Annotated in this window: 92 protein-coding genes and 2 pseudogenes (1 of these 94 running past the window's edge); 58 read left to right on the top strand and 36 right to left on the bottom strand. The window is 62.8% G+C overall.

Features of this window, described 5'->3' with window-relative positions; genetic code table 11:
• Positions 1-10989 carry the 3' portion of a non-ribosomal peptide synthetase gene (locus ACIPW4_RS15905; RefSeq protein ID WP_400659309.1) on the top strand. It extends 1953 nt beyond the left edge of the window, so the window shows 10989 of its 12942 coding nt (coding positions 1954-12942); its start codon lies beyond the left edge, outside the window; it ends in the stop codon at positions 10987-10989.
• Positions 10990-11132: 143 nt separating this feature from the next.
• On the opposite strand, the gene ACIPW4_RS15900 is transcribed toward ACIPW4_RS15905, so the two are convergent.
• From ACIPW4_RS15900 to ACIPW4_RS15880, 5 genes are all read right to left on the bottom strand, one after another.
• Positions 11133-11798 (bottom strand): ATP-binding cassette domain-containing protein, encoded by a 666-nt coding sequence (locus ACIPW4_RS15900; RefSeq protein WP_400659673.1) that lies wholly within the window; start codon positions 11796-11798, stop codon positions 11133-11135.
• An 800-nt stretch (positions 11799-12598) separates the two neighbouring features.
• Positions 12599-13792: a YcaO-like family protein gene (locus ACIPW4_RS15895; RefSeq protein WP_400659307.1), complete on the bottom strand. Its 1194-nt coding sequence runs from the start codon at positions 13790-13792 to the stop codon at positions 12599-12601.
• A 4-nt stretch (positions 13793-13796) separates the two neighbouring features.
• A complete protein-coding gene (locus ACIPW4_RS15890; RefSeq protein ID WP_400659305.1) occupies positions 13797-14588 on the bottom strand; it encodes a SagB/ThcOx family dehydrogenase in 792 nt (263 codons plus the stop codon).
• Positions 14578-15450 carry an McbB family protein gene (locus ACIPW4_RS15885; RefSeq protein ID WP_400659303.1) on the bottom strand — a complete coding sequence of 291 codons (873 nt, stop codon included), beginning with the start codon at positions 15448-15450 and terminating at the stop codon, positions 14578-14580. Before ACIPW4_RS15885 ends, ACIPW4_RS15890 begins: the two co-directional genes overlap by 11 nt.
• Positions 15451-15527: 77 nt before the next feature.
• Positions 15528-15734 carry a hypothetical protein gene (locus ACIPW4_RS15880; RefSeq protein ID WP_400659301.1) on the bottom strand — a complete coding sequence of 69 codons (207 nt, stop codon included), beginning with the start codon at positions 15732-15734 and terminating at the stop codon, positions 15528-15530.
• A 448-nt stretch (positions 15735-16182) separates the two neighbouring features.
• Here ACIPW4_RS15880 and ACIPW4_RS15875 point away from each other — a divergent pair.
• A pseudogene (locus ACIPW4_RS15875) lies at positions 16183-16557 on the top strand (phosphopantetheine-binding protein); the annotation flags it as partial.
• A gap of 132 nt (positions 16558-16689) precedes the next feature.
• Here the strand turns inward: ACIPW4_RS15875 and dsbG are convergent.
• The 3 genes from dsbG to dsbD are packed head-to-tail and all read right to left on the bottom strand — an operon-like array spanning position 16690 to position 19998.
• Complete coding sequence (dsbG, locus tag ACIPW4_RS15870) at positions 16690-17448, bottom strand: thiol:disulfide interchange protein DsbG (RefSeq protein WP_400659299.1); 759 nt, start codon at positions 17446-17448, stop codon at positions 16690-16692.
• 1 nt (position 17449) lies between these two features.
• The gene (locus ACIPW4_RS15865; RefSeq protein ID WP_400659297.1) at positions 17450-18286 is read right to left on the bottom strand and encodes a prolipoprotein diacylglyceryl transferase family protein; all 837 of its coding nucleotides are present in this window, start codon (positions 18284-18286) and stop codon (positions 17450-17452) included.
• On the bottom strand, positions 18286-19998 hold the full coding sequence (dsbD, locus tag ACIPW4_RS15860; RefSeq protein WP_400659295.1) for a protein-disulfide reductase DsbD: 1713 nt from the start codon (positions 19996-19998) through the stop codon (positions 18286-18288). The genes ACIPW4_RS15865 and dsbD overlap by 1 nt, the downstream gene beginning before the upstream one ends.
• Before the next feature lie 393 nt (positions 19999-20391).
• Between dsbD and ACIPW4_RS15855 the strand changes: the two genes are divergently transcribed.
• Genes ACIPW4_RS15855 through ACIPW4_RS15835 form a run of 5 tightly spaced genes read left to right on the top strand, consistent with a single transcriptional unit; the run spans position 20392 to position 26504 of the window.
• On the top strand, positions 20392-23223 hold the full coding sequence (locus ACIPW4_RS15855) for a xanthine dehydrogenase family protein molybdopterin-binding subunit (RefSeq protein ID WP_400659293.1): 2832 nt from the start codon (positions 20392-20394) through the stop codon (positions 23221-23223).
• Positions 23216-23752: a (2Fe-2S)-binding protein gene (locus tag ACIPW4_RS15850; protein WP_400659291.1), complete on the top strand. Its 537-nt coding sequence runs from the start codon at positions 23216-23218 to the stop codon at positions 23750-23752. The genes ACIPW4_RS15855 and ACIPW4_RS15850 overlap by 8 nt, the downstream gene beginning before the upstream one ends.
• A 2-nt stretch (positions 23753-23754) precedes the next feature.
• Positions 23755-24966 (top strand): cytochrome c, encoded by a 1212-nt coding sequence (locus tag ACIPW4_RS15845; protein WP_400659289.1) that lies wholly within the window; start codon positions 23755-23757, stop codon positions 24964-24966.
• A 3-nt stretch (positions 24967-24969) separates the two neighbouring features.
• The gene (locus ACIPW4_RS15840) at positions 24970-25941 is read left to right on the top strand and encodes an XdhC family protein (protein ID WP_400659287.1); all 972 of its coding nucleotides are present in this window, start codon (positions 24970-24972) and stop codon (positions 25939-25941) included.
• Entirely contained in the window at positions 25938-26504 is a 567-nt protein-coding gene (locus ACIPW4_RS15835) for an NTP transferase domain-containing protein (protein ID WP_400659285.1), read from the top strand. Before ACIPW4_RS15840 ends, ACIPW4_RS15835 begins: the two co-directional genes overlap by 4 nt.
• 9 nt (positions 26505-26513) lie before the next feature.
• Here ACIPW4_RS15835 and ACIPW4_RS15830 read toward each other — a convergent pair whose 3' ends face one another.
• The 4 genes and pseudogenes from ACIPW4_RS15830 to ACIPW4_RS15815 form a co-directional block, all read right to left on the bottom strand.
• Complete coding sequence (locus tag ACIPW4_RS15830) at positions 26514-27137, bottom strand: GAD-like domain-containing protein (RefSeq protein ID WP_400659283.1); 624 nt, start codon at positions 27135-27137, stop codon at positions 26514-26516.
• A gap of 38 nt (positions 27138-27175) precedes the next feature.
• Positions 27176-27805, bottom strand: coding sequence for a GAD-like domain-containing protein (locus ACIPW4_RS15825; protein WP_400659281.1), 630 nt, complete (start codon positions 27803-27805; stop codon positions 27176-27178).
• 28 nt (positions 27806-27833) lie between these two features.
• On the bottom strand, positions 27834-28451 hold the full coding sequence (locus tag ACIPW4_RS15820) for a GAD-like domain-containing protein (protein ID WP_400659279.1): 618 nt from the start codon (positions 28449-28451) through the stop codon (positions 27834-27836).
• Positions 28452-28462: 11 nt separating this feature from the next.
• Positions 28463-29621 (bottom strand): annotated as a pseudogene (locus ACIPW4_RS15815) (DUF6861 domain-containing protein); the annotation flags it as partial.
• Between the two features lie 317 nt (positions 29622-29938).
• Here ACIPW4_RS15815 and ACIPW4_RS15810 point away from each other — a divergent pair.
• The 3 genes from ACIPW4_RS15810 (at position 29939) to ACIPW4_RS15800 (ending at position 33547) form a co-directional block, all read left to right on the top strand.
• Positions 29939-30622, top strand: coding sequence for a response regulator (locus ACIPW4_RS15810; protein ID WP_400659277.1), 684 nt, complete (start codon positions 29939-29941; stop codon positions 30620-30622).
• A complete protein-coding gene (locus tag ACIPW4_RS15805; RefSeq protein WP_400659275.1) occupies positions 30619-31941 on the top strand; it encodes an ATP-binding protein in 1323 nt (440 codons plus the stop codon). The genes ACIPW4_RS15810 and ACIPW4_RS15805 overlap by 4 nt, the downstream gene beginning before the upstream one ends.
• 214 nt (positions 31942-32155) lie before the next feature.
• A complete protein-coding gene (locus tag ACIPW4_RS15800) occupies positions 32156-33547 on the top strand; it encodes an aspartate aminotransferase family protein (protein ID WP_400659273.1) in 1392 nt (463 codons plus the stop codon).
• A 42-nt stretch (positions 33548-33589) separates the two neighbouring features.
• Here ACIPW4_RS15800 and ACIPW4_RS15795 read toward each other — a convergent pair whose 3' ends face one another.
• From ACIPW4_RS15795 to ACIPW4_RS15780, 4 genes are read right to left on the bottom strand one after another with little or no spacing between them, the layout of a single operon-like run.
• Positions 33590-34480, bottom strand: a complete 891-nt coding sequence (locus ACIPW4_RS15795) for a siderophore-interacting protein (RefSeq protein ID WP_400659271.1) — start codon at positions 34478-34480, stop codon at positions 33590-33592.
• 55 nt (positions 34481-34535) lie between these two features.
• Positions 34536-35951 (bottom strand): efflux transporter outer membrane subunit, encoded by a 1416-nt coding sequence (locus ACIPW4_RS15790; RefSeq protein ID WP_400659269.1) that lies wholly within the window; start codon positions 35949-35951, stop codon positions 34536-34538.
• Positions 35952-35954: 3 nt separating this feature from the next.
• On the bottom strand, positions 35955-37919 hold the full coding sequence (locus tag ACIPW4_RS15785; RefSeq protein WP_400659267.1) for a MacB family efflux pump subunit: 1965 nt from the start codon (positions 37917-37919) through the stop codon (positions 35955-35957).
• A complete protein-coding gene (locus ACIPW4_RS15780; protein ID WP_400659265.1) occupies positions 37920-39077 on the bottom strand; it encodes an efflux RND transporter periplasmic adaptor subunit in 1158 nt (385 codons plus the stop codon).
• Between the two features lie 204 nt (positions 39078-39281).
• On the opposite strand from ACIPW4_RS15780, the gene ACIPW4_RS15775 reads away from it, so the two are divergent.
• The 5 genes from ACIPW4_RS15775 (at position 39282) to ACIPW4_RS15755 (ending at position 42598) form a co-directional block, all read left to right on the top strand.
• Positions 39282-39758, top strand: coding sequence for a sigma-70 family RNA polymerase sigma factor (locus ACIPW4_RS15775; protein ID WP_400659264.1), 477 nt, complete (start codon positions 39282-39284; stop codon positions 39756-39758).
• A gap of 171 nt (positions 39759-39929) precedes the next feature.
• Positions 39930-40409: a histidine kinase gene (locus tag ACIPW4_RS15770; RefSeq protein WP_400659262.1), complete on the top strand. Its 480-nt coding sequence runs from the start codon at positions 39930-39932 to the stop codon at positions 40407-40409.
• A 69-nt stretch (positions 40410-40478) separates the two neighbouring features.
• On the top strand, positions 40479-41804 hold the full coding sequence (locus tag ACIPW4_RS15765; RefSeq protein WP_400659261.1) for an MFS transporter: 1326 nt from the start codon (positions 40479-40481) through the stop codon (positions 41802-41804).
• Between the two features lie 93 nt (positions 41805-41897).
• On the top strand, positions 41898-42194 hold the full coding sequence (locus ACIPW4_RS15760) for a type II toxin-antitoxin system MqsR family toxin (protein ID WP_400659259.1): 297 nt from the start codon (positions 41898-41900) through the stop codon (positions 42192-42194).
• A 2-nt stretch (positions 42195-42196) separates the two neighbouring features.
• Positions 42197-42598 (top strand): type II TA system antitoxin MqsA family protein, encoded by a 402-nt coding sequence (locus tag ACIPW4_RS15755; protein ID WP_400659257.1) that lies wholly within the window; start codon positions 42197-42199, stop codon positions 42596-42598.
• A gap of 72 nt (positions 42599-42670) precedes the next feature.
• Here ACIPW4_RS15755 and ACIPW4_RS15750 read toward each other — a convergent pair whose 3' ends face one another.
• Positions 42671-44353 (bottom strand): electron transfer flavoprotein-ubiquinone oxidoreductase, encoded by a 1683-nt coding sequence (locus ACIPW4_RS15750; RefSeq protein WP_400659256.1) that lies wholly within the window; start codon positions 44351-44353, stop codon positions 42671-42673.
• Positions 44354-44884: 531 nt separating this feature from the next.
• Between ACIPW4_RS15750 and ACIPW4_RS15745 the strand changes: the two genes are divergently transcribed.
• From ACIPW4_RS15745 to ACIPW4_RS15705, 9 genes are all read left to right on the top strand, one after another.
• Positions 44885-45634 (top strand): electron transfer flavoprotein subunit beta/FixA family protein, encoded by a 750-nt coding sequence (locus ACIPW4_RS15745; RefSeq protein WP_400659254.1) that lies wholly within the window; start codon positions 44885-44887, stop codon positions 45632-45634.
• The gene (locus tag ACIPW4_RS15740; protein WP_400659253.1) at positions 45635-46564 is read left to right on the top strand and encodes an electron transfer flavoprotein subunit alpha/FixB family protein; all 930 of its coding nucleotides are present in this window, start codon (positions 45635-45637) and stop codon (positions 46562-46564) included. It abuts the gene before it with no gap.
• Between the two features lie 83 nt (positions 46565-46647).
• Complete coding sequence (locus ACIPW4_RS15735) at positions 46648-47469, top strand: substrate-binding periplasmic protein (RefSeq protein ID WP_400659251.1); 822 nt, start codon at positions 46648-46650, stop codon at positions 47467-47469.
• Positions 47470-47478: 9 nt separating this feature from the next.
• On the top strand, positions 47479-47832 hold the full coding sequence (locus tag ACIPW4_RS15730; RefSeq protein WP_400659249.1) for a DUF4398 domain-containing protein: 354 nt from the start codon (positions 47479-47481) through the stop codon (positions 47830-47832).
• Positions 47829-48641 carry an OmpA family protein gene (locus ACIPW4_RS15725; RefSeq protein ID WP_400659248.1) on the top strand — a complete coding sequence of 271 codons (813 nt, stop codon included), beginning with the start codon at positions 47829-47831 and terminating at the stop codon, positions 48639-48641. The genes ACIPW4_RS15730 and ACIPW4_RS15725 overlap by 4 nt, the downstream gene beginning before the upstream one ends.
• Before the next feature lie 226 nt (positions 48642-48867).
• Positions 48868-50310 (top strand): PLP-dependent aminotransferase family protein, encoded by a 1443-nt coding sequence (locus ACIPW4_RS15720; protein ID WP_400659246.1) that lies wholly within the window; start codon positions 48868-48870, stop codon positions 50308-50310.
• Between the two features lie 65 nt (positions 50311-50375).
• The gene (locus ACIPW4_RS15715) at positions 50376-50834 is read left to right on the top strand and encodes a hypothetical protein (protein ID WP_400659244.1); all 459 of its coding nucleotides are present in this window, start codon (positions 50376-50378) and stop codon (positions 50832-50834) included.
• A 124-nt stretch (positions 50835-50958) separates the two neighbouring features.
• Positions 50959-51213: a YkgJ family cysteine cluster protein gene (locus ACIPW4_RS15710; RefSeq protein WP_400659242.1), complete on the top strand. Its 255-nt coding sequence runs from the start codon at positions 50959-50961 to the stop codon at positions 51211-51213.
• 33 nt (positions 51214-51246) lie between these two features.
• On the top strand, positions 51247-51852 hold the full coding sequence (locus ACIPW4_RS15705) for an START domain-containing protein (RefSeq protein ID WP_400659241.1): 606 nt from the start codon (positions 51247-51249) through the stop codon (positions 51850-51852).
• Between the two features lie 194 nt (positions 51853-52046).
• On the opposite strand, the gene gltA is transcribed toward ACIPW4_RS15705, so the two are convergent.
• Positions 52047-53336, bottom strand: a complete 1290-nt coding sequence (gene gltA / locus ACIPW4_RS15700; RefSeq protein ID WP_400659239.1) for a citrate synthase — start codon at positions 53334-53336, stop codon at positions 52047-52049.
• 351 nt (positions 53337-53687) lie between these two features.
• On the opposite strand from gltA, the gene sdhC reads away from it, so the two are divergent.
• From sdhC to ACIPW4_RS15645, 11 genes are all read left to right on the top strand, one after another.
• On the top strand, positions 53688-54074 hold the full coding sequence (sdhC, locus tag ACIPW4_RS15695; protein WP_008091902.1) for a succinate dehydrogenase, cytochrome b556 subunit: 387 nt from the start codon (positions 53688-53690) through the stop codon (positions 54072-54074).
• Positions 54068-54436 (top strand): succinate dehydrogenase, hydrophobic membrane anchor protein, encoded by a 369-nt coding sequence (gene sdhD / locus ACIPW4_RS15690; protein WP_008091903.1) that lies wholly within the window; start codon positions 54068-54070, stop codon positions 54434-54436. Before sdhC ends, sdhD begins: the two co-directional genes overlap by 7 nt.
• 3 nt (positions 54437-54439) lie before the next feature.
• A complete protein-coding gene (gene sdhA / locus ACIPW4_RS15685; protein ID WP_400659237.1) occupies positions 54440-56212 on the top strand; it encodes a succinate dehydrogenase flavoprotein subunit in 1773 nt (590 codons plus the stop codon).
• Between the two features lie 11 nt (positions 56213-56223).
• On the top strand, positions 56224-56928 hold the full coding sequence (locus tag ACIPW4_RS15680) for a succinate dehydrogenase iron-sulfur subunit (RefSeq protein WP_172231853.1): 705 nt from the start codon (positions 56224-56226) through the stop codon (positions 56926-56928).
• 245 nt (positions 56929-57173) lie between these two features.
• Complete coding sequence (locus tag ACIPW4_RS15675) at positions 57174-60005, top strand: 2-oxoglutarate dehydrogenase E1 component (RefSeq protein WP_400659235.1); 2832 nt, start codon at positions 57174-57176, stop codon at positions 60003-60005.
• 42 nt (positions 60006-60047) lie between these two features.
• Entirely contained in the window at positions 60048-61271 is a 1224-nt protein-coding gene (gene odhB, locus ACIPW4_RS15670) for a 2-oxoglutarate dehydrogenase complex dihydrolipoyllysine-residue succinyltransferase (protein ID WP_400659233.1), read from the top strand.
• 95 nt (positions 61272-61366) lie between these two features.
• Positions 61367-62803, top strand: a complete 1437-nt coding sequence (gene lpdA, locus ACIPW4_RS15665; RefSeq protein WP_400659231.1) for a dihydrolipoyl dehydrogenase — start codon at positions 61367-61369, stop codon at positions 62801-62803.
• 172 nt (positions 62804-62975) lie between these two features.
• On the top strand, positions 62976-64142 hold the full coding sequence (gene sucC, locus ACIPW4_RS15660; protein ID WP_028632226.1) for an ADP-forming succinate--CoA ligase subunit beta: 1167 nt from the start codon (positions 62976-62978) through the stop codon (positions 64140-64142).
• Entirely contained in the window at positions 64142-65026 is an 885-nt protein-coding gene (sucD, locus tag ACIPW4_RS15655; RefSeq protein ID WP_016393102.1) for a succinate--CoA ligase subunit alpha, read from the top strand. The genes sucC and sucD overlap by 1 nt, the downstream gene beginning before the upstream one ends.
• Positions 65027-65503: 477 nt before the next feature.
• A complete protein-coding gene (brnQ, locus tag ACIPW4_RS15650) occupies positions 65504-66817 on the top strand; it encodes a branched-chain amino acid transport system II carrier protein (protein ID WP_400659229.1) in 1314 nt (437 codons plus the stop codon).
• 183 nt (positions 66818-67000) lie between these two features.
• Positions 67001-67750: a DUF599 domain-containing protein gene (locus ACIPW4_RS15645; protein WP_400659227.1), complete on the top strand. Its 750-nt coding sequence runs from the start codon at positions 67001-67003 to the stop codon at positions 67748-67750.
• 68 nt (positions 67751-67818) lie between these two features.
• On the opposite strand, the gene ACIPW4_RS15640 is transcribed toward ACIPW4_RS15645, so the two are convergent.
• Entirely contained in the window at positions 67819-68100 is a 282-nt protein-coding gene (locus tag ACIPW4_RS15640; protein WP_400659226.1) for a hypothetical protein, read from the bottom strand.
• A gap of 154 nt (positions 68101-68254) precedes the next feature.
• Here ACIPW4_RS15640 and ACIPW4_RS15635 point away from each other — a divergent pair, with 154 nt between their 5' ends.
• The 4 genes from ACIPW4_RS15635 (at position 68255) to ACIPW4_RS15620 (ending at position 71993) form a co-directional block, all read left to right on the top strand.
• Positions 68255-68731, top strand: coding sequence for a PaaI family thioesterase (locus tag ACIPW4_RS15635; RefSeq protein ID WP_400659224.1), 477 nt, complete (start codon positions 68255-68257; stop codon positions 68729-68731).
• Positions 68728-69210, top strand: coding sequence for a PaaI family thioesterase (locus ACIPW4_RS15630; protein WP_400659222.1), 483 nt, complete (start codon positions 68728-68730; stop codon positions 69208-69210). The genes ACIPW4_RS15635 and ACIPW4_RS15630 overlap by 4 nt, the downstream gene beginning before the upstream one ends.
• A gap of 68 nt (positions 69211-69278) precedes the next feature.
• On the top strand, positions 69279-71186 hold the full coding sequence (gene htpG / locus ACIPW4_RS15625) for a molecular chaperone HtpG (protein WP_400659220.1): 1908 nt from the start codon (positions 69279-69281) through the stop codon (positions 71184-71186).
• 81 nt (positions 71187-71267) lie between these two features.
• A complete protein-coding gene (locus tag ACIPW4_RS15620) occupies positions 71268-71993 on the top strand; it encodes a dienelactone hydrolase family protein (protein ID WP_400659218.1) in 726 nt (241 codons plus the stop codon).
• Between the two features lie 115 nt (positions 71994-72108).
• On the opposite strand, the gene ACIPW4_RS15615 is transcribed toward ACIPW4_RS15620, so the two are convergent.
• Positions 72109-72972, bottom strand: coding sequence for a pirin family protein (locus tag ACIPW4_RS15615; protein WP_400659216.1), 864 nt, complete (start codon positions 72970-72972; stop codon positions 72109-72111).
• 115 nt (positions 72973-73087) lie between these two features.
• On the opposite strand from ACIPW4_RS15615, the gene ACIPW4_RS15610 reads away from it, so the two are divergent.
• Positions 73088-74092, top strand: coding sequence for an amidohydrolase family protein (locus ACIPW4_RS15610; protein WP_400659214.1), 1005 nt, complete (start codon positions 73088-73090; stop codon positions 74090-74092).
• 95 nt (positions 74093-74187) lie between these two features.
• Here ACIPW4_RS15610 and fabB read toward each other — a convergent pair whose 3' ends face one another.
• The 5 genes from fabB to ACIPW4_RS15585 form a co-directional block, all read right to left on the bottom strand.
• Complete coding sequence (gene fabB / locus ACIPW4_RS15605) at positions 74188-75408, bottom strand: beta-ketoacyl-ACP synthase I (protein ID WP_400659212.1); 1221 nt, start codon at positions 75406-75408, stop codon at positions 74188-74190.
• A gap of 11 nt (positions 75409-75419) precedes the next feature.
• Positions 75420-75935, bottom strand: a complete 516-nt coding sequence (fabA, locus tag ACIPW4_RS15600) for a 3-hydroxyacyl-[acyl-carrier-protein] dehydratase FabA (protein WP_012315334.1) — start codon at positions 75933-75935, stop codon at positions 75420-75422.
• A gap of 202 nt (positions 75936-76137) precedes the next feature.
• Entirely contained in the window at positions 76138-78069 is a 1932-nt protein-coding gene (locus ACIPW4_RS15595) for a response regulator (protein ID WP_400659210.1), read from the bottom strand.
• Complete coding sequence (locus ACIPW4_RS15590; RefSeq protein WP_400659209.1) at positions 78066-78956, bottom strand: ABC transporter substrate-binding protein; 891 nt, start codon at positions 78954-78956, stop codon at positions 78066-78068. The genes ACIPW4_RS15595 and ACIPW4_RS15590 overlap by 4 nt, the downstream gene beginning before the upstream one ends.
• Entirely contained in the window at positions 78956-81103 is a 2148-nt protein-coding gene (locus ACIPW4_RS15585; RefSeq protein WP_400659207.1) for a TonB-dependent receptor plug domain-containing protein, read from the bottom strand. Before ACIPW4_RS15585 ends, ACIPW4_RS15590 begins: the two co-directional genes overlap by 1 nt.
• A gap of 230 nt (positions 81104-81333) precedes the next feature.
• Between ACIPW4_RS15585 and ACIPW4_RS15580 the strand changes: the two genes are divergently transcribed.
• The 14 genes from ACIPW4_RS15580 (at position 81334) to ACIPW4_RS15515 (ending at position 95412) form a co-directional block, all read left to right on the top strand.
• Positions 81334-82359 carry an NAD(P)H-dependent glycerol-3-phosphate dehydrogenase gene (locus ACIPW4_RS15580; RefSeq protein WP_400659206.1) on the top strand — a complete coding sequence of 342 codons (1026 nt, stop codon included), beginning with the start codon at positions 81334-81336 and terminating at the stop codon, positions 82357-82359.
• 15 nt (positions 82360-82374) lie between these two features.
• The gene (locus ACIPW4_RS15575; RefSeq protein WP_400659204.1) at positions 82375-82722 is read left to right on the top strand and encodes a DUF4389 domain-containing protein; all 348 of its coding nucleotides are present in this window, start codon (positions 82375-82377) and stop codon (positions 82720-82722) included.
• Complete coding sequence (gene sixA / locus ACIPW4_RS15570) at positions 82719-83177, top strand: phosphohistidine phosphatase SixA (RefSeq protein WP_400659202.1); 459 nt, start codon at positions 82719-82721, stop codon at positions 83175-83177. Before ACIPW4_RS15575 ends, sixA begins: the two co-directional genes overlap by 4 nt.
• A 109-nt stretch (positions 83178-83286) precedes the next feature.
• Complete coding sequence (locus tag ACIPW4_RS15565; protein ID WP_400659670.1) at positions 83287-83661, top strand: hypothetical protein; 375 nt, start codon at positions 83287-83289, stop codon at positions 83659-83661.
• A gap of 93 nt (positions 83662-83754) precedes the next feature.
• Positions 83755-84543, top strand: coding sequence for an alpha/beta fold hydrolase (locus ACIPW4_RS15560; RefSeq protein ID WP_400659200.1), 789 nt, complete (start codon positions 83755-83757; stop codon positions 84541-84543).
• Positions 84540-85394, top strand: coding sequence for an alpha/beta fold hydrolase (locus ACIPW4_RS15555; protein WP_400659198.1), 855 nt, complete (start codon positions 84540-84542; stop codon positions 85392-85394). The genes ACIPW4_RS15560 and ACIPW4_RS15555 overlap by 4 nt, the downstream gene beginning before the upstream one ends.
• Before the next feature lie 109 nt (positions 85395-85503).
• Positions 85504-86298 carry a DUF4892 domain-containing protein gene (locus tag ACIPW4_RS15550; RefSeq protein WP_400659196.1) on the top strand — a complete coding sequence of 265 codons (795 nt, stop codon included), beginning with the start codon at positions 85504-85506 and terminating at the stop codon, positions 86296-86298.
• Positions 86299-86310: 12 nt separating this feature from the next.
• A complete protein-coding gene (locus ACIPW4_RS15545) occupies positions 86311-87357 on the top strand; it encodes an AI-2E family transporter (RefSeq protein ID WP_400659194.1) in 1047 nt (348 codons plus the stop codon).
• A gap of 116 nt (positions 87358-87473) precedes the next feature.
• Positions 87474-87563 carry a K(+)-transporting ATPase subunit F gene (kdpF, locus tag ACIPW4_RS15540; protein ID WP_033696222.1) on the top strand — a complete coding sequence of 30 codons (90 nt, stop codon included), beginning with the start codon at positions 87474-87476 and terminating at the stop codon, positions 87561-87563.
• Positions 87564-87572: 9 nt separating this feature from the next.
• Positions 87573-89267 (top strand): potassium-transporting ATPase subunit KdpA, encoded by a 1695-nt coding sequence (kdpA, locus tag ACIPW4_RS15535; protein WP_400659192.1) that lies wholly within the window; start codon positions 87573-87575, stop codon positions 89265-89267.
• A gap of 10 nt (positions 89268-89277) precedes the next feature.
• Positions 89278-91332 carry a potassium-transporting ATPase subunit KdpB gene (gene kdpB / locus ACIPW4_RS15530; protein WP_400659190.1) on the top strand — a complete coding sequence of 685 codons (2055 nt, stop codon included), beginning with the start codon at positions 89278-89280 and terminating at the stop codon, positions 91330-91332.
• A 10-nt stretch (positions 91333-91342) separates the two neighbouring features.
• Positions 91343-91894: a potassium-transporting ATPase subunit KdpC gene (kdpC, locus tag ACIPW4_RS15525; protein WP_400659188.1), complete on the top strand. Its 552-nt coding sequence runs from the start codon at positions 91343-91345 to the stop codon at positions 91892-91894.
• 168 nt (positions 91895-92062) lie between these two features.
• The gene (locus tag ACIPW4_RS15520; protein ID WP_400659186.1) at positions 92063-94717 is read left to right on the top strand and encodes a DUF4118 domain-containing protein; all 2655 of its coding nucleotides are present in this window, start codon (positions 92063-92065) and stop codon (positions 94715-94717) included.
• Positions 94714-95412, top strand: a complete 699-nt coding sequence (locus ACIPW4_RS15515) for a response regulator (protein WP_400659185.1) — start codon at positions 94714-94716, stop codon at positions 95410-95412. Before ACIPW4_RS15520 ends, ACIPW4_RS15515 begins: the two co-directional genes overlap by 4 nt.
• Before the next feature lie 141 nt (positions 95413-95553).
• On the opposite strand, the gene ACIPW4_RS15510 is transcribed toward ACIPW4_RS15515, so the two are convergent.
• The gene (locus tag ACIPW4_RS15510) at positions 95554-96459 is read right to left on the bottom strand and encodes a LysR family transcriptional regulator (RefSeq protein WP_400659183.1); all 906 of its coding nucleotides are present in this window, start codon (positions 96457-96459) and stop codon (positions 95554-95556) included.
• Positions 96460-96521: 62 nt separating this feature from the next.
• The gene (locus ACIPW4_RS15505; RefSeq protein ID WP_400659182.1) at positions 96522-99452 is read right to left on the bottom strand and encodes an aminotransferase; all 2931 of its coding nucleotides are present in this window, start codon (positions 99450-99452) and stop codon (positions 96522-96524) included.
• Positions 99453-99731: 279 nt separating this feature from the next.
• Between ACIPW4_RS15505 and ACIPW4_RS15500 the strand changes: the two genes are divergently transcribed.
• Entirely contained in the window at positions 99732-101834 is a 2103-nt protein-coding gene (locus ACIPW4_RS15500; RefSeq protein WP_400659668.1) for a TonB-dependent receptor, read from the top strand.
• A gap of 425 nt (positions 101835-102259) precedes the next feature.
• Here ACIPW4_RS15500 and ACIPW4_RS15495 read toward each other — a convergent pair whose 3' ends face one another.
• From ACIPW4_RS15495 to gloB, 9 genes are all read right to left on the bottom strand, one after another.
• Positions 102260-102523 (bottom strand): DUF3077 domain-containing protein, encoded by a 264-nt coding sequence (locus tag ACIPW4_RS15495; protein WP_400659181.1) that lies wholly within the window; start codon positions 102521-102523, stop codon positions 102260-102262.
• 137 nt (positions 102524-102660) lie between these two features.
• Positions 102661-102903, bottom strand: a complete 243-nt coding sequence (locus ACIPW4_RS15490) for a hypothetical protein (RefSeq protein ID WP_400659179.1) — start codon at positions 102901-102903, stop codon at positions 102661-102663.
• A gap of 312 nt (positions 102904-103215) precedes the next feature.
• A complete protein-coding gene (locus ACIPW4_RS15485) occupies positions 103216-104817 on the bottom strand; it encodes an ABC transporter ATP-binding protein (RefSeq protein WP_400659177.1) in 1602 nt (533 codons plus the stop codon).
• Between the two features lies 1 nt (position 104818).
• Complete coding sequence (locus ACIPW4_RS15480) at positions 104819-105838, bottom strand: ABC transporter permease (protein WP_400659175.1); 1020 nt, start codon at positions 105836-105838, stop codon at positions 104819-104821.
• Position 105839: 1 nt separating this feature from the next.
• Positions 105840-106913, bottom strand: coding sequence for a microcin C ABC transporter permease YejB (locus ACIPW4_RS15475; protein WP_400659174.1), 1074 nt, complete (start codon positions 106911-106913; stop codon positions 105840-105842).
• 1 nt (position 106914) lies between these two features.
• Complete coding sequence (locus ACIPW4_RS15470) at positions 106915-108741, bottom strand: extracellular solute-binding protein (RefSeq protein WP_400659172.1); 1827 nt, start codon at positions 108739-108741, stop codon at positions 106915-106917.
• Positions 108738-110567, bottom strand: coding sequence for an extracellular solute-binding protein (locus tag ACIPW4_RS15465; protein ID WP_400659170.1), 1830 nt, complete (start codon positions 110565-110567; stop codon positions 108738-108740). The genes ACIPW4_RS15470 and ACIPW4_RS15465 overlap by 4 nt, the downstream gene beginning before the upstream one ends.
• Positions 110568-110801: 234 nt before the next feature.
• The gene (locus ACIPW4_RS15460; protein WP_400659168.1) at positions 110802-112226 is read right to left on the bottom strand and encodes a transglycosylase SLT domain-containing protein; all 1425 of its coding nucleotides are present in this window, start codon (positions 112224-112226) and stop codon (positions 110802-110804) included.
• A gap of 100 nt (positions 112227-112326) precedes the next feature.
• Positions 112327-113106: a hydroxyacylglutathione hydrolase gene (gene gloB, locus ACIPW4_RS15455; protein ID WP_400659665.1), complete on the bottom strand. Its 780-nt coding sequence runs from the start codon at positions 113104-113106 to the stop codon at positions 112327-112329.
• An 85-nt stretch (positions 113107-113191) separates the two neighbouring features.
• On the opposite strand from gloB, the gene ACIPW4_RS15450 reads away from it, so the two are divergent.
• From ACIPW4_RS15450 to dnaQ, 3 genes are read left to right on the top strand one after another with little or no spacing between them, the layout of a single operon-like run.
• Positions 113192-113965 (top strand): class I SAM-dependent methyltransferase, encoded by a 774-nt coding sequence (locus ACIPW4_RS15450; protein WP_400659166.1) that lies wholly within the window; start codon positions 113192-113194, stop codon positions 113963-113965.
• A gap of 13 nt (positions 113966-113978) precedes the next feature.
• Positions 113979-114425, top strand: coding sequence for a ribonuclease HI (rnhA, locus tag ACIPW4_RS15445; protein ID WP_400659164.1), 447 nt, complete (start codon positions 113979-113981; stop codon positions 114423-114425).
• Positions 114426-114476: 51 nt separating this feature from the next.
• Positions 114477-115235, top strand: coding sequence for a DNA polymerase III subunit epsilon (dnaQ, locus tag ACIPW4_RS15440; RefSeq protein WP_400659163.1), 759 nt, complete (start codon positions 114477-114479; stop codon positions 115233-115235).
• Positions 115236-115343 lie beyond the last annotated feature (108 nt).

The following is a 115343-nucleotide window of genomic DNA, read 5'->3' as shown; positions in this document are numbered from 1 at the left end:
GCCACCTTGCTCGCTCAAGGCGCAGGTGCCGCTAGCGCTATCACTGCCCTGAGCCGTGGGCAGGCCTTGCCGCAGTCATTGGCCCAGAATCGCCTGTGGCTGACCTGGCAGTTGCAGCCACAGTCTGCGGCGTACAACATTCCTGCGGGGCTGCACCTGCGTGGCGAGCTGGACGAGGCGGCCCTGCAAGGCGCATTCCAGTCGCTGGTCGCGCGCCACGAATCGTTGCGTACGGTATTCAGCGAAGTGGACGGGCAAGGGCTGCAGCGCGTCCTGCCTGATCAGCCGATCAATCTTCAGCGCCTGGACCTCGAAGGGCTTGCGCCCGAGGAAGTGGTGTCGCGCCGCGAGCACGAGGCCCAGCAACCCTTCGACCTGATCCAGGGCCCGCTGCTGCGAGTGACCCTGGTGCGCCTGGATGACGAAGACCACCAGCTGTGGGTGACCTTGCATCACATCGTCGCCGATGGCTGGTCGCTGAACATCCTGCTCGACGAGTTCGCCAAGCTGTATGCCGCCCGTTGCCAGGGCCTGGATGCCAAGCTGGCGCCGCTGACACTGGGGTATGCCGACTACGGTACCTGGCAGCGCCAATGGCTGGCCGAGGGCGAAAGCACGCGCCAGCTGGCGTACTGGAAAAACGCATTGGGCGATGACTCGCCCGTGCTCGACCTGTTCCCTGACCAGCCGCGCTCCAGCCAGCAAGCAAACCGTGCCGCCCGCCTGAGCGTCAAAGTACCCGCCAGGCTGGGTGATGCCCTCAAGGGCCTGGCCCGCGAGCAGCAGGCCAGCCTGTTCATGGTTTTGCTGGCCGCCTGGCAAGGCTTGTTGCACCGCTACACAGGCCAGGACGACATCCGCGTAGGCGTGCCCAATGCCAACCGCCCGCGCCAGGAAACCCAAGGCATGGTCGGCTTCTTCATCAACACCCAGGTGCTGCGTGCGCAGCTGGATGGGCGCCTGCCGTTCAGCCAACTGCTAGCCCAGGTTCGCAAAGCCACCCTCGACGCCCAAGCCCACCAGGATTTGCCGTTCGAGCAACTGCTCGAAGCGCTGCCCGTCGCGCGCGAGCAAGGCCTGTTCCAGGTCATGTTCAACCACCAGCAGCGTGACCTGTCAGCGCTGCGCCGCCTGCCAGGCCTGCTCGCCGAAGAGTTGCCGTGGCATAGCCGCGAAGCCAAGTTCGACCTGCAGCTGCACAGCGAGGAAGATCACCAGGGCCGCCTGAGCCTGGCCTTCGACTACGCCGCCGAGCTGTTCGAAGCCAGCACCGTCAAACGCCTGGCCCAGCACCTGATGGCGCTGCTCGAGCAAGTCTGCGCCCAGCCGCAACTGCCGTTGGGCGACGTGCAGCTGCTGGATGATCAGGGTCGCCAGCAACTGCTGGCCTGGGGGGAGGCGCCTGCGCCCGCGCCGCAGCGGTTGCTGGTCGAGCAGCTCAACGAACAGGCCCGCCTGACCCCGGCGCGTACCGCCTTGGTCTGGGAGGGCGGCAGCCTCGACTACGCCGAGCTGCATCAGCAGGCCAACCGTCTGGCGCACTACCTGCGCGACAAAGGCGTCGGCCCCGACACCTGCGTGGCCATCGCCGTCGAGCGTTCACCGCAACTGCTGGTCGGCCTGCTGGCCATCCTCAAGGCGGGCGGTGCCTACGTGCCGCTGGATGTCGACTACCCGGCCGAGCGCCTGGCCTACATGCTCGGTGACTGCCAGGCCAGCCTGCTGCTCAGCCACAGCAGCCTGCTCGGCACGCTGCCGCAGGTCGACGGTGTCAGCGCCATCGCCCTCGACCAGCTGCACCTGGACAGCTGGCCAAGCCATGCGCCCGGGCTGCACCTGCAGGGCGACAACCTCGCCTACGTGATCTACACCTCCGGCTCCACGGGCCGGCCGAAGGGCGTGGGCAACACCCATGCGGCCCTGGCCGAGCGCCTGCAGTGGATGCAGGCCAGTTATGCGCTGGATGAAAGCGACGTGCTAATGCAGAAAGCGCCGATCAGCTTCGACGTGTCGGTGTGGGAGTGTTTCTGGCCTTTGGTCACCGGCTGCAAGCTGGTGCTGGCAGGCCCCGGCGAGCACCGCGACCCGCAGCGCATCGCGGCATTGGTGCAGGCGCATGGCGTGACCACGCTGCACTTCGTGCCGCCACTGCTGCAGGTGTTCGTGCAGGAACCGCTGGCTGCTGGCTGCAGCAGCCTGCGCCGGCTGTTCTCGGGTGGCGAGGCGCTGCCGGCGAGCCTGCGTGACCGTGTGCTGCAGCTGCTGCCGCAGGTGCAGTTGCACAACCGCTACGGGCCGACCGAAACCGCCATCAACGTTACCCACTGGCATTGCCAGGCGCAGGACGGCGAGCGCTCGCCGATTGGTCGCCCGTTGGCCAACGTACTGTGCCGGGTAATGGACGACGAGCTTGAGCTGAGCGCGCCTGGTGTGCCGGGTGAACTGTATCTGGGCGGTGCCGGCCTGGCCCGCGGTTACCTGGGTCGCCCGGGTCTGACTGCCGAACGTTTCGTGCCCCAGGCCGATGGCAATGGCGCACGCCTGTACCGCAGTGGCGACCGCGCCCGCTGGCAGGTGCAGGACAATGCCCTGGAATACCTCGGGCGCCTCGACCAGCAGGTCAAGGTGCGCGGCTTCCGTGTCGAGCCGGAAGAAGTGCAGGCCTGCCTGCTAGGCCAGCCGGGTGTCGAACAGGCACTGGTGCTGATCCACCAGGACGCCGTCGGTGCGCAGCTGGTCGGTTACTACAGCGGCACCGCCAAAGCCGAGGCATTGCTGGCCGCCTTGGCCGAGCAGTTACCGGCGTACATGGTGCCGTCCCAGCTGATAGCCCTGGCGCAGATGCCGCTGGGCCCGAGTGGCAAGGTCGACCGCAAGGCGCTGCCGGCACCGGTCTGGCAGCAACGCCAGCATGTCGAGCCGCAGACCGCGCTGCAGCAGCAGGTTGCGGCCATCTGGCGCGAGGTGCTTAACCTGCCGCAGGTCGGCCTGCACGACGAATTTTTCGCCCTCGGCGGCCACTCGCTGCTGGCCACTCAGATTGTCTCGCGCACTCGCCAGGCGTGCGATGTTGAGCTGCCGCTCAAGGCGCTGTTCGAAGCCAGCGAACTGGCTGCGTTCTGCGAGGAGATCGCGCGTATCCGCGCTGCCGGCCAGTGCAACCAGCAAGGCGAAATCGCCCTGGTCGACCGCCGCCAGGCCGTGCCGCTGTCGTACTCGCAGCAGCGCATGTGGTTCCTCTGGCAGATGGAGCCGGACAGCCCCGCCTACAACGTGGGCGGCATGGCACGCATGAAAGGTGCCCTGCATGTAGACGCCTTCGAACGCGCCCTGCAGGCGCTGATCGTGCGCCACGAAACCCTGCGTACCACCTTCCCGAGCATCGATGGCGTGCCCTACCAGTGCGTGGCCGGGCACAGCGGGCTGCAGCTGGACTGGCAGGACTTCACGGCGCTGCCGGCCGATGCCCGTCAGCAGCGCCTGCAACAACTGGCAGATGACCAGGCCCACCAGCCATTCGACCTAGAGCGCGGCCCGTTATTGCGCGCCTGTCTGGCCAAGACCGAGGACCGTGAACACTACTTCGTGCTGACCCTGCACCACATCGTCACCGAAGGCTGGGCCATGGACATCTTCGCCCGCGAGCTGGGCGAGCTCTACGAAGCCTTCGTCGATGACCGCGAGTCGCCACTGGCGCCGCTGCCGGTGCAGTACCTCGACTACAGTGTGTGGCAACGGCAATGGCTGGAAAGCGGCGAGGGCGCCCGCCAGCTGGCCTACTGGAAAGCCCGCCTCGGCGATGAGCACCCGGTGCTGGCGCTGCCCGCCGACCGCCCGCGCCCGGCCGTGCAGAGCCACCGCGGCGAGCTGTACCGCTTCGACCTCGACCCGGCACTGGTGGCCCGCGTACACGCCTTCAACAACCAGCGCGGCCTGACCCTGTTCATGACCATGACCGCCACCCTGGCCGCCTTGCTGCACCGCTACAGCGGCCAGCGAGACCTGCGCATCGGCGCGCCGGTGGCCAACCGTATCCGCCCGGAAAGCGAAGGCCTGATCGGTGCCTTCCTCAACACCCAGGTGCTGCGCTGCGAACTGGACGGGCAGATGACGGCTGCCGCCCTGCTCGACCAGGTACGCCAGGCCGCCATCGAAGGCCAGTCGCACCAGGACCTGCCGTTCGACCAGCTGGTCGAGGCCTTGCAGCCGCCGCGCAGCAGCGCCTACAACCCGTTGTTCCAGGTAATGTGCAACGTGCAGCGCTGGGCCTTCCAGCAGAGCCGCACACTGGCCGGCATGCAGGTGGACTACCTGGTCAACGACGCCAGTGCCACCAAGTTCGACCTGTACCTGGAGGTCACCGACCTCGACGGCCGACTGGGTTGCTGCCTGACCTACAGCCGCGACCTGTTCGACGAGCCGCGCATCGCCCGCATGGCCGAGCACTGGCAACAGCTGCTGGTCGGCCTGCTCGACAACCCGCAACAACGCCTGTGCGAGCTGCCGATGCTGGCCGATGCCGAACAGCAGGTGCTGATCGGCCAATTGCAGGGGGAACAGGATTTTGCCCTCGACCAGACCCTTCACGGTCTGTTCGCCGCCCAGGCTGCGCGTACGCCAAACGCCGGTGCGCTGACCTTCGCCGGCCAGCACATGACCTACGCCGAACTCGACCAGCAGGCCAACCGCCTGGCCCGTGCCCTGCGTGAGCGCGGGGTCGGCCCGCAGGTGCGCGTGGGCCTGGCGCTGGAGCGTTCGCTGGAGATGGTGGTCGGCCTGCTGGCCATTCTCAAGGCCGGTGGCGCCTATGTGCCGCTCGACCCGGAATACCCGCTCGACCGCCTGCGCTACATGATCGAAGACAGCCGCATCGGCCTGCTGCTGAGCCAGCGCGCGCTGCTCGAAACCCTCGGTGAACTACCTGACGGCGTGGCACGCTGGAGCCTGGAAGACGATGCCGCGAGCCTGTCGGCCTTCAGCGACGCGCCACTGGACAACCTCAACCTGCCACAGCACCAGGCCTACCTGATCTACACCTCCGGTTCCACCGGCAAGCCCAAGGGCGTGGTGGTCAGCCACGGTGAAATCGCCATGCACTGCCAGGCGGTGATCGACGCCTTCGGTATGCGCAGCGATGACTGTGAGCTGCACTTCTATTCGATCAACTTCGATGCCGCCAGCGAACGCCTGCTGGTGCCGTTGCTGTGTGGTGCCCGCGTGGTGCTGCGGGCCCAGGGCCAATGGGGCGCCGAAGATATCTGCCAGCTGGTGCGCGAGCAGCAGGTGAGCGTGCTTGGCTTCACCCCGAGCTACGGCAGCCAATTGGCCCAGTACCTGGCCGGGCAGGGCGAGCAGTTGCCGGTGCGGCTGGTGATTACCGGCGGTGAAGCGCTGACCGGCGAGCATCTGCAGCGTATCCGCCAGGCCTTTGTCCCACAGCAGTTCTTCAATGCCTATGGCCCGACCGAAACCGTGGTCATGCCGCTGGCCTGCCTGGCGCCGCAGGTCATGCCTGCCGACGCAGGCAGCGTGCCGATCGGCCGGGTAATCGGTGCCCGCACGGCGTACATCCTCGACGAGGACCTGGCCTTGCTGCCGCAAGGGGGGATCGGCGAGCTGTACGTCGGCGGTGCCGGCCTTGCCCAGGGTTACCACGACCGCCCGGGCCTCAGCGCCGAGCGCTTTGTCGCCGACCCGTTCAGCCATGACGGCGGGCGCCTGTACCGCACCGGCGACCTGGTGCGCCTGCGTGCTGACGGCCTGGTGGAATACGTCGGGCGTGCCGACCAGCAGGTGAAGATCCGTGGCTTCCGCATCGAACTGGGCGAAATCGAAAGCCGTCTGCAGGAGCATGCCGATGTCGATGAGGCCGTGGTCCTGGCCCTCGACCTGCCCGGTGGCAAGCAGCTGGTGGGATATCTGGTATGCAGGCAGGCCGTTGCCGACAGCGAGGCGCAGGTCAGACTGCGTGAAGCGGTCAAGGCCGATGCGCGCCAACACCTGCCGGACTACATGGTGCCCGCGCACCTGGTGCTGCTCGAACGCCTGCCGCTGATGGGCAACGGCAAGCTCGACCGCCGCGCACTGCCGGCACCGGACCTGGCGCAGGCCCATCAGCATTACCAGGCCCCGGCCAATGAGCTGGAAGAGCAGTTGGCGCACGTCTGGCGCGAAGTGCTCAACGCGCCTCGCGTGGGGGTGCAGGACAACTTCTTCGAGCTGGGCGGCGACTCGATCCTGTCGATCCAGGTGGTCAGCCGCGCGCGTCAGCTGGGCCTGCAGTTCACCCCGCGTGACCTGTTCCAACACCAGACCATCCAGACCCTGGCCGCAGTGGTCAGCCGCAGCGCGGCGCCAAGCAGCATCGACCAAGGCCCGCGCGAGGGGCACAGCGGGCTCACACCGATTCAACACTGGTTCTTCGACAGTGATGTGGCCCAGCCGCAACACTGGAACCAGGCGGTATTGCTGGAGGCGTGCCAGCCACTGGACCGGGCCACCCTCGAGCAGGCCCTGGCCGGGCTGCTGGCGCACCACGACAGCCTGCGCCTGCGCTTCACGCAGGGCCAGGCCACCTTCGCTGCGCCGTCCGCCGAGCAATTGCTGTGGACCGCCACCGTCGCCGACTTCGCCGACTGCCAGGCGCTGTACACCGACGTGCAACGCAGCCTCGATCTGGAGCGCGGCCCGCTGCTGCGCGCACTGCTGGTCAGTGACGGGCAGGGCGCCCAGCGCCTGCTGCTGGCGATCCATCACCTGGTGGTCGATGGCGTGTCCTGGCGCGTGCTGCTCGAAGACCTGCAGGCGCTGTATCGCGGCCAGCCACTGGCGGCCAAGACCCACGCCATGGCCGACTGGGCCGCACGCCTGGCCAGCTATGCCGGCAGCGATTCGTTGCGCGACGAACTGGGCTGGTGGCAAGGCCAGCTCGGTGGCGTGCGCCACGAGCTGCCGTGCGATCACCCACAGGGTGGCAACCTGCATCGGCATGCCGACACCTTGGCCATCGGCCTGGACGTGGAGCAGACCCGGCAGTTGCTGCAGCAGGTACCGGCGGCCTACCACACCCAGGTCAACGACCTGCTGCTGACTGCGCTGGCCCGTACCCTGTGCCGCTGGAGCGGTGACCAGGAGGTGCTGGTACAGCTCGAAGGCCACGGCCGCGATGGCCTCTTCGAAGACATGGACCTGACCCGCAGCGTCGGCTGGTTCACCAACGCCTACCCGCTGCGCCTGAACCCGCAGGGCGGCGACGACGATGCTGCACGCGCCACATCGATCAAATGCATCAAGGAGCAGCTCCGCCAGGTGCCGCACAAGGGGTTGGGCTACGGGGTGCTGCGCTACCTGGGCGATGCTGCCAGCCGCGAAAGCATGGCCTCGCTGCCGCAGGCGCGTATCACCTTCAACTATCTGGGGCAGTTCGACCAGCAATTCGACGAAGCCGCCTTGTTCCTGCCGCTGGATGCGCCGGCTGGCCTGGCTCACGACCTGGACGCGCCGCTGCCGAACTGGCTCAGCGTCGACGGCCAGGTCTACGGCGGTGCGCTGCAGCTGCGTTGGACCTACAGCCGTGAACGTTATGACGAGCGGACCATCGCGCAACTGGCAGAAGCCTACCGTCAGGAACTGCTGGCCCTGGTCAGCCACTGCCTGGCCGACGGCAACGGCAGCTTCACGCCCTCGGACTTCCCGCTGGCGCACCTGAGCCAGCAGCAGATCGACGCGCTTCCGGTGCCCGCAGCCAAGATCGAAGATGTCTACCCGCTGACGCCGATGCAGGAGGGCATGCTGTTGCACACCCTGCTGGAGCCTGGCACCGGCTTGTACTTCATGCAGGACCGCTACCGCATCAACAGCGCGCTCGACCCCGAGCGCTTCGCCCAGGCCTGGCAGGCCGTGGTGGCGCGTCATGAGGCACTGCGCGCCTCGTTCAGCTGGAATGCCGGCGAGACCATGCTGCAGATCATCCACAAGCCGGGCAGCACGCCGGTGGACTATCAGGACTGGCGCGGCCTCGATCCAGAGGCTCAGGAAGCGCGCCTGCAAACCCTGCACAAGCAGGAGCGCGAAGCAGGCTTTGCGCTGCTGCAGGAGGCGCCGTTCCACCTGCGCCTGGTGCGGGTCGATGAGCAGCGCTACTGGTTCATGATGAGCAACCACCACATCCTCATCGATGCCTGGTGCCGTTCGTTGCTGATGAACGACTTCTTCGAGCTCTACCAGGCCCTCGGCGAGGGTCGCCAGGCCCAGTTGCCGGTGCCACCGCGCTACCGCGATTACATCGGCTGGCTGCAACGCCAGGACATGGACGAAGCGCGCCGCTGGTGGCAGGCCAACCTGGCCGGCTTCGAGCGCGCCACGGCACTCCCCAGCGATCGCCCGCTGCGCAACGATCACGCCGGTGACGGCATGGTGGTGGGCGACTGCTACACCCGCCTTGACGTGAGCGATGGCGTGCGCCTGCGTGAATTGGCCCAGGCCCATCAGCTGACCATCAACACCTTTGCCCAGGCGGCGTGGGCGCTGGTGCTGGCGCGCTACAGTGGTGATCGCGACGTGGCCTTCGGCGTGACCGTGGCCGGGCGCCCGGTGAGCCTGCCGCAGATGCAGCGCACGGTCGGCCTGTTCATCAACAGTATCGCTCTGCGCGTGCAACTGCCTGAGCCGGGCCAGCGCCGCAGCGTGCGCCAGTGGTTGCAGGGCGTGCTGGAACGCAACATGGAGCTGCGCGAGTACGAGTACCTGCCACTGGTAGCGATCCAGGACTGCAGCGAGCTGCCCAAGGGCCAGCCGCTGTTCAATAGCCTGTTCGTGTTCGAGAACGCCCCGGTGGAAACGGCGGTGCTCGACCACGCCCAGCACCTCAATGCCACTTCCGACTCGGGCCGCACCCACACCAACTTCCCGCTGACGGCGGTGTGCTACCCGGGCGATGACCTGGGCCTGCATCTGTCATTCGACCAACGCTACTTCGACTACCCGACGGTCGAGCGCCTGCTGGCCGAGTTCAAGCGCCTGTTGCTGGCGCTGGTGCAAGGTTTTGAAGGGGAGGTGAGCGAGTTGCCGTTGCTGGGCGAGGACGAACGGCGCTTCCTGCTCGACGACTGCAACCGCACCGGGCGCGACTACCCGCTGACGCAGAGCTATGTGGAACTGTTCGAAGCGCAGGTTGCCGCCCATCCTGAGCGCACCGTCGCTCGCTGCCTGGATGCAGCGTATGACTATGCCGGGCTGAACCTGGCGGCCAACCGCCTGGGCCATGCCCTGGTCGCAGCGGGGGTGGCCATCGACCAGCCGGTGGCCTTGCTGGCCGAGCGGGGCTTGCCGTTGCTGGGCATGATCGTCGGCAGCTTCAAGGCGGGCGCCGGCTACCTGCCGCTGGACCCGGGCCTGCCGTCGGCGCGCCTTCAGCGCATCGTCGAACTGAGCCGCACGCCGGTGCTGGTGTGCAGTGCGGCCTGCGCCGAGCAGGCACGTGTGCTGCTGGACCAACTGACGGGTGTGGCGCGGCCGCAGTTGCTGGTGTGGGAAGAGGTGCAGGGCAGCAGCATTGCCAGCCACAACCCAGGCATCCACAGCGGGCCGGACAACCTGGCCTACGTGATCTACACCTCTGGCTCCACCGGGCTGCCCAAGGGCGTGATGGTCGAGCAGCGCGGGATGCTCAACAACCAGCTGAGCAAGGTGCCGTACCTGGCCTTGAGCGAGCGCGACGTGATTGCCCAGACCGCCTCGCAGAGCTTCGACATTTCGGTCTGGCAGTTCCTGGCTGCACCGTTGTTCGGGGCCAGGGTGGACATCGTGCCGAACGCCATCGCCCATGACCCGCAAGGCTTGCTGGCGCATGTGCAGGCAACCGGTATCACCGTGCTGGAAAGCGTGCCATCGCTGATCCAGGGCATGCTGGCCAACGACCACCAGGCGCTGGACGGCCTGCGCTGGATGCTGCCGACCGGCGAAGCGATGCCGCCGGAACTGGCTGCGCAATGGCTGCAACGCTATCCGCAGATCGGCCTGGTCAATGCCTACGGGCCGGCGGAGTGCTCGGATGACGTGGCCTTCTTCCGCGTCGACATGGCCTCGACCCGTGGCAGTTACCTGCCGATCGGTACGCCGACCGACAACAACCGCCTGTATCTGTATGGCGAAGACCAGGCCCTGGTGCCGCTGGGTGCGGTGGGCGAGGTGTGTGTGGCCGGCACTGGCGTAGGGCGTGGTTATGTCGGTGACCCGGTGCGCACGGCACTGGCCTTCATCCCGCACCCGCATGGGGCGCCGGGCGAGCGCCTGTACCGCACGGGTGACCTGGCGCGGCAGCGTCCGGACGGGGTGCTCGAGTATGTCGGGCGCATCGATCATCAGGTGAAGATCCGCGGCTACCGCATCGAGCTGGGCGAGATCGAGGCGCGTCTGCACGAGCAGGCCGAGATTCGCGACGCGGCGGTGGGTGTACAGGAAGGGGCCAATGGTAAGCATCTGGTGGGCTACCTGGTGGCGCACCAGGGGGTGATCGCCGATACGGCGTTGCTGGAGCAGGTCAAGCAGCGCCTGCGTGCCGAGCTTCCGGAGTACATGGTGCCGCTGCACTGGGGCTGGTTCGCCAGCCTGCCGCACAACGCCAACGGCAAGCTCGACCGCAAGGCATTGCCGGTGATCGAGATCGGCGGGCAGCACAGCCAGGTCTACCTGGCGCCGCGAGATGAACTGGAAGAAGCGCTGGCCGGTATCTGGGCCGATGTGCTCAAGGCCGAGCGGGTCGGGGTGCATGACAACTTCTTCGAGCTGGGCGGGCATTCTTTGCTGGCCACGCAGATCGCTTCGCAGGTGCAGAAGCAGTTGCAGTTGAACGTGCCGCTGCGGGCGATGTTCGAGTGCAGCACGGTGGAGGAGTTGGCCGAGTATGTGCGCGGGTTGCAGGGCAGTGAGGTGGATGAGGCCAAGGCTGACCGGCTCAGTGACCTGATGGCCGAGCTCGAAGGGCTCTAGATAGCTGGGGGCGCTTTGCGCCCCATTCGCGGGCTTGTCCCGCGAATGGGCCGGAGCAGGCGATCGAGTTTTCAGCGCTTGCCGAGAATTTTCCCGAGCAACTCCGGCCGTGTCGCCCCTTGCTGGCTTTGCAGTTTTCCCTGTCAATCCTCATGAGAGGACGCTTTGATGAATGCCTCATCGAGGGATGAAGCGTTGTAACGCGACATAAATTCCTCGCCGCTATCAAACGCCTCAAGCCGCTGGTTGGCGAGCATGTAGAAGCGGTCACAATTTGCCGCGATCTCTTCGGTGTAATGGGATGACACCAGCACGCTTGCACCTTCTTGGCGCGCACTGTTGATGGCTAGCCAGATGTAATACCTGAACTCCGCGTCTACACCTGCAGTCGGTTCGTCGAGGATGATCAAATCGCTCTCCAGCAGTAATAGCGTAAGCGCGAAGTAGCTGCGGATCTCACCGTAGCTGCAACGGGCGACTTTTTTCTGGGAGATTAAGCTGTACCGTTTGTAAAGTGACGGTGACCATCTTGCTAAGCGGGCCAGCATTTCGCTTTGGGTGGGGGCATTGGATGAGTTCAGGTGCCTGATGAGATCACCTGTTTCGCTCATGCGCAGCAACGGCGGCGGTGTAAGGATTTGGGTAAGATAAATTTGTCTCTGTGCTGAGTTGAATATGTGCCCGGTTGAAGGCTTTTTTACATTGCAGATGAGATCAAATAATGTTGTTTTACCGGCGCCGTTGCTGCCTAGAATACCTATCAATTCCCCTGGCTTTAGGTTGAGTGTAACTTTTTTCATTAGCAACATGTCTTCATAGCTGAAGCACAGGTCTATTAAGCTGAGTAGATTCATTTAGTATCTGCTCCAGACAGGTTGGGTCCTGAAGTATCGCCCAGTGAGGTAAAGCCCGGTGAGCAGCGCCGCGAGCGCGATGCAGAAGGAGGTCAACAGGGGGATTTCATGGTTGAATATTTTGCTGCTCAATTGGAGTGGGTTTAAAGAGAGTACGCCCTGAGGCGCGGAGCGAGACTGAGCGGATCCTAAGAACCCAGAGAGCAACATGAGAAATGATAACAGTGAAAATAAGGTGCTGGCTGTATTGAATTTAATGGGTAGCGCGGCTACGACGAGTCCGATGCAACTGAATATCAAGAAGCTGGTGTAAAAACATGCGGTCACGTATAGCAGTTCCGTAATTCTGTAATCACCATGCAGCGGTTTGGTGAGAAGGTAAAAGAGTGCCGCATAGAGCACGCTTACCGTGGAATAACTGAGGAAGTGCGCTGTCAGAAAACGCCTAATAGCGTCGGGCTGGTAGATGAAGGATCTGGTGAAACCGCTCTCACGTCTTCCGATCAGGTAAAAACTGAAACCAAAAAAAGCAACGCTTGCAGAGATATACGAGAAAAACCACGATGCGGAGAGAGTGTAAGTCTCATTACGGGCGGACTCTGCTTCTGCATGACCTTGTGTCAACAAGAATAATAAGCAGGGCGCGATGGCTGACCATATAAGGGCTGTGGGTTCTCTCAGGTGCTCTAGGGTTAAGATTCGCGTGATGCAGAATACTTTTTTTGTATTGATGATGATGGGTGTTAAGTGGCTGGTCATGGAAAGGGTACCATTCGAGATGATTGATGTGCGATAACCTGGTTGAGGAAGTTAGCAGAGTACCTGTTCTTCAGGTTGAAATGATTCGCATTGTTCATGTGGAGGAACAGGTTTGGTGAGAGATATTTGCAAAAGTATAATGTTGGATGACTGGATGTCAGTCTGGATAGGTAGATGTAACCGTTTAGCTCTAGGCATCTGAGTGTGCTCAGAAGTGTTTGGCAGTCTAATGGTGGGTGCTGAGTTGTAAGCGATTCACAATCACCGTAAGGGGTGGCTGTAGACAGTTCTATATAAGTTTTGTAGTTGTTGCAAGCAAGGAAATGTCTAAGGTATGGGTCTTGAGGCTCACTGGCTAAGCTGTCAATGGACTGCATGTAACGGAACGTTTGCCAGAGTTCCAGGACAGCTTTTTCAAGCGCGTTGCTTGCAGTGTCTGAATATGACATGCCTGCGCAATATTGGACCTTGGCTTCGGCACGCAGGTTGCCATAGCAGAGAAAAATGCAGGTGCCTGGAAAACGCCCGTCAGTGAGGTCTAGAACGAGAATATCCCCTGACTTTGATAGCTCATGAAAGAGAGTTGAGCTGGGTCGCAACTCTAGGAGCGCACAGGCTTCGTGATGGTCAAGACGTCTTTTGAATTTAAGGGTGAGCCAGAATCGCAGTAAGAATTGCCGTTCGAGACTTTCTTTTGCAGCGCCAAATATGGCACTTTCAATGTTGTTATGCGCGCTGCATCCGCAGGTGTCCCGCATTGGGTAGTACTTGTTGTCAATGTTGTTTCTACATTCTGTTATCGAAAGACATACCGTGGGGACTTTGCAGGGGGTGAAATCGATTACTCTGTACACGGTGGTGCGATCGAAGACGTGTGATTGAAGTTCTGTATGTGAGTCGCAGGTGGATGTCTGCAGGAATGCCTCCGTGAACTCATTAAGTTCTTGGTTGCTCAGTCCATCGGCGAGCTTCTCGGCGTCGTTGACCGGGATGTCCAAGTAAAAATGCTTCCGCTCGAAATGCTCACCTCTGGCACAGTCCGTGACCTTCGCAGACCAACCGCTACTGGATCCGTAGGTTTGCCAGCGACTGCCGCACTCTACGCTGTGAGGTAGGTGTGTTACCGCGCTGGGGCGAAGGAGTTCGAAATCAGGAGACGACGGATGATGAACCTCATTGAATATATTCATTGACTTAACCTATCAATTGGATGCATGTCGGCAAGAATAGAGTTGGATTTAGATTCAGCAGTTTTGTTATTTGGTGGTCTGTGAAGGCGGACCAAGGTCTGCTATCCAAATTTAATTCTTTGCTGCGTAGGTCTGTGAGCATATACAGCGAGCCCACCTCCATTAGGGCGTGGCGGTAACCTCGATATCGATATTTAAACAATGCCTTCGGCAGATAAATTACATAGACGAGTGCTAGGGCAGGTGAGCCGATATCTGGCTTTTGTGGGGTAATAGCTTGGGTAAGTTGTTGGGTGTTAATGTTTGGGCTGTGTATTTCAAATGTTTGGGATGCTGGGAGCAGATGCAGGGCCATACAGTCAGTTGGCCACTGTTCAATTCTGTTGTTTAGATTGATGCAGAATATTTCAATTGGGAAAATTGCTCCAGCGCTCGGGTAGCCGCGCTTGTGGTTGGATCCGATTTTTTTTAAAAGGGGAGCTATTAGATTGCGAACGGCATCAAAGTGCATGCCGCGCTCACAAAAGTGATCGCACGACTCTTTTCTTACGAGGGGGTGATCCAAAGGGAGCGCTGATAGCTGAAACTCGCAGGCTTCGGCCTCATTTGTGAGGGTATTGAGTTTCAGCTCTTTGCCGGTGAGCTTGCTTAGGTCTTTAGCGGGTATGTGATGGAGAGTGCTTAGATGTCGTGTTGCCTCGTGAAGTGTATAGTTCCCTTTGGCATGAAATGCTAATGTTTCGTCGAGAACTCTGGAGTCGGTGAATCTTGAATACTGATCGTGACTAATACTCATTTTGTTTACCTAAGCATTCGCAGAATGGCCAGTGGACGCTTACTTCTTCGGTGGTAGCACCGGTCTCAAGGTCGATGGTTCTGGATAGAAGTGTCTGGTCTTGCGTGTACTTGGACTTTGGTGCTTGCGTGAGCTTGTTTGTGAAGGAAATGATGGTTCCCAGGATCAGTGACGTCTGGAAGTCGTCAATTGCTGCTTTAGGTAGGTCATAGTTGTTGTTGCAGCAAAAGGCCCATATTTTGCTCCATGGGTGTTGGCTTAGGCGTTTGGATTCGTAATACGTAACTCGATCGAGAGTGCAAAAAGCACACGGGTTTCCTATTGATGGGACATGTACTTCTGTTAGGTGGAAGTAACGATTGCTTATGAATCCGATGCTGATGCCGTGCTCCGGGTTCTCTTTCGTTAGATTTGTGTAGATGCTTCTGATTGAATTAGGGTGAAGTTTAAGGCAGGCGAAAACGAATAGCGTTGGCGTGCAGACGTCAGGTGCTTCAAAGTGCTCAATTTTTTTGATTGTTATTGAGTTGCTGTGTTTTTTCTCGTAAAACTGTATCAGTGGTAGGGGTACATCTAGGTCGTGATATATTGTTACATTGTGAAAGTGTGGCGGATCAGCTTTCTCTCCCAGAATTGATAACGATTTTAGAAAGTTTAAGGTGCTTTTTGGTTCAAGCTTCTCAATTTCAAAAATATCTTCAAGTTCATGGCGTTTAATGTATTTGGATTGTGTGCTCTCAATTTTCTGCAAAACCCTGATTATTTTGGGTTCTGTGATTTTTGTAAATCCTGTGCTCGAAAAGATCATGGGGTCCAGGTCGAAATTTAATATCTCGTAATTGTAGATTCTCAATACGTTCATAGGATTGCCCTTTGCCTGGTGCGGGCGTTCCTAGCGTTATGCTGGGAACGCTCGCTCCTTAGTAAGTTATGGGGTTATCAGTTTCCGTTGCCTTCGATGTCAATAGCGTTTCCCCCGCTACCACCGGAACCGCCACTGCCACCGCTGCACCCGCCTCCACCGCCGCAGCCACCACTACCACCGCAACCACCGGCGCCGCCAGAACCCCCGAAAAATTCGGAGTCCATATCGCAATTGCTGTCGGGGGACAGTTCAAGCATGTTGATGCCGTATTGAGTTTCCATAGTATCTCCTTAACTGTTTTTGTTGTCGCCCGATGTGTGCGGGCATCTACAGGTTTAGAAGTTTGACTTTTCATTGTCAATGCGGCGACGAGGCTTGCGTAGGTGTGCAGGCATAATAATTATGTTTGGTTTGAAGAGGTGAGTGTAGGAACGTTCCTATGGAAAATTCCTACTTAGGGTAGTTGTTTCTGGATACTTATGCGGTGGGCTAAATTTATTGTAGGTTTTATAATCGTCTCGCGTAAGAAAATTTTCTTTGTGATGTCAGATGATTCTTTTTCTTCACGTCTCTCGGTTTTTGGGTGTCAGAGGGGCAGCGCGATGTTTAGCCAATAATCATTGAGGCAGATTGTTTCAAGATATTTCGTCTCGCCCTCATGCACGATTGCATTTTATTGGGGATGGATGGAACGGCTTCTTTTCACGAGATAGCATCGGTCTGATGTCGCACGACACCAACGGCAAGCTCGACCGCAAGGCGCTGCCGGCCATCGAGATCGGCGGGCAGCACAGCCAGGCCTACCTGGCGCCCCGGGACGAACTGGAAGAAGCGCTGGCCGGCATCTGGGCCGATGTGCTCAAGGCCGAGCGGGTCGGGGTGCATGACAACTTCTTCGAGCTGGGCGGGCATTCTTTGCTGGCCACGCAGATCGCTTCGCGGGTGCAGAAGCAGTTGCAGTTGAACGTGCCGCTGCGGGCGATGTTCGAGTGCAGCACGGTGGAGGAGTTGGCCGAGTATGTGCGCGGGTTGCAGGGCAGTGAGGTGGATGAGGCCAAGGCTGACCGGCTCAGTGACCTGATGGCCGAGCTCGAAGGGCTCTAGATAGCTGGGGGCGCTTTGCGCCCCATTCGCGGGGCAAGCCCGCTCCCACAGGTACTGCGCAAGGCTTGAATCTTGTGGGGTCTTTGTGGGCGGGCTTGTCCCGCGAATGGGCCGGAGCAGGCGATCGAGTTTTCAGCGCTTGCCGAGAATTTTCCCGAGCAACTCCGGCCGTGGTGCGCCCTGCTGGCTCTGCAGGTTGCCCTGCTCATCCTGGTAGAAGATCGCCGGGGTTGCCTGCAACCCCATCTCCTCCATCAGCGCCATGTTCGCAGCCAACTTCTGCTGCACGGCATCCGGCACCTTGTCCAGTGCCTTCAAGCTACTCGCCTTACCCGCCTTCTCATGCTCATGCAGCGCCTTGGCCGGGTCCTTGGCGGCCAACAGTGCCGCCGACTTGCCCGGGCTATCCTCGCGGATGATGCCGACCATGATATGGCGCAGCTGCACCTTTCCCGATTCCACCCAGGGCCGTGCCTGCTCCCAGAACATGTTGCAGTACGGGCAGTTGGGGTCGCTGAACAGGTACACCTTGCGCGGCGCGTCGTCCTTGCCGTCGGCGATCCAGGCGGTTTTCTCCATCTTCGCCCAGATGGCCTTGCTCATCGGCGCATACACCAGCTTCTGCAATGGCTCGGCACTGAGGTCCTTGCCCTGTTCGTCGAACAGGCTGCCGACCAGCACGTGCTTGCCGTCAGGGGTCAGGTACAGCGCCAGGGCACTGTTCTGGTACTCGGCGGCATAGCCGCGCAGGCCGTTGGGCGCATCGAAGCTGCCCTTGATCTCGGCGCCCTTGGCTTGCAGTTGCTGGATTGCCTTTGGCAGGTCTTCGGCCTGTACCAGCGGGGCGGCCAGCAGGGCCAGGGACAGGGGCAGCAGGGCAGTCAATCGCATGTCAGTTTCCTTGTGCGGCAGGGGCGGGCGCCTTGGCCCGCTCGAAAGGTTCCAGGGCGTGGCGCAGGCTGGCCCGCGACAGCTCGCCGAGGTGGCTGCCGATCAGGCGGCCGTCGGCGTCGTAGAACAGGGTGGTAGGCAAGGCCATCGAGCCGACCCGCTGAGCCAGCGCTCCGGTGCCGTCGAACAGCACATGGGTCAGGCTCAGCCCGGTGGTGGCAAGAAAGGTCGTGACGTTTTCCGGCGTCTCGCCCTGGTTGACGAAGAGGAAGGTCACGTGGGGGTACTCCCCCTGGGCTTGTTGCAGCACCGGCATTTCCCGGCGGCACGGCGGGCACCATGTGGCCCAGATATTGATCACCAGCGGCTTGCCACGGTAACTGTGCAGGGCCACGGACTGGCCAGCGGCATTGCGCAAGCTCAGTTCTGGCAGTGCGGTGCCCTTGCTGTACAGGTGGCTACCCAGGCTGGTCAGGCCCCAGAACAGCGCACCGCTGAACAATGCCCAGCCCAGCGGACGGCGCAGGCCAGGCTGGCGCCAGCCCTGCCAGAGGGGGGCGAGAACGATGCCGACCAGGCCCGACCAGAGCAGGAAACCGCCGTCACGGATGTCGATGACTTGCAGTGGGTCGTCGCGGTACATAGGCCAGTAGGCCAGCACGAAACCCAGGCGGGCGCACAACAGGCCGACCAGGAACAGGTTGAACAGTGCCGACTCCGGACTTTCGCCGCCACGTCGGGCAACCCACCAGCCGACCAGGCAGGCCACGCCCAGCGCAGCAAGCATCAACAGGTGGTTGAGGGCCATGGTCAGTGGCCCGAGGGTTACCGTCAGCATCAGCCTTGGCTCCGGGTCTGGGTCCAGTGTTGCAGGAACGCGGCGGCATCCACCTCGCCGGTGATGCGCCGTGCGCGGCGTTCTTCACCTTCCGGGCCGAGCCAGATGATGCTGGGCGGGCCGGGTACCTGGTAGCGTTGCAGCAGCGCGCGGCTGGCGGCAGAGTCGGCGGTCACGTCCAGGCGCAGCAGATGTACGCCGGCCAGGCTGGCTTGCACGTCTGGGCGGTTGAACACTTGCTTCTCCATGACCTTGCACGACACGCACCAGTCGGCATAGTAGTCGACCATGACCCACTGGCTGCGGGCCTTGGCGGCATCCAGTTCGCGTTGCAGGGCTTCGGGGCTGCTGACCGTGACGAAGTGCTCGTCGCCCTGTTGCACGGTGGCGGCTGCGGTGCCGCCGGCGAACGGCCGCAACGGTTGCCACAGGTCGTCGCCCCCTGCAGCGGCGCCCACCAGCAGCAGGCCACCCCACAAGACGCCCAGCAGCGGTACGGCTCGCAGGGCCGGCAAGCGCTGCAGGGCCGGCCACATGGCCCAGCCCAGGGCGATCAGCCAGGCACCACTGAGGGCCAGCAACATCGGGGCGGCGAGCAGGCTGCGCACGGTGTACAAGGCCATGGCCAGAAATACGAAGCCGAATACACCCTTGACCCGGTTCATCCATGCGCCTGGGCGCGGCAGGTAGCGGTTTCCCAGGGTCACCAGTAACAGCAGCGGCACGCCCATGCCCAGGCCCAGACTGAACAGTACCAGCGCGCCTTGCAGCACATCGCCACTTTGCGCGATGAACAGCAGCGCGCCGGCCAGTGGCGCGGTCATGCAGGGGCCGAGCAGCAGGCCGGAAAGGGCACCCAGCAGCGCTGCGCCGTACAGGTTGCCACCACGGGTGCCTTGGCCGGCGCGGTCGAGGCGATCGCGCAGGGCGGCCGGCAGTTGCAGCTCGAAAGCGCCGAACATGGGCAGAGCGAGGAGGATGAACAGGCCGGCCAGGCTGCCCAGCAGCCAGGGTTGCTGCAGCCAAGCCTGCAGGCTGGCGCCCAGCAACGCCGCGACCACACCCAGGGCCGCATACACCAGTGCCATGCTCAGTACATAGACCCCGGCCAACAACCAGCCGCGCCGGGCGCTGGCACCGTTGCCCAGCACCAGCCCGGCGAGGATCGGCAGCATCGGCAGCGAGCAGGGGGTGAAGGCCAGCAGCAGGCCGAGGCCGAAGAACGCCAACAGGCTCCAGGCCAGGCTGGCACTTTGCAGGTCACTGGCCAGGGCCTGGTCGCTGGCTTGCTCGGTGGCAGGCGTGGCGCTGCCGCCCAGGTCGATGGCGGTCGTTTGTGGTGGGTAGCACAGGCCGGCATCGGCGCAGCCCTGCCAACCCAGGCGCAACTGACCCTGGGCATCGGCTGGTATCAACAGTTCGAGTTGGTCGCGGTAGACCGTGGTGTCACCGAAGAACTCGTCGTGGTGATTGAGGCCGGCAGGTAATTGTGGATGCTGGTCGGCAGGCAGGCCGTCGAACTTCAGGCGCTTCTGGTACAGGTAGTAGCCTGGCTTGATCTGGAAGTACAAGCGCATCTGGCCATCGGCCTGGCGGTCGTGGGTCAGCACGAACGCCTGGTCGACCGGGAGGAAGTCGGGTTTGACGTCGAACGGGTTGGCCTGCAACGGGCCGGCCAGGAGCAACGTCAGGAAGAGCAGGAGGATGCGCATGTCTTCGCCTTGGCAGAACGGAATGGGGGTCATGCTGGCTGGGGTTGATTAACCCAAGGTTAAACGTGGCGATGGTTGAGTTGGGGAATGCATCAGGGCTGGAAGGTGTTCGCCACAGCATTATTGTCGCCTGTGAGATCGAGCGCCCGCGCGGCGCTCGATCTCACAGGCGCCCCAACTCTCCAGACATGCCCCTCTCAGCCCTGCCACATTCCCCTTGGACATACCGCGACATACTGTCGGCTTGACTTTGCTTATCCCCCTTACATTGGTGTAAAGTTGACGCAGAAGTCAGCTTTTTCTGACTTACGCGACAAGGCTCTCACCCGTCCGAGTCCCCCGCACAAGAATCAAAAAAAATGGGCAGAACCCCTGCTGCCCAGAGGATCAAGCATGTCCAACCGTGATATTTCCCGGCGCGCCTTCCTGCAAGGCGGCCTTATCGCTGGTGTCGGTGTGACCATGGCGCCACTCGGCAGCCAGGCGTTCGCCGCCCTGATGGAGGAGCGCGTCACCACCTCGCCGCAAAAGTGGATGAACCACGACGGCAAGGCGCGTTTTCGTAACGACGCGCTGTCCAAGGTCTGTGGCAACAAGGTTTTCGCCCGCGACATCCGCGCCAAGGACATGCCCGGCTGGCCGACCCAGCAAGGCCACGCGCTGCTGCTCAAGGCGACCAAGGTCGACCGCATCTACACCGGCCATGACCTCAGTCTGCTCGGCGCCGACCTGCAGCCGGACCGCATCGTCACGGCCGCCGACCTGGCGCAGGACGGCATCGCCTGGCCCGAGGCCCACTCGCCCGATCCGCTGCTGCCACCCGGCCAGGTGCCGATGTTCATCGGCCACCCGGTGGCGATCCTGATCTGGCACGACTTCGAGCGCTTCCGCCAGGCCAAGCGCAAGCTGCAGTTCAACGACAAGGCGATCAAGTACGGCGCCCAGGCTCCGTTGTATCAGCGCGACCCCTATGGCAGCTTCCGCTTCGTGCGGGTGGGCGGCGCCACGCCGTTCGACGACGATGAGTTCTCCAGCCTGAAGAACTCCATGCTGTTCCCCACCATCCTCAACCGCAAGCCGGTGTGGTCGAAAGCGCCCAACCAGCACGGCGACCTGACCGAGCAGGGCCTGTTCTACGCCAAGCGCATGGGTGAGCAGCTGGACAACCCGCCCGAGGACTGGCTGATCTTCGACGAGCGCTACAAGACGCCGTCGATCGAGCCCGCAGCGCTCGAACCGGACAACGGCAACGGCTGGTACGACCCGGCGACCGGCACGCTGCACTTCGTGGTCGCCACCCAGTGCCCGTTCGAAGCGGCCCAGGAATGCGTGCACATGATCAAGCCGTCGCGCTTCGCCCTGAACACGCTGAACATGCATCCGGGCTACACCGTGGGCTACGGCTCGAAAGACAACAACATCTTCGTCTTCTACGCCGCCGTGGCCGCGTTGTATGGCGCCGGTGTGCCGATCCGCCTGGCCAACGACCGTTACGAGCAGTTCCAGAGCGGTATCAAGCGCCATGCCTTCGACATCCGCTATCAGCTGGCCGTGGACAAGAAGGACAACCGCTTCAAGATCTTCCGCGCCGACATGAGCTGCGACGGCGGCGGGCGCATCAACTACAGCCCGTCGGTGGCGGCAGTGGGCGCCACTGCGGCACAGTCGATCTATTACATGCCGCAGAACGACCTGTCGGTGACCGCCTATTTCTCCCGCGGTGTCGAGGCCGGCTCCATGCGCGGCTACGGAACCCTGCAGAGCATGGCTGCCACCGAGATGATGGTGGATGAAATCGCCGGTCGCCTGGGCGTCGATGCTATCGACCTGCGCCGTGCCAACGCGCTGAAGTCGGGCATGAAGAACACCCAGGGTGCAGTCCCGGCCGGTGCCCTGCGCCTGTACGAAATCCTCGACAAGGCCGCCGTGCACGAGTGGTGGCGCAACCGTGATGCGCGCAAGCAGCAGATGGACGCCAAGGACCCGGACCACTGGTACGGCGTCGGTTTCGCCATCTGCCAGAAAGACTTCGGTACCGGCTCCGAGGCGCCGATGGCCAGCGTGGAGTTCAGCGCCGATGGCCGTATCAGCCTGCGTCACATCGGTACCGAGCTGGGCACTGGCATGTCCACGTCTCAGGCACTGGTGGTCAGTGACTTTCTTGGCCGCTCGGCCGACGAGGTGAAGACGGCCGTTACCGAATGGCCGGAGTTGCAACTGACCACCAGCGGCAACCCGTACTTGATCAGCCAGCCCGAACAGGATGCCGCGCTGCGCAACCCGCGCTGGGTCGGCAAGCTGGCTTCGCCATCGTCGGCGACCAACTCGGCATTCTACTTCAGCCACGCCACCCGCGAAGCGGCACGCGTGCTGTTCAACCACGGCCTGTGGCCAGCGGCCATGGCCATCTGGAGCCAGGGCCCGCACGGCGGCCAGGCCAACCCGCTGGTGGTGCGCCGTGAGAACGCGGTGTGGGTCAACGGCGAGCTGACCGGCAACGGCCTGGCACCGATCCCGTTCGCCCAGCTGGCGCAGAAGGCCCACGAGATGGGCCTGGTCACCGGTGCCAGCGTGCACGGTTTCAACCGCTGGAGCTGGGCCGAAGCCGACTTCGTCATCGACGGCGTGCGCGAGCGCTTCCCGCTCGATGCCGTGGCGGTGAAGTATGGCGACGGCGCGGTGAATGCCAAGAAAGCGCAGATGAGCAGCCATGGCTACCACCTGCTCGACCGACAGAACGCGGCCTACCCGGACACCCAGCTGAACAATGCCATGGTCACCTACTACAGCCCGGTGGCGACCATCGTCGAGGTCAAGGTCAACAAGGGCAGCCATGAAGTGCAGGTGCTCAACCACCACAGCTGGGTCGAGTGTGGCCGGGTGCTGGTGCCGGAGCTGGTCAAGGGCCAGCTCGAAGGCGGTATCGCCATGGGCATCGGCCATGCGCTGACCGAAGAAATGCCGTTGTACGAGGGCGGGCCCGGGGAGGGCGACTGGAACTTCAACCGCTACCGCCTGCCCCATGCGCGCGATGTGGCGGTGTGGCAACAGACCAGCGAAATTCTCCCGCCGCTGTCACCGACCGACCCGTCCAAGGGCATCGCCGAAGTGGTGATGATCCCGGTCGTCGGTGCCATCGGCAACGCCGTGGCGCATGCCATCGGCAAGCGCGTGCGCGATCTCCCCATCACCCCAGCCCGTATCAAGGAGGCCCTCAATGGCTAACCGTCCACTGCAACTGACCCTCAACGGTCAACCGGTCGGCCCGGTCGAGGTCCCTGATGACCTGGCGATGATCGACTACCTGCACGAACACCAGAACCTCACCGGATCCCGCCTGGGCTGCGGCCAGGGTATCTGCCACGCCTGCGTGGTGATCGTCGACAACCCCGACGGCACCAGCGAGGAAGTGCGCACCTGCATCACTGGCGCGCACTACTTCGAGGGCAAGAAGGTCCGTACCATCGAAGGCCATGCCAAAGCGGACGATGCCGGCAACCTGACGCTGAACCCGATCCAGCAGAAGTTCGTCGACCTGTTCGCGTTCCAGTGCAGCTATTGCGCACCGGGCTTCGTCAACGCCGCCACGGTGCTGGTGGAAACCGCCCAGCGCCAGCCGTTGAAGAAGAGCGAGGTGGAGGACCGTATCGAAGCCAGCCTCGGTCACCACATCTGCCGCTGCACCGGGTACGTGCGTTACTACGACGCCACCCGCACGGTGCTCAATGACCTCGGCCTGGTCAAGGAGGGTTGAACATGGGCTTCGTTCGTAGCGCGCTCGCGCTGGCCCTCGGCCTTGCCGTTGCATCGGTTGCCCAGGCGGCCGACGAGTCACAGGTCAAGCGGGGTGAATACCTGGCCCGTGCGGCAGACTGCATGGCCTGCCACACCGCCGAAGGCGGCGCGCCGTTTGCCGGTGGCCTGCCGATCCATTCGCCGTTCGGCACCATCTATGGCAGCAACATCACCTCCGACAAGCAGTACGGTATCGGCAACTACACGGCCGACGAGTTCTTCGCCGCGGTCACCGAGGGCAAGCGCAAGGACGGCGCCAACCTGTATCCGGCGATGCCGTACACCTCGTACCACCTGATCAAGCGCGAGGATTCCGATGCGATCCTCGCCTACCTGATGACCGTGCCGCCGATCAGTCGCCCGGCGCCCGAGACCGCGCTGAGCTTCCCGTTCAACGTGCGCCTGGGCCTGACCGGCTGGAACATGCTCTATGGCAAGAGCGTGCAACTGCAACCGACCGAGGGCAAGAGCCCGGCCTGGCAGCGTGGGCAGTACATGGTCGAGGTGATGGGCCATTGCGGCGAGTGCCACACGCCGCGCAACCCGATCGGTGCGCTGCAGCAGGACAAACGCCTGACCGGCGGCCTGCTGCTCGGTTACCTGGCTCCAAGCCTGCTGGCCAAGGACCTGGCCGAGCGCGGCTGGACCCAACCGGACCTGACCACCTTCCTCAAGCACGGCATCAGTGCCCAAGGCAGCATGTTCAACGAGATGTACCCGGTGGTGCACCACAGCACCCAGCACCTGACCGATGCCGACCTGGGTGCCATGGCCACCTACCTGCTCGGCGACCAGCCGCCAGCGGCGAAGGTGATCGAAGCGGTCGCCTTGGAGGGGATGAGCGACAGCGCCAAGCGTGGCCACCAGCAGTACCTCAATGTGTGCGCCGGTTGCCATGGCGTCGACGGCGAAGGCAAGCCACACATCGCGGTGGCCATGCGCGGCAACACCGTGCTGCGCCAGGACGATTCGCGCAACCTGGTCAAGGCCATCCTCGACGGTATCCGCGAGCAGCAGTTCACCGGTTTCGAACGCATGCAGCCGATGCCGGGCTTTGCCGACAAGCTCAGTGATGAGCAAGTGACGGACATGGTCAACTACCTGCGCCAGGCCTGGGGTGGATTGCCCGGCGACCTGACCGTTCAGCAGCTCGCCGAGCTGAAGGCGGAGTAAACCGTGCAGCATCTCGATCTTCAGGTGATCAGCCAAGCGCTGCAGTGGTCGTGCAGCGGCCAGCGGGTGTGGTTGTGCACGGTGCTCGCCACCTACGGCTCGGCGCCGCGCGCGCCGGGCTCGCTGCTGGCGGTCAACGCCAGCGGCCAGTGGCTGGGGTCGCTGTCGGGTGGCTGCGTCGAAGATGACTTCCTTGAACGCGTGGGGCGGGGCGATTTCCCCGAGCCGGTCGCCATCGTGCGCTATGGCGATGGCACTGACACGCGCTCGAGCATTCGCCTGCCCTGTGGCGGCGTGCTCGAAGTGCTGGTGGAAAACCTGCCGGCCGACTGCGAGGTGCAGGCCCACCTGCGTGCGCTGGAAGGCGCACTGCGGGGCCAGCGCCGGTTGATGCGCGAAGTGAGCTTGCCGCAAGGTGAGCGCCTGCTGGTCGACGACCACAGCCAGGGCCCCCGTGTGGAACGTGCAAGCGCCCGCGTGCGCTTGCGTGTGGGCGCCGCCCAGCGCCTGTTGCTGGCGGGCTATTCCAGCGTCGCGCATTTCTGCGCCGAGTTTGGCAAAGGCATGGGCTTTGAGGTCATCCTTTGCGACCCGCGTGATGAGGTGCTTGAAGGCGTGGTGCTGGACGGTATCGAGGTGCGCCGCGAGCTGCCGTCGGAATTCATCGCCAATGGCGGTTGCCATGCCGACACGGCAGTGGTTGCATTGACCCATGATCCGAAAATCGATGACCTGGCCATGCTTGAAGCGGTGCGTACCGAAGCCTTCTACATTGGCGTGATGGGCTCCAAAGCCACTTCCGACAAGCGTCGCGAACGCTTGCAGCGCATTGGCGGCCTGGGCCATGACGAGCTGGCGCGGATTCACGCGCCGATCGGCCTCAACCTGGGGAGCAAGACCCCGGCCGAGATCGCCCTGGCGGTGCTCGCCGATATCCTGCGCCTGCGCAATGGCATCGGACGGGCGGCGCTGTGAGTGTGGTGGCGTTGGTGTTGGCGGCAGGCAGCAGCGTGCGCTTCGGTGCTGACAAGCGGCGGGCGTTGATGGCCGATGGTCGCAGCTTGCTAATACACAGTGTCGAGCGGGCCTGTGCGGCGTTCGATGATGTACGGGTGGTGCTGCGTGACGGTGAGCGGGGAGAGGAATTGGGGTTGCCCGCAGCGTGCCGGGTCATCGCCAGTGCCGATTTTGCGCAGGGCTTAGGCCATAGCCTGGCGGCCGGCGCCGCTTCGCTGGCTGACAGCAAGGCGCAAGCGGTGGCGATTCTGTTGGGTGACATGCCCTGGGTGGAGTCCGCGACCTTGGGTTTGCTTGCACGCGAGGCCTGTAGGTCGACAATCGTTTTACCTTGTCATGCCGGGCAGCAGGGCCATCCGGTGCTGTTCGGGCGAGATTTCTGGCCAGCGCTGTCGCAGCTGGCAGGCGATGAAGGGGCGCGTTCGGTAGTGAGGGCCCATCCGGACCGTTGCGTCAGGCTGGCAGTCGAGGATGCCGGTGTGCTTCGGGATGTCGATACGCCCGATGCACTGCGCCAATGAGCGTCGGTTCTACTCATCTTCTTCATCATCGAATGCACAGGGTTCCAGTTCGCCAAGCTGGGAAAGCAGAATCAAGTGCACGTCGGCCTTGAGCCGCTGCAGATTGGCCAGGCTTGCAGGCCCGCCCAGCATCAACGCCGGGACGAAGCCATACATCTCGTCTGGCGCCAGAGTCCCCAATGTTTCCCTGGCCGATTCGAACAGGTCCAGGTCGATCCCTTCAGTCATTACCCACATGAGCAGGCCCTGGATCTTCGCGTCTCGTTCTTCGTCGGTCGAACTACAGGCGCCATCGATGTATTGGGACGCGTAGGCGGTAATGGTCAGGACTGACCCGGTTTCTTCACCCCAAAGGTACAGCTCGCCGAAAGCGCTGCGCGCGATGAGGTGGTAGGTGTCGCGGGTTTCGAAGTGAGTGCCTGCCAGCCAGTACGCCACGACGTCCTGGTATTCCTGCGGGTTGACCATCCAGAACAGACCGCCGCCGTAGCCGCACCAGCCGTGGTCTTTCCAGTAGGTCAGGAGTTGGTTAGGGAGTTTGCCTTGGTAGTGATCCAGAGAGGCCGGCGGGACGGGCTGGTGGCCGATGGGGTCGTTGAAGGTTTCGAGGAAGATGGAGAAGAGTACGTTCATTTTTTAAAGCCTATTGGTGTGGTTAGTAGTGATGGCGGCTACCTGAGGGTGGAGTGCCCTGTCGACTCATAGGGTCGAAGATCTGAAAGTTGTGCTAGAAAGTTTAGGTGTTCTATTGAGTTAACTTTTTTTAGGTGGTTGAACGACCCTGGTCCGCCCAACATGATGGCGGGAGTGAAACCGTACATTTCATCTGCAGTAAGGGCGCCTAGCTTTTCATAAGCAGGGTCGAACATGTCTCCGTAGTTGTTGGAATCAAAACTGATTGATAGAAGAAATGCTGGAAACCCTTCGTCCAAGCCTTCGCCGCTGTAAATTGATGTTCGGACCACGAAGCTGGACAGGATGCTGGTTATTTTGAGTGAGGCGCCTGTTTTTTCGCCCCAGAAATACATGTCTCCGAAGGCGCTGCGTGCGATGAGGTGATATTTGTCAAGCTTCGATTGCTCAGTGCCGTTTAGCCAAGTGTCGACTACGCACTCGTACTCGTCGGGGTTCACCAGCCAGAAAATGCCTTTGCCGAACCCGCTCCATCCATACTGGCTCCAGTACTCCAGAAGTTGATGAGGTAATTTCCCTTTGTATTGTTCAATGATGGTGTTTGGCACGATTTGTCGGCAGGTTGGTGGGCCGATCTTTTCTGTTAATTTAGCAAATAATCTATCCATTTTTACTCCGGGAAATTTCGTTCGGGCGCTAGATGTCTGAGAGTGTGTATTGATGCAGCTGTCCCAGTTGAGATAGCAGTATCAGGTGCTCTGTTATTTTGACTTTTTCCACGTGTTCGATCTTGGCTGCCCCTCCGATCTGTAGCGCTGGAACAAAGCCATAAATTTCATCCGGGCTGAGAATACCGAGTTTTTCTTTGGTTTTGCTGAAAAGTTCATTGAAGTCAAGGTAGTCTCGGTCAAATGACAAGAGGAAGGATTGAAATGCTCTTCCCATGGCTTTCGGCGATCGCTCAGCTGGATCATACGTGTATCGAGATACGTTGCTGAATATACAAAGTGAGGGGCCGGAATTTTCACCCCATAGGTATAGGTCGCCAAATGCACTACGTGCTATGACATGGTAGATGTCGGTTTTTTCTAGCGGCGAGCCTTGTATCCAACTGGCCGTCACGCTGTCGTACTCTTGAGGATTGACCATCCAGAAGAGACCTTCTCCATAGCCACACCACCCATGTTCTGCCCAAAGTTGAAGTAATGCATCGGGTAGTAGTCCTTGGTAACGGCTAATGCTTGAGGGAGGAACCTCCTGTCGATACATAGGCACACCAATATCTTCAAGTAACATCGAGTAAACGTCGTCCATAAATTTCTCCCTCAGCACTTGTGCAGCTTTATGTTCAGGTATGTTGGTTTTTCACCGGATTTTGGGGCGTGCTCAACTGCACGTTTTAGATTTTCGACTTTTGATTTCCATTGTGGCCCTATTGAAGAGTTGACTTGTCTGTCGCCGAAATCCGAAATCACATCGTTGCCTCCAGCAATCAAATCTGGGTTGTGGAGTGCGGCTAGCGTGCTCATCGTTTCTTTAGCTCGTTTAGCTGCAGTCGCTTTGGCCTCACGGGGGCTCATTGTTTCTAGCAATTCCTCTCGAATTCTCAGCTCAAGATCACGGAATAGTCGCTTGCGTGCCAGTTTGGCCTGTGCTGGATTTCGTTTGATCGGGTTGGCAACATTATCCAGAAATTCTTCCACTGTAAGCCGGTTCAACCCATCCTGCTGCCCCTTCAGCTGCCGCTCAAACTCGCTATGCTTCGATGCGGGCAACTTTGTCTGCCTTGAAACACGCCACCGTATGCAACGGCATGCTACCCGGCTTGCCCTTGGATGGCTCCTTGTCTTTCCCCGCGGGCCGGTTCGACTGCACCGGTTGCGGCTCACCTACCGCGCCCTTACGCCGCTCCGGCACTTGCAGGTCCGGCCGTTTCTTCAGGGCATCTTCATGCTTGAGCATCCATTGCCCGATCCGTGCGCCTTTCTTGCTGGCGGCCATCTCGTGGGCAAGCACACCCGCATTGCCGCCCCCACGGGTGAGGTAGGAGACCATGGCGCCCAACAGCAGCATCACCACCTCCACATGCCCGGTGGCGATGAAATGCGCCGCCTGGTCGATGGCAAACGGGTTGTCCTGGCTGAACGCATTCAGCCCTTCATCACCGCGAGTGCCTTCCCAGGCGATGCCGATGCCGTCCAGGTAGTACTCGCCGATACGCGGCAGGCCTTCTACGAAGAACTCGGCGAGCGAGGCGATGCCCAGCGCGCCGAGGATCCAGCCGCTGACCTTGAAGCCGATCGCCGCGCCCGCAACGCCACCGGGTGCGGCTCCGAAACCAGCGGCGAAGGCCCCGATGCCGGCACCGAGCAGGCCGCCGGTGAGGGCGCTGCCGGCGACGATCATCGCCATCTGCTCGGCGACACTTAGCAGGTCCTGGAGGATGCTCCTGATGTCGAGGTCGGCGAAGCGCTGGCGCAGCATGAGGCGTCTCCCTGCCAGTTTTGTGCAGGGGAAATCACATCATGAAGCTGGGTAGGAAATTCCTGAGATGGTTGTAGGAAAAGTCTATTTCGGTGTTGGTTGGGTCAGGGATCGGGTTGCTGCAGCGATGAGTAGGGCTTGAGGAATTTGTCGGCATTGAGACCGAGCGCCGCCCGCGCGGCGCTCGATTTTCACAGGCGCTGCAAAATCACCCGCGAACACCCCCGGGCAAGACCATCCCCCACAAATAGGTCCATAATCCCCCCTTAATCCCCCCATAGTGCAATCCCATCCACACCACTCCGGGAGCCCCCACCATGCACGTTTTGCTCTGCGAGGACGACGACCTGATCGCCAGCGGCATCTGCGCCGGCCTCACCGCCCAGGGCCTGACCGTCGACCGCGTGGCCAATGCCGCCAGCGCCCGGGCGATGCTGCAGGCGGCGCAGTTCGACGTGATGATCCTCGACCTCGGCCTGCCCGACGAAGACGGCCTCAAACTGCTGCGCCGCCTGCGCCAGCAAGGGGTGGACCTGCCCGTGCTGGTGCTCACCGCACGCGATGCCGTCACCGACCGGGTCGATGGCCTGCAGGCCGGTGCCGACGACTACCTGCTCAAACCCTTCGACCTGCGCGAACTGGCTGCGCGCCTGCATACCTTATTGCGTCGGGTAGCGGGGCGGGCGGTGAACGTGATCGAGCATGGGCCGCTTCACTATGACCCCAGCAGCTGCGAGGCAACCCTGGCCGGCCAGCCGGTCGACCTGTCGCGGCGCGAACAGGCGCTGCTCCAGGCGTTGCTGCAGAACCCCGGCCGGGTACTGTCCAGCGAACAGCTCAAGGACTGCGTGTACGGTTTCAGCGACGAGGTCGAAAGCAACGCGTTGAACGTCCATATCCACCACCTGCGGCGCAAGCTCGGCAACAGCATCGTCGAGACCGTGCGTGGCCTGGGTTATCGCCTGGGGCCGGCGCAGGCGCCGGAGGAGGCGGCTTCATGAGCCTGCGGGTACGCCTCAGCCTGATTCTCGGCAGCGCCTTCATCATCATCTGGGCGCTGGCAGCCGCGTGGATGCTGCGCGACCTGCGCCAGCAGATGATGTTCTCCCTCGATCAGCGTCTGGTGGCCTCGGCGCGCATGGTCGCCGGACTCGTCGACCAGCTGCCGCAACCGCTGGCGGCCAAGGGCGAGGATGCGCATTTTTCCGCCGACCAGTTGAGCGTGCCCGATGGCATGGCCTGCCAGGTCAGTTCCCTGCGCGGCGAAATCCTCGCCAGCAACCACAAGCATGACGGCGCCATGGACGACCAGCGCAGCGGCTTCCGCGACCAGACCATCGACGGCGCGTTGTGGCGCACCTTCACCTACAACCACGGTGACGTGCGCATTACCACTGCCGACCGGCACATGGAGCGCGAGGCGCTGAACCAGTCGATTCTGCTGGCCGCTTCGGCACCGGTCTTGATGGCCTTGCTCGGCAGCCTCGGGCTGTTGTGGATCGGCTTGGGCAAAGGCCTGGAACCGCTCAATCGCATGCGTGACGCCTTGCGCCGACGGCGCGCCGACAGCGTCGAGCCGTTGCAGGTGGCCGGCTTGCCCAGCGAGCTGCAACCCTTGCTCGACACCCAGAACCAGCTGTTCCTGCGCATCGCCCAGACCCTCGAGCGCGAACGGCGCCTGACCGACGATGCCGCCCACGAACTGCGCAGCCCGCTGACGGCGATCAAGACCCACCTGCAGGTGGCGCGCATGACCGACGGCGCGGTGCGCGAGCAGGCGCTGGAGCATGCCGAGCAAGGCGCCGACCGCATGCACCGGACCCTGGAGCAGCTACTGATGCTGGCGCGGGTCGAGGGCAGCCTGTCGTTCGAGGACGGGGTGCAGTGCAGCGCCGAGCAGGTCGCCCGCCAGGCGGTTCAGGATGCCGGCGGCGGTGACAACCGGCGTATCGTGCTGCGCCTGCCAGAGGAGGCTACACAGATCTACCTCGGCATGCCTGCGCCGCTGGCGGTGGCGGCCTTGCGCAACCTGCTGGACAACGCCCTGCGCCACGGTGGCGATACAGAGGTGGAGCTGGAGGTGCAGATGGCCGATGGGCAGGTGGGGTTCATCGTGCGCGACCATGGGCCCGGCATTGCCGATGACGATCTGCAGCACCTGACCGAGCGTTTCTGGCGCAATGGGCAGAGCGGTGGGTGTGGGCTGGGGTTGGCGATCGTTCAGGCGATCGTGCAGCGCTGTGCGGGCAGCCTCAGGTTCGACAGCCAGAGTGACGGGCTGCGGGTGCTGCTGCAGGTGCCAGCCCGTTCGGCCAGCTGATCTTTGGTGCCTGTACCGGCCTCTTCGCGGGTGAACCCGCTCCCACAGGTACTGCACAGAGCCGCAAGTCCACGCAATACCTGTGGGAGCGGGTTTACCCGCGAAAGGGCCGGCACAGGCTGAGGAAATTCCTGCAACAACCGCTAAATCCTCCCCGCACTCAAGCGTTTTCCAAGCGATAACTGCCCATTCGCTTGCTTGCGAGGATTCACCCATGTCCACCGCTACCAGCCTTGCCCAGGTACCGCCGGCCAGCGCGCCGCAACCCCTGTACGAATTCGGCGACTCCCCGCTGCTGCAACGCCAACAGCAGCAGGAGTCCAACGCCCGCAGCTACCCCCGGCGCATCCCGTTGGCGCTCAAGCGCGCCCGTGGCATCCACGTCGAGGACGTCGAAGGCCGCCAGTTCATCGATTGCCTGGCCGGCGCCGGTACCCTGGCCCTGGGCCACAACCACCCGGTGGTGATCGAGGCCATACAGCGCGTGCTGGCCGACGAACTGCCGCTGCACACCCTGGACCTGACCACGCCGGTCAAGGACCGTTTCGTCCAGGACCTGTTCGGCATCCTGCCCGAAGCCCTGCGTCGCGAGGCCAAGGTGCAGTTCTGCGGGCCGACTGGCACCGACGCGGTGGAAGCGGCGCTGAAGCTGGTGCGCGGTGCCACCGGGCGCAGCACCGTGCTGGCCTTCCAGGGTGCCTACCACGGCATGAGTCAAGGTGCCCTGAGCCTGATGGGCAGCCACGGCCCCAAGCAACCGCTGGGCGCACTGCTGAGCAATGGCGTACAGTTCATGCCGTACCCCTATGACTACCGTTGCCCGTTCGGCCTCGGTGGTGAAGCCGGGGTCAAGGCCAACCTGCATTACCTGGAAAACCTGCTGCAGGACCCGGAAAGCGGCGTGCCGCTGCCAGCGGCGGTGATCCTTGAAGTGGTGCAAGGTGAGGGCGGGGTGATCCCGGCCGACATCGAATGGCTCAAGGGCGTGCGGCGCATCACCGAGCGGGCTGGCGTGGCGCTGATCGTCGACGAGATCCAGAGCGGCTTCGCCCGCACCGGGCGGATGTTCGCCTTCGAACATGCCGGCATCGTGCCCGATGTGGTCACGCTGTCCAAGGCCATTGGTGGCAGCCTGCCGCTGGCGGTGGTGGTCTACCGCGACTGGCTGGATACCTGGAAGCCGGGCGCCCATGCGGGCACGTTCCGCGGCAACCAGATGGCCATGGCCGCAGGTTCGGCGGTGATCGACTATCTGGTCGAGCATCGTCTGGCCGAGCATGCCGAGGCCATGGGGCTGCGTCTGCGTGAGCACCTGCAGCGGCTGCAACGGGATTATCCACAGCTGGGTGATATCCGTGGCCGTGGCTTGATGCTCGGGGTAGAACTGGTCGATCCACAGGGCCAGCCCGATGCGTTGGGCCACCCGCCTGCCCATCGGGTACTGGCACCCAAGGTCCAGCGCGAATGCCTCAAGCGTGGCCTGATCCTCGAACTGGGCGGGCGCCATGGTGCCGTGATGCGCTTCCTGCCGCCGCTGATCATCAGCGCGCAGCAGATCGACGACGTGGCGCAGCGCTTTGCCGAGGCTGTGGCTGCAGCCATTTGAAACCGGAAGGGGCCGCGATGCGGCCCTTTTCGTTCAGCCTGATCAGTCGCAGGCTTCACCCAGGCGCCAATACCCCATGGTCATCAGGCGGTCGCGCTGCAGCCCGCGCTGTTTGGTCAGGTACCGGCGTATATCCAGCACCGTCGCCGACTCCCCGGCCACCCAGGCATAGAAGGCGTTTTCCAGCGGCAGGCTGGCCAGCTCGCGCACGGCATGCTGCATGGCCTGGCCATGCTCGCAGCGCAGCAGCTCGCGGGGCAGCCAGTGCAGGCGGGTATTGGCGCTGTGGCGCAGGGGCAGGCAGTCAGCCTCCTGGGGGACTTCGATGAACGCTTCCACAATCACTTCGGGTTGTTGCTCTGCCAGCCCTTCGAGAATGCCGGCAATGGCAGGCAGTGCGGTTTCGTCGCCGATCAGCAGCACATGGCGGGTACCTTGAGGCGGCTTCCACTCATAGCCGCCGGGGTCACCGGCATGGGCCAGGTTCGGCGCCACCATCAGCAGCCGGTCGCCCTCCTGGGCCTGGGTCGCCCAGGCCGAGGCGGGCCCATTGACCCCGTGCAGCACAAAGTCCACGTCGACTTCCAGGGCATCCGGGCGCAAGGCGCGGATGGTATAGGTGCGCATGGGCGGGCGTTGTTCTGCGGGTAGTGCGCTGTGCGCGGTCTTCCAGTGAACATCGTGGGGCAGGGTTGGCAATGAACCGTCAGGGGCCGGGAACAGCAGCTTCACGCGCTGGTCGGGTGCCAGGGTGTGCATCAGCTCGACATCCGGGCCGGTGAACACCAGGCGCGAGAACGAGGGGCTGAGGCTGATGCGCCGGGCGAGCACCAGGTCGAACGCGCGGTAGGGCCGGGCGCCTGGCGATTGGCCCTGAATCAGGCGGCGCAGGCCTTGTTGCCAGGCCTGGAGCATGCTGGCGGAGCGGGTCATGGGGAAATCCTCTTGCAAGCGGCTTTCTCTATGAACGAGCTGCAAGTCTGGCGAATTAACCCTGGTCCCCGTTCGCTACCTGCCAGCCACCCCCCAACGCCTTGTACAGCGACACGCTGCCCTGCAGGCGAGCCAGGCGCAACTGGGCCTGCTGGTCCTGGGCGAGGTAGAGCGTGCGCTGGGTTTCCAGCACGCTCAGCAAGGTTTCGGCCCCGGCGGCGTAGCGCCGTTGCGCCAGGTCGAAGGCCAGACGTGCCTGCTCGACTTCCTGGTCCTGCCACTGGCGCTGCTGTTCAACGCCGTGGATGGCATTCAGGGCCTTCTCGACATCGGCGAAGCCGGCCAGGATGCTGCTGCGGTAACTTTCCAGCAGCTCGCCCTGCTCGGCTTCGGCCAGCTGCTGTGCCGCGCGTAGCCGGCCATTGTTGAAGATCGGCGCGACCAGCCCGGAGGTCAGGGTGTAGTACGAGCTGTCGAAGACTTCGGCGAGGGTGCGTGCGCCGGTGCCGATGTTGGCGCCCAAGGTCACTTTGGGCAGCAGCGCGGCCCTTGCCACCTGAACGTTGGCATTGGCGGCGGCCAGGCGTGCTTCGGCGGCGGCGATGTCCGGGCGGCGGCTGAGCAGTTCGCTGGGTACGCCGCTGCCGATGCGCGGCCAGTTCAGGGCCTGCAGCGCCTCGTGGGTGTTTGGCAGGGCTTGCACCGGGTCGCCCAGCAGTGTGGCCAGGGTGACGCGGTTGTCTTGCCACTGCTGTTCGAGCAGCGGCACCTGCCGCGCCTGGGCGGCCACCAGGCTGCGCTGCTGGGCCAGTTCCAGGCGTGTTGCGGAACCGGCGCGCTGGCGTGTCTCGACCAGGGCCATGACATCGCGGGCGTTGCGCAGGTTGAGCCGGGCAATGCGCAGCTGCTCTTCCAGGGCAAGACCCTGCAGGTAACTGGTGGCCACGCTGCTGACCAGCGTCAGTTCGACCGTCTGGCGATCGAAGCGGCTGGCGTCGAGGCTGTGCAAGGCGCTTGAGCGGGCCGCGCGCAGGCCGCCCCAGAAGTCGATTTCGTAGCTGGCGACCAGCTGCATGCCGAACGACGTGCTGGTCTGTTCGTATTGGCTGACATCGAGCTGGTCGTAGCCCTCGCCATGCAACAGGCGCTGGCGGCTGCCGTCGAGCTCGAATTTGAGCTCCGGCAGCAATGGCGCTCCGGCGATCACCGCACGGGCCTGGGCCTGGCGCACGCGCGCCGTGGCGGCGGCCAGGTCGTGGGCATTGTCCCGGGCGCGCTCGACCAGCCGGTCCAGTTCGGCGCTGTCGAAGGCTCGCCACCATTGGGCCGAAGGCAGGCTGGCAGAGGCCTGGACGGTCGCCCCTTGCCAGGCCGGCGGGGCAGCGATGCCACTGGCTGGCGCGGGCGGCAGGCTGCAGGCGGCGAGGCCCAGGCACAGGGACAACAGGCTGATGCGGCTTGGCAAGGTCATGGGTTATTCGCTGGTAAGGGCTTTGACCGGGTCGAGTCGGGCGGCTTTGCGGGCCGGCATGAAGCCGAACACGATGCCGGTGAGAACGGCGCAGAAGAAGGCACCGAGCATGGCGGGCAGGGTGAAGGCCACGGCAACCTTGGCCAGCATCAGCCCGCCGCCGACCAGCAGGGCCAGGCCGATGCCGGCCATGCCGCCGACCATCGACAGCATCACCGCCTCGCTGAGGAACTGGCGCAGGATGTCGTGCTGACGCGCGCCTGTGGCCATGCGGATGCCGATTTCGCGGGTGCGCTCGCGCACGGTCATCAGCATGATGTTCATCACCCCGATGCCACCGACCAGCAGCGAGATCGCGGCAATCGCCCCGAGCATCAGCGACAGGCTGTTCTGGGTGCGTGCCTCGGCCTGGATCAGCGCGGCCGAGTTGGTCAGTTCGAAATCGTGACGGCCCTGATGGCGCTGGCGGAGCAGGCGATCGACCGCCGCTTCGGTTTCATCGACACGCGCGGCGTCGACGGCGGCGACGGTGATGTAATCGGGGTCGCGCTGGCCGAACAGGCGGATTGCTGCTGCCGAGTAGGGCACCACGATGCGCCCGTCGGCATCCTGGTCGCCGGAACTGGCACCTTTGCCAGCGAGGATGCCAATGACCTGAAACGGCACATTGCCGATCAGGATGTACTGGCCAAGGGGGTTGCGGTCCGGTTCGAGCATCTGCTGGCGGACCTTCTGGCCGATCACGGCCACTGCTGCGCCACTGGCTTCGTCGGCGTCGGTGAAGAACGCGCCTTCGACTGCCGGCCAGTTGAAGATCAGCGGGAACTGGTTGTTGTTGCCGCCCACGTAATAATGCTGGCTGTTGTTGCCGTGGCGCACCATCACCTTTTCGCCCAGCACCGGCATGATCTGCCTGACCTGTGGCAGCTGGCCGATGGCGGCGACGTCATCGAGGGTAATGGTGCCGGCAGGTTCGCCCAGTGTGGCGGGCTTGCCGTTGAGGTAGAGGATGTTCGAGCCGAAGGCGGCCATCTGTGCCATCACCTGGCGTTTGCTGCCTTCGCCGACCGCCAGCATGACCACCACCGAGGCAACCCCGATGATGATGCCGAGCAGGGTCAGGGCGGTGCGAAAGCGGTTGACCCACATTACCCGCCAGGCGGCTTGCAGGGCTTCGACCAGTTCGCCTTTCCAGGCCCCTCGCAGCGTCGCGCCGCGGTCCAGGCGCTGGCGCAGGTCATCGGCTTGCAGGCCTTGGCGGGGAGGGCTGGGTGCCTGATCGGTGGCGGTGTCGCTGATCATCTGGCCGTCGCGGATTTCGATCACCCGCTGCGCCCGCGCCGCCACCTTGTGGTCGTGGGTGATCAGGATGATGACGTGGCCCTGGCTGGCCAGTTCGTCGAGCAGCGCCATGACCTCGGTGCCGCTGTGGCTGTCGAGCGCGCCAGTGGGTTCGTCGGCGAGGATGATGTGGCCACCGTTCATCAGCGCCCGGGCGATCGATACCCGTTGCTGCTGGCCGCCCGAGAGCTGGTGCGGGCGGTTGGCGCTGCGGCTGGCCAGGCCCAGGCGGGCGAGCAGGGCGGTGGCACGGGCATGCCGCTCGCTGGCGGGCGTGCCGGCATAGATGGCCGGCATCTCGACATTTTCCTGGGCCGAACCCGAAGGGATCAGGTGGTAGCCCTGGAACACGAAGCCGAATGCCTCGCGGCGCAGCCAGGCCAGTTCATCGTTACCCAGTTCGGCCACGTTCTTGCCGGCGAAGCGGTAGCTGCCCGAAGTCGGGCGGTCCAGGCAGCCGAGTATGTTCATCAAGGTCGATTTGCCCGAGCCGGAGGCACCGACGATGGCAACGAACTCCCCGGGGTGGATGCTCAGGCTGATGCCGCGCAATACATCGACCTTCGGGGTGTCCTGGCCACCGTAGGATTTACGGATATCGACCAGCTCGATCAGCGGCGTGCTCATTCAGCCTCCGCTGGCGCTGGGGGCGCCCATCAACAGCTGCTCGCCTTCGCTGAGACCGTCCAGTACCTGAATGCGCAGGCGGTCGCTGAGGCCGGTGCGCACCTGGCGCTGCACCACCTTGCCGTGCGGGTCTAGCACCCGCGCCATGTGCAGGTCGCCGGTGTCGTCCAGCGCGGCAAGGGGCACTGTCAGGACCTGGCTGGCCTGGCCGGCGACGAAGAACACCTGGGTGGTCATGTCGGCCATCAGGGCGCCGTCCGGGTTGTCGACATCCAGCAGCACGGTGTACTGCACCACCTGACTGGTAGCGTTGACCGGGCTGCCGCCACCCTGACTGGTCTGCTCAAGTGGTTTTGGCGGAATCGGCAGGATTTGCCGCACCTTGCTGTTCCAGCGGCGTTTGCCACCGGACAGCGTGGTGAAATAAGCGGTCATGCCGGGTTTGACCTTGCCGATATCGGCCTCGGAGACCTGGGCCCAGACCGTCATGGGCGACAGCCTGGCGATGCGCAGGATCAAGGGCGTCTGCTGCTGGGCGTTGAGAGTCTGGCCTTCACGGGCGTCGACGGCCACCACCGTGCCGTCCATCGGCGCGTAGATGCGCGTGTAGCCCAGTTCCGCCTCGTCACTGCGAAGGCTGGCCTGGGCCTGGCGGATCTGTGCCTGGAACATGTCGATACGCGCCTGGGTGACCTTGAGCTGGGCAGCAGCGGCCTGTACATCCTCATCACGGGTGGCGCCAGCGGCGGCAAGATCGCGCTGGCGCTTGAGCTGCTGGCTGGCCAGCTCGAATTGCGCGCGCTGTTCGGCGAGCTGGGCCTTGAGGTTGTCGATCGAGAAGCGCCCGGCATCCAGCCGGGCCTGCTGGGTGGAGGGGTCGATCTCGACCAGCAGTTGCCCCTGGCGTACCGGGTCGCCCGCTTCCACGTGCAACTTGCGGATCTGCCCGGACGCCTGGGCGCCCACATCTACGTAACGCCGGGGTTGCAAGGTGCCCAGGGCAGTCACGCTGCTTTCGATGTCTGCCCGTGTGACCGTGACGGTGCCCAGCGGTTGTGCGCCGAAGGGCAGGGCTTGCCAGGCCAGCAGGCAGCCCAGGCTCAACAAGCCGACGCCAGCGAGTATTAACTTGCGTCGGGGGGAGGTTAAACGGCTCATGCGGACTTCCAGCCTGGGTAGTGGTGATGCGCTGCCAATCGAGGTGCGCACCGAAGTCCCAGATAAACGAAGCCTGGCCGGCCGGATTTAGCTTGATCGATCGAGTAGAAGGCGTGTTGCTGAGAATAGTTATAATTTGTACTATCACGTCCCGGTATCACTCAGTCCCGCATGTGAGTTGCAAGGACGATTTCAGGTGCTGTTGTGGAACATTACTATCGCGAACTGGTGAGCTTCCTGAGTGTGCGCCTGGGCAATCGCCAGGCTGCGGAGGACGTTGCCCACGATGCCTATCTGCGCGTGCTGGAGCGTGGCGACAGCGGGCAGATCGAGCATCCGCGAGCGTTCCTCTACCGTACGGCGCTCAACCTGGTGATCGATCGGCACCGGCGCCACCAGGTTCGCCAGGCCGAATCACTGGATGCACTGGATGCCGATGGACGTTTGCTCAGTGCCGAATTGCACCAGGACATGCAGCTGGATCAGCGCCTGGCCTTGATGCAAAAGGCGCTGGATGAACTGAGCAAGGTGTGCCGGGACTGCTTTCTGTTGCGCAAGCTCGATGGCCTGTCACACCAGCAAATCGCCGAGCGCCTGGGCATCTCCCGCAGCGTGGTGGAAAAGCACATCGTCAATGCCATGAAGCATTGCCGCGTGCGCATGCGGCAGTGGGAATCCTGAATGCGGGGTGAAAGGCAGGTGAAAATTCTGTGTGATGGCCACTTGATTTCTCCCGGTTTCCCGACAACTATCTAATTTGACCCCACCAGGTGCAGCCCTGGTGTTTGCCTGTTGCTGGCGCAGTTTGGTCAGGGAGTTGTCCCTCATTCACCTGACGGCCCAGGTCCGACAATGACAAACAAGACCCTGCGCATCCTTATTGCCGACGAGCACCCGCAACAGCGCCTGCAGCTGGAAAAACTGCTCAATGGCCTTGGCTATTACCGGATCGCCCCGGTCGAATCGTTTGAAGAGTTGCAGCGCCTGGTGCAATGCGCCTTGCAACCGTTCAACCTGCTGTTGGGCAACATCGAGCTGGCCAGCCATGCTGGCGTAGATCTGGCGCGGTTCTGCCGGGTCAGCTCGCAGATCCAGCACGCCCTGCTTTATCACTCACAACACCTGAAAGTGCCTGTCGTGCCTCAGACCGAGCGCCATGCCGTCAGCGTGAGTCTGCCGCAGGTGCCGGACAACGACGCGCTGCAATCTTTCATGGCGATCATCGACGGCCCGGTGCTGGTCGGCAAGATAGCCCTGCCTTCCGGGCTTGCTGCCGGTGCGGTCCACGCGCGCAAACCGAGGAACTTCGGCCACACCGTCTTCAGCCGTTAGTGGCGTGGGTAAGGCAAGGCGACGGGCATTTGCTATCCTCTTGCCCTTTGCCGATCTGCGGACCCTTCCATGACTGCCATCGATACCGCTCGCCCGCCCCGGTTCAGCCGCGGCGACCACCGGACCCTGGGCCTGGCGGCACTGGGCGGCGCGCTGGAAATCTACGATTTCATCATCTTCGTGTTCTTTGCCCTGACTCTCAGCCAGCTGTTCTTCCCGCCGGAAATGCCCGAGTGGCTGCGCCTGCTGCAGAGCTTCGGCATCTTCGTTACCGGCTACCTGGCGCGGCCGCTGGGCGGCATCCTGATGGCCCATTTTGCCGACCACCTGGGGCGCAAGCGGGTGTTCAGCCTGAGCATCCTGATGATGGCCTTTCCGTGCCTGTTGATCGGGGTGATGCCCACCTATGCCGACATTGGCTATGCGGCACCACTGATCTTGTTGGCGCTGCGCATCCTGCAGGGCGCCGCGGTGGGTGGTGAAGTGCCCAGTGCCTGGACCTTCGTCGCCGAGCATGCGCCAGACGGGCGTCGCGGCTATGCGCTGGGCTTCCTGCAGGCGGGGCTGACGTTCGGCTACCTGCTGGGCGCTCTGACTGCGACGCTGCTGGCGCAGGTGTTCACGCCGCAGGAGATTCTCGATTACGCCTGGCGTTACCCGTTCCTGCTCGGTGGGGTGTTTGGCGTGATCGGTGTTTGGCTGCGCCGCTGGCTCAGCGAGACGCCGGTGTTCCTGGCCTTGCGCGAGCGTCAGGCGAAACCGGTGCGGTTTCCGCTGCGGCGTGTACTGGGCGAGCACCGCTCGGCGCTGATCCCGGCGGCACTGCTGACCTGTGTGCTGACGTCGGCGGTGGTGGTGCTGGTGGTGATCACCCCGACGGTGATGCAGCAACGTTTCGGCATGACGGCAGGGCATACCTTCGCCTTGAGCAGCGTGGGCATCGTCTTTCTCAACATCGGCTGCGTACTGGCCGGGTTACTGGTCGACCGCCTCGGCGCCTGGCGCGCACTGATGATCTACAGCCTGCTATTGCCGTTGGGTATCGGTGCGCTGTACGCCAGCCTGGTGGGGCAGTGGGGCATGACCTGGCTGGCCTACGCGCTGGCTGGGCTGGCCTGCGGTGTGGTGGGGGTGGTGCCGTCAGTAATGGTCGGGCTGTTCCCGGCCGAGATCCGCGTCTCGGGGATTTCCTTCACGTACAACGTGGCTTACGCGTTGTGGGCCAGCACCACGCCGTTGGCGCTGATCGCGCTGATGCCGTGGAGCCCGTGGGTGTGTGTCGGTTTTTGTCTGATCATGGGTGCGGTGGGGCTGCTGACCGCCTTGTACTTCGGGCGTCGCGAGCCATTGGCGTTCGCGGCGGAGCCTATGCCGATCATGTGCGGTGACAAATGACTCGGTAGTGCTGGCGGGGCAATGAGGCAAGCTTCCAGGCGGGGTTATTGGAATAACCTATTAGCCAAATTTAACCTGGAAGGTTAATTTCTCATGGAAAAGAGAACGCCACATTGCCCGCTGGAGCGGGTGAAAGCCCTGGCTGCGGCAAGGCGCATAAGTCCTACCGGCGCTGCATTGAGAGGTGCCAAGGCGCTAGGGATGGATTTTCCGGGCATGCTTGAGGTGATCACCTGCTTGAAGCGCACTGATTTCTACAAGAGCATGACAAGCCACACTGATCACGGGGTTTGGCAGGACGTTTATCGCCCACTCACAGCCGTTGGATACGTTTACCTGAAAGTGTCCGTGGTAGACGACGTGCTCATCGTGTCTTTCAAGGAGTTGTAATCATGAGATGTCCAATTTGCGGCGGTGCGGAACTCGCCCCTGACACTCAAGGTATGCCCTATCGCTACAAGGGAGAGACAACCGTAATCCCAGATGTGAGCGGCGACTACTGTTCTGCCTGTGGTGAGTGTGTGCTGAGCCATGATGAGGCCATGCGTGTCAGTGATCTGATGACGGCGTTCGAGCGTCAGGTCAATTCAAATGTTGTAGATCCTTCATTCATTGCATCCATGCGCAGGAAGTTCGACCTCGACCAGCGTGAGGCGGGGGAAATTTTCGGTGGGGGGGTCAATGCGTTCTCTCGTTATGAAAACGGCAAGACCACACCGCCTGTGGCGCTTGTAAAGCTGCTCAAGCTGCTGGATCGCCACCCTGAACTGTTCGAGGAAGTGCGTACAGCGTGATGACAGGCAGCATCAAAAAGCCCCCGGCTCTCGCGAACCGGGGGCTTTTTGATGTTGCAAGGGACAGCGGCCTTACATGTTCGGGTAGTTCGGCCCGCCAGCGCCTTCAGGGGTGACCCAGGTAATGTTCTGTGCCGGGTCCTTGATGTCGCAGGTCTTGCAGTGCACGCAGTTCTGCGCGTTGATCTGGAAGCGCTTGTTGCCGTCTTCCTGCGTGACCACTTCGTACACGCCCGCCGGGCAGTAACGCTGGGCCGGCTCGTCGTACAGCGGCAGGTTGCTGGCGATCGGCACGTTCGGGTCGGTCAGCTTCAGGTGGCAGGGTTGTTCCTCTTCATGGTTGGTGCTGGAGAGGAATACCGAGCTGAGTTTGTCGAAGCTGAGCTTGCCGTCCGGTTTCGGGTAGTCGATTTTTTTCGACTCGGATGCAAGTTTGAGGCAGGCGTAGTCTGGCTTGGTGTCGTGCAGGGTGAACGGCAGCTTGCCACCGAACCAGTTCTGGTCGACATAGTTGAATGCACCACCGAGCAGCGGGCCGAACTTGTGCAGTGCCGGGCCGAAGTTACGGCTGGCGAACAGTTCTTCGTACAACCAGCTGGCCTTGAACGCGCTCACGTAGCCGTCGAGCTGGTCGCCACCCTCGCGACCGGCAGCCAGTGCGTCAGCCACCGCTTCGGCGGCGAGCATGCCAGACTTCATGGCGGTGTGGCTGCCCTTGATCTTCGAGAAGTTCAGGGTGCCCAGGTCGCAACCGATCAGGGCGCCGCCGTTGAAGACCATCTTCGGCAGCGAGTTCAGGCCGCCCTTGCAGATGGCGCGGGCACCGTAGCTGATGCGCTTGCCGCCTTCCAGGTACTGGCTCATCACCGGATGGTGCTTGAGGCGCTGGAATTCGTCGAACGGCGACAGGTATGGGTTGGCGTAGGAGAGGTCGACGATCAGGCCGACCACCACCTGGTTGTTTTCCAAGTGGTAGAGGAACGAGCCGCCGGTGTTGTCCTTGCTGGTCACGTCCAGCGGCCAGCCGGCGGTGTGCACCACCAGACCCTGCTCATGCTTGGCCGGGTCGATTTCCCAGATTTCCTTCAGGCCGATGCCGTAGTGCTGAACGTCGGCTTCGCTGTCGAGGTTGAAGCGCTTGATCAGTTGCTTGCCGATATGGCCGCGGCAGCCTTCGGCGAACAGGGTGTACTTGGCACGCAGTTCCATGCCGGGGGTGTACAGGCCGTCTTTCGGGTTGCCCTCGCGGTCGACACCCAGGTCGCCGGTGATGATGCCGCGGACCACGCCGTTTTCATCGAACAGCGCTTCCTGGGCAGCGAAGCCCGGGTAGATCTCCACACCCAGGTTTTCCGCCTGCTGAGCCAGCCAGCGGCACAGGTTGCCCAGGGAGATGATGTAGTTGCCGTGGTTGTGCATGGTCTTGGGCACGAACAGGTCCGGGACCTTGGTCGAGCTGTCGGCACTTTTCAGCACATAGATGTCGTCGCGCTTCACTTCGGTGTTCAGCGGCGCGCCGAGTTCCTTCCAGTCGGGGAACAGTTCGTTCAGGGCGCGCGGTTCGAAGACCGCGCCGGAAAGAATATGAGCACCTACTTCGGAGCCTTTTTCCACCACGCAGACGCTGATCTCGCTACCGGCTTCGGCGGCCTTCTGCTTCAGGCGGCAGGCGGCGGACAGGCCCGCAGGGCCTGCGCCGACGATGACCACGTCGAATTCCATGTATTCGCGTTCCACAGGTTCTCTCCTACTCATCAAGGCTCGTGCTGTTGCTTTGTCTTATGGGTGCTTGCGTGCAGCGGCGCTTCACTGGCGCGAAACTGTAGCTACGCAATGGACGGACTACACCGTTTTGTCTTGGCGCGCATTATATCTACACCACTTGGTGGGTCCAATACAAACGTTTGTTTGAATTTGCCGGAGCCCAGTAAAATCACTGGAACGCGGCTGGAGGGTGACCGATTTGCCGTATTGACCGGATTGGGTGTAGCGGTCAAGATACGAGCGGTTTTACGTTCGCCGTAGGCTTGCAGCCGGGCTGCAGGTACACCTCTAAAGACCAGGTGTGGAGCAGGGTTTTGCGGCCTTTGGCCGTTTTGTAGTGGAGTTTACACGCCACCACAGAAAATGACCCGTGGGTATTTGCCGCAACAGTCGCGACAAGACTGTTCGGTCACCATGAAGTTTGCCTCTCCCGGTACGTTTTTAGAGGTGCCCTTGTACCCACGCGCATCGCCGGGCTCAGCCCAGGCGACTATCTATTCACCGGAGAGTAACGAGGAATCCATGAAGGTTCTTGTAGCTGTCAAACGAGTGGTCGACTACAACGTCAAGGTTCGCGTCAAGGCGGACAACTCCGGCGTCGACCTTGCAAACGTCAAGATGTCCATGAACCCCTTCTGCGAAATCGCCGTGGAAGAAGCCGTACGGCTGAAGGAAAAGGGCGTCGCTACCGAGATCGTCGTCGTCTCCGTCGGCCCGACCACTGCTCAGGAGCAACTGCGTACCGCGCTGGCCCTGGGTGCTGACCGCGCCATCCTGGTCGAAGCCGCAGACGAGCTCAATTCCCTGGCCGTGGCCAAGGCACTGAAAGCCGTTGTCGACAAAGAGCAGCCACAGCTGGTCATCCTCGGCAAACAAGCCATCGACAGTGACAACAACCAGACCGGCCAGATGCTGGCCGCGCTGACCGGCTTCGCCCAGGGCACCTTCGCCTCCAAGGTCGAAGTCGCTGGCGACAAGCTGAACGTCACCCGTGAAATCGACGGCGGCCTGCAGAGCGTTGCGTTGAACCTGCCCGCCATCGTCACCACCGACCTGCGCCTGAACGAGCCACGCTACGCGTCGCTGCCGAACATCATGAAGGCCAAGAAGAAGCCGCTGGAGACTGTGACTCCAGACGCGCTGGGCGTATCCCTCGCCTCCACCAACAAGACCCTGAAGGTTGAAGCCCCGGCTGCCCGCAGCGCTGGCATCAAGGTCAAATCGGTGGCCGAACTGGTCGAGAAGCTGAAGAACGAAGCGAAGGTAATCTAAATGACTATCCTGGTTGTCGCTGAACACGAGAACGGTGCCGTTGCCCCGGCTACCCTGAATACCGTCGCCGCTGCCGCCAAGATCGGTGGTGATATCCACGTGCTGGTCGCAGGCGCAAACGTCGGTGGCGTTGCCGAAGCCGCTGCCAAGATTGCTGGCGTGGCCAAGGTGCTGGTGGCCGATAATGCCGCCTACGCCCACTTCCTGCCGGAAAACGTAGCGCCGCTGATCAAAGAGCTGGCGAGCGGTTACAGTCACGTGCTGGCCCCGGCCACCACCAACGGCAAGAACGTCCTGCCGCGCGTCGCCGCGCTGCTGGATGTCGACCAGATCTCCGAGATCATTTCGGTCGAGTCCGCCGATACCTTCAAACGCCCGATCTACGCCGGTAACGCCATTGCCACCGTGCAATCGAGCGCTGCGGTCAAGGTCATTACCGTGCGTACCACCGGTTTCGACGCCGTGGCCGCCGAAGGTGGCTCGGCTGCCGTCGAAGCGGTCGCTGCTGCGCACAACGCTGGCATCTCGGCCTTCGTTGGCGAAGAGCTGGCCAAGTCCGACCGCCCAGAGCTGACCGCTGCCAAGATCGTCGTATCCGGCGGCCGTGGCATGGGCAACGGTGACAACTTCAGGCACCTGTACAGCCTGGCGGACAAGCTCGGCGCTGCCGTCGGTGCCTCGCGCGCCGCAGTCGACGCAGGCTTCGTGCCGAACGACATGCAGGTCGGCCAGACCGGCAAGATCGTTGCGCCACAGCTGTACATCGCGGTCGGTATCTCCGGCGCGATCCAGCACCTGGCCGGCATGAAGGATTCCAAGGTGATCGTCGCGATCAACAAGGATGAAGAAGCGCCGATCTTCCAGGTGGCTGATTACGGCCTGGTTGCCGACCTGTTCGAAGCAGTTCCAGAGCTGGAAAAGCTGGTCTGATCCGCCTGCTTCACTTATAAAGAAGCCCGACCCTCTCAAGCGGAGGGTCGGGCTTTTTTGTTGTCGGTGGCAAGGAGTGAAGAATGGTGTTGCGCGAAGCGGGCAGGGTGCTGGCATGCATGGCGGCGCTGCTGTCGCCGGTGGTGATGGCGGCAGGCAAGTGCGAGCGGCTGGTGGCAACTGGCAGCCCGGACGCTCCGCCATATTCCTGGCAGGACCCGAAAGACCCGAAACACCTGATCGGTGCCAATGTCGACCTGCTGCGCCAGGTGCTCGGCGAGCTGGGGGTGAAAGTCGAGGTGCTCAGTGCCGGCCGGCGCGATCAGGCCCTGGAAGAGGTGCGCAGCGGGCGCATGGACCTGCTGCTCGATACCCCCATGCAAGTGGATCAGTTGACTGCGCTGGACTACATCCACCCACCTTTGCAGCTCAACGAGTACCTGGTCTGGACACGCCATGACGCCACGCTGGCGTTCGACGGCCCGGCAGACCTTGCCAATTATCAGGGCAGCCTCTCGGAGCGTGCGCGCCTGACCCCGGCGTTCACCGCCTTTGCCAAGTCCCAGCTCAAGCTGGTGCCGGCGCAGAACCTCACCCAGGCCTTCCAGAAGCTGGTACTCGGCCAGGTCGACTATGTGCTGGCCGGGCGCTATTCGGGCATGGCCATGACTCAGGGCCTGGGCATGAGCAACAACCTCATCGCGCGCGGTTTGCCGGTGGATCGCCCAGGCCTGTACCTGGCCGTGTCGCACAATTCGGCCTGCAATGACGCGTGGTTGCGTGGGCAATTGGCGAAAAAGCTGACAGAATTGCCAATCTCCGGTGCGTCCGAAGCCGTGCTGCAACGTAATGTCGAGCGTTGGAAAGCGCAGATGCAAGTACAGGCGGACGCCCCAAAACATTAGGAAGAGTGCGTGAGAACCCAATCCCTGATCCTAGCCGTGGCCATGCTCGGCCTGGCTGGCTGCGCCAACGACCCGGCGCCCAATGAACAGATGCGAATTTCCGAGCAGGCCCTGGAGCAGGCCAAGGCAGTCGGAGCCACCGACCAGGTCGAGCCGTTGAAGCTGGCCGAAGACAAATTCGCCCGGGCCAAGAGCAATATGCTGACCGAGGACTACCGCGACGCGCGCATGCGTGCCGAGCAGGCCGAACTGGACGCACGCCTGGCCGAGGCGCAGGTGCTGAACCAGAAGAGCGAAGAGCAGCTGCAGCTGCTGCAGACGCGGGTCAAGCGCCTGCGCAAGCAGCTGGAGGTGCAGCCATGATGCGCTTCAATGCGAAAGCCGCACTGGCACTGCTGGCGCTGACGGCTGGCTTGCAGGGCTGTGCCAGCCAGCGTAGCTCGGCGGCGCTGGATGACGCGACTGCGGCATTCCAGAAGGTCAAGGACGATGCCGATGTGCTGCGCAGCGCCCCGCGTGATGTGATCCGCGCCGGTGAGTCGTTGTCGCGCGCCGAGCGTTTGTCCAGCTACATCGGCACGGGCAGCGACGTGCGCCATTATGCCTACCTGAGCCAGCGCTACAGCGAGATTGCCAGCGAGCACGCCAAGCTGGCGCTGAACGAGGAGCGTCGGGCCAAGCTCGACCTCGAACGCCAACGTCTGCAGCTGGCCCTGCGTGAGGCCAAGCTGGCCAGTGTGCAGCAGCAGGGCAAATGGGTAGAGAACCAGATTGCTGCGCTGGCCTCGGAGCAGGCCGACCGCGGCCTGGTGATGACCCTGAGTGATGTGCTGTTCGACACCGGCAGTGCCGACCTGAAAAACTCGGCCAGCCGCACGGTGCTCAAGCTGGTGCAGTTCCTTCAGCTCAATCCACGTCGCGTGGTGCGGATCGAAGGCTATACCGACAGCACCGGTACCCCGGAAGACAACCTCAAACTGTCGCGCGACCGTGCCCAGTCGGTGGCCGACATGCTGGTCGACCTGGGGGTCGATGAAAAGCGCCTGCAGGTCGAAGGCTATGGCGATCAGTATCCGATCGAGGCCAATGCCTCGGAGCGGGGCAGGGCGCAAAACCGTCGGGTGGAAATCGTGTTCTCCGATGACAAGGGTCGACTCGCTCCTGCGCGCTGATGTAGTTGCGCAGCTGCATTCCCTGTGGGAGCCGCGCTAGCCGGCATGGGCCGCAAAGCGGCCCCGCTTTACATCGCGCTGCACGGACTAATCGTTTAGACAGGTGTCACGCCATTATATTTGGCCTTGACTGCCATCTGTCCCAGTACACTTTGCAACTGTTACGGTATGCTCTACCGTCAGTGAGTCGTACAAGAACAACGAGCCCGTGTGCCGAGATTTCGCCATGACCAACCTGCTGCTGTACCAGCGTATCGCCCAGCAACTGGCCGATGACATCCGTCGAGGTGTCTACCAGCCAGGCGAACGCGTACCCTCCGTGCGCAAGATGAGCGCCCAGCTCAACGTCAGCCATGCCACGGTGTTGCAGGCCTACGCCAATCTCGAGGACCAGGGCCTGATCCGTGCCCGGCCGCAGTCGGGCTACTACGTGCACCAGACGCCCGCCCTTACTGCGCAGACGCCGGATATCGCCCGGGTCGAGCGCCCCGGCCTGGTCACGCGTGCCAGTATCATCCAGCAGGTGTTGACCGAGGCGCGTCGTGATGGTGTGTTCCCGTTCGGCGCCGCCGTGCCGCACGTTGACTACCTGCCGGTGCGCGCGTTGCACCAGCAGATCGCCAAGGTCACCCGCTTTCACAGCCCGCGTGCCTTCAGCTACATGTTCAGCCCCGGTTTCGAGCCGCTGCGACGGCAGATCGCGATCCGTATGCGCGATGCCGGCGTGCTGGTCGACCCGCGTGAAGTGATCGTCACCCATGGCTGTGTCGATGCCTTGCAGATGTCGCTGCGGGTGCTGACTCGCCCGGGTGACCTGATCGCGGCCGAATCGCCGACTTATTACGGGCTTCTGCAGCTGGCGGACCTGCTGGGGTTGAAGGTGATCGAGATTCCAAGTGATCCCTCTACCGGCATCAGCCTCGAAGCCCTGCAACTGGCCGCCAACCAGTGGTCGATCAAGGCCCTGGTGCTGACTTCGCGCCTGAGCAACCCGCTGGGTGGCACAGTGCCTGAGGAGCGGCAGAAGCAGTTGCTGCGCCTGGCGTCGGACTACGATATCCAGATCGTCGAAGACGACATCTACGGCGAGTTGATGTTCGAGCAAGGCAAGACCAAGGCGCTCAAGGCTTTCGACCGGCTGGACCGGGTCATCTACTGTTCGAGCTTTTCCAAGACCCTTTCACCCGGGGTGCGGGTCGGCTGGATGGTGGCGGGGCGTTATCAGGATGAAATCCAGCGCTTGCAGACTTTCACTACCCACTCGGCGTGCAGCGTGACCCAGATGGGTGTAGCGGCGTACCTGGAGAATGGTGGCTACGACCGGCATCTGCGCTATATCCGCCAGGAGTACCGCAAGAACCTCAGTGCCTACCAGCTGGCGGTGCAGCAGCACTTCCCCGAAGGTACCCAGATGACCCGGCCAACCGGCGGTTTCATCCTCTGGGTCAGCCTGCCTGGGCGGGTCAATACTCAGGAGCTGCATGTACGTGCGCTGGAGCAGGGCATCAGCATCGCCCCCGGCCTGATCTTCAGTAATACCGAGCAGTTCAACCACTGCATACGGCTCAACTGCGGCATTCCATGGAACAAGGAGGCCGAACGGGCGGTCATCACGCTAGGGCTGTTGGCCCAGCAATTGTGCAGGGAATCGCAGCCCACGTTTTTGTAGGCTTGCCAGCGACGGTCGGAACAGAGAGCATACGCACTTTCCAGCCCCGCCTGCCGTCGATGTCCATGAACCTGCTGCGTAGTGTCGCCTTGATTATTTGTATTGCGCTGTACGGCCTGCCTTGTGCTGTGGTCCAGGCTGCGCAGCCTTCTGACCAGGCGCAAGCGGTGCATGACAAAGCGGCAAAGCCTGCGGCTAAAGCCAAGCCTGCGGCCAAGGCCAAGCCAAAGGTCAAGCCTAAACCCAAACCGGTCAGCGAGGTGGTCAAGCAGCCATTGCCAAAGGCCAGGCTGGACCTGAGCCTGCCACGGGGCATGGTCGATAATCTCGAGCCTGAAGTGGGTGACCCGACGACACGACGCAAGCCTCTGTTGCCGGCGATGTTCACCGAGAAGCCGGAAACCAGCGACAGCCCGTTCCAGCTCAACGGTCGCCTGATCAGCAATGAGATGCAGCTGCAGTTGCGCAACGACAGTCGGCACGATGTCGAAGGTGCGGCAATCGAGTTCGAGTTCCGTAATTGAATGGGTTGAACTGACTGCCGAGTCACGGCAGATTTCATCGGGCCAGTAATTTCAAACGCATGTTTGAGCGGTTACTATCCAGGGACGTTCGTTCCGTTTTGCTCCAGGGAGTCCTGTTTTAGCCATGAATTGTCGTGAGGGTTGTGGTGCCTGCTGCATCGCCCCGTCCATCAGCTCGGCGATGCCGCGCATGCCTCAGGGCAAGCCGGCGGGCGAGCGCTGCCTGCACCTGACTGCAGAAAACCTCTGCGACCTGTTCGGCAAGCCCGAGCGGCCGGCAGTGTGTGGTGGATTCAAAGCGGATATCGAGGTGTGTGGCAATGATCGCGACGAGGCGATCAGGATTCTTGGCTGGTGGGAGCAGATGACGGCGGCGTGAGAGGCTGGATCTTCGACAACAAGGATAAACATGATGAGATCGTTCAAGCGTATTGCACTGCTGTGTGGCATGGGTGTCCTGCTGGCGCCGGCCGCCTGGGCCGAAAACTGGCAGGTGGCCAAGGACGAGGAGGGGATCAAGGTCTCGCTCAGTGAGGTGCCGGGCTCGAAGTACAAGGCTTACCAGGGCGTGACCCTGATCAAGGCGCCGTTGGCCAAGGTCCAGGCGCTGCAGGAAGATGTGGCTGGAGCCTGTTCGTGGATTCACGAATGCAAGTCGCAAAAGCTGCTCAAGCACGAAGGCGACCAGAGCTGGACCTACACCCAGTTCAATACGCCGTGGCCGGTGACGCCGCGCGATTCCGTGTTACATGTCACCACCGTCAAGGGGGCTGACGGCAGCCTGACCCGCAACCTGGTCGAAGAGCCGACCTACATCCCGGAAGAAAAGGGCTTTGTGCGGGTGACGAAAGTGCAGGGCTTCTGGAAGCTGGTGCCCAAAGGCGACAGTACCGAGGTGACCTATCAAGTGCACACAGAGCCGGGTGGCAGCGTGCCTGCGATGGTGGCCAACAAATTCGTGGTCGACTCGCCGTTCAATACTCTCAAAGGGTTGCGTGAGCGGGCCGAAAAAAACTGAGGTTTGGCGCGGTCCATGTGGGAGCGGCCTTGTGTCGCGAAAGGGCTGCACAGCGGCCCCAGGATTTGTGGCTTGCCCGAGATTGCTGGGGCCGCGTCGCGGCCCATTCGCGACGCAAGGCCGCTCCTACAGAGATCGCATATCAATAAAAAAGGCTGCCCGAGGGCAGCCTTCTTGCGTTCGGCGCGTAGCGCTTACTTGCGGTCCTTCAGCTCGACGATGTCGCGCTGCAGCTCGCCGGTGTACAACTGGCGAGGGCGGCCGATCTTGTACGGGCTGGAGAGCATTTCTTTCCAGTGCGAAATCCAGCCGACAGTACGAGCCAGGGCGAAGATCACGGTGAACATGCTGGTCGGAATGCCGATCGCCTTCAGGATGATGCCCGAGTAGAAGTCGACGTTCGGGTACAGCGAGCGCTCGATGAAGTACGGATCGGTCAGGGCGATCTCTTCCAGGCGCATGGCCAGTTCGAGCTGCGGATCGTTCTTGATGCCCAGCTCGCCCAGGACTTCGTCGCAGGTCTGCTTCATCACGGTGGCACGTGGGTCGCGGTTCTTGTAGACCCGGTGACCGAAGCCCATGAGCTTGAACGGGTCGTTCTTGTCCTTGGCCTTGGCGATGTACGTGTCGATGTTCGAGACATCGCCAATTTCATCGAGCATGGTCAGGACCGCTTCGTTCGCGCCGCCGTGGGCCGGGCCCCACAGTGCAGCGATGCCGGCAGCAATACAGGCGAACGGGTTGGCGCCCGAGGAGCCTGCCAGGCGCACGGTGGACGTGGAGGCGTTCTGTTCGTGGTCGGCGTGGAGGATGAAAATCCGGTCCATTGCCTTGGCCAGCACCGGGCTGATCGGTTTGATCTCGCACGGGGTGTTGAACATCATGTGCAGGAAGTTCTCCGCGTACGACAGGTCGTTGCGCGGATACATCATCGGCTGGCCCATGGAGTACTTGTAAACCATCGCGGCCAGGGTCGGCATCTTGGCGACCAGGCGCACCGCAGAGATTTCGCGGTGTTGCGGGTTATTGATGTCCAGGGAGTCGTGGTAGAACGCCGACAGGGCGCCGACCACGCCGCACATCACCGCCATCGGGTGAGCGTCGCGGCGGAAACCGTTGAAGAAGGACTTCAGCTGCTCGTGAACCATGGTGTGGTTCTTCACGGTGCTGACGAACTGGGCCTTCTGCTCGGCATTCGGCAGTTCGCCGTTGAGCAGCAGGTAGCAGGTTTCCAGGTAATCCGATTTCTCGGCGAGCTGTTCGATCGGGTAGCCGCGGTGCAGCAGCACGCCCTTGTCGCCGTCGATGTAGGTGATCTTCGACTCGCACGAGGCAGTTGCCATGAAACCAGGGTCGAAGGTGAAGTGACCAGTGGCCCCCAACCCGCGGACGTCGATTACATCAGGACCAACGGTGCCGGTTAAAATGGGCAGCTCGACGGGGGCAGCGCCCTCGATGACCAACTGCGCTTTTTTGTCAGCCATGTGGCCTCCTATTAATGCTTGAAATCATCAGACAGCCCCCCACGCAGGGCCCGCACCACTATAGAGAAGTAAATTCGAATGTCAATTTGCCTAAAGGCTGGTTGAAACGGCCTTCAAGGCCTGATTTTTCACGAATTTCTCGCCCATTTACGCCTTTTGCTCACTAAAGGCAATCCGCTATTTGGGCTACCCCGTCACGTTGTCATAAGCAGCCTAACTGTCTATACTCGGCACCCGACTCCCAGGGGCTTGCAAGCCCGAACTGCTGGGGGTCGCCGTTCCCTGGGTGGTGGGTACCTGACCAGTACACTTACCAACAACTTTGCCCTGATTCGCTAGGGGCTCTTCAGTGTGAAAAAAGCCGTGAAAAGCCAACGACCTGTAAACCTAGACCTAAGGACCATCAAGCTTCCTGTCACTGCGTACACGTCCATTCTGCACCGTATCTCCGGCGTCATCCTGTTCATCGGCCTTGCCATCATGCTTTATGCACTGGGCAAATCGCTGGGTTCCGAGGAAGGCTTCGGTGAGGTGAAGGCGTGTCTGACCAGCCCGCTGGCCAAGTTCGTGACCTGGGGCCTGCTGTCCGCCCTGCTTTATCACCTCGTGGCAGGTGTTCGTCACCTGATCATGGACATGGGTATCGGTGAGACGCTGGAAGGCGGCAAGCTGGGCTCGAAAATCGTGATCGTCATCTCCGTGGTGCTGATCGTTCTGGTGGGAGTTTGGGTATGGTAACCAATGTCACGAACCTGTCGCGTTCGGGCCTCTATGACTGGATGGCGCAGCGCGTATCTGCGGTCGTTCTCGCGGCTTACTTCATATTCCTGATCGGCTACGTGGTCGCCCACCCAGGCATCGACTACACCCAGTGGCACGGTCTGTTCTCCAACAACGCGATGCGGATCTTCAGCTTGCTGGCCCTCGTTGCCCTGGGCGCTCACGCCTGGGTCGGCATGTGGACCATTGCAACCGACTACCTGACGCCTATGTCGTTCGGCAAGTCGGCAACTGCGATTCGTTTCCTGTTCCAGGCGGTATGCGGCGTTGCGATGTTCGCTTACTTCGTCTGGGGTGTGCAGATTCTCTGGGGTATCTGATCCATGGCTAGCATTCCAACCATTTCCTTCGACGCCATCATCATCGGTGGTGGCGGCGCCGGCATGCGCGCTGCGCTGCAACTGGCTCAAGGCGGCCACAAGACTGCCGTAGTCACCAAGGTCTTCCCGACCCGTTCGCACACCGTGTCCGCCCAGGGCGGCATCACCTGCGCCATCGCTTCGGCCGACCCGAACGACGATTGGCGCTGGCACATGTACGATACCGTCAAGGGCTCCGACTACATCGGTGACCAGGACGCTATCGAATACATGTGTCAGGAAGGCCCGGCTGCAGTCTTCGAGCTGGACCACATGGGTCTGCCTTTCTCGCGTACCGAAACCGGCCGTATCTACCAGCGCCCGTTCGGTGGCCAGTCCAAGGACTTCGGCAAGGGTGGTCAGGCTGCCCGTACCTGCGCCGCTTCCGACCGTACCGGTCACGCGCTGCTGCACACCCTGTACCAGGGCAACCTGAAAGCCGGTACCACCTTCCTCAACGAGTACTACGCCGTTGACCTGGTGAAGAACCAGGAAGGCGCCTTTGTCGGTGTGATCGCGATCTGCATCGAAACCGGCGAAACCATGTACATCAAGTCCAAGGCCACTGTTCTGGCGACTGGCGGTGCGGGCCGTATCTACGCGTCCACCACCAACGCCCTGATCAACACCGGTGACGGTATCGGCATGGCCCTGCGCGCCGGTGTGCCTGTGCAGGACATCGAGATGTGGCAGTTCCACCCGACCGGCATCGCCGGCGCCGGTGTACTGGTCACCGAAGGTTGCCGCGGTGAGGGTGGCTACCTGATCAACGCCCACGGCGAGCGCTTCATGGAGCGTTACGCACCGAACGCGAAAGACCTGGCCGGCCGCGACGTGGTCGCCCGTTCCATGGTCAAGGAAATCATCGCCGGCAACGGCGTGGGCCCGAACAAGGACCACGTACTGCTGAAGCTGGACCACCTGGGCGAGGAGGTGCTGCACAGCCGCCTGCCAGGTATCTGCGAACTGTCCAAGACCTTCGCCCACGTCGACCCTGTGGTCGCGCCGGTGCCGGTCGTTCCAACCTGCCACTACATGATGGGTGGCGTTGCCACCAACATTCATGGCCAGGCCATCACCATGGACGAAGAAGGCAAGGATCACATCATTCCTGGCCTGTTCGCCGTAGGTGAAGTGGCGTGCGTATCGGTTCACGGTGCCAACCGCCTGGGCGGCAACTCGCTGCTCGACCTGGTGGTGTTCGGCCGTGCTGCCGGCCTGCACCTGGAAAAGGCGCTGAGCGATGGCATCGAGCATCTCGACGCCAGCGACACCGACATCGACGTTGCCCTGAGCCGTCTGAGCAAGCTCAACGAGCGCTCCACTGGCGAAGACGTTGCCAGCCTGAAGCGCGAGCTGCAGAGCTGCATGCAGAACTACTTCGGTGTATTCCGTACTGGCGAATACATGCAGAAGGGTATCGAGCAGCTGGCCGGCCTGCGTGAGCGCATCGCCAACGTCAAGATCAACGACAAGTCCCAGGCCTTCAACACCGCGCGTATCGAAGCGCTGGAGCTGCAGAACCTGCTGGAAGTCGCCGAAGCTACTGCCATTGCGGCCGAAGCCCGCAAAGAGTCCCGCGGCGCTCACGCCCGTGAAGACTTCGAAGACCGTGACGACGAAAATTGGCTGTGCCACACCCTGTACTACCCGGGTGAGAAGCGCGTCGCCAAGCGTGGCGTCAACTTTGCGCCGAAGACTGTTCCAGCCTTCGAACCAAAAGTCCGGACTTACTAAGGGTGGCTGCTATGTTGAAAGTCGAAGTTTATCGTTACAACCCGGACACCGACTCGGCGCCCAAGATGGAGTCGTTCGACGTCGATACCGGTGGCAAGGACCTGATGGTGCTGGACGTGCTGGCACTGATCAAGGAGAAGGACGAGGGTTTCTCGTACCGTCGCTCCTGCCGTGAAGGCGTTTGCGGTTCCGATGGCATGAACATGAACGGCAAGAACGGCCTGGCCTGCATCACCCCGCTGTCGGGTGTGGTCAAGGGCAACAAGCTGATTCTGCGCCCGCTGCCAGGCCTGCCGGTCATTCGTGACCTAGTGGTCGACATGAGCATCTTCTACAAGCAGTACGAGAAGGTGAAGCCGTTCCTGCAGAACGACACCCCTGCTCCTGCCATCGAGCGTCTGCAGTCGCCGGAAGACCGCGACAAGCTGGACGGTCTGTACGAGTGCATCCTGTGCGCTTGCTGCTCGACCTCCTGCCCGTCGTTCTGGTGGAACCCGGACAAATTCCTGGGGCCGGCCGCTCTGCTGCAGGCCTACCGCTTCCTGGCCGACAGCCGCGACACCAAGACCCAGGAGCGCCTGGCGTCCCTGGATGACCCGTTCAGCGTATTCCGCTGCCGCGGGATCATGAACTGCGTCAACGTTTGCCCCAAGGGTCTGAACCCGACGAAGGCAATCGGTCACGTACGTAACATGCTGCTGCAAAGCGGCACCTGATACAAAGCGTTGTAACTGCAGTAAGCCGAGGTGCGGGTGGTGAGCCCGCGCCGAGGTAAACCTGAGCAAGGGCCCACAAAGCCCGCGCTCGATACCTATGAAGATATGAGACCAGCAGGGGCTTTCCGGGCTGGTACCCGGAAAATCAGCAGGATCCAAGTGGCGTGGTTCAGTCGCTTTAATCGGACTTTTCCAGGTTTGCTGTGGCTCTCGCCGATCAGTCCCCTAACCGAGGGTGACCAAGCATGCAAGAAAGCGTGATGCAGCGCATGTGGGAAAGCGCCCACCTTTCAGGTGGTAACGCTGCATATGTGGAAGAGCTCTACGAACTCTACCTGCACGACCCTAACGCTGTGCCAGAAGAGTGGCGCACTTACTTCCAGAAGTTGCCTGCTGATGGCAGCACCGCTACCGATGTATCGCACTCGACGATCCGCGACCATTTCGTACTGCTGGCAAAGAACCAGCGCCGCGCCCAACCGGTTTCCGCCGGGAGCGTGAGCACAGAACACGAGAAGAAGCAGGTTGAAGTTCTGCGACTGATCCAGGCCTATCGTATGCGCGGCCATCAGGCTGCCAAGCTCGACCCGTTGGGGTTGTGGCAGCGCCCTGCGCCCGTAGACCTGTCGATCAATCACTACGGCTTGACCAATGCCGATCTTGATACGACCTTCCGTGCCGGCGACCTGTTCATCGGCAAAGAGGAGGCGAGCCTACGCGACATCTTCGATGCACTCCAGAAGACATATTGTCGCACCATTGGCGCCGAGTTCACTCACATCGTCGATTCCGAGCAGCGTAGCTGGTTCCAGCAGCGCCTCGAAAGCGTGCGCGGCCGTCCGGAGTTTTCCGCCGACGTGCAGGCCCACCTGCTCGAGCGCGTGACTGCCGGTGAAGGCCTGGAGAAGTACCTGGGCACCAAGTACCCGGGCACCAAGCGCTTCGGCCTTGAAGGCGGCGAGAGCCTGATCCCGATGCTGGACGAAATGATCCAGCGTTCCGGCTCCTACGGCACCAAGGAAGTCGTCATCGGCATGGCCCACCGTGGCCGCCTGAACGTGCTGGTGAACACCTTCGGCAAGAACCCGCGCGAGCTGTTCGACGAGTTCGAAGGCAAGAAGATGAACGAGCTGGGCTCCGGTGACGTGAAGTATCACCAGGGCTTCTCCTCGAACGTGATGACCACCGGTGGCGAAGTTCACCTGGCCATGGCGTTCAACCCGTCCCACCTGGAAATCGTCTCGCCAGTGGTGGAAGGTTCGGTACGTGCCCGTCAGGACCGTCGCAACGACACCGTGGGTGACAAGGTTCTGCCGATCTCGATCCACGGTGACGCGGCATTCGCCGGTCAGGGCGTGGTCATGGAAACCTTCCAGATGTCGCAGACCCGCGGTTTCAAGACCGGCGGTACCGTGCACATCGTGATCAACAACCAAGTCGGTTTCACCATCAGCAACCCGCTGGACGCGCGCTCCACCGAGTACGCCACCGACGTCGCCAAGATGATTCAGGCACCGATCCTGCACGTCAATGGTGACGATCCGGAAGCCGTGCTGTTCGTGACCCAGCTGGCCATCGATTACCGCATGCAGTTCAAGCGTGACGTGGTCATCGACCTGGTCTGCTACCGTCGCCGCGGCCACAACGAGGCCGACGAGCCGAACGGCACCCAGCCGTTGATGTACCAGCAGATCACCAAACAGCGCACCACCCGTGAGCTGTATGCCGAGTCGCTGATCCAGGCCGGTCGAATCGACGCCGAGCGTGCTCAGGCCAAGATCGACGAGTACCGCAACGCCCTGGACAACGGCCTGCACGTGGTGAAGAGCCTGGTCAAGGAGCCGAACCGCGAGCTGTTCGTCGACTGGCGTCCGTACCTGGGCCATGCCTGGACCGCGCGTCACGACACCCGCTTCGACCTCAAGACCCTGCAGGACCTGTCGGCCAAGCTGCTGGAACTGCCAGAAGGCTTCGTCGTCCAGCGTCAGGTCGCGAAGATCTATGAAGACCGCCAGAAGATGCAGGCCGGTGGCTTGCCGATCAACTGGGGTTATGCAGAGACCATGGCTTACGCCACCCTGCAGTTCGAAGGTCACCCGATCCGCATGACCGGCCAGGACATCGGCCGTGGCACCTTCTCGCACCGTCACGCGGTGCTGCACAACCAGAAGGACGCCAGCACCTACGTACCGCTGAAAAACCTGTTCCCGGGCCAGCCACGTTTCGACCTGTACGACTCCTTCCTCTCCGAAGAAGCGGTACTGGCTTTCGAATACGGCTACTCGACCACCACGCCGAACGCGCTGGTGATCTGGGAAGCCCAGTTCGGCGACTTCGCCAACGGTGCCCAGGTGGTGATCGACCAGTTCATCACCAGCGGCGAGCACAAGTGGGGCCGCCTGTGCGGTCTGACCATGCTGCTGCCGCACGGTTATGAAGGGCAGGGGCCGGAGCACTCCTCCGCGCGTCTGGAGCGTTACCTGCAGCTGTGCGCCGAGCACAACATCCAGGTCTGCGTACCGACCACCCCGGCACAGATCTACCACCTGCTGCGTCGCCAGGTCATCCGCCCGCTGCGCAAGCCGCTGGTAGTCCTGACACCGAAGTCGCTGCTGCGCCACAAGCTGGCCATCTCGACTCTGGAAGACCTGGCAGAAGGCTCGTTCCAGACCGTGATCCCGGAAATCGACAGCCTCGATCCGGCCAAGGTCGAACGCCTGGTGCTGTGCAGCGGCAAGGTCTACTACGACCTGCTGGAAAAACGCCGTGCCGAAGGCCGTGAAGACATCGCGATCCTGCGTCTGGAGCAGCTGTATCCGTTCCCTGAGGACGACCTGGTCGAAATCCTGGCGCAATACACCAACCTCAAGCATGCGGTCTGGTGCCAGGAAGAACCAATGAACCAGGGCGCCTGGTACAGCAGCCAGCACCACATGCGCCGTATCCTGGGCCGCCACAACAAGGCACTGGTCCTGGAATACGCCGGCCGCGACGCTTCCGCCGCGCCAGCCTGTGGTTACGCTTCGAAGCACGCCGAACAGCAGGAAAAACTGCTGCAAGACGCCTTCACTGTCTAACGCCTTCGCGCACCTGAAACCGAATTTAAGGAAACACAGATAATGGCTATCGAGATCAAAGCCCCAACCTTCCCGGAATCGGTTGCCGACGGCACCGTTGCCACCTGGCACAAGCAGCCGGGCGAAGCCGTCAAGCGTGACGACCTGATCGTCGACATCGAGACCGACAAGGTCGTTCTGGAAGTTCTGGCCACCGCTGATGGCGTGCTGGGCGCCATCGTCAAGGGCGAGGGCGACACTGTCCTGTCCGACGAAGTGCTGGGTTCGATCGTTGAAGGCGGCGCTGCCGCAGCGCCTGCCGCCGCAGCCGCGCCTGCTGCTGCTCCGGCTGCTGCAGCTGCTGACGCTGGCGAAGATGACCCGGTTGCTGCGCCGGCCGCGCGCAAGCTGGCCGAAGAGAACGGCATCGACCTGGCTGGCGTTGCCGGTACCGGTAAAGGCGGTCGCGTCACCAAGGAAGACGTTGTTGCTGCTATTGCCAACAAGAAGTCGGCACCTGCTGCTGCACCGGCCGCCAAGCCTGCCGCCGCCGCTGCTGCCCCGGTTGTCGTCGCAGCTGGCGACCGCACCGAGAAGCGCGTGCCGATGACCCGCCTGCGTGCCAAGATCGCCGAGCGTCTGGTCGAAGCCCAGTCGAACATGGCCATGCTGACCACCTTCAACGAAGTCGACATGACCGAAGTCATGGCCCTGCGTTCGAAGTACAAGGACCTGTTCGAAAAGACCCACAACGGCGTGCGCCTGGGCTTCATGTCGTTCTTCGTCAAGGCTGCCACCGAAGCCCTGAAGCGCTTCCCGGCCGTCAACGCCTCGATCGACGGCAACGACATCGTCTACCACGGTTTTGCCGACGTCGGCGTTGCCGTGTCCAGCGACCGTGGCCTGGTGGTACCGGTATTGCGTAACGCCGAGTCGATGAGCCTGGCCGAGATCGAGAACGGCATCGCCACCTTCGGCAAGAAGGCCCGTGACGGCAAGCTGGCCATCGAAGAAATGACCGGCGGCACCTTCACCATCACCAACGGTGGTACCTTCGGTTCGATGATGTCGACCCCGATCGTCAACCCGCCGCAGGCCGCGATTCTCGGCATGCACAACATCATCCAGCGTCCGATGGCCATCAACGGCCAAGTCGTGATCCGCCCGATGATGTACCTGGCGTTGTCCTACGATCACCGCCTGATCGATGGCAAGGAAGCGGTAACCTTCCTGGTCACCATCAAGAACCTGCTGGAAGATCCGTCTCGCCTGCTGCTGGACATCTAATCGAATAGCCACGAGTTGCAAGCTGCAAGCTTCAAGTAGAAGCGTGTAGGCTTGCAGCTTTTGGCTTGTAGCTAGTTGCTGATAAGGAATCTTTTATGACCCAGAAATTCGACGTAGTGGTAATTGGTGCAGGTCCTGGCGGCTATGTGGCTGCCATCAAGGCCGCACAACTTGGTCTGAAGACTGCCTGTATCGAGAAGTACACCGACGCCGAGGGCAAGCTGGCCCTGGGCGGCACCTGCCTGAACGTAGGCTGCATTCCGTCCAAGGCGCTGCTGGACAGCTCCTGGAAGTACAAGGAAGCCAAAGAAAGCTTCAACGTCCACGGTATCTCCACTGGCGAAGTGAAGATGGACGTCGCGGCGATGGTTGGCCGCAAGGCTGGCATCGTCAAGAACCTGACCGGCGGCGTTGCCACCCTGTTCAAGGCCAACGGCGTTACCTCGATTCAGGGCCACGGCAAGCTGCTGGCTGGCAAGAAGGTCGAAGTCACCAAGGCTGACGGCACCACCGAAGTCATCGAAGCCGAGAACGTGATCCTCGCTTCCGGTTCGCGTCCGATCGACATTCCGCCGGCTCCGGTCGACCAGAACGTCATCGTCGACTCCACCGGCGCTCTGGAATTCCAGTCGGTACCCAAGCGCCTGGGCGTGATCGGTGCTGGCGTGATCGGCCTGGAGCTGGGCTCGGTATGGGCCCGTCTGGGCGCTGAAGTCACCGTCCTGGAAGCCCTGGACACCTTCCTGATGGCTGCCGACACCGCCGTGTCGAAAGAAGCCCAGAAGACCCTGACCAAGCAAGGCCTGGACATCAAGCTGGGCGCCCGCGTCACCGGCTCGAAAGTCAACGGCAACGAAGTCGAAGTGACCTACACCAACGCCGAAGGCGAGCAGAAGATCACCTTCGACAAGCTGATCGTTGCGGTCGGCCGTCGCCCGGTGACCACCGACCTGCTGGCCGCCGACAGTGGCGTGACCATCGACGAGCGTGGCTACATCTTCGTCGACGATCAGTGTGCCACCAGCGTTCCAGGCGTCTTCGCCATCGGTGACGTGGTGCGTGGCATGATGCTGGCGCACAAGGCTTCGGAAGAGGGCATCATGGTCGTCGAGCGCATCAAGGGTCACAAGGCCCAGATGAACTACGACCTGATCCCTTCGGTCATCTACACCCACCCGGAAATCGCGTGGGTCGGCAAGACCGAACAAGCCTTGAAGGCCGAGGGTGTTGAGGTTAACGTAGGCACCTTCCCGTTCGCGGCCAGCGGCCGTGCGATGGCAGCCAACGACACCGGTGGTTTCGTCAAGGTCATCGCCGACGCCAAGACCGACCGCGTCCTGGGTGTACACGTGATTGGCCCATCGGCTGCCGAACTGGTACAGCAGGGCGCAATCGCAATGGAATTCGGCACCAGTGCCGAGGATCTGGGCATGATGGTCTTCAGCCATCCAACCCTGTCCGAAGCGCTGCATGAAGCAGCGCTGGCAGTGAATGGCGGCGCCATTCACGTGGCCAACCGTAAGAAGCGTTAATTATAAGAAACCACGGCGGGCTGCCCGTCGTGAGTCTTGCGTGCATGACTCACCGCGGAATGTTCGCCGGACCGGACTACACGGGAAAACCCGGGGTCAATGGTCACAGGTGGTGCGGCGCCGGCAATGGCGCAGCACCGAAGCGCAGTACCTAACGAAGACGGTAAAAAGCATGAATCTTCACGAGTATCAGGGTAAGCAGCTGTTCGCTGAATACGGCCTGCCAGTTTCCAAGGGTTTCGCAGTCGACACCCCTGAAGCTGCAGCAGAAGCCTGCGACAAGATCGGCGGGAACGAGTGGGTTGTAAAGGCCCAGGTTCACGCCGGTGGTCGCGGTAAAGCGGGCGGCGTCAAGCTGGTTCGCAGCAAGGAAGACGCCAAGGCGTTCGCTGCACAGTGGTTGGGCAAGAATCTGGTTACCTACCAGACCGACGCCAACGGTCAACCCGTCTCCAAGATTCTGGTCGAATCCTGCACTGACATCGCCAAAGAGCTGTACCTGGGCGCTGTAGTGGATCGTTCGAGCCGCCGTATCGTGTTCATGGCTTCCACCGAAGGTGGCGTGGACATCGAGAAAGTCGCTCACGACACGCCTGAGAAGATCCTCAAGGCTACCATCGACCCACTGGTTGGCGCTCAGCCATTCCAGGGTCGTGAACTGGCGTTCCAGCTGGGTCTGGAAGGCAAGCAGGTTCAACAGTTCGCCAAGATCTTCGTTGGCCTGGCCAAGCTGTTCAAGGATCACGATCTGGCCCTGCTGGAAGTGAACCCGCTGGTGATCAAGGCCGACGGCGACCTGCACTGCCTCGATGCCAAGATCAACATCGACGCCAACGCCATGTACCGTCAGCCGAAGCTGAAGACCTTCCACGACCCGTCGCAGGACGACGCCCGTGAAGCCCACGCTGCCAAGTTCGAACTGAACTACGTTGCCCTCGAAGGCAACATCGGCTGCATGGTCAACGGTGCCGGTCTGGCCATGGGTACCATGGACATCGTCAACCTGCACGGCGGCAAGCCAGCCAACTTCCTCGACGTGGGCGGCGGCGCTACCAAGGAGCGCGTTACCGAAGCGTTCAAGATCATTCTGTCCGACAGCAATGTCGCGGCCGTTCTGGTCAACATCTTCGGCGGCATCGTTCGCTGCGACATGATTGCCGAAGGCATCATCGGTGCAGTGAAAGAAGTCGGCGTTAAAGTTCCGGTTGTCGTTCGCCTTGAAGGCAACAACGCCGAACTGGGCGCTAAAGTACTGGCAGAAAGCGGTTTGAATATCATTGCGGCCACCAGCCTGACCGACGCTGCTCAACAAGTTGTCAAAGCTGCGGAGGGCAAGTAATGAGCGTCCTGATCAATAAAGATACCAAAGTCATCTGCCAGGGCTTCACCGGCTCGCAGGGTACTTTCCACTCCGAACAAGCCATCGCCTACGGCACCAAGATGGTCGGCGGCGTGACCCCAGGCAAGGGTGGCACCACTCACCTGGGCCTGCCAGTGTTCAACACTGTGAAAGAAGCCGTAGAAGCTACCGGCGCTGACGCTTCGGTCATCTACGTACCGGCTCCTTTCTGCAAGGACTCGATCCTGGAAGCAGCCTTCGGCGGCATCAAGCTGATCGTCTGCATCACCGAAGGCATTCCTACCCTGGACATGCTGGATGCCAAGGTCAAGTGTGACGAACTGGGTGTGACCCTGATCGGCCCTAACTGCCCTGGTGTCATCACTCCGGGCGAGTGCAAGATCGGCATCATGCCAGGCCACATCCACCTGCCAGGCAAGGTCGGTATCGTTTCGCGTTCCGGCACCCTGACCTACGAAGCGGTCAAGCAGACCACCGACGCCGGCTTTGGTCAGTCGACCTGCGTGGGTATCGGCGGCGACCCGATCCCAGGCTCCAACTTCATCGACATCCTGAAGCTGTTCCAGGAAGATCCGAAGACCGAAGCGATCGTCATGATCGGTGAGATCGGCGGTTCGGCTGAAGAAGAAGCGGCGGCCTACATCAAGGCCAACGTCACCAAGCCAGTCGTTTCCTACATCGCCGGTGTTACCGCACCTGCGGGCAAGCGCATGGGCCACGCTGGCGCCATCATCTCCGGCGGCAAGGGCACTGCGGACGAGAAATTCGCCGCGCTGCAGGACGCTGGTGTGAAGACCGTGCGTTCCCTGGCTGACATCGGCAAGGCCCTGGCCGAGCTGACTGGCTGGGAAGCCAAGAAGTAATTTAGCGACACCCCCCCACGCGCACAGAGGCCACCTTCGGGTGGCCTTTGTCGTTTCTGGGGACTGCCTGCCCTGGCCTCTTCGCGGATAACCCGCTCCCACAGGGAACACCACCTTCAGGTCCTGTGGTGGTTCTCTGTGGGAGCGGGTTTACCCGCGAAGAGGCCGGTGCAGGCTATAAAGATATTTCGATAGCTTTGATAGGAATTTTCGTACGGACGAAAGTTTCAATTTGGAGATAATTCCTACTGTTTCCGGTCATGCAGACGACAAACATGTACGCACATCGGACAACCAGCACCATTGCAGTGCGTTTAGCGGGTAAAACGGTTAATCTACGCGCTCACTCTGTGCCCGTACCCCAAAAGGGAACGACACGCTAAACGGGTCTGGCCTATCAAGCCGGGCAGCATTTCCCCTCATCCAAAGGGAAATCCCCTCTCGAATCCCGATTTCAGCAGTGTGGTACTACCTTAAATGAAAGTTCTCAAAGGCCAGGATATCCTGGCGCTTGGCTTTATGACGTTTGCGCTTTTCGTGGGCGCCGGCAACATCATCTTCCCGCCTATCGTCGGTCTGCAGTCTGGCCCGCACGTGTGGATGGCGGCCCTGGGCTTCCTGGTTACTGCCGTGGGCCTACCGGTCATCACCGTGGTCGCGCTGGCCAAGGTCGGCGGCGGCATGGATGCCCTGAGCAGCCCGATCGGCAAGTTCTTCGGTGGCCTGCTGGCGGCCGTGTGCTACTTGTCGGTTGGTCCGCTGTTTGCGACCCCGCGGACCGCTACCGTGTCGTTCGAAGTCGGCGTGGCGCCGCTGACCGGTGAAAGCCCGACGGCGCTGTTCATCTACAGCCTGGTGTACTTCGCCGTGGTACTGGCGGTGTCCATGTACCCGGGCAAGTTGCTCGATACCGTAGGCCGCTTCCTCGCACCCTTGAAGATCATCGCCCTGGCGGTGCTGGGCATCGCTGCCTTCGCCCTGCCGGCCGGGACCATTGGTGAAGCGCAGCCGGCCTATGCTGCCGCCGCGTTCTCCAAAGGCTTCTCCGATGGTTATCTGACCATGGATACCCTGGGTGCACTGGTGTTCGGTATCGTGATCGTCAACGCCATCCGCTCGCGCGGTGTCGAGTCGCCGAAGCTGATCACCCGCTATGCCATCATCGCCGGTCTGATTGCCGGTGTCGGTTTGGCCCTGGTGTACATCAGCCTGTTCCGCCTGGGTGCCAGCAGTCACGATATCGCCGCCGACGCCACCAATGGCGCCGCAGTTCTGCACGCTTATGTACAGCATACCTTCGGTTCGCTGGGCAGCGGCTTCCTTGCCGTGCTGATCGCCCTGGCGTGCCTGGTGACTGCGGTGGGCCTGACCTGCGCCTGCGCCGAGTACTTCAGCCAGATGTTGCCGCTGTCGTACCGTGCACTGGTGATTATCCTGGCGGGCTTCTCGCTGCTGATCTCCAACCTGGGCCTGACCAAGTTGATCATGTTCTCGATCCCGGTGCTGACTGCCATCTATCCGCCATGCATCGTGGTGGTGGGCTTGAGTTTCGTGAAAGATCTGTGGAACTCGCCGACCCGCATCCTGGCTCCGGTGATGCTGGTGTCGCTGGTGTTCGGTATCGTCGACGCAATCAAGGGCAGTGAAATTGCCCACGTGCTGCCGGATTTCATGGCACACCTGCCGCTGAGCGACCAAGGCTTGGCGTGGCTGGTGCCGTCGGTGGTGACGCTGATTGGCGCCGTGGCCTGCGACCGCATGCTTGGCAAGCCGCGCGAAGCGTTGGCCTGATGCGTTGAAGCCTGAGGGCGGCACCGGCCACAAGCCGTAGGGTGCTCGCCAAGGGTGTACGCGCGAAAGCCCCGTATCCGAAAGGATGCGGGGCTTTTTCGTTTGCAGGGTGTGCCTTTCGCGGCTTGTGGACGTCGAAACCCGGTCACTATGCTTTGTGCATCTGTCACTCGGGAATCCTGCATGAATTTCTTCCAAAGCAACCTTCACAACATCCTGGCCGTCTGCTGGTTCGCCCTGTGTTGGGGCGGCTACACCCGCTACGCCATCTGGAAAGGCCGCGATACTGCGTGCCTGGCCAGCGTGCTGCACCTGTACCGGGAAGACTGGATGCGCCGTATGTTACTGCGCGACAACCGCATTGCCGATGCCAGTGTGATCGGCAACCTGGAGCGCAATGCGTCATTCTTTGCTTCCAGTACCCTGATTATCCTTGCCGGTATTCTCACCGTGCTGGGGGCTTCCGATCGTGCGCTTTCGTTGTTGGCAGATCTGCCACTGGTGCAGCAGAGTTCTCAGGGCATGTCGGAAATCAAGCTGTTGTGCCTGGCGGCTGTATTTGTCTACGCCTTCTTTACCTTCAGCTGGTGCATGCGCCAATACAACTTTGCTGCAGTACTAGTAGGGTCTGCGCCGATGATCGGTGAGCGCCTGGTCAGTGAGCTGGAGCGCAAGGCTTTTGCATCGCGTGCCGCGCGGGTGCTGTCGCTCGCGGCCAACCAGTTCAACTTCGGCCTGCGTTCATATTACTTCGGCATGGCGATGCTGACGTGGTTTATCAGCCCGTGGTTGTTCATGGTGGTGAGTGTGGGGGTGGTGCTGATCCTTTATCGTCGCGAGTTTCATTCCGATGTGTTGGACGTGATGGTATTCACTCCGACCGAAAGTGCACCGACAGAAGTGGCCAAGGAAATTTCCGCTGTCGGCAACTGAAACGTTTAACCCGAAGGCTGCAGGCACAAAAAAACCCGACAATTGTCGGGTTTCTTTGTATTGGCTTATTACTGCTTGGCAGGTTCTGCCGGCGTAGCAGGTGCAGTTGGCGCCGGAGTAGCCGGAGCGGCCTCTTCGGCAGCCTTTTGCTCGGCTTCAGCCTGATCTTTGGCAGCTTCGGCGTTTTCCTCGGCGGCGTCGTTCATTTTATCCTGAGCATCACCCATCTTTTCCTGGGCTTGTTCACGGTGTTCTTGTGCGTCCTGGGCTTTGTCTTCACTCGCTTTATCGCAAGCAGCCAGGCCCATGGCAGCAGCCAGCATCAGAGCAAAAGCAAAAGGTTTACGCATGGGGGTGTTTCTCCTTGGTGGAATAATTGACTTGTTTCTTCGAGTTCAGCCACCCGAAAGAAGTTCCGCAGAGATTGTAGATATATAACATCCCGTACTATATAGACTTTTTACGGAATTCATGCCGTCGTGGCATTGCTTACGGAACTCGCCTATGAATGATCAGAGCTTGTTGGCCATGGCCGAGCGTTTTCTATCGGCACTGAAACATTGCAAAGTGTTACAGATGCGCGTCGCACAGGCCGACAGCGACGGCATGACCCTGATCCTGCCCTGGTCCCCGGCGATTGTCGGCAACCCACAGACCGGCGCGGTGCACGGCGGCGCCTTGACCACGCTGATGGATACCACGTGCGGCATGGCGACGTTGTGCGTGCTGCCGCGCTTCGAGGTGTGCCCGACGCTGGACCTGCGCATCGACTACATGCACCCGGCTGCGCCCGGTAGGCCGATCTACGGCCACGCCCAATGCTACCGGGTCACCCGCGACGTGATCTTCACCCGTGGCTGCGCCTACCAGGACGACCCTGAGCAGCCGATCTGCCAGGTGGTCGGCACCTTCATGCGCCTGGGTCAGGAGATCAAGGGTGGCATCCGTTTCGGCAATAGCCTGAAGGAGGGCGGGGCATGATCCCTGAAGATGTTCGCCAGCAGTTGAACGCGGCTCACGCGGTCGGCGATTACCGGCCCTTGCTGGCCTTGATCCCCTACGCCGGCCTGATCGGTATCGAGTGCGAGCGTGAGGGCAACGACCTGCTGTTCCGCCTGCCGGCCAGCCAGGACAACATCGGCAACCCGCTGCTGCCGGCCATCCATGGCGGTGTCATTGCCGGTTTCATGGAGCTTTCCGCCGCCCTGTATCTGTTGATCTACAGTGAGAGCGCGAGCATTCCGAAGATCATCGATTTCTCCATCGACTACCTGCGCGCCGGGCATTATCGAGATACCTACGCGCAGTGCCAGTTGTGGCGCCAGGGCCGGCGAGTGACCAACGTGGCGATCACCGCCTGGCAGGCCGACCGGGAGTCACCCATCGCCACCGCCCGGGCGCATTTCAAGATCGAACCGGAAAAGCCCTTGAAATCGTCCGGGCAGCCCCCATCTGCATGACATCCGCCTTAAAGCAGGCCATACCGGCCGCCAGGCGCCACTGCCATCAGATCGGAGTTTTGAAGACCATGAGTGTGGAAACACAAAAGGAAACCCTGGGCTTCCAGACCGAGGTAAAGCAGCTGCTGCACCTCATGATTCATTCCTTGTATTCGAACAAGGAAATTTTCCTGCGTGAGCTGATCTCCAACGCCTCCGACGCTGCCGACAAGCTGCGTTTCGAGGCGCTGGCCAAACCAGAGCTGCTCGAGAACGACGCCGACCTGAAGATCCGCCTGAGCTTCGACAAGGACGCCGGTACCGTGACCCTCGAGGACAACGGCATCGGCATGAGCCGCGAAGATGTCATCGCCCACCTGGGCACCATCGCCAAGTCCGGCACCGCCGACTTCATGAAGAACCTCACCGGTGACCAGAAAAAGGACTCGCACCTGATCGGTCAGTTCGGTGTGGGCTTCTACTCGGCCTTCATCGTTGCCGACAAGGTCGACGTCTTCAGTCGCCGCGCCGGCCAGCCGGCCGCTGAAGGCGTGCACTGGTCGTCGAAGGGCGAGGGCGAGTTCGAAGTCGCTACTGTCGACAAGCCGCAGCGTGGTACCCGCATCGTCCTGCATCTGAAGAAGGACGAGCAGGAGTTCGCCGATGGCTGGCGCCTGCGCAATGTGGTCAAGAAGTACTCCGACCATATCGCACTGCCGATCGAACTGCCCAAGGAGCAGGTCGAAGCTGCCGAGGGTGAGGAAAAGCCTGCGCAGGAATGGGAAACCGTCAACCGCGCCAGCGCCCTGTGGACCCGTTCGCGCTCCGAGGTGAAGGACGAGGAATACCAGGAGTTCTACAAGCACATCGGCCATGACTTCGAGAACCCGCTGGCCTGGAGCCACAACAAGGTCGAAGGCAAGCTCGAGTACAACTCGCTGCTGTACGTACCGGCCCGCGCACCGTTCGACCTGTACCAGCGTGAAGCGCCGCGTGGCCTGAAACTGTATGTGCAGCGCGTGTTCATCATGGACCAGGCAGAGTCGTTCCTGCCGCTGTACCTGCGCTTCATCAAGGGTGTGGTCGACTCCAACGACCTGTCGCTGAACGTGTCCCGCGAGATCCTGCAGAAAGACCCGATCATCGACTCCATGAAGACCGCGCTGACCAAGCGCGTGCTGGACATGCTGGAGAAGCTGGCGAAGAACGAGCCCGAGCAGTACAAGGGCTTCTGGAAGAACTTTGGCCAGGTGCTGAAGGAAGGCCCGGCTGAAGACTTCGCCAACAAGGAAAAGATCGCCGGCCTGCTGCGCTTCGCCTCCACCCAGGACGATAGCGGCGAGCAGAGTGTTTCCCTGGCCGACTACCTGGCGCGTGCCAAAGAAGGCCAGGACAAGATCTACTACCTCACCGGCGAGTCCTACGCGCAGGTCAAGAACAGCCCGCACCTGGAAGTCTTCCGCAAGAAAGGTATCGAGGTGCTGCTGCTGACCGATCGCATCGACGAGTGGCTGATGAGCTACCTCAACGAGTTCGACGGCAAGGCATTCGTCGATGTCGCCCGTGGCGACCTGGACCTGGGCAAGCTGGACTCGGAGGAGGACAAGAAAGCCCAGGAAGAAGTGGCCAAGGACAAAGAGGGCCTGGTCGAGCGCCTGAAAGGTGCGCTGGGTGAAAGCGTCGCCGAAGTGCGCGTCTCGCACCGCCTGACCGACTCGCCGGCGATCCTCGCGATCGGTGAGCAGGACCTCGGCCTGCAGATGCGCCAGATCCTCGAAGCCAGTGGCCAGAAGGTACCGGATTCGAAGCCGATCTTCGAGTTCAACCCGACTCACCCGCTAATCGAGAAGCTCGACAACGAGCAGAGCGAGGACCGCTTCGCCGAGCTGTCGCACATCCTCTTCGATCAGGCAGCCTTGGCGGCCGGTGACAGCCTGAAGGACCCGGCGGCTTACGTTCGTCGCCTGAACAAGCTCCTGGTCGAGCTGTCTGCTTGAGTTGATGAATAGCAAAGCCCGCTTCGGCGGGCTTTTTTCATGGCGTGCTGTTTCAAGAACAAAGTGCCTAAGGAGTGCTTGATGAGCAAGGTAATCGTCGAATCGCTGGTCTATCACCTGTCCGGCAAGACGTATGAGAGCCGCCTGGTCTACGAGCCAGGTGCGCTGGGCCGTCCGGGCCTGGTGATGGCGCCGAACTGGATGGGTATCGGTGAAGGCGCCGAGCGCATCGCCAAGGAAGTGGCCGAGAAAGGTTATGTGGTACTGATTGCCGACCTGTATGGGCAGTCGGTGCGCCCGTCCAATGCCGATGAGGCCGGGACGGCGATGATGCCGCTGAAAAACGACCGCGGCGAGCTGCGCAAGCGCATGAAGGAGGCCCTGGATCAGTTGCTGGGGCAGTCCAGGGCGCTGCTGGAGCCGGGCAAGGTGGCAACGTTCGGCTTCTGCTTTGGTGGTTGCTGCGCGCTGGAGCTGGCCCGTACCGGTGCCGATCTGAAGGCGGCGGTGTCGTTCCATGGCACGCTGGATACCCCGAACCCTGAAGATGCCAAGCGTATCAAGGGCTCGGTACTGGTGTTGCACGGTGCTGCCGACCCACTGGTGCCGAAGGAGCAGTTGCCGGCGTTCGAAGACGAAATGAACGCGGCCAAGGTGGACTGGCAGCTGCTGAGCTACGGTGGCGCGGTGCATTCGTTCACCGACCCGAATGCCAACGTACCCGGCAAGATGCAGTATGACCGTCGCACCTCGGAGCGGGCGTTCCGCGCGATGCACAACCTGCTCAGCGAAGTGTTCCAGCGCTGATATCGCTGGGGCCGCTTCGCGGCCCTTTCGCGACACAAGGCCGCTCCTACAGGATTGCGCAGTTCCCTGTAGGAGCGGCCTTGTGTCGCGAAAGGGCTGCAGAGCAGCCCCCAGATCAGCGAGGCAGCTCGATTCTAGAGGTTTCCCCAGGCACCACCGGCCAATCCCCCGCAGCCCACTTGGCCCGGGCCTGCTCGATCAGCTCCCCATCACTGGCCACAAAATTCCAGTTCATCCTCCGTGGCCCATCCAGCGGCTCGCCACCAATTAGCACCAACTGGCATTCCTCCTCGGCATACAGCGTCACCTCTTCGCCCTCCGGCAGCACCACCAGGCTGCAGGCCTCGACCTGTTCGCCGTCCATGGTCAGCTCACCCTCGAGCAGATACAGCGCCCGCTGCGCATGCTCATCAGGCACCGCCAGCGTGGTAGCCAACTTCATCAGCACATGCGCATAAAGGGTAGGGGAGAGCACCGGCACCGGGGATTCCAGGCAGAACCCGCTGCCGGCAATCATGCAGATACGCACGCCCAGATTGTCACTGACCGGCAGGCTCGCTGCCGGATGGTGACTGTAGCTCGGCTCGCCCTGTTCGAGGGCTTGTGGCGAGGCCAGCCACACCTGCAGCCCATGCAAACGTGAGCCATGGGTCAAGGCGTCCGCAGGCGTACGCTCGACATGCGCCACACCTTTGCCGGCGGTCATCCAGCTCACATCGCCCGGCAGTACGCGTTGCTCCGAGCCCAGGCTGTCCTTGTGCAGGATCGCGCCTTCGAACAGGTACGTCAGCGTGGACAGGCCGATGTGCGGGTGCTGGCGGATATCCATGCCATGGCCTGGCGCGTAGTCGGTCTCGAGCATATGGTCGAAGAACACGAACGGGCCGACGCTGCGGCACTGGGCCGAAGGCAGCGGGCGCAGGATCGGTTGGCCCTCGACCGACTCGGCGCGTGGGCGGATGATCAGAGGGCTGCTCATGACGGGCTCCAGGCGAGGATGAAATGCCTCAAGCATAGCGGTTTGCCGGGCAATGCTGAACCGTTGCGCTGGCGGGTCGGTCTACCCTGTTCAAGCCCGCAGAAGGAAGTAGCCCATGATTGCCAGAGCGCTGGCCTGCATGCTGTTGTCTGGCTGGTTATGCCAGGCGGCCCAAGCCCGTGACTATCGCTTCAGTGACGCTCATCTGCACTACCTGGACTTCTTCCAGGAGACCGAGGGCATGCCGGCGCTGATCAAGGCCATGGATGATGCAGGCGTCGAGCATTCGATGATTTCCGGCATCCCGGTGGCCAAAAAGTGGCATGAAGACGAGCCCAAGCGCCCACGTTATTACGCCGGTGACGACGCCGATGCCTATTGGTACAGCGCCACGGATACCTACGTTGCTGCTGCGCTGGAAAAGCTGCCGGCCGAGCAGCGAAAGCGCTTTCATCCGTTTCTGACGGGTTTCAACCCGGTGGACAAGAATGCCGTCAGCCATATCGAGCGCATGCTCGAACTCAACCCGGGACTATGGCAGGGGATTGGCGAAGTGTTCACCCGGCATGACGACCTCACCGCACTCACCAGTGGCGATACGCCGCGGGCCAACAACGAGGCGATGACCCGTATCTATCACCTGGCGGCGGAGCGCGACATGCCAGTGTTGCTCCACTCGAACATCACCTCCAAGCGTGAGCGTAATCCGCTGTACCTGGCCGAGATCGAAGAGCCGCTGCGCAATCACCCACATACCCGGTTCATCTGGGCGCATGCGGGGAGCAGCATGGAAATTCACAGGCACCAGACGCAGATGGACTTCCTTCTGCCAGTACTGACGCGATTACTGGCGGACTATCCGAATTTGTATGTGGATTTGTCGTGGAGCGTGCTGAGGCCGTATCTGCTGGACGAGCAGGGTGTGCCGCGCAAGGAGTGGGTGGCATTGGTCGAGCGATACCCGGAGCGGTTCATGCTGGGGTCGGATGTAGTGGGGCGGTTTGGCAGCGTGGGGGAGCAGATGCACGGGTTCGTGCCGTTTCTGGATGCCTTGCCGGAAGATGTGGCCAGTAAAGTGGCCAAAGAGAATTTCCTGGCGGTGTTGCCCAAAAGTCGGTAGTCGCCTTCACTGGCCCCGCGAAGAGGTCGGTACAGGCAACACGAATGAAAACGCCCCGAACCAGTCGGGGCGTTTCTGTTTGCCGCAGCAGCGTCTTACTTACCAGTCCAGCGCTTGAGCACCAGGGTGGCATTGGTACCGCCGAAGCCGAAGCTGTTGCTCATGACCGTGTCGATCTTGGCGTTCTCTTCGGTTTTCTTCAGTACCGGCAGGTCGGCGACTTCCGGGTCCAGCTCGTCGATGTTGGCGGAGCCGGCGATGAAGTTGTTCTCCATCATCAGCAGGCAGTAGATCGCCTCGTGTACGCCAGCGGCGCCCAGCGAGTGGCCCGACAGGCTCTTGGTCGAGCTGATCTTCGGTGCCTTGTCGCCGAACACTTCGCGTACGCCCTTCATCTCGGCCACGTCGCCCACTGGGGTCGAGGTGCCGTGGGTGTTCAGGTAGTCGATCGGGGTGTCGACGGTGGACAGCGCCTGCTGCATGCAGCGGATGGCGCCTTCGCCGCTCGGCGCGACCATGTCGTAGCCGTCGGAAGTTGCACCGTAGCCGACGATTTCGGCGTAGATCTTGGCGCCGCGGGCGAGGGCGTGTTCCAGTTCCTCGACCACGACCATGCCGCCGCCGCCAGCGATGACGAAGCCGTCACGGTCGGCGTCATAGGCGCGCGAAGCCAGTTCCGGGGTTTCGTTGCGCTTGGTCGACAGGGCGCCCATGGCATCGAACAGGAACGACTGGCTCCAGTGCTCTTCTTCACCGCCACCAGCGAAGACGATGTCCTGCTTGCCCCACTGGATCTGCTCCAGGGCGGTGCCGATGCAGTGTGCGGACGTGGCACAGGCCGACGAGATCGAGTAGTTGATGCCCTTGATCTTGAACGGGGTGGCCAGGCACGCCGATACGGTGCTGCCCATGGTGCGGGTGACGCGGTATGGGCCGACGCGCTTGACGCCTTTTTCGCGCAGGGTATCCAGCGCTTCCATCTGGTTCAGGGTCGAGGCGCCGCCGGAGCCGGCAACCAGGCCGGTACGCGGGTTGGACACCTGCTCTTCGGTCAGGCCGGAATCCTTGATCGCGTCCTGCATCGCCAGGTAGGCGTAGGCAGCAGCGTGGCCGACGAAGCGGTAGACCTTGCGGTCGATAAGTTCTTCGAGGTTGAGGTCGATGGAGCCGGAAACCTGGCTACGCAGCCCCTGTTCCTTGTATTCCGGGTTGTAACGGATACCCGGACGGCTGTTGCGCAGGTTTTCGGTGACGGTAGCTTTGTCATTGCCCAGGCACGATACGATGCCCAGACCAGTGATAACGACGCGGCGCATGCGAATAACCCTTAGAAATTGTCAGTGGAGGTGAACACGCCGACCCGCAGGGCTTCGGCAGTGTAGATCTCGCGGCCATCAACGCTGACCGAGCCATCGGCGATGGCCATGTTCAGCTTGCCCTTCAGGACGCGCTTGATGTGGATGTTGTAGGTGACTTTCTTGGCGGTAGGCAGTACCTGGCCGAAGAATTTCACTTCGCCCGAACCCAGCGCACGGCCACGGCCCGGCAGGCCTTGCCAGCCGAGGAAGAAGCCGACCAGCTGCCACATGGCGTCGAGGCCCAGGCAGCCCGGCATCACCGGGTCGCCTTCGAAGTGGCAGGCGAAGAACCACAGGTCCGGGGTGATATCCAGCTCGGCGACCAATTCACCTTTGCCGTACTTGCCGCCTTCTTCGCTGATATGGGTGATGCGATCGACCATCAGCATGTTCGGCGCGGGCAGTTGCGCATTACCTGGGCCGAACAGCTCACCGCGACTGCAGCGCAGCAGGTCTTCCCGAGTAAAGGCGTGTTGTTTGGTCATGCGAGCTCCTCAATAACCCCCTGTGGCAGGGGATGAATCTTCCCGGCCGACCCTTCTTGCTTCTGGATCGGCAGCCTACAGGTAGACTATTGCGTTGTGGTGAAAGTCACAGTGCACCTGGTGAAAGAAGTACAGGTGTGCACTGAAACGTCTATTTTCAGGTCCGAACAAGGTCCTGTCCAGTACTTAAGACTGCCGCACTTTAGCATTTATCGCCAGTCGCCGCTGTCCGTCCGGGTAACCAGCGCTGCAATATCCGCTGCAATTCGGTGCGACGGAAGGGTTTGCTCAGGTAATCATTCATGCCGGCAGCCATGCAACGCTCGCGGTCACCCTGCAAGGCGTTGGCGGTCAGGGCGATGATCGGCAACTGGTCGCATGCCGGCAACAGGCGGATGCGCCGGGTGGCTTCGTAGCCATCCACCTGGGGCAGGCGGCAATCCATCAGTACAGCTGCGAATTGCTGCTGGCTGACCTGTTCCACTGCCTGCAGGCCGTCGTGGGCGACACTGACCTCCATCCCCAGACTCCTTAACATGGCTTCGATCACGCTTTGATTGACCGGATTGTCCTCCACCAGCAGGATGCGTTTGCCCACCTCAAGCGGCGCGCTACCCTGCGAGGCGCCGGGCAACACGGTGGGTAGGGTGCTGGCCAGGGGTAGCGGCATTTCCAGGGTGAATGTCGAGCCCAGCCCTTCGCGACTTTCGCCGCGCAGCTTGCCACCCATGCGTTCGGCCAGGGTGCGGGCGATCGACAGGCCCAGTCCGGTGCCGCCATAGCGCCGCGAAATCGAACTGTCGGCCTGCTGGAACGCGACGAACATCATTTCCAGGCGTTCGCTGTCGATACCGATGCCGGTGTCACGCACGCTGCAGGTGAACCACAGCAATTGCCGGTCGAGCAGCTGCCAGCGCGCCTCGACCTGAACCTGGCCGCGCTCGGTGAACTTCAGGGCGTTGCCAATCAGGTTGAGCAGAATTTGACGGATGCGCGTCGGGTCGCCGACCACCTGTGGATGTGCATCTTCCGCCGGTAGCTGCAAGTGCAAGTCCAGACCGCGCTGCTGGGCACTGTGCTGGAACGACTGCACGCTGCTGGTGATCAGGTCGACCAGATTGAAGTCGATGTGTTCGAGTTGCAACGTTGTGCGTTCGATGCGCGAGAAGTCGAGGATGTCATTGATGACCTTCAGCAGGTGCCCGGTCGATTCGCTGGCCACCGCCGTGTATTCGGCCTGTTCACTGGTCAGCTGGGTGGTTTCCAGCAGTTGCAGCATGCCGAGCACGCCGTTCATCGGGGTTCGCAGCTCGTGGCTCATCATTGCCAGGAACTCGGACTTGGCGCCGTTGGCCTGTTCGGCTTCCTCGCGTGCCTGGATCAACTGGGCGATGGCTTGCTTCTGTTCGGCGCTGGCCTGGTCCAGGGCGTTGGCCAGGTTGTTGATATGGCGCGCAAGGTGGCCGAGTTCGCTGTCGTCGACCACCGGCAGCGGTGCGTCGTATTCACCCTGCTGGATGGCCTTGACCGCATGGCCCATGTCGCTGATCGGCTTGGCCAGGCTCATGGCCAGGCGGCGGGCGAGGAGAAACGTGAACAGCAGGGCGAACAGTGCCAGGATGCCGGCCTTGATCACGATTTCCTGCTGGCGCTGGCTGAAGGCATCGTCCGACATGCCGACGATCACTCGGCCCAGGTAGTCATCGCCGATGGCCGGCGTCGGTGCCTTGCCCTGCTGCAGGAAGTCGTTGTCCAGGCGGATCTGCTGCAGGCGGATCGGCGCCTGGAACACTTCCACCTGTTGCGCCCGGTTGCTGCTCTCGTCCTGTTGCTCCACGTAAACCAGGATGTGATTGCGGCTGTCCTGCACCTCGAGGAAGCGCACGTGCGGGATGCTCAGGGTGGCGCGCATCAGGCCTTCGAGAACTTCATTGTTACCGGAGATGACGCCGTACTCGGAGGCGGGCGCCAGCTGGTTGGCGATCAGCTGCCCGGTGTGGTTCAGCTCCTGGCGCAGATCCTGGATGCGCACGAAGGTGAAGAAGCTGATCAACAGCAGCGTCAGCAAAAGTGCCGGTCCCAGGCTGATGATCTGGGTGCGGGTGTGGATGTCCCAGCTCAGGCGTTTGCTCATGGGGTGGGTTCTCCTTCGGCCAGGGCCTTGGCAGTGGCGTTCGGATCAATCGGTTCAAGGCCCAGGGCGCGCGCCACCTGCTGGTTGCCGCTGACGCCGTAGCGTGCCGGGTACAGGCTCCGCGGCCAGCGCGCCGGGGGCTGATCGAGCAACTGGTCGAGCACTGCCAGCCAGTCGTCCTGGTCGCTGTAGGTACTGGCCAGGGCGCCAGCGCGGACGAAGCCGGCGTTCGGGCCGATCAGCGCCATTTGCCGGCCATAGCTGCTGAGCAGCAGGTTTTTCGCCGTCTTCGAGTTGTACAACTCGGGGTCGTCGAGGCCGAGCAGCACGTCGCTGTTGGCCAGCAGGTGCTGCAAGGGGCGGCTGTCGCGCGGGTCCGGCCAGTCCTGGGCGACGATTTCCAGGCCCAGCGGGCGTGCCGCCTGGCGCAGTTCATCGAGCAGGAAGTGGCTGTGCTCACCGTACAGCACGCCGATGCGCTGGGCTTGCGGCAACAGGTAGCGGGCCAGGCGCAGTTGCCGGGCCATGGGCGGGTCGCTCCACAGCAGGGTCAGGTACGCAGGGCGCGACTTTCCCAGGCGTTGTTCAGCCTGTACCCGGCTGATACGCATGGCCAGGGCAGGTGGGCCGCTGCTTTCAGCCAGGCGCCAGTCCAGCGCGGCGCTATCGAGCAGCACTAGGCGCACGTCAGCTTTGAGCTGGCCGGGGCGGCTCAGCTGAGTGACGCTCTGGAAGCGGACCTGGTCATGGCTGCGGCGGCTTTGCAGGGCTTCGACGAAGCTGCGCACGCCAAGCTGGTCTTCGCCGCCAACCAGCAGGATTTCGCTGGCGGACAGCGTTCCCAGTGGCCACAGGCAGAACAGCAGCAGGCGCAGCAGCCGGGCCATCAGAACTCCAGCTCCGCGCTCACGCTCAAGCGATGGCGGCTGTCATAACGGTTCTGCTCCACGGTAGTGGGCTGGTCGTCCAGGCGTTGCTGCCAGAGCGCGGCCAGCTCCAGGGTACTGCCCTGGATGCGGAAACGCCTGGCCACGCGCAGGTCAATGCGCTCGTATCGGTACGTGTTGAGGGCGTCGTCACCGTAATAGAACAGCGCGCTGGACCAGCCTTCGCCCCAGTCGCGCATCCACCCTGCCGAACCACTGTTGCGCGCGCTTAGGCGGCGGTCGGCGGGGTTGCTGGCCCAGGCATCGACGTAGGCATAGGTCAGGCGCAAGCGATCGCGTGGCGCCAGGCGCCAGTCGAACTGCGCCTCGCTGCCGGTGAAGCGGGCCTTGTTGGCGTTGCTGGCAACGTACTGATTGTTCTTCAGGGGCTCGCTGATCATTCCGGTGATCTCGTCGTAGAACAGCTTCACATCCATGTTCAGGTCGATGTCGCTGAAGTAGCCGTTGTAACCCAGCTCGCGCGAGCGCATGCGTTCCTGGTCGAGGTCGCCCGGGCCGCGTGTCTTGACGAAGTATTCGGCATTACGCTGGCCGAACGCGGCGGGGGTCAGGTTCTTGACCGTGTAGCTCCAGTTGACGTTGTTCTCGAACATGTCGGGCGAGCGCACCGCCTCTGAGTAAACCGCACGCAGGCCGTGGCGCGGGGTGATCAGGTAGTTGACCGCCATGCGTGGGGTGAGGGAGCTGCCGGACAGGCGCGAATCCTCGAGCATCGCCCCGCCCTGGATGATCCAGTGCTCGTCGGCGCGCCATTCCAGCTGGCCGAACAGGCGCCAGGTCTGATCGTCGATGCTGCCATTGAAGTACGTCTGCGAATCGGCGCGATCATAGCGGTAGTTCATGCCGCTGAGCAGGCGCAGGCTGTCGGTCAGGCTGAGCGTGTCCTGCACTTCCAGGTCGTAGCGGGTTTCCCGGGTGCTCTGGTCGACATCGCCGCAGACCACATTCTTGCCGCCCTGATTGTTCCACTGGTCCTTGATCGCATCGACCAGGGCCTGTTCTTCGGGGTTGCTGCTGCTCGGCGGGTTGTTCGCGCCGCGGGCGACCTTTTCGGCGAAGTCGGGATTCATCTGCCACAAGCGGGTCAGCTCAGGGCTGAACGACAGCGCCGCATCGCAGGCACGCCAGACTTGCTGGCGGTCGAAATGCTGGGCCGATCCCTGTACATACAGGCTGTGCTCGGGGTTGAAATCGATGTTCCAGCGTACCGAACCGGCGTAGTCCTTGGCGTTCACGTCGGCGTTGTCGCCGGCCTGGGTGACATAGGGGAACACTGGCTGGTAGGTATATGGCCGCTGGTTGCTGCCTTCCTTGGCCGCCAGTTGCCATTCCAGAGTCTGGTCCGGCGCCAGCACGTGGCTGACACTGAGGTTGAAGCGGTTCAGGCGGCGGCTGTCGCGGTAGTCCAGGCCGAACTGGTTCTCGTCGAAGCCATCGTCCTGCTGGCCAGACACCGACAAGCGCAGGTCGCCCCCGTCCCAACCAAAGCCGTGGCTGAGGTAATAGTCGTTGATGCCATCCTGGCCGCGGGTCAGTTTCATCCGTGTGCCGTGGCTGTCGGCCGGGTTGCGGGTGAGGATGTTGACCACCGCCATCAGTGCGTTGGCACCGTAACTGACCGTATTGGGGCCGCGGAACACCTCGATTCGCTCGATGTCCTCGATGGCCACCGGAATGTCGCTCCAGTCCACGGTGGCCAGGCCTGCGCGGTAGACCGAGCGGCCGTCGATCAGCACCTGCATGCGTCGTGCATCGCTGACGTTGCTGCCGTGGTAGTTGACGGTGGGCTGGTTGCCGGCGCCATAGCCGATCATCATTCCGGGTACCAGTCGCAACAGTTCGGGGATGTCGCGGGCGCCGCTGGCGCGGATCAGCTCGTTGTCGAGCACGGTCATGCTGCCTGGCACCGCTGCCGGGGATTGCTTCAGGCGAGTGGCGGTCAGAACCTGCGGCAGGTCGGTGTTGTCGATGAACAAGTCATCGGCCATGGCCGAACCGCCGATCAGGGCAGTCAGCAACAGCAGGCGAGGGTAGGGGGGCGGGCCGGGCAACACAGGACAGCCTTGTCTCAGGATTGAAACAGGCATGTTAACTGACCGAGGCGGTTTTGCCAGTGTGCAGTGGTGTGCTCGCTTTCAAATGTGCAGCGTGGCGTAAATCGAGCGCCGCCCGCGCGGCGCATCGCGGCTAAAGCCGCTCCACATGTGTTGCAACGTGGCCATGATAGTGTCATCGGTGTTGCCAGCCTTGGCGCTTGGCAGGGGAATCGTATAATGAGCGGGTCGCCACTTAACTTAATGGCTTTAACGGATTGAATATGACTGAACAGCAACCTGTTGCAGTTCTGGGAGGCGGCAGCTTCGGCACCGCCGTGGCGAACCTGCTGGCCGAGAATGGTGTGCCGGTGCGTCAATGGATGCGTGACCCCGCGCAAGCCGAGGCGATGCGGGTCAACCGCGAGAACCCGCGCTACCTCAAGGGCATCCGCCTGCAGGACGGTGTCGAGCCGGTCAACGACCTGCTGGCCACCCTGCAAGCCAGCGACCTGATCTTCGTCGCGCTGCCTTCGAGCGCCTTGCGCAGCGTGCTGGCACCCCATGCCGAACTGCTGCGCGGCAAATGCCTGGTCAGCCTGACCAAGGGCATCGAGGCGCAGAGCTTCAAGCTGATGAGCCAGATCCTCGAGGAAATCGCGCCCCAGTCCCGCATCGGCGTGCTGTCTGGCCCCAACCTGGCCCGCGAGATTGCCGAGCACGCCCTGACCGCCACCGTGGTCGCCAGTGAGGACGAAGACCTGTGCCAGCGCGTGCAGGCCGTGCTGCACGGGCGCACGTTCCGGGTCTATGCCAGCAGCGACCGCTTCGGCGTCGAACTGGGCGGCGCGCTGAAGAACGTCTACGCCATCATCGCCGGCATGGCTGTGGCCCTGGGCATGGGCGAGAACACCAAGAGCATGCTGATAACCCGTGCGCTGGCCGAAATGACCCGCTTTGCCGTCAGCCAGGGTGCCAACCCCATGACCTTCCTCGGCCTGGCCGGTGTTGGTGACCTGATCGTCACCTGCTCGTCGCCCAAGAGCCGCAACTACCAGGTCGGCCATGCGCTGGGCCAGGGCCTGAGCCTGGAGCAGGCAGTCAGCCGCCTGGGTGAAGTGGCCGAAGGGGTCAATACCCTCAAGGTGCTCAAGGCCAAGGCCCAGGAAGTGCAGGTGTACATGCCGCTGGTGGCCGGCCTGCATGCGATCCTGTTCGAAGGCCGTACGCTGAACCAGGTGATCGAGCACCTGATGCGCGCCGAGCCCAAGACCGACGTCGATTTCATTTCCATCAGCGGTTTCAATTGAATGAAGGAGCAGCACATGAACGATACCCCCGAGCGCGCCCAGCGCGAGTCGATCATCCTGCGGGTGCTGTGGATGCTGGTGTTCCTGGTTATCTGGCAACTGGCCGAGCTGCTGCTTGGTGGCCTGGTGCTGGTGCAACTGATCTATCGACTGGTCTATGGCGCACCGAGCGCCAGCCTGATGAATTTCGGCGACAGCCTCAGCCAGTACCTGGCGCAGATCGGCCGTTTCGGTAGCTTCCATACGGACCAGAAGCCGTGGCCGTTCGCCGACTGGCCGGCAGCACGTGCCCCTGAGGGCGAGGCGCCCCACACCGTGGCGCCGGCAGCGCACCCGGTACGCGACGAGGAGCCCAAACTGTGAAGCTGTGGGTGCTGCGCCACGGCGAAGCGGAGCCACGCGCCAATACCGACGCCGAGCGACGCCTGACCGGCCATGGCCGTGAACAGGTGCTGCACAGTGCTGCCCGGCTGCTTGGCCAGCAATTGCAGGCGATCATTGCCAGCCCGTACGTACGTGCGCAACAGACTGCCGCCCTGGTGCATGACACCCTGGGTTTTGCCGAGCCGGTGCGTACCGTGCCGTGGCTGACACCCGACAGCGATGTGCGCCAGGTGATCGACGAAATCGAGCGGCTGGGCCTGGAGCACGTATTGCTGGTCAGCCACCAGCCACTGGTGGGTGCGCTGGTCGGGATGCTCGAGCACGGCCATGTGCAGCAGCCGGCGCCGATGAGCACGGCCAGCCTGGCGGAGCTTGAAGGCGATTGGCCGCTGGCCGGGCTTATGGCATTGCGCGCACTTACTTCGCCTGACTGAGCTGGAGCAACTGGCATTTTTGCCAGTTGCCTGGTACTTGGATCCAATGCATGCTCGGCGCCAGGATGACCAGCAGATGACAGGGTAGGAGTGTTGGATGAGCGCGTTGATGCATGAGCTTTTACGCTCTCTGAATCTGCAGCCCACGATTGCCAGCGTGCAGCGCGATACACCGCTCGATTTCGCTCAATACGCGCTGTTGCGCGAGGCTGCCGACGCCAAGCTCTATCACCTGTTGGGCCGAGTTCGCAGCAAAGTCGACCAGCACGCCATGAACGCCCTGCCGATCGAACAGGACCTGCAAGAGCTGCAACAGTCCTGCATGCGCATGTCTCATTTGCTGCAGACCAGTTGCCTGGCCTTGCGCCGCCTGCAGCTCGACCTTCAGGATCAGGGCCTGGCCCGTGAGGCGCTGGAGAGCCAGATTGCCTACATGCAAGCCTGCCTGCGACGCTCCTTGGCCAGTTTCGACGAGTCGGCATGACCTGATCGCCCTTGGCGATGACATTTACAGACGTTGCCGAGTGCCGGCGCGATGCCGACAATGGGCCATCATTCTCCGTCCGGACCAGGCGCCATGTCGCAGCAGATCTTCTTCGCCCATGCCAACGGTTTCCCCTCGGCCACCTACGGCAAGCTGTTCGCCGCCCTGGCGCCGGATTATCAGGTCAGTCACCTTGCCCAGCATGCCCATGATCCGCGCTTTCCGGTGGACGACAACTGGCAGAACCTGGTCGACGAGCTGCTGCACCACCTGGCGCAGCAAGATGCACCGGTCTGGGGTGTTGGCCATTCGCTGGGCGGCGTGCTGCACCTGCACGCCGCCCTGCGCCGGCCCGAGCTGTACCGCGGTGTGGTGATGCTCGACTCACCGGTATTGACCCGTGCAGACCAATGGCTGCTGCGCACCGCCAAGCGCTTTGGCTTCATTGACCGCATCACCCCTGCTGGGCGTACCCTCGGCCGGCGCGAAGCCTTCGTTGACCGCGACAGCGCGCGTGACTACTTTGCCAGCAAGTCGCTGTTCCGCCATTTCGACCCGGATTGCCTGGAGGCCTACCTCGAGCATGGTCTGCAGGCGGCCGAGCAAGGGTTGCGCCTGCGCTTCGACCCGGCCACCGAGATCAGCATCTACCGCAATATCCCGCATGCCAGCCCGGCGCCCGCACGCCAGTTGCAGGTGCCTCTGGCGATGGTGCGAGGCGAGCGCAGCACGGTCATCCGCCGCCACCATGCGCTGGCGGTACGCGGCATGCCTCGAGGCGAGTACCACAGTGTGCCGGGCGGGCACATGTTCCCGCTGGAGCGGCCGACCGACACCGCCAGCCTGATCAAGGGCCTGTTCGACCGCTGGAACCAGGCATGAGCGCCCAGGTCGAGGAGGTCCGCCTGAGTCTGGGCCATATCGAGCTGGCTGCGCATCTGTTCGGCCCCGCCGATGGCCTGCCGGTGATCGCCCTGCACGGCTGGCTGGACAACGCCAACAGCTTCGCTCGCCTGGCACCCCGGTTGAAGGGGCTGCGCATCGTCGCCCTCGACCTGGCCGGGCACGGTTATTCCGAGCACCGCCCATTGGGCGCCGGCTATTCCTTGGCCGATTACGCCCACGATGTGCTGCGGGTTGCCGAACAGCTCGGCTGGCAGCGTTTTGCCCTGCTCGGGCATTCGCTGGGTGCGATCATCTCGGTGCAACTGGCCGGAGCCCTGCCGGACCGGGTCAGCCATCTGGCCTTGATCGACGGCGTCATTCCCCCGACCGGTGCCGAGCAGGACGCTGGTGAGCGCCTGGGCTTGGCCCTGCAGGCCCAGTTGCGCCTGGACGGCAAGCGCAAGTCCGTTTACGCGAGCCTGGAGGAGGGCGTGCAGGCGCGCATGAAAGGCATGGTCGCCGTCAGCCAGGAAGCCGCCGAGCTGTTGGCCCAGCGCGGCCTGATGCCGGTGCCCGGGGGTTACAGCTGGCGCAGCGACAGCCGCCTGACCCTGCCATCCCCGGTGCGCCTGAGCCAGGCCCAGGCGATGGCCTACGTGCGGCGGGTGAGCTGCCCGGCCAGCCTGGTGGTGGCCGCCGACGGCATGCTGGCGCGCCACACCGGGCTGCTGGAGCAGCTACCCTTTGAGCAGACGCAGTTGCCCGGCGGGCATCACCTGCACCTGAACTCCGAAGAAGGTGCGGCCCTTGTCGCAGACTGTTTCAATCGCTTCTTTGGCTTTGCTTGACTTGCACCGGACAAGTGTCGAGGCTTGGCGGGTTGAACAGGGAGACAACCATGCAACTGCCAGACATCCTGGAGCTTCAACCCGGCGCGCCGCGCCGCATGGGTCGCCGATGAGCGCGCCCGTTTCCATCCGCACTGCCTTCGCCGCCTGCCTTGTGCTGGCCAGCCCCTTGCTGTGGGCCGGCAACCTGCCTGTGCCGGTGGACGCCAAGGTGGTCGACCAGCGCCCGGCTGTGGAGCAGGAACGCGTCTACCCCATGGGCCCGCTGCGCAAGATCAGCGGCCGCCTGCGCGTCGAAGACAAGATCGAAAGCCGTGGCCAGGTCAGCTCGGTTACCTATGAGCTGCCGGTCGAACGCAGCGCCCGCGAAGCCTTCACCAGCGCCCGCGAAGCGCTGCAGCAGGATGGCGGCTACCCGCTGTTCTGGTGCCAGGGCCGCGATTGCGGCGAAGGCAGCCTGTGGGCCAACGATGTGTTCGCCAATGCCCGTTTGAACGGCGGCGACGAACAGCAGGCATTCATCCTCTTGCGCCGCTCGGCAGAGGAGGCCGACACCCTGGTTGCGCTATACAGCGTCACCCGTGGCAACCGCCGCGCCTATCTGCATGTGGAGGAATTTGTGGCCGGCAGCCCGTTGGGCGAGATACTGCCCACCGCCGCCACGGTGCTGCGCGAAATGCGCGACACCGGCAAGCTCGACTACCCTGACCTGGGCGAGCCACAAGCTACCTGGGTGACGCTGTTGTCGCGCAGCCTGAACCTCGACAGCACCCTGCGCGCCAGCCTCAGCGGCGCCGAGGCCGAAGCCTGGCGTGAACAACTGGTGAAGGCCGGGGTGCGCGCCAGCCGCCTCGAGGTGGGCACGGCACCTACCGAGGGCCTGCATCTGGAGCTGATCCGTTGAATGAGCGTCACCATGGCCAACAATGACCGCCTGCTGATCCAGATTCTGCTGCTGGCGCTGCTGGGTGCCGCCCTGTGGGTCATGGCGCCGTTCATTTCCGCGTTGCTGTGGGGAGCCATCCTGGCCTTTGCCAGCTGGCCTCTGATGCGCCTGCTGACGCGTGCGCTGGGTGGGCGCGAAACCCTGGCCGCCAGCCTGCTGACCACGGCCTGGATCCTGATCGTCGCCTTGCCGCTGGTGTGGTTGGGCTTCAACCTGGCCGATCACATCCGCGACGCCACCGCCTTCGTGCGTGACGTGCAGGTCGATGGCCTGCCTGATGCGCCGGACTGGCTGGGCGGTATTCCCTTTGTCGGCGAGCGCCTGGTCAGTGGCTGGCAATCCCTCGATCAGCAAGGCGCGGCGCTGCTGGCGTCGGTCAAGCCTTATCTGGGACAAGTCGGCAACTGGCTGCTGGCGCGCAGTGCGCAGATCGGCAGTGGGGTGCTGGAGCTGACCCTGAGCCTGGTGTTCGTGTTCTTCTTCTACCGTGACGGGCCGCGCCTATCGGCATTCGTGTTGCGGTTGCTGAACCGGCTGGTGGGCGAGCGGGCCGAGTACTACCTCGAGCTGGTGGCCGGGACCGTGCAGCGAGTGGTCAACGGTGTGATCGGCACGGCGGCGGCCCAGGCGCTGCTTGCATTGATCGGCTTCTTGATCGCCGGAATGCCTGGGGCGGTCGTGCTGGGCCTGGTGACCTTCATGCTCAGCCTGATTCCGATGGGCCCACCGCTGGCCTGGATTCCGGCGACCGGCTGGCTGGTGTGGAAGGGGGAATATGGCATGGCGGTGTTCCTCGGTATCTGGGGCACTTTCGTCATCAGTGGTGTGGACAACGTGCTCAAGCCTTACCTGATCAGCCGCGGCGGCAACCTGCCGCTGGTGATCGTCTTGCTCGGCGTGTTCGGCGGCTTGCTTGCCTTTGGATTCATTGGCCTGTTCATCGGGCCGACCTTGCTGGCGGTCGGTTACAGCCTGCTGCTGGACTGGAGCCGGAACTCGGCGCAAGCCCCTCGATAAGGCTGTTTTTACGCATTCTTTATAGCCAGTCCCAGCTTCCGGTCTCGTCCCTTTACACCCTTCCTTCAGACAATTCCCCCAAGCGGTCAACGCCGCACCACGGGGGAGTTGCACTCATGTACATGCTCGACGGGTTGTCACTGCTGTTGGCAGTGGCATTGGCGGTTTACTTGCTGGTAGCGCTGCTGCGCGCCGATCGCAGCTAGGGAGCGGCCATGCACAGTTACGATTACCTTTTGCTGTTGGCCTTCTTTGCCATGGTGCTGCTGCCGGCACCTTGGCTTGGGCGTTTCTACTACAAGGTCATGGAAGGGCAGCGCACCTGGCTGACGCCCGTGCTGGGCCCGGTGGAGCAGAGCTGCTATCGCCTGGCAGGCGTGCGCGCCGACCAGGAGCAGAACTGGAAGCAGTACACCATGGCCCTGCTGGCGTTCAACCTGGCCGGCTTCCTGCTGCTGTTCAGCGTGCTCCTGTTGCAAGGCTACCTGCCACTCAACCCGCAGCACCTGCCCGGCCAGGAGTGGTCGCTGGCGTTCAACACGGCGGTGAGCTTCGTCACCAACACGAATTGGCAGGCCTACAGCGGCGAAGCGTCGGTCAGCTACCTCAGCCAGATGCTCGGCCTGACCGTGCAGAACTTCGTCAGCGCCGCCACCGGCCTGGCCGTTCTGGTTGCGCTGTGCCGCGGCATCGCTCGCCGTTCCACCACCAGCCTGGGCAACTTCTGGGTCGACATGACCCGCGCCACCCTCTATGGCCTGCTGCCGCTGTGCCTGCTGCTGGCGCTGCTGCTGGTCTGGCAGGGCGTACCGCAGACTTTCGCCGACTACGCCCACGCCGTGACTCTGCAAGGCACCGATCAGACCATTCCGCTGGGCCCGGCCGCCAGCCAGATCGCCATCAAGCAGCTGGGCACCAACGGGGGCGGTTTCTTCGGCGTCAACTCGGCGCACCCGTTAGAGAACCCCACGGCCTGGAGCAACCTGTTCGAGGTGGCCTCGATCATCCTGATCCCGGTGGCGCTGGTGTTCACCTTTGGTCACTACGTCAAGGACCTGCGCCAGAGCCGCGCAATCATTGCCTGCATGCTCGGCCTGTTCCTCCTTGGCGGCGCCACGGCGCTGTGGTCGGAATCCCGGCCCAACCCGGCACTGGAAAGCGCCCAGGTGCAGCAGAGTGCACCGATGGAAGGCAAGGAGAGCCGCTTCGGCACAACCGGCTCGGTGCTGTGGACCGTGACCACCACGGCCGCCTCCAACGGCTCGGTCAACGCCATGCACGACAGCCTCAACCCGCTGACCAGCATGGTCGCGATGGTCAACATGATGGTTGGCGAAGTGATTTTCGGCGGCGTCGGTGCCGGGCTCTACGGCATGTTGCTGTTCGTGCTGATCGCCGTGTTCCTGGCCGGTTTGATGATCGGACGCACGCCGGAATACCTCGGCAAGAAACTTCAAGCGGGTGAAGTCCAGCTGCTGGTGGCCACCCTGCTGGTGATGCCGGTCGGCGTGCTGGTCTTCGCGGCCATCGCTTCCAGCCTGCCTGGTCCTGCCGGCGCGGTGAGCAACCCGGGTGCCCATGGCTTCAGTCAGCTGCTGTACGCCTATACCTCGGGCACCGCCAACAACGGCTCGGCGTTCGCCGGGTTCGGCGCCAACACGGTGTTCCACAACGTGATGATCGGGCTGGCCATGCTGATCGGCCGCTTCGGCTACATCCTGCCGATCCTGGCCCTGGCCGGCAGCCTGGCGGCGAAGAAGAGCGCGCCCCAGGGCAGCAACAGTTTCCCCACCCACGGCCCGCTGTTCGTCAGCCTGCTGCTGGTGACCATCCTGCTGGTCGGTGGCCTGACCTTCCTGCCGGCCTTGGCCCTGGGGCCGATCGCCGAACAACTGAGCCTGGGTTTCTGAGGAATCATCCATGAACATGCCCATTCCTGAAGTGAAAGCCTCGCACAGCGCCAAGGACCAGACCCGCTTCGCGGCCCTGTGGCGCCCGGCGCTGGTGCAGGCCTTCGTCAAGCTCGACCCGCGCCAGCTCAAGCGTGCGCCGGTGATGCTGGTGGTCGCCCTGACGGCCATCCTCACCACCGCGCTGTGTTTCGCGCCGGGCAATGGTGTCAGCACCGGCGTCGCCGCGCAGATTGCCCTGTGGCTGTGGTTCACGGTGTTGTTCGCCAACTTCGCCGAAGCCCTCGCCGAAGGGCGTGGCAAGGCCCGCGCCGACAGCCTCAAGGCGGGTAGCCAGGGGCTGGCGGCGCAGCGCCGCACACGCGATGGCAGTTTCGAAAGCGTCGCCGCCACTGCGTTGCGCAAGGACGATGTGGTACGCGTGGTGGCTGGCGAGATGATCCCCGGTGACGGCGAGGTGCTCGAAGGCATTGCGGCGGTCAACGAAGCGGCCATCACCGGCGAGTCCGCGCCGGTCATCCGCGAATCCGGTGGTGACCGCTCGGCCGTTACCGGCAACACCCGGCTGGTCTCCGACTGGCTGCTGATCCGCATCACCAGCAACCCGGGTGAGTCGACCCTGGACCGTATGATCGCCCTGGTCGAAGGCGCCAAGCGGCAGAAGACCCCCAACGAAATCGCCCTCGACATCCTGCTGATCGGCCTGACCCTGATCTTCCTGATCGTGGTGGTGACCTTGCAACCGTTCGCCCATTTCGCCGGCGGCAGCCTGCCGCTGATTTTCCTCGCCGCGCTGCTGGTGACGCTGATCCCCACCACCATCGGTGGTTTGCTCTCGGCCATCGGCATCGCCGGCATGGACCGCCTGGTGCGGCTGAACGTGATAGCCCGCTCCGGCCGCGCGGTGGAGGCGGCTGGTGACGTCCACACGCTGATGCTCGACAAGACCGGCACCATCACGTTCGGCAACCGCCGTTGCAGCGCCCTGCACGCCGCCCAGGGCGTGACCGCCAAGGAACTGGGGGAGGGCGCCTTGCTCGCCTCGCTGGCTGATGACACCGCCGAGGGCAAGTCGATCGTCGAGTACCTGCGCCAGTTGCACGATTTCATCGAGCCTTCGCCCGGGCAGTACCAGGCGATCGCCTTCAGCGCCGAGACGCGCCTGTCGGGCATCGATTTCCAGCAGCACCGCTACCGCAAGGGCGCCGTCGACGCGGTGCTGGCCTTCGTCGGCATGCAGCGCCTCGACCTGCCCGCCGCCCTGGCCCGTGAAGTGGAACGCATCGCCCAGAGCGGCGGTACCCCGCTGCTGGTGTGCCTGGACAAGCGCCTGCTGGGCGTGATCCACCTGAAGGATGTAGTGAAGCCGGGCATCCGCGAGCGTTTCGCCGAACTGCGCAAGCTGGGCATCCGCACCGTGATGGTCACTGGTGACAACCCACTGACGGCCGCCGCCATCGCCGCCGAAGCCGGTGTGGACGATGTGCTTGCCGAAGCCACCCCGGAGAAGAAACTGGCACGCATCCGCCAGGAGCAGAACGACGGGCGCCTGGTAGCGATGTGCGGTGACGGCGCCAACGACGGCCCGGCGCTTGCCCAGGCGGACGTCGGCATGGCGATGAACGATGGCACCCAGGCGGCGCGCGAGGCGGCCAACATGGTCGACCTGGACAGCGACCCGACCAAGCTGCTGGATGTGGTGCAGGTGGGCAAGGAGCTGTTGGTGACCCGCGGGGCACTGACCACCTTCTCCATCGCCAACGACGTGGCCAAGTACTTCGCCATCCTGCCGGCTCTGTTCGCCGCCATCTATCCGCAGCTGGGCGTGCTCAACCTGATGCAACTGGCCAGCCCGCAGAGCGCGATCCTCTCGGCCATCGTGTTCAATGCGCTGATCATCATCGTGCTGATCCCGCTGGCGCTGCGCGGCGTGCGCGTGCAGGCCGCCAGCGCGGCGCAACTGCTGCGGCGCAACCTGCTGCTCTACGGCGTCGGCGGCATCATCGTGCCGTTTGCCGGGATCAAGCTGATCGACGTGTTGCTCAATGCCTTGCACCTGGTCTGAGGAGGCCATCATGAACAATTACCTACGCCCGGCATTGAGCCTGATCCTGTTGATGACCGTGCTCACCGGCGCACTGTACCCGTTGGCGGTGACCGCAGTCGCCCAGCTGGCGTTCCCCGAGCAGGCCAATGGCAGCCTGGTGCGCGATGCGCAAGGACAGGTGCGTGGATCTGCGCTGATTGCCCAGGAGTTCCAGGGTGATGGCTGGTTCCACTCGCGACCCTCGGCGGGGGCGTTCGCCACCGTGGCCAGCAGCGCGAGCAACCTGGCGCCGAGCAACCCGGTGCTGGCCGAACGGATCAAGGGCGAGGCTGCGGCGCTATACCAGGCGCAGCTGGGGCCGGTGCCGCAGGCCTTGCTGACCACCTCGGGCAGCGGCCTGGACCCGCACCTGCCGCCGGAGGCGGTTGCCTATCAGATCCCACGAGTGGCAGCAGCGCGACAGGTGCCGGTGGAGCGCTTGCAAGCCTTGCTGGAAGAGGCCACTCTCCACCCATTGATCGGGCCACCGGTGGTCAATGTGTTGGCCTTGAACCAGGCGCTTGAGCACCTGAGCCGCTGATTCAAAGCTGTCTTGGCCCCCTGTGGGGAGCGGCCTTGTGTCGCGAAAGGGCTGCGAAGCGCCCCCAGTATTTCAGCTTCCCAGCAAAAATCGTCGGGGCCGCTTTGCGACCCTTTCGCGACACAAGGCCGCTCCTACAAGGCATGAATTGCCCCAGAAGGATGAAACATGAGTGACTCCACCCGCGCAGACGCGCTGTTGGCCACCCTCCCACGCAGCGGCCGCGGTCGGCTCAAGGTGTTCCTTGGCGCCGCCCCCGGCGTCGGCAAGACCTTCGCCATGCTCCAGGCCGCCCATGCCCAGCAACGCCAGGGCGTGCAGGTGCTGGCCGGGGTGGTCGAGACCCACGGCCGCGCCGAGACCGAAGCTTTGCTTGGCGGCCTGCTTCAGCAACCCCTGTTGCGCAGCGAATACCGCGGCGTCACCCTTGAGGAAATGGACCTCGACGGCCTGCTGAAGGCTGCCCCGACCCTGGCCCTGGTCGACGAGCTGGCCCATTCCAATGCCCCCGGCAGCCGCCACGCCAAGCGCTGGCAGGACGTGCAGGAGCTGCTCGCCGCCGGCATCGACGTGTACACCACGGTCAATGTTCAGCACCTGGAAAGCCTCAACGACAAGGTCCGTGGCATCACCGGCGTGCAGGTGCGCGAAACCCTGCCGGACTGGGTGCTGCAGGAGGCCTTCGAACTGGTGCTGATCGACCTGCCGCCGCGCGAGCTGCTTGAACGCCTGCGCGAAGGCAAGGTGTACGTGCCGGAACAGGCGCGGGCCGCTATCGACGCGTATTTCTCGCAAACCAACCTCACTGCCCTGCGCGAACTGGCCATGCAGACCGCCGCTGCCCAGGTCGACGCCGACCTGGCCCACGGTTATCGCCTGCGCGGCGAAGCAGCGCCGGCCTTGCGTGGGCGCCTGCTGGTGGGCGTGGATGGCGATGAGCAGGCTGAGCGCCTGGTGCGCCATGCCAGCCGTGTTGCCCAGCGCCGCCACATGCCGTGGAGCCTGGTGCATGTCGACAACGGCCGGCTGCGTGACGAAGTCGCCCGCCAGCGCCTGCAGGCGGCCCAGCAACTGGCCGAACGCTTGGGGGGCGAAGTGGTGCTGCTCCGTGCAGGTGAAGTGGCGCGGACCCTGATCCAGCACGCCAGCGAGCGCCGCGCCAGCCTGGTGCTGGTCGGTCAGTCCCGTGACCGCCTGCGCCGGCGCCTGTTCGGTGCTGGTGTCGCTACCCGACTGCTGCGCGAAAGCCATGGCCTGGAGATCAACGTGCTCGACCGCGACAGCCAGGCACGCCCTGCGCGTGCGGCGGTCAGCCGGGTGTGGGTCTGGCGCCATTACCTGCTGGCGCTGGTGGCCACGGCGCTGGCAGCGGGCCTCGCCTGGGGCGTATCGAGCGTGCTGGCGCTGCCCAACATCTCGCTGGTGTTCCTTGCTGCCGTACTGCTGGTGGCGGTGCGCAGCAGCCTGGGCCCGGCGCTGGCCTGCGCGGCCCTGTCGTTCCTGACCTACGACTTCCTGTTCATTCCTCCGAACTTCTCGTTCAGCATCCAGCGCGAGGAAGACGTGCTGACGCTGGTGTTCTTCCTGCTCATGGCGGCCCTCACCGGCAACCTCGCGGCCCGCCAGCGCAGCCAGCTGCAGGCCCTGCGCGAAACCCAGGCGCAGACCAGCCAGTTGCTCGACCTCTCGCGCCGGCTGACCGTGGCCACCGACCGCCAGGCGGTGTTCAACGCTGCCGGTCGTCACCTCAATGACTGGAAAGAGGTGCAGGTCTGCCTGTTGGAGCGCAACGGCGAAGGCGTGTTGCAGCTGGCAAGTGGTGAAGCCCAGGCGCTGAGCGACAACGAGCGGGCCGCCGCCGATTGGGCCTGGCAGCATGGCCAGGCCGCCGGCCACGGCAGCGATACCTTGCCCAATGGCCGCTGGTGGTGGTGGCCGCTGGCGGTCGACGATCAACCCTTGGCCTTGCTCGGCGTGCGTCCGCGTTCCGGTGAGCCGCTGAGTGCCCAGCGCCGGCGCTTGCTGATGGCCCTCGGCCAACCCCTGGCCCAGGCCCTGGCTCGCGCCCGGCTGGCCGAGCAGCTCGAGGCGGCCCGCTTGCACGGCGAAACCGAGCAATTGCGCAGCGCCTTGCTGGCCTCGGTCTCCCACGATCTGCGCACTCCGCTGACGGCCATGCGCGGCAGCATCGACAGCCTGCTGGCGCTGGGCGAGGCGATCCCCGTCGAGGACCGTCGCGAACTGCTTGAAGGCACGCGCAACGAAGCCGAACGCCTGGACCGCTACATCCAGAACCTGCTCGACATGACCCGCCTCGGCCACGGTGGCCTCAAGCTCGCTCGCGACTGGGTGGCCCCCGCCGACATCGTCGGCAGTGCCCTCAACCGCCTGCGTGCGGTATTGGCACCGTTGCGCGTGCACACCGACGTGCCCGCCGAACTGCCGCTGCTGTTCGTGCACGCTGCGCTGATTGAACAGGCACTGATCAATGTGCTGGAAAATGCCGCCCGCTTCTCGCCCGCGCAAGGCCGTCTGGAACTGCAGTTGTCGGTGCACGGCGAGCAGCTGCACTTCGCTGTCAGCGACCAGGGGCCCGGCATCCCGGTTGCCGAACGCGAGAAGATCTTCGACATGTTCTATACCGCTGCCAGGGGTGATCGCGGTGGCCAGGGCACCGGTCTGGGGTTGGCGATCTGCCAGGGCATGATTGGTGCCCACGGCGGGCAGATCCGGGTCGGCGAAGGCATCGATGGTCACGGCACCTGCATCACTCTATGCTTGCCGCTGCCCCAGCAACCTGAAGCCGAAAGCGAAACCCCATGAGCCAGTCCGCCACCTTGTTGGTCATCGACGATGAACCGCAGATCCGCAAGTTCCTGCGCATCAGCCTCAGCTCCCAGGGCTACAAGGTGATCGAGGCCGCCACCGGCGGCGAAGGCCTGGCCCAGGCCGCGCTGGCCAAGCCCGACCTGGTGGTGCTCGACCTCGGCCTGCCCGACATGGACGGCCAGCAGGTGCTGCGTGAATTGCGCGAGTGGAGCGCGGTGCCGGTGCTGGTGCTGTCGGTGCGGGCCAGCGAGGTGCAGAAGGTCGATGCGCTGGATGGCGGCGCCAATGACTACGTGACCAAGCCCTTTGGCATCCAGGAGTTTCTGGCTCGGGTGCGCGCGCTGCTGCGCCAGGTACCGCAGTCGGGCGGCAGCGAAGTGACGGCCAGGTTCGGGCCGCTGGTGGTTGACTTCGCTTTTCGCAAAGTGACGCTGGATGGCCTGGAGATCGCCCTCACCCGCAAGGAATACGCATTGCTGGCGCAACTGGCCGGGCATCCGGGGCGGGTGATTACCCAGCAGCAATTGCTCAAGGACATCTGGGGACCGACCCATGTCGACGACACCCATTACCTGCGGATCGTGGTGGGGCATTTGCGGCAGAAGCTTGGCGACGACCCGACTGCGCCGCGGTTCATCATTACCGAGGCCGGAGTGGGCTACCGCCTGGTGGCGCCATCGCCGGGTTGACGCGAATCTTGTAGGAGCGGCCTTGTGTCGCGAAAGGGCTGCAACGCAGCCCCGGCACTTTCTGCAGGACAGCTGAAATCGAGGGGCTGCGTTGCAGCCCTTTCGCGACACAAGGCCGCTCCTACAATGGATCGCGTGATATCAAGCCCTGGGGGGTTCTTTTTCGAACAACTGGCGCATGACCTCCAGATAGCGCCTGGCGCCCAGGCCCAACGGTCGTGGCTTCAGCCAGATGATGTCCACCCACAACCGCAACCGACTGGCCATGTTGTCAAAGCGCACCTCGGCCAGTGCGCCCGATGCAATCAGCGGCTCCACCAATGGCTGTGGCAGGTACGCCCAGCCCAAACCGGACTGCACCAGATCGAGCGTCGCCAGATAGCTGTCGGTCAACCATATCCGCCGCGACAGCACCATGCGCGGGTCCGAGCCGGTGGCCTTGCCCGAGGCCACGATGATCTGCCGCTGCTCGGCCAAGGCTTCCTCAGGCAGCGGCGTACCGCTGTGGCTGCCGGCCGGGTGACGCGGTGAAGCGACCGCCACCAGCAGCTGGCTGCCCGCTTCGAGGAAGGACTCGCGCTCATCGATCCCGGGCCGTTCGAACACCAGCGCCAGTTGCACGCTGCCTTCATGCAGCAGGCGCACCGCTTCGGTCTGGGTCGCCGAGCGCACTTCGATCTCCAGGCTGGGAAATTCCTTCGCCAGGGTTTCCAGTGGCTGGCTCCAGCGGCCGGTCTGCAGCTCCGGGGCCATGGCGATGGTCAGGCGCTTTTCCAGCCCCTGGTGCAGTTGCAGGGCCTGGGCGTCCAGCAGGTTGAGCTGGCAGATCACCTGCCTGGCTTGTGGCTCCAGCGCCAGGGCAGCACTGGTAGGCAGGGCTTTACGTGTGGCGCGGTCAAACAGGGCCAGGTCCAGCTCTGCTTCCAGTTGCGCAATTGCCATGCTCACGGCTGACGGCACACGCCCCAGCTTGCGCGCGGCGGCAGAGAACGAGCCGGCCTCCAGCACGGCGAGGAAGATTGCCAGGGAGTCGCTGCTGAAGGCCATGTCCGCAAACCTGAGGAGGAGGCCGGAAAGTATGAACACTCGCCGGCCCGGTTGACAGCCCCTTACAGGCCTTCGGCAAGCACCTGGTCAATGCTGTCGACAAAGTAATCGACGCTCGCCCGTGTGGTGCACATCGGCGGCTTGATCTTGAGGATGTTCAGGTAATCGCCGGTCGGCTGCATGAAGATCCCCAATTCGCGCAGGCGGTCGCACAGCGCCATGGTTTCCTCGGTGGCCGGCTCCAGGGTTTCACGGTTGCGCACCAGCTCCAGCCCCAGGTAGAAACCCGAGCCATGGGCCGCACCGGCCAGCGGGTGCTTGTCGACCAGTGCCTGCAGGCGCGCCTTGAAATAGCGCCCGGTGTCGCGGGCGTTGTCCCACAGGCCTTCCTCTTGCATCACGTCCAGCACCGCCATGCCGATGCGGCAGCTGACCGGACTGCCGCCGGCCGACGAGAAAAAGTAACCCTCGGCCTCCAGGGCCTCGGCGATCTCGCGGCGGGTGATGACCACACCCAACGGCTGACCGTTACCCATGCCCTTGGCCATGGTGATGATGTCGGGCACCACGCCCTGTTCCTCGAAGCCCCAGAAGTACTCGCCCAGGCGGCCGTAACCGACCTGCACCTCATCGGCAATGCACACGCCGCCCCGTGCCCGCACCTTGGCGTAAGCCTCACGCAGGTAACCGGCCGGCAGCGAGATGCCGCCGGCATTGCCATACACCGGCTCGCAGATGATGCCGGCCAGCTGGCGGCCACGGCGATCGAGGTCGGCCAGCTTGGCGTCGACGTCGCGCAGGTAGCCGGTGGCCGTGTCGGCGCCGCGCAAGCGGCCGCGGAAGGTGTTCGGCGCTTCCACCGGGTGCACCCAGTCCGGGCGGGTTTCGAGGGCCTGCGGGTTGTCGGCGATGGAGGTGGAAATGGCATCGGTAGCCACCGACCAGCCGTGGTAGGCCTCCAGCACGCTGAGCAGGTCGCGGCCACCGCTGTAGGCCCAGGCCAGGCGGATCGCCAGGTCATTGGCCTCGGTGCCGCTGTTGACCATGAACACCCGGTCGAAACCCTCGGGTGCAAGGTCGAGCAGGCGCTCGGAGAACTCGGTGATGGCGGCGTAGTGGAAGCGCGAATTGGTGTTCAGGAGTGACCATTGGCGCGCCGATTCGGCGACCATGCGCGGATGCCCGTGGCCGAGCACGGCGACATTGTTGAGCATGTCCAGGTACGAACGGCCCTGCAGGTCGATCAGGTAGTTGCGCCAACCGCGTTCGATCTGCGGCGGTTGCTGGTAGTAGTGCTTCTGCGAACGGGCGAAGCTGGCGTCGCGACGGGCCAGCAAGGCCTGCGGGTCGGGCAACGGCTCGGCATCGCAATCGAAGCCCAGCAGCGCGGCAGGGGATGGGCACAGGGCCAGCCAGGCGGCCGAGTGTGACGGTGTGGCGAAGAACGGTGGCTGGATGTGCGGGTCGAGACAGAGCTGGACGCTGAGCAAGCCGCAGCTGCTGCCCAGCGCTTGCCCTTTGCTCACTGCCTGGCCATCCGCCGGGGTACCTTCCAGGCCTTGCAGCCACAAGGCCCAGTGCGGCGTGCGCAGACAGCCGCGACTGTCGCCATGGCGTTGCCAGGTACCCCCCTCGGGCGCCTGTACCAGGCAGGCGTTGGGCACATGCAGCTCCACGCCCAGCGCGCAGGTGGCAGGCTCTTCGGCGCGGTCGATATGGGTCTGCGACAGGCGATACTGCCCATGCAGGCTGCAGGCCGGCGCTGGCTGCGAGGTCAGCCGCTGCTGGTCGAAGCCGGGCTGTTCCCAGTTGCCGGCCTCGCAATGTGTGCTGAGCACACCCAGGTCGATGCGGGTCACCGGCTGGCCGGCCAGCTCGGGGAGCAGCGGCGCACAGGCAGTCAGGTCCGCGGCGTCGGCTTGCAGGCCGGCCGCCTGGAGAATGGCGGCCTCCATCAGAGCGAAAGGCGCTGCAGTAGCCGTGTCGAAGATTTCCCATTCATGGGCGACGTTGTCACGGGTGTACTGGTTGCCCGGGTCCACGGCCAGCTGCTGCGCGCTGCTCAGCACCAATACCGCTGCCCGGTTCAGCACCAATGGCCACAGGGCACGCAGTTCGGCCTCGGTCAGCGGGTTGTGGGCCTGGTAGGCGCTGACGGCCGGCAGGATGCGCAACGGGTCGCCTTCGGCATGGTGCAGCAGCGCCGAGCAGGTCACCGACAGGTCGGCGATGCGCCAGGTGTGCATCAGGTCGCCGAAGTCGATCACGCCCTGCAGTTGCCACTGGCGCTGCTCATTGCGGGCCCACACCGTGTTGTCGTCGGTGATGTCCAGGTGCACGGCCTGGGTCGGCAGCTTGCCGAGCAGGGGCGCAAGGCGCTGAGAGGCGAGGCGTGTGGCCTGTTCGATGCGTGCACGCTGCGCGTCGTCCTGTAGCACTGGCAGCAGGTGCTCGATCAGCGCCGGGGCGTGCTGCGGGTCCCATTGCAGGGTGCGTGCCAAGCCCGGGTGGTCGAAATTGACCAGGGCCTTGTCCAGGCGTGCGCAGAGCCCGCCCAGTTCGGCCATCAGCTGTGGGGGCAGGTGCTTGAGGCGGGTCAGCGGCTGGCCGTCGATGTAGTCCAGCAGGCGCACGCGCAGCGGTTGTTCGGCAATCTCCACGGCGAGCAAGGTTTCACCATTTTGCGCCGGACGGACGGCGGGCACCGGCAGATGTTGATCACGCAGGTAGGCGAGGGCGGCATGCTGCGCCTCAAGCTCGACCTGCGCATAGCTGCCGTGGCAGGCCTTCAGCACGAAGCGACCCTGGGCTGCATCCACTCGGAAGTTCAGGTCCTGCTGGCTGCCCAGCGCCGTCAATTCACCCTCCAGGCCGTAGTGCGTCTGCAGCAGTGCATGTGCCTCGGCTGGGTCGAGTATCGGGCTGGGCAGGCTGGAGCGCTGGATCAGCTTGTCGAGGGCGGGGGAGGCGGATTTTTGTTGTGGGCTGGGCATGGGCTCTACCGTTGATGCAGGGGTGACTGCAACGACTCTATGACGTATTTGGCTGATGATGAAAGACGATCGTAATCAGTATTTTTGATGAATGATGGCGTTATGCACTGTTCAGAAATTTGATATCTGTATATGGGAAGCATTACCATTCATGTCCTGTTTCCTACTCTCATCGCTGTCAGGAATTACCCAATGCCCTCCCGTTTTCCTTCACGCCCTGCATTACTGGCGATCTGTTGCTCTGTAACCCTGATGGCGCAAGCTGCCGAGCCGATCTAGCTGGAGGCCACCGATGTCAACGCCGACGCCTTGAAGGCACACCCGGCCGCGCTGCCCGAGGAGTTCGCCGGCGGCCAGGTCGCCCGCGGTGGCCAGATGGGGGTGTTGGGTAACCAGGACTACATGGACGTGCCTTTCACCATGAACAGTTACACCGCCAAGGTGATCGAGGACCAGCAAGCTGAAGACATTGGCGACGTGCTGGCCAACGACCCCTCGGTGCGCGAGTCGTATGGTTTCGGCAACCAGTCCAAGGTCTTCGTGATCCGTGGCTTGCCGCTGGCGGGGGACGATATTTCCTTCAATGGCCTGTATGGGATCCTGCCGCGGCAGATCATGTCCACCGACGGCGTCGAGCGGGTCGAAGTGTTCAAGGGCCCCAACGCCTTCCTCAACGGCGTCAGCCCGACCGGTACTGGCCTGGGCGGCAACGTCAACCTGCAGCCCAAGCGCGCCGGTGACATACCGACCCGTCGCTATACCCAGGACATCAGCAGCGACGGCCGTGTCGGCGAGCACCTGGATATCGGCCAGCGCTTTGGTGAAGACAATCGCTTCGGCGCTCGCCTGAACCTCAGCCAGCGCGAAGGCGAAACCGCTGTCGACGACCAGGACCAGCGCACCAAGCTGTTCACCGCAGGCCTGGACTACCGCGGCGACAACTTCCGCGTCTCGACCGACATCGGTTACCAGAAGCAGCGCGTCAACCACCTGCGCAACTCGGTGCGCCTGGGCACCACCACGACCAAGGCCCCGACCGCGCCAGATGCCGACCACAACTATGGGCAGAGCTGGAGCTACAGCGAGGCAGAGGACACCTTCGGCATGGTCCGTGGCGAATGGGACCTGAACGACAGCTGGACCGCCTACCTGGCAGGCGGCGCACGCCATACCCGCGAGCAGGGCACCTACGGCACGCCCGTGCTGACCGGCAACAGCGGCGCGGCCACCATGACACCTTCGGACATTGTCCATGGCGAAGACAACACCAGCTTCAGCACAGGCCTGAACGGCCGCGTGCAGACCGGCCCGATCAGCCATCAGATCGCGCTGGGCGCCAATACGATGTGGACCCAGGCCGAGAACGCCTACACGTTCTATTCGCCGATCAGCACCAATATCTACGACACCGTGCAGCAGGCCAAGCCTGGCACCGTCACCAGCACCGGCGGTGACATGGGCGACCCGGGCGTGACCGGCAAGACCCGTGCCCGCAGCATCGCCATTTCCGACACGATTGGCGTGTTCGATGACCGCTTGCTGCTGACCTACGGCCTTCGCCGCCAACAGCTTCGGGTGGAAAGCTACACCTACGATGGCAGCACCTCGAAGGGCGTTGCCAATCCGGCCAACGATGGCAGCCGCAAAGGTGACCCGTATGACGAATCGATCACCACGCCGGTGTACGGCATCGTGTTCAAGGCAACCGACAGCATCTCGTTGTACGCCAATCGCATCGAAGGCCTGGCCCAAGGCCCGTCCGCGCCGGCCAACGTGGTGAACGCCAACGAGATGTTCCCGCCAGGGCGCACCAAGCAGCTGGAAGCCGGCATCAAGTTCGACAAGCAGACCTACGGCGCCAACCTGGCCGTGTTCCGCATCGAAAAACCGTCCGATGGCTACACACTGGGTGATCGCTACTACCGCGACGGCGAACAGGTCAACAAAGGCCTGGAACTGAGCGTATTCGGCGAGCCCATTGAAGGCCTGCGCCTGATGGCCGGTGGCACGCGCATGACTTCGGAGCAGAAGAAGACCGCAAACGGTACCAACGACGGCAATCACGCCATCGGCGTGCCGACCTTCCAGCTCAATGCCAGCGTCGATTGGGATGTGCCGGGGGTGCCGGGCCTTGCGCTCAATGCGCGCATGCTGCGTACCGGCGGGCAGTACGTCGATGCGGCGAATAATGTCAGCATTCCGACCTGGAATCGCTTCGATGCCGGCGCCCGCTACAAGCTGAAAGTGGCGGAGAAGGACCTGACCTTGCGCGTCAATGTCGAGAACCTGACCGACAAGAATTACTGGGCTTCGGCCAACGGCGGTTATCTGACCCAGGGTGATCCGCGGCTGGTGAAGTTCTCCGGGACCATCGATTTCTGACTTCCGGGCTGTGCTCTGTAGGAGCGACCTTGAGTTGCGAAAGGGTGGGGTGCCCGTCGCGCGATCGCAGCAGGGCTGACAGGTGTTCGCCGACAGATGTGCAGCGCCTATGAGATCGAGCGCCGCCCGCGCGGCGCATCGCGGGCAAGCCCGCTCCCACATCTGTTTCGGGCCAGTCACTCCTGTAAAGCCAACAGGGACCGCCTTGTTGGCATGGCGATGCATCTCCGTGGTCGCTGATGCCGCTTCACCTGTCTCCAGTCATGCACCAAGGCGGATCCTGTTGGCGGCACAGGAGATATTGGCCCGAAACAGATGTGTGGGCTTGCCCGCGATGCGCCGCGCGGGCGGCGCTCGATCTGGTAGGCGCTGAAAATGCCAAGCCAGGCACCTGGTGGCCCAGACACGGACTCATGCCCGGTCCATCAATGCCTCATGCCCAGCTCGGCATCATCCATCAGCGCCTTTGCCATAGCGCTCAGGTAATGCGAGGCCCAGATCATCATCGGCTTCTCGTCCATCAGGCCGAGGATGGTCAACTCCCGCACATAGCCCATCAGTTCCGATGCTTGCTCGCGGGCATCGCGGCAGGGGATGCCGGGTTCGATGCGGAACAGTGGGTGAGTCTGGTGTTTACCTTGGCAGAAGGTGGTCTTGCCGACGGTGCATGGGATGTTGTCTGTGGTCATCGTTATCTCCCTGAAACTACTCGACTGCCAGGCCTGGCCCTTTCGCGGGCACGCCCGCTCCCACAGGGAATCGCGTACCCCTGTGGGAGCGGGCGTGCCCGCGAAGAGGCCAGAACTGGCAGCACATCACCTAAGCCTCAGTGCAAGGTCCGAGGCTCGCTGGGCATCTGCACCTGGATCAGCGCCGATTCGAGCAAAGCCCGTAGCGCTTCCATCTCGTGCATCGAGGTCATCATCAGGATCGACGACGGTGATTTAGGCTGGAGCAGTAACGCCTGCTGCACCACGGTCGCTGCACAGAGCGCGTAGTCTGCGGCCTGTATGAGCGTGTCTTCGAGGGAAGTTAAATCGAGGGGTGGATCGGGGACAATCTTCAGCATAAACATCTCCTTCTTTCCGGTTTCGCTGCCATCCTTCCGCTGTCAAACGGTTGGGTGGCAGCTGTGCGCGGGTTGACAGACCGGTGGAAGAAGGAAAGACCGGCGCACGCGAGCGTGCCCACACGCACAGCCGCCATTGAGGGCGAACCGGGTGCTCATCTTTCAGTTCCGGCCTGTCAAAGCCGTATCGCTGATGTTCAGCGACCAACCGAGACTAGGGCTCAACCCTCACAGCCGCAACGGAAAAAGAGCGCCCAGAGTATCTTTGGGAAATGGACTACAAGCTAGCGGTTAAATCTGATTCTATATGCTTCAGACATCCCCCAAAAACGCCGCCTCCAGCAACTGCTTTGTATAAACATGTTGCGGCGAATGGAAGATCTCCCGCGCATCCCCTTGCTCCACCACATGCCCATGCTTGATCACCATCAACTGGTGACTCAGCGCTTTCACTACCGCCAGGTCATGGCTGATGAACAGGTACGTCAGGTTGTACTTGGCCTGCAAATTCCTCAGCAACTCCACCACCTGCCGCTGCACCGTACGGTCCAGCGCCGAGGTCGGCTCATCCAGCAGAATCAGCGCAGGCTTCAACACCAACGCCCGGGCAATGGCGATACGCTGGCGCTGGCCACCGGAAAACTCATGGGGGTAGCGATGGCGGGTGCGCGGGTCCAGGCCCACTTCCTCCAACGCCGCAACGATTGCGGCTTCCTGCTCCTCAGGCGTGCCGATCTTGTGAATCCGTAATCCTTCGCCAACGATATCCGCCACACACATGCGCGGGCTCAGGCTGCCAAAAGGGTCCTGAAACACCACCTGCATTTCCCGGCGAAGCGGCCGCACTTCTTTCTGGTTCATGCCTTCGAGCTGCTGGCCATGAAAGCGAATCCCGCCCTGGCTGGAGATCAACCGCAGGATCGCCAACCCCAGCGTCGACTTGCCCGAGCCGGACTCGCCGACGATCCCCAGGGTCTGCCCCTGGGGCAGGCTGAAGTTGATCCCGTCCACCGCCTTCACATGGTCGACGGTCTTGCGCAGCAGGCCCTTCTTGATCGGGAACCATACCTTCAGGTCATTCACCTCGAGCAATGGTGCCCCAACCGGGTTGTGCGCAGGCAACCCGCTGGGCTCGGCATTGATCAGCATCTGCGTGTAGTGATGCTGCGGCGCACTGAACAGTGTGGCGCACTCGGCCTGTTCGACGATCTGCCCGCGTTGCATCACGCACACGCGGTGGGCGATGCGGCGCACCAGGTTGAGGTCGTGACTGATCAGCAGCAGGGCCATGCCCAGGCGCGATTGCAGCTCCTTGAGCAGGTCGAGAATCTTCAACTGCACGGTCACGTCGAGCGCGGTGGTCGGCTCGTCTGCGATCAGCAGCTCCGGCTCGTTGGCCAACGCCATGGCGATCATCACCCGCTGGCGCTGGCCGCCGGACAATTCGTGGGGCAGGGCCTTGAGGCGCTTGTGCGGTTCGGGGATACCGACCATTTCCAGCAGCTCCAGCGTGCGTGCGGTGGCTTGCTTGCCGGTCAGGCCCTTGTGCAGCAGGAGAATTTCGTTGATCTGCTTCTCGATGCAATGCAGCGGGTTCAGCGAGGTCATCGGCTCCTGGAAGATCATCGCAATGCGGTTGCCGCGAATACGTTGCAGGGTCTTTTCGTTCTGCTGCAGCAGGTCCTTGCCTTCATAGCCGATGCTGCCGCTGGGGTGGCGGGCAAGCGGGTAGGGCAGCAGGCGCAGGATCGAGTGCGCGGTAACGGATTTGCCAGAGCCACTCTCGCCGACCAGCGCCAGGGTCTCGCCTTTGCGGATGTTGAAGCTGATGCCGTCGACCACGCGGTTGACCTGGTCGCCGGTGACAAACTCCACGGCCAGGTCGCGCACTTCGATCAGGTTCTGTTCGCTCATTTCACTTCCTCGGGTCGAAGGCATCGCGGGCGGATTCGCCGATGAACACCAGCAGGCTCAACATGATCGCCAGCACGGCGAAGGCGCTGATGCCAAGCCACGGGGCTTGCAGGTTGGACTTGCCTTGCGCCACCAGCTCGCCCAGCGACGGTGCGCCAGGGGGCAGGCCGAAGCCAAGGAAGTCCAGCGCGGTCAGGGTGCCGATGGCACCGGTGAGGATGAACGGCATGAAGGTCATGGTCGAAATCATGGCGTTGGGCAGGATATGCCGGTACATGATTGCGCCATTACGCATGCCCAGGGCACGGGCAGCGCGCACGTATTCCAGGTTGCGCCCGCGCAGGAACTCGGCGCGCACCACGTCCACCAGGCTCATCCACGAGAACAGCAGCATGATGCCCAGCAGCCACCAGAAGTTGGGTTGCACGAAGCTGGCGAGGATGATCAGCAGGTAGAGCACCGGGAGGCCGGACCAGATTTCCAGAAAACGCTGCCCGGCCAGGTCGACCCAGCCGCCGTAGAAGCCCTGCAATGCACCGGCGATGACGCCGATGATGGAGCTGAGCACGGTCAACGTGAGGGCGAACAGCACCGACACGCGGAAGCCGTAGATCACCCGCGCCAGTACGTCGCGGCCCTGGTCGTCGGTGCCCAGCCAGTTGTCTGCCGAGGGCGGCGCCGGGGCGGGCACGCGCAGGTCGTAGTTGATGCTCTGGTAGCTGAACGGGATCGGCGCCCAGAGCACGAAGCTGTCTTTTTTCTCCAGCAGGTCGCGGATGTACGGGCTCTTGTAGTTGGCCTCCAGCGGGAACTCGCCACCGAAGGTGGTTTCCGGGTAGCGCTTGAACGCCGGGAAATACCATGAGCCTTCGTAGCGCACGGCAATCGGCTTGTCGTTGGCAATCAGCTCGGCACCCAGGCTCAGGCCGAACAGGATCAGGAACAGCCACAGCGACCACCAGCCTCGGCGGTTGGCCTTGAAGCGCTCGAAGCGCCGGCGGTTGAGGGGGGAGAGGGCCATGTCAGTGCTCCCGGCTGGCGAAGTCGATACGGGGGTCGACCAGGGTGTAGGTCAGGTCGCCGATCAGTTTCACCACCAGCCCGAGCAGGGTGAAGATGAACAGGGTGCCGAAGACCACCGGGTAGTCGCGGTTGATCGCCGCTTCGAAACTCATCAGGCCCAGGCCGTCGAGGCTGAAGATCACCTCGATCAGCAGGGAGCCTGTGAAGAAGATGCCGATGAATGCTGACGGGAAACCGGCAATCACCAGCAGCATGGCGTTGCGGAACACATGGCCGTACAGCACCCGTGGCCGGCTCAGGCCCTTGGCCTTGGCAGTGACCACGTACTGTTTGTTGATCTCGTCGAGGAAGCTGTTCTTGGTCAGCAGGGTCATGGTGGCGAAGTTGCCGATCACCAGCGCGGTGATCGGCAGCACCAGGTGCCAGAAGTAGTCCAGCACCTTGCCGGTGGTGGACAGCTCGTCGAAGTTGTTGGACGTCAGTCCGCGCAGCGGGAACCAGTCGAAATAGCTGCCGCCGGCGAACAGCACGATCAGCAGGATGGCGAACAGGAACGCCGGGATGGCGTAGCCGACGATGATCGCCGAGCTGGTCCAGACGTCGAAGTGGCTGCCGTGGCGGACCGCCTTGGCGATCCCCAGCGGGATCGAGATCAGGTACATGATCAGCGTGCTCCACAGCCCCAGCGAGATCGACACGGGCATCTTCTCGGCGATCAGGTCGATGACCTTGGCGTCGCGGAAGAAGCTGTTGCCGAAATCGAGCTGGGCGTAGTTCTTGATCATGATCCACAGCCGTTCGGGCGCCGACTTGTCGAAGCCGTACATGCGCTCGATCTCGGCGATCAATGCAGGGTCCAGGCCCTGGGCGCCGCGGTAGTTGGAGCCGGCCACCGAAACTTCGGCACCGCCACCGGCGATGCGGCTGGTGGCGCCCTCGAAGCCTTCGAGTTTGGCGATCATCTGTTCCACCGGGCCGCCGGGGGCAGCCTGGACGATGATGAAGTTGATGATCAGGATGCCGAACAGGGTCGGAATGATCAGCAGCAGGCGGCGCAGGATATAGGCCAGCATGTCAGTTGGCCTCGTGCGCAGGCGTTTCGCTGACCGCCGGGGTCACCTCGGGCTTGATCCACCAGGTGTCGATGCCTACGTCGTACTTGGGCGACACTTTCGGGTGGCCGATGTGGTTCCAGTAGGCCACCCTGTTAGTCCTGATGTGCCAGTTGGGCACCACGTAGTAGCCCCACTGCAGCACGCGGTCGAGGGCGCGGCAGTGGTCGATCAGGCTCTGGCGCGAGTCGGCATTGATCAGGTCTTCCACCAGCTGGTCGATGGCCGGGTCGCGCAGGCCGATGAAGTTGCGGCTGCCCGGGTTGTCGGCGGCGGCGCTGGACCAGAACTCGCGCTGTTCGTTGCCGGGCGAATTGGATTGCGGGAAATTACCGACGATCATGTCGAAGTCACGCGAGCGCAGGCGATTGATGTATTGCGAGACGTCCACGCGGCGGATCTCGAACCCGATCCCCAGGTCGGAGAGGTTACGCTTGAAGGGGAGCAACACGCGTTCGAATTGGGTCTGCGCCAGCAGGAATTCGATGCTGACCGGCTTGCCGTCCTTGTCGACCATCTTGTCGTCGACGATTTTCCAGCCGGCTTCCTGGAGCAGCTTGTAGGCCTGGCGCTGCTGCTCGCGGATCATGCCGCTGCCATCGCTTACCGGGTTGGCGAACGCCTTGCTGAACACCTCGTCGGGGACTTTGCCGCGCAACGGTTCGAGGACTTTCAGCTCGGCCGGCGAGGGCAGGCCGCTGGCGGCCATTTCGGAGTTCTCGAAGTAACTGTCGGTGCGGATGTAGGCGCCGTTGAACAGCTGCTTGTTGGTCCATTCGAAGTCGAACAACAGGCTCAGCGCCTTGCGTACCCGCACGTCCTGGAACACAGGTTTGCGCAGGTTGAAGATGAAGCCCTGCATGCCTACCGGGTTGCCGTTGGGAATTTCCTCCTTGATCAGGCGGCCGTCGCGCACGGCGGGCACGTCGTAGGCGGTGGCCCAATTCTTCGCACTCATCTCCAGTTCGTAGTCGAAGGCACCGGCCTTCAGTGCTTCGAGCGCCACGTTGTTGTCGCGGTAGACATCGAAGGTCATGGCATCGAAGTTATACGACCCGCGATTGATCGGCAGGTCCTTGGCCCAGTAGTCCTTGACCCGCTGATAGCGAATCGAGCGGCCGGCCTTGACCTCGGCGACCTTGTAGGGGCCGCTGCCCAGTGGCAGCTCTAGGTTGCCGCGGGTGAATTCGCGGTCCTGGTACCAGTGCTTGGGCAGCACCGGTAGCTGGCCGAGAATCAGCGGCAATTCGCGGTTGTTGGTGTGCTTGAACTTGAACAGCACCTTGAGCGGGTCTTCGGCGACCACTTCGGCTACGTCGCCGTAGTATTGGCGGTACAAGGGTGCACCGTCCTTGATCAGCGTATTGAAGGTGAATACCACGTCTTCCGCGCGCATCGGATGGCCGTCGTGGAAGCGCGCCTCGGGGCGCAGGTAGAAGCGTACCCAGCTATTGTCCGGGGCCTTTTCGATCTTGCCGGCAACCAGGCCGTATTCGGTGAACGGCTCGTCCAGGCTCTGGCGCATCAGGGTGTCGTAGATGATGCTGACGTAGTCGGCCGAGACACCTTTGTTGATGAACGGGTTGAGGCTGTCGAAGCCGCCGAAGCTGGACTGGCGGAAGGTGCCGCCCTTGGGCGCGTCCGGGTTCACGTAGTCGAAGTGCTTGAAGTCGGCGGGATACTTCGGCGGCTCGTCGTAGAGCGTCAGTGCATGTTGCGGCGCGGCCAGCGCGGGCAGGCTCAGGCAGGCGAACAGCAGGCTGCAGGCCAGGCGATGCGTCGGCTTCATTTGGCTTTCTCCGAAGGCTTTATCCACCAGGTATTCAGCCCGAGGGTGTAGGGCGGTGTGGTGACGAAGGCGAACCGGTTGCGGTAGGCCAGGCGGTGATTGTCGAGGTACCAGTTGGGGATCATGTAGTACTGCCATGAGAGCACGCGGTCCAGGGCGCGGGCGGCGGCGACCTGGTCGTCGCGGGTGCGCGCGGCCAGCAAGGTGTCGAGCAGGTGGTCGACCACCGGGTCCTTGACCCCAGCATAGTTCTTGCTGCCTTTGGTCGCGGCCTGGCTGGAATGGAAGTACAGCCACTGTTCGAGGCCCGGGCTCAAGGTCTGGTTCAGGGTCATCAGGATCATGTCGAAATCGAACTGGTCCAGGCGTTGTTTGTACTGGGCGCGGTCAACGGTGCGCAAGTGCGCGTCGATGCCGATGCTGGCCAGGTTTTCGACATAGGGTTGCAGGATGCGTTCCAGGTTCGGGTTCACCAGCAGCAGCTCCATGCTGAACTGCTTGCCCTTGGCGTCGACCAGACGCTGACCGTCGAGCTTCCAGCCAGCCTGGTTGAGCAGGCCCAGGGCCTGGCGCAAGGTCTGGCGGCCGATGCCGCGCCCGTCGGTGTGGCTGACCTGGTAGGGCTGGGTGAACAGCTTGTCGGGCAACTGGTCGCGGAACGGCGCCAGCAGCAGCCATTCCTTGCCGGTCGGCACGCCGGTGGCGGTGAACTCGCTGTTGGGGTAATAGCTGGTCGCACGGCGGTAGGCGCTGCTGAACAGGGCACGGTTGGTCCACTCGAAATCGAGCATCAGGCCCAGTGCCTGGCGCACCCTGGGGTCGCTGAAGGTGGCCCGACGGCTGTTCATGAACAGGCCCTGGGTCTGGGTCGGGATGCGGTGCGGGATCTGTGCCTTGATCACCTCGCCACGGCGCACGGCGGGGAAGTTGTAACCGTTGGCCCAGTTTTTCGCCTGGTGCTCGATGTAGATGTCGAATTCACCGGCCTTGAACGCTTCGAAGGCCACGGTGGCATCGCGGTAGAACTCGTATTCGACGCGGTTGAAGTTGTACTTGCCACGGTTCACCGCCAGGTCCTTGCCCCAGTAGTTCTTTACCCGCTCGAACACCAGGCGCCGACCAGGCTGCACTTGGGTGATGCGATACGGCCCGCTGCCCAGCGGCGGCTCGAAGGTGGTGGCTTCGAATTCACGCTTTTGCCAGTAGTGCCTGGGCAGCACCGGCATTTCGCCCAAGCGCAGGATAAGCAGCGGGTTGCCCGCGCGCTTGAAGACGAAGCGGATGCGCAGCGGGCCGAGCACGTCGACGCGCTGCACTTCCTGCAAGTTGGTGCGGTAGATCGGGTGGCCTTGCTTGAGCAGGGTACGGTACGAGAACGCCACGTCGTCGGCGGTGATCGGTGCGCCGTCATGCCAGCGTGCTTCCGGACGCAGGTTAAACACCACCCAGCTGCGGTCTTCGCTGTATTCCACCGATCGGGCGATCAGGCCGTAGCTGGAGGTGGGCTCGTCCCCGGACGGGTCGTACTGGCCGGTGCCGACCATCAGCGTTTCGTTCAGCTCGCTGACGCCGTATTGCAGGAAGTTGGGCGTGGTGACCGGGCTGGTGCCCTTGAAGGTGTAGGGGTTGAGCGTGTCGAAGGTGCCGAATGCCATGGCCCGCAAGGTGCCGCCCTTGGGCGCTTGCGGGTTGACCCAGTCGAAGTGGGTGAATGTGGCTGGGTACTTGAGCGTGCCGAACTGCGCGTATCCGTGGCTTTCGCTCACCATCGCGACGGCGGGGAAGCTCAAGGCCAGGCTGAGTGACAGCAGGAGGGGACGTATCAAGTCGGCATCCGATCCAGAGGCGTTGGGCTTGGGTCGGGGTACAGTAACAGCTTGGCGGGTATGGAAAAAGAGAGGGGCGGTAGGCTATGGGATGCTGTGCCTTGTAGGAGCGGCCTTGTGTCGCGAAAGGGCTGCAGAGCAGCCCCAGGATTTCAGCTGTAATGCCAATATTGCTGGGGCTGCTCTGCAGCCCTTTCGCGACACAAGGCCGCTCCTACAAGGGCCCCGTTCGGCTTAGTGGGAGAGGTAGACGGTCAGGGTCTGGCCTGGCTTGAGCGCATGCCCGCTGCGCGGATTCCAGCGCTTGAGGTGCTGCATCTCGACGTTGAAACGTTTGGCTACAAGATACAGCGAATCACCCTTGCGCACCTTGTACTGGGTGGAACGCTTGCCGGAGGCCGCCACGCGATTGCCTGCCGCACTCGGCGCCTTGCCGCCGCGCAGGGCCAGAACCTGGCCGGCCCTGAGGCGGTTGCCCGGCAGTTTGTTCCAGCGCTGGATATCCCTGACCGCAACCCGGTTGGCCCTGGCGATGCTGCTCAGGCTGTCGCCGCGCTTGACACGGTAGCTGCGGGCTGCCGGCCCCTTGGCTTCTGCCACGGCGGCGGCGAACACGGCCTTGTTCGGCTGCAGGCTGACCAGTTGCTCGGGCTTGAGGTTGGACAGGCTGGCGCTGAGCAGTTGTGCCTTGGCGGTGGGCACCAGCAATTGCTTGGGGCCATCCACGGTCATGCGTTTCTTGAAGGCAGGGTTGAGCTGGATCAGCTCGTCTTCGTCGATATTGGCGAAGGCGGCGACCCGCGACAGGTCGAGGCGGTCGTTGATGGCCACCGCTTCGAAGTAGGGCTCGTTGGCGATCGGGTTGAGGTTCACGCCGTAGGCTTCAGGGGTGGACACCACTTGCGACAAAGCCAGCAGCTTGGGCACATAGTCGCGGGTTTCCTGCGGCAGCGGCAGGTTCCAGTAATCGGTCGGCAGGCCGAGCTTCTCGTTGCGCTCGATGGCCCGGCTGACAGTACCTTCGCCGGCATTGTAGGCGGCCAGGGCCAGCAGCCAGTCGCCGTTGAACATGTCATGCAGGCGGGTCAGGTAGTCCAACGCGGCGTTGGTCGACGCGGTGATGTCGCGACGGCCATCGTAGAAATTGGTCTGGCGCAGGTTGAAATGGCGGCCGGTGGCGGGCATGAACTGCCACATTCCTGCAGCACTGGCGCGCGAGTAGGCCATCGGGTTGTAGGCGCTTTCGATGGCCGGTAACAGCGCCAGCTCGAGCGGCATGTCGCGCTCTTCCAGGCGCTCGACGATATAGTGCAGGTAGAGGCTGCCGCGTTCGCCAGCGCTCTCGATGAACGTCGGGTTGCTGGCGAACCACAGGCGCTGCTGCTCGATGCGTGGGTTGACGTCGATGCTGTCCTGCAGGGCGAAGCCCTGGCGCATGCGCTCCCACACATCCTGTGGCGGCTCGGCGGGTTTGACCGCCAGTGGCGCTGGTTTGTGCTTGATCCGTGCCTGGTAGCTATGCGCACGAACGCTGTCGGTTTCGTCGAGCTGACGGGTGCTCTGGCAGCCCACCAGGGTGGCGGCCAGCGCCAGCGCACTGATTTGGGCCAGGCGCGTCAGGGCGACTGAATGAGCGGTTCTGCGGCTACGGGAAGACATCGGCTGAGACAGGTTTCCGGGCGAAAAATTTCGGCGATTCTAGAAACCGCACCCGCTTGGGTCAACCGTTGACATCCCCTTGCGATATATCTTGAGGTTATCAGAAGGTATCCTTCCAAGACCTCAAAGCAGCAAAAACAGTGACCTGCGAGTGGTTTGAATGTCCCTTCCATTCGTCAGCTTTTTGTTTAACTAATGTTTCAGCGGTACGCAGGAAGGGGTTGGTCAGGCGCTCGAGGCCGATCGTTGATGGCAATGTGATGCGATTTTCGGCGCGTAACCGGGTAACGTCATCGAATCGCTGTTGAACGTGCGGATTCGTGGGCTCCACGGCCTTGGCAAAGCGCAGGTTGCTTAACGTGTACTCATGGGCACAATAGACTTCGGTCTGCTCCGGCAGTGCTGCAAGGCGGGCGAGGGCAGGCTGCATCTGCTCCGGCGTGCCTTCGAACATCCGCCCACACCCGGCGGCGAACAACGTGTCGCCACTGAACAGCAGCGGTGTTGCCGGCTGACCGCTGTAGTAGGCGATATGCCCCAAGGTGTGCCCCGGCACGGCCATTACCTGGAAGGTCACGCCCAGCACGCTGACCTGGTCGCCCTCATCCAGCGCCAGGTCGCGCCCGGGGATCTGCTCATGGGCCGGCCCGCAGACGCGGGCACCGGTCTTCTGCTTGAGCTGTTCGACTCCGCCGACATGGTCATGGTGGTGGTGAGTCACCATGATGGTGTCCAGCACCCAGCCGGGGTTGGCGGTCAGCCAGGCCTCCACCGGGCCGGCATCGCCAGGGTCGACCACCGCGCAGCGGCGTTTGGCAGTATCCTGTAACAACCAGATGTAATTGTCGGAGAAAGCGGGTAGAGCGTCGATCTGTATCATGATGCGGATCCGTATCGCCAGGCGTGGCACATGAAGGCATCTTAGCCGCGATGGCGCGGTGCGAGAACCTTCGAGGGAGAGCGCAATGACCGACCAAGCCTTTGCCCAGGCCGACCCGGAATGGGTCGAACTGATCAGCCTGGCCCGTGAGTGGTTCAATGGCCCACTCGGCCAGCTGATGCTGAGGGAGGAAGAAAAACTGCTTGAAGAAGAGCTCGGGCGCTTCTTCGGTGGTTATCTCGTGCACTACGGCCCCTGTGCCGAGGCGCCGCCCAGCGCACCACAGGTGCAGCGCAACGTGCGCCTTGGCGCACCGTTGCCCGGGGTGGAGATTGTCTGCGAGGAACAGGCCTGGCCGTTGAGCGAGCACGCCGCCGATGTGGTGGTGCTGCAGCATGGCCTGGACTTCAGCCTGTCGCCCCATGGCCTGCTGCGTGAGGCGGCCAGCGCGGTGCGCCCTGGCGGGCACCTGCTGATCGTCGGGATCAACCCCTGGAGCGGCTGGGGCATGCGCCACTTCTTCAGCCATGGCGCCCTGCGCAAGGCGCGCTGCATCTCGCCGTCACGGGTGGGCGACTGGCTCAACCTGCTGGGCTTCGCGCTGGAGAAACGCCGCTTCGGGTGCTATCGTCCGCCCCTCACTTCGCCGGCCTGGCAGCAACGCCTGGCTGGCTGGGAGCGGATGGCGGGCGGCCGGCAGACTGCCGGTGGCGGGGTCTACCTGCTGGTGGCACGCAAGATGGTAGTGGGCTTGCGACCGTTGCGTCAGGCGCGCCGCGAGCCGATGGGCAAGCTGCTGCCGCTGCCACTGGCCAAGGTCAACCGTACCGCCGCGAACCCCGATACCGATAAGCACTGAACATGAGTGGTACATGAGCGATAGCGTCGAGATGTATACCGATGGCGCCTGCAAGGGCAACCCCGGCCCTGGCGGCTGGGGCGTCCTGCTGGTTTTCAAGGGCGTCGAGAAGGAGTTGTGGGGCGGCGAGCGCGAAACCACCAACAATCGCATGGAACTGATGGCCGCTATCCAGGGGTTGATGGCGCTCAAGCGTGAATGCGAAGTGGTGCTCACCACCGACTCGCAGTACGTGATGAAGGGCATCAACGAGTGGATGGTCAACTGGAAGAAGCGCGGCTGGAAGACCGCAACCAAGGAGCCGGTGAAGAACGCCGACCTGTGGCAGCTGCTCGACGAGCAGGTCAACCGCCACAAGGTCACCTGGAAGTGGGTGCGCGGGCACATCGGCCACCCCGGCAACGAACGCGCCGACCAGCTGGCCAACCGCGGCGTCGAGGAAGTGCGCGCCAAGCGCTGAGCTGCGGTACAATCGCCGCCTTTGTAACTGATGCAAGTTGGAGCGCCCCGCGTGGAGCAGCAGCAAGATAAACGCCTGGTCATTCTCGATACCGAAACCACCGGTATGCCGGTCGGCGAAGGCCACCGGATCATCGAGATCGGCTGTGTCGAGGTCATGGGCCGGCGCCTGACCGGGCGGCACTTCCACGTCTACCTGCAGCCCGACCGCGAAAGTGACGAGGGCGCGATCAACGTCCACGGCATTACCGATGCATTCCTGGTCGGCAAGCCGCGTTTTGCCGATGTCGCCGAAGAGTTCTTCGAATTCATCCAGGGCGCCACCCTGGTCATCCACAACGCGGCGTTCGACGTCGGCTTCATCAACAACGAGTTCGCTTTGCTGGGGCAGGGCGACCGCGCCGACATTGCCAACCACTGCACCATCCTCGACACCCTGCTGCTGGCCCGTTCTCGTCACCCGGGGCAGCGCAACAGCCTCGATGCGCTGTGCAAACGCTACGACATCGACAACTCTGGCCGTGAGCTGCACGGCGCATTGCTCGACTCCGAGTTGCTGGCAGACGTCTACCTGGCGATGACCGGTGGTCAGACCAGCCTGTCGCTGGCCGGGCATGGGGCCGATGCCGAGGACGATGGGCAGGGCGCCGGTGGCAGTGAAATCCGCCGCATCGTCGGGCGTGCGCCGGGGCGGGTGATCATGGCCAGCGCCGAAGAACTCGAAGCGCATGCCGAGCGGCTGGCGGCGGTGGCCAAGTCGGCGGGCGGGCCATCGATGTGGCAGGCCCTGACAGAGACACCGGCTGGCTGATTCGTAAGCCTGTACCGGCCCTTTCGCGGGCAAGCCCGCTTGTATGGTAGGACTTGAAGGGAGGAGGAGGGACATAGCTCGCTTCTGACTGTTCGCAGCAGTACAGAC

The sequence above is a fragment of the Pseudomonas sp. NPDC089996 genome, from assembly GCF_044748405.1.
GTDB lineage: Bacteria > Pseudomonadota > Gammaproteobacteria > Pseudomonadales > Pseudomonadaceae > Aquipseudomonas.
This window is presented reverse-complemented; position numbering and strand designations above follow the sequence as displayed.

What these genes read in the sequence shown, in the direction of transcription:
- sucD (WP_016393102.1), top strand. Translation starts at nt 64,142, where the DNA reads ATGAGCGTCCTGATCAATAAAGATACCAAAGTCATCTGCCAGGGCTTC.
- fabA (WP_012315334.1), bottom strand. Translation starts at nt 75,935, where the DNA reads ATGACCAAACAACACGCCTTTACTCGGGAAGACCTGCTGCGCTGCAGT.
- ACIPW4_RS15850 (WP_400659291.1), top strand. Translation starts at nt 23,216, where the DNA reads ATGGCTAACCGTCCACTGCAACTGACCCTCAACGGTCAACCGGTCGGC.
- ACIPW4_RS15555 (WP_400659198.1), top strand. Translation starts at nt 84,540, where the DNA reads ATGAGCGCCCAGGTCGAGGAGGTCCGCCTGAGTCTGGGCCATATCGAG.
- ACIPW4_RS15505 (WP_400659182.1), bottom strand. Translation starts at nt 99,452, where the DNA reads ATGCCCAGCCCACAACAAAAATCCGCCTCCCCCGCCCTCGACAAGCTG.
- ACIPW4_RS15810 (WP_400659277.1), top strand. Translation starts at nt 29,939, where the DNA reads ATGCACGTTTTGCTCTGCGAGGACGACGACCTGATCGCCAGCGGCATC.
- ACIPW4_RS15710 (WP_400659242.1), top strand. Translation starts at nt 50,959, where the DNA reads ATGAATTGTCGTGAGGGTTGTGGTGCCTGCTGCATCGCCCCGTCCATC.
- sdhA (WP_400659237.1), top strand. Translation starts at nt 54,440, where the DNA reads ATGGCTAGCATTCCAACCATTTCCTTCGACGCCATCATCATCGGTGGT.
- ACIPW4_RS15770 (WP_400659262.1), top strand. Translation starts at nt 39,930, where the DNA reads ATGACAAACAAGACCCTGCGCATCCTTATTGCCGACGAGCACCCGCAA.
- sdhD (WP_008091903.1), top strand. Translation starts at nt 54,068, where the DNA reads ATGGTAACCAATGTCACGAACCTGTCGCGTTCGGGCCTCTATGACTGG.
- ACIPW4_RS15640 (WP_400659226.1), bottom strand. Translation starts at nt 68,100, where the DNA reads ATGCGTAAACCTTTTGCTTTTGCTCTGATGCTGGCTGCTGCCATGGGC.
- ACIPW4_RS15890 (WP_400659305.1), bottom strand. Translation starts at nt 14,588, where the DNA reads ATGAGTATTAGTCACGATCAGTATTCAAGATTCACCGACTCCAGAGTT.
- kdpF (WP_033696222.1), top strand. Translation starts at nt 87,474, where the DNA reads ATGTACATGCTCGACGGGTTGTCACTGCTGTTGGCAGTGGCATTGGCG.
- ACIPW4_RS15765 (WP_400659261.1), top strand. Translation starts at nt 40,479, where the DNA reads ATGACTGCCATCGATACCGCTCGCCCGCCCCGGTTCAGCCGCGGCGAC.
- ACIPW4_RS15805 (WP_400659275.1), top strand. Translation starts at nt 30,619, where the DNA reads ATGAGCCTGCGGGTACGCCTCAGCCTGATTCTCGGCAGCGCCTTCATC.
- ACIPW4_RS15795 (WP_400659271.1), bottom strand. Translation starts at nt 34,480, where the DNA reads ATGACCCGCTCCGCCAGCATGCTCCAGGCCTGGCAACAAGGCCTGCGC.
- ACIPW4_RS15790 (WP_400659269.1), bottom strand. Translation starts at nt 35,951, where the DNA reads ATGACCTTGCCAAGCCGCATCAGCCTGTTGTCCCTGTGCCTGGGCCTC.
- ACIPW4_RS15620 (WP_400659218.1), top strand. Translation starts at nt 71,268, where the DNA reads ATGAGCAAGGTAATCGTCGAATCGCTGGTCTATCACCTGTCCGGCAAG.
- gltA (WP_400659239.1), bottom strand. Translation starts at nt 53,336, where the DNA reads ATGGCTGACAAAAAAGCGCAGTTGGTCATCGAGGGCGCTGCCCCCGTC.
- odhB (WP_400659233.1), top strand. Translation starts at nt 60,048, where the DNA reads ATGGCTATCGAGATCAAAGCCCCAACCTTCCCGGAATCGGTTGCCGAC.
- ACIPW4_RS15485 (WP_400659177.1), bottom strand. Translation starts at nt 104,817, where the DNA reads ATGAGCGAACAGAACCTGATCGAAGTGCGCGACCTGGCCGTGGAGTTT.
- ACIPW4_RS15545 (WP_400659194.1), top strand. Translation starts at nt 86,311, where the DNA reads ATGGCCAACAATGACCGCCTGCTGATCCAGATTCTGCTGCTGGCGCTG.
- ACIPW4_RS15630 (WP_400659222.1), top strand. Translation starts at nt 68,728, where the DNA reads ATGATCCCTGAAGATGTTCGCCAGCAGTTGAACGCGGCTCACGCGGTC.
- ACIPW4_RS15720 (WP_400659246.1), top strand. Translation starts at nt 48,868, where the DNA reads ATGACCAACCTGCTGCTGTACCAGCGTATCGCCCAGCAACTGGCCGAT.
- ACIPW4_RS15785 (WP_400659267.1), bottom strand. Translation starts at nt 37,919, where the DNA reads ATGAGCACGCCGCTGATCGAGCTGGTCGATATCCGTAAATCCTACGGT.
- ACIPW4_RS15595 (WP_400659210.1), bottom strand. Translation starts at nt 78,069, where the DNA reads ATGAGCAAACGCCTGAGCTGGGACATCCACACCCGCACCCAGATCATC.
- ACIPW4_RS15760 (WP_400659259.1), top strand. Translation starts at nt 41,898, where the DNA reads ATGGAAAAGAGAACGCCACATTGCCCGCTGGAGCGGGTGAAAGCCCTG.
- ACIPW4_RS15580 (WP_400659206.1), top strand. Translation starts at nt 81,334, where the DNA reads ATGACTGAACAGCAACCTGTTGCAGTTCTGGGAGGCGGCAGCTTCGGC.
- ACIPW4_RS15645 (WP_400659227.1), top strand. Translation starts at nt 67,001, where the DNA reads ATGAATTTCTTCCAAAGCAACCTTCACAACATCCTGGCCGTCTGCTGG.
- ACIPW4_RS15475 (WP_400659174.1), bottom strand. Translation starts at nt 106,913, where the DNA reads ATGCTGGCCTATATCCTGCGCCGCCTGCTGCTGATCATTCCGACCCTG.
- kdpC (WP_400659188.1), top strand. Translation starts at nt 91,343, where the DNA reads ATGAACAATTACCTACGCCCGGCATTGAGCCTGATCCTGTTGATGACC.
- ACIPW4_RS15480 (WP_400659175.1), bottom strand. Translation starts at nt 105,838, where the DNA reads ATGGCCCTCTCCCCCCTCAACCGCCGGCGCTTCGAGCGCTTCAAGGCC.
- ACIPW4_RS15615 (WP_400659216.1), bottom strand. Translation starts at nt 72,972, where the DNA reads ATGAGCAGCCCTCTGATCATCCGCCCACGCGCCGAGTCGGTCGAGGGC.
- fabB (WP_400659212.1), bottom strand. Translation starts at nt 75,408, where the DNA reads ATGCGCCGCGTCGTTATCACTGGTCTGGGCATCGTATCGTGCCTGGGC.
- ACIPW4_RS15895 (WP_400659307.1), bottom strand. Translation starts at nt 13,792, where the DNA reads ATGAATATATTCAATGAGGTTCATCATCCGTCGTCTCCTGATTTCGAA.
- ACIPW4_RS15510 (WP_400659183.1), bottom strand. Translation starts at nt 96,459, where the DNA reads ATGGCCTTCAGCAGCGACTCCCTGGCAATCTTCCTCGCCGTGCTGGAG.
- ACIPW4_RS15885 (WP_400659303.1), bottom strand. Translation starts at nt 15,450, where the DNA reads ATGAACGTATTGAGAATCTACAATTACGAGATATTAAATTTCGACCTG.
- ACIPW4_RS15550 (WP_400659196.1), top strand. Translation starts at nt 85,504, where the DNA reads ATGAGCGCGCCCGTTTCCATCCGCACTGCCTTCGCCGCCTGCCTTGTG.
- ACIPW4_RS15820 (WP_400659279.1), bottom strand. Translation starts at nt 28,451, where the DNA reads ATGGACGACGTTTACTCGATGTTACTTGAAGATATTGGTGTGCCTATG.
- rnhA (WP_400659164.1), top strand. Translation starts at nt 113,979, where the DNA reads ATGAGCGATAGCGTCGAGATGTATACCGATGGCGCCTGCAAGGGCAAC.
- ACIPW4_RS15825 (WP_400659281.1), bottom strand. Translation starts at nt 27,805, where the DNA reads ATGGATAGATTATTTGCTAAATTAACAGAAAAGATCGGCCCACCAACC.
- ACIPW4_RS15590 (WP_400659209.1), bottom strand. Translation starts at nt 78,956, where the DNA reads ATGGCCCGGCTGCTGCGCCTGCTGCTGTTCTGCCTGTGGCCACTGGGA.
- ACIPW4_RS15635 (WP_400659224.1), top strand. Translation starts at nt 68,255, where the DNA reads ATGAATGATCAGAGCTTGTTGGCCATGGCCGAGCGTTTTCTATCGGCA.
- ACIPW4_RS15520 (WP_400659186.1), top strand. Translation starts at nt 92,063, where the DNA reads ATGAGTGACTCCACCCGCGCAGACGCGCTGTTGGCCACCCTCCCACGC.
- ACIPW4_RS15845 (WP_400659289.1), top strand. Translation starts at nt 23,755, where the DNA reads ATGGGCTTCGTTCGTAGCGCGCTCGCGCTGGCCCTCGGCCTTGCCGTT.
- lpdA (WP_400659231.1), top strand. Translation starts at nt 61,367, where the DNA reads ATGACCCAGAAATTCGACGTAGTGGTAATTGGTGCAGGTCCTGGCGGC.
- ACIPW4_RS15675 (WP_400659235.1), top strand. Translation starts at nt 57,174, where the DNA reads ATGCAAGAAAGCGTGATGCAGCGCATGTGGGAAAGCGCCCACCTTTCA.
- kdpA (WP_400659192.1), top strand. Translation starts at nt 87,573, where the DNA reads ATGCACAGTTACGATTACCTTTTGCTGTTGGCCTTCTTTGCCATGGTG.
- ACIPW4_RS15450 (WP_400659166.1), top strand. Translation starts at nt 113,192, where the DNA reads ATGACCGACCAAGCCTTTGCCCAGGCCGACCCGGAATGGGTCGAACTG.
- ACIPW4_RS15715 (WP_400659244.1), top strand. Translation starts at nt 50,376, where the DNA reads ATGAACCTGCTGCGTAGTGTCGCCTTGATTATTTGTATTGCGCTGTAC.
- ACIPW4_RS15575 (WP_400659204.1), top strand. Translation starts at nt 82,375, where the DNA reads ATGAACGATACCCCCGAGCGCGCCCAGCGCGAGTCGATCATCCTGCGG.
- sucC (WP_028632226.1), top strand. Translation starts at nt 62,976, where the DNA reads ATGAATCTTCACGAGTATCAGGGTAAGCAGCTGTTCGCTGAATACGGC.
- ACIPW4_RS15495 (WP_400659181.1), bottom strand. Translation starts at nt 102,523, where the DNA reads ATGACCACAGACAACATCCCATGCACCGTCGGCAAGACCACCTTCTGC.
- ACIPW4_RS15610 (WP_400659214.1), top strand. Translation starts at nt 73,088, where the DNA reads ATGATTGCCAGAGCGCTGGCCTGCATGCTGTTGTCTGGCTGGTTATGC.
- brnQ (WP_400659229.1), top strand. Translation starts at nt 65,504, where the DNA reads ATGAAAGTTCTCAAAGGCCAGGATATCCTGGCGCTTGGCTTTATGACG.
- ACIPW4_RS15725 (WP_400659248.1), top strand. Translation starts at nt 47,829, where the DNA reads ATGATGCGCTTCAATGCGAAAGCCGCACTGGCACTGCTGGCGCTGACG.
- ACIPW4_RS15460 (WP_400659168.1), bottom strand. Translation starts at nt 112,226, where the DNA reads ATGTCTTCCCGTAGCCGCAGAACCGCTCATTCAGTCGCCCTGACGCGC.
- ACIPW4_RS15740 (WP_400659253.1), top strand. Translation starts at nt 45,635, where the DNA reads ATGACTATCCTGGTTGTCGCTGAACACGAGAACGGTGCCGTTGCCCCG.
- ACIPW4_RS15750 (WP_400659256.1), bottom strand. Translation starts at nt 44,353, where the DNA reads ATGAGTAGGAGAGAACCTGTGGAACGCGAATACATGGAATTCGACGTG.
- ACIPW4_RS15880 (WP_400659301.1), bottom strand. Translation starts at nt 15,734, where the DNA reads ATGGAAACTCAATACGGCATCAACATGCTTGAACTGTCCCCCGACAGC.
- ACIPW4_RS15705 (WP_400659241.1), top strand. Translation starts at nt 51,247, where the DNA reads ATGAGATCGTTCAAGCGTATTGCACTGCTGTGTGGCATGGGTGTCCTG.
- ACIPW4_RS15560 (WP_400659200.1), top strand. Translation starts at nt 83,755, where the DNA reads ATGTCGCAGCAGATCTTCTTCGCCCATGCCAACGGTTTCCCCTCGGCC.
- ACIPW4_RS15830 (WP_400659283.1), bottom strand. Translation starts at nt 27,137, where the DNA reads ATGAACGTACTCTTCTCCATCTTCCTCGAAACCTTCAACGACCCCATC.
- ACIPW4_RS15855 (WP_400659293.1), top strand. Translation starts at nt 20,392, where the DNA reads ATGTCCAACCGTGATATTTCCCGGCGCGCCTTCCTGCAAGGCGGCCTT.
- ACIPW4_RS15780 (WP_400659265.1), bottom strand. Translation starts at nt 39,077, where the DNA reads ATGAGCCGTTTAACCTCCCCCCGACGCAAGTTAATACTCGCTGGCGTC.
- dsbG (WP_400659299.1), bottom strand. Translation starts at nt 17,448, where the DNA reads ATGCGATTGACTGCCCTGCTGCCCCTGTCCCTGGCCCTGCTGGCCGCC.
- ACIPW4_RS15680 (WP_172231853.1), top strand. Translation starts at nt 56,224, where the DNA reads ATGTTGAAAGTCGAAGTTTATCGTTACAACCCGGACACCGACTCGGCG.
- ACIPW4_RS15800 (WP_400659273.1), top strand. Translation starts at nt 32,156, where the DNA reads ATGTCCACCGCTACCAGCCTTGCCCAGGTACCGCCGGCCAGCGCGCCG.
- ACIPW4_RS15515 (WP_400659185.1), top strand. Translation starts at nt 94,714, where the DNA reads ATGAGCCAGTCCGCCACCTTGTTGGTCATCGACGATGAACCGCAGATC.
- kdpB (WP_400659190.1), top strand. Translation starts at nt 89,278, where the DNA reads ATGAACATGCCCATTCCTGAAGTGAAAGCCTCGCACAGCGCCAAGGAC.
- dsbD (WP_400659295.1), bottom strand. Translation starts at nt 19,998, where the DNA reads ATGCGCATCCTCCTGCTCTTCCTGACGTTGCTCCTGGCCGGCCCGTTG.
- ACIPW4_RS15755 (WP_400659257.1), top strand. Translation starts at nt 42,197, where the DNA reads ATGAGATGTCCAATTTGCGGCGGTGCGGAACTCGCCCCTGACACTCAA.
- ACIPW4_RS15470 (WP_400659172.1), bottom strand. Translation starts at nt 108,741, where the DNA reads ATGAAGCCGACGCATCGCCTGGCCTGCAGCCTGCTGTTCGCCTGCCTG.
- ACIPW4_RS15735 (WP_400659251.1), top strand. Translation starts at nt 46,648, where the DNA reads ATGGTGTTGCGCGAAGCGGGCAGGGTGCTGGCATGCATGGCGGCGCTG.
- htpG (WP_400659220.1), top strand. Translation starts at nt 69,279, where the DNA reads ATGAGTGTGGAAACACAAAAGGAAACCCTGGGCTTCCAGACCGAGGTA.
- ACIPW4_RS15900 (WP_400659673.1), bottom strand. Translation starts at nt 11,798, where the DNA reads ATGTTGCTAATGAAAAAAGTTACACTCAACCTAAAGCCAGGGGAATTG.
- ACIPW4_RS15745 (WP_400659254.1), top strand. Translation starts at nt 44,885, where the DNA reads ATGAAGGTTCTTGTAGCTGTCAAACGAGTGGTCGACTACAACGTCAAG.
- ACIPW4_RS15865 (WP_400659297.1), bottom strand. Translation starts at nt 18,286, where the DNA reads ATGCTGACGGTAACCCTCGGGCCACTGACCATGGCCCTCAACCACCTG.
- ACIPW4_RS15585 (WP_400659207.1), bottom strand. Translation starts at nt 81,103, where the DNA reads ATGCCTGTTTCAATCCTGAGACAAGGCTGTCCTGTGTTGCCCGGCCCG.
- gloB (WP_400659665.1), bottom strand. Translation starts at nt 113,106, where the DNA reads ATGATACAGATCGACGCTCTACCCGCTTTCTCCGACAATTACATCTGG.
- ACIPW4_RS15490 (WP_400659179.1), bottom strand. Translation starts at nt 102,903, where the DNA reads ATGCTGAAGATTGTCCCCGATCCACCCCTCGATTTAACTTCCCTCGAA.
- ACIPW4_RS15565 (WP_400659670.1), top strand. Translation starts at nt 83,287, where the DNA reads ATGCATGAGCTTTTACGCTCTCTGAATCTGCAGCCCACGATTGCCAGC.